At 52.2% G+C, this 115,343-nt stretch carries 104 protein-coding genes, 8 tRNA genes, 2 other RNA genes, 3 pseudogenes and 1 riboswitch (2 of these 118 running past the window's edge); of the genes and pseudogenes, 62 read left to right on the top strand and 55 right to left on the bottom strand.

All coding sequences use genetic code 11. The features are described 5' to 3' along the window. Positions 1 to 295, bottom strand: the beginning of a protein-coding gene (gene pnuC / locus HP572_RS04050) for a nicotinamide riboside transporter PnuC (RefSeq protein WP_130622171.1). The gene continues 410 nt to the left of window position 1, outside the view; the window shows 295 of its 705 coding nt (coding positions 1-295); its start codon is at positions 293 to 295; the stop codon falls past the left edge of the window. 58 nt (positions 296 to 353) lie between these two features. Continuing rightward, on the bottom strand, positions 354 to 1,415 hold the full coding sequence (gene nadA, locus HP572_RS04045) for a quinolinate synthase NadA (protein ID WP_211006204.1): 1,062 nt from the start codon (positions 1,413 to 1,415) through the stop codon (positions 354 to 356). Between the two features lie 228 nt (positions 1,416 to 1,643). Between nadA and HP572_RS04040 the strand changes: the two genes are divergently transcribed. Next, positions 1,644 to 2,042 carry a YjaA family stress response protein gene (locus HP572_RS04040; RefSeq protein ID WP_107332564.1) on the top strand — a complete coding sequence of 133 codons (399 nt, stop codon included), beginning with the start codon at positions 1,644 to 1,646 and terminating at the stop codon, positions 2,040 to 2,042. Between the two features lie 14 nt (positions 2,043 to 2,056). Here the strand turns inward: HP572_RS04040 and HP572_RS04035 are convergent, their stop codons facing one another. The 25 genes and pseudogenes from HP572_RS04035 to sdhC all read right to left on the bottom strand — a co-directional run bounded on the left by HP572_RS04035 (position 2,057) and on the right by sdhC (position 24,644). Beyond that, on the bottom strand, positions 2,057 to 2,773 hold the full coding sequence (locus tag HP572_RS04035) for a DUF554 domain-containing protein (protein ID WP_240584827.1): 717 nt from the start codon (positions 2,771 to 2,773) through the stop codon (positions 2,057 to 2,059). Positions 2,774 to 3,009: 236 nt separating this feature from the next. Next, positions 3,010 to 3,133, bottom strand: a non-coding RNA gene (locus tag HP572_RS04030) — RtT sRNA. A gap of 119 nt (positions 3,134 to 3,252) precedes the next feature. Further along, a non-coding RNA gene (locus HP572_RS04025) (RtT sRNA) lies at positions 3,253 to 3,380 on the bottom strand. 46 nt (positions 3,381 to 3,426) lie between these two features. Beyond that, positions 3,427 to 3,502 (bottom strand) — tRNA-Lys (locus HP572_RS04020). A gap of 51 nt (positions 3,503 to 3,553) precedes the next feature. Then, a tRNA-Lys gene (locus tag HP572_RS04015) sits at positions 3,554 to 3,629 on the bottom strand. 175 nt (positions 3,630 to 3,804) lie between these two features. Further along, entirely contained in the window at positions 3,805 to 4,581 is a 777-nt protein-coding gene (gene cpoB / locus HP572_RS04010) for a cell division protein CpoB (RefSeq protein ID WP_010299229.1), read from the bottom strand. A gap of 9 nt (positions 4,582 to 4,590) precedes the next feature. Further along, the gene (gene pal / locus HP572_RS04005; RefSeq protein WP_103860244.1) at positions 4,591 to 5,100 is read right to left on the bottom strand and encodes a peptidoglycan-associated lipoprotein Pal; all 510 of its coding nucleotides are present in this window, start codon (positions 5,098 to 5,100) and stop codon (positions 4,591 to 4,593) included. Between the two features lie 40 nt (positions 5,101 to 5,140). Then, positions 5,141 to 6,433, bottom strand: coding sequence for a Tol-Pal system beta propeller repeat protein TolB (gene tolB, locus HP572_RS04000; protein ID WP_039540547.1), 1,293 nt, complete (start codon positions 6,431 to 6,433; stop codon positions 5,141 to 5,143). A 137-nt stretch (positions 6,434 to 6,570) separates the two neighbouring features. Then, positions 6,571 to 7,747 (bottom strand): annotated as a pseudogene (gene tolA, locus HP572_RS03995) (cell envelope integrity protein TolA). A 64-nt stretch (positions 7,748 to 7,811) separates the two neighbouring features. Then, entirely contained in the window at positions 7,812 to 8,237 is a 426-nt protein-coding gene (gene tolR / locus HP572_RS03990; RefSeq protein WP_010299214.1) for a colicin uptake protein TolR, read from the bottom strand. Between the two features lie 12 nt (positions 8,238 to 8,249). Then, on the bottom strand, positions 8,250 to 8,936 hold the full coding sequence (gene tolQ / locus HP572_RS03985; RefSeq protein ID WP_029368101.1) for a Tol-Pal system protein TolQ: 687 nt from the start codon (positions 8,934 to 8,936) through the stop codon (positions 8,250 to 8,252). Continuing rightward, on the bottom strand, positions 8,933 to 9,337 hold the full coding sequence (gene ybgC / locus HP572_RS03980; protein WP_010299208.1) for a tol-pal system-associated acyl-CoA thioesterase: 405 nt from the start codon (positions 9,335 to 9,337) through the stop codon (positions 8,933 to 8,935). Before ybgC ends, tolQ begins: the two co-directional genes overlap by 4 nt. Before the next feature lie 133 nt (positions 9,338 to 9,470). Next, a complete protein-coding gene (gene ybgE / locus HP572_RS03975; RefSeq protein ID WP_010285015.1) occupies positions 9,471 to 9,764 on the bottom strand; it encodes a cyd operon protein YbgE in 294 nt (97 codons plus the stop codon). After that, positions 9,761 to 9,877, bottom strand: coding sequence for a cytochrome bd-I oxidase subunit CydX (gene cydX / locus HP572_RS03970; RefSeq protein WP_011092952.1), 117 nt, complete (start codon positions 9,875 to 9,877; stop codon positions 9,761 to 9,763). Before cydX ends, ybgE begins: the two co-directional genes overlap by 4 nt. 16 nt (positions 9,878 to 9,893) lie before the next feature. After that, a pseudogene (gene cydB / locus HP572_RS03965) lies at positions 9,894 to 11,034 on the bottom strand (cytochrome d ubiquinol oxidase subunit II). Between the two features lie 13 nt (positions 11,035 to 11,047). Further along, positions 11,048 to 12,616: a cytochrome ubiquinol oxidase subunit I gene (gene cydA / locus HP572_RS03960; RefSeq protein ID WP_127030937.1), complete on the bottom strand. Its 1,569-nt coding sequence runs from the start codon at positions 12,614 to 12,616 to the stop codon at positions 11,048 to 11,050. Between the two features lie 721 nt (positions 12,617 to 13,337). Continuing rightward, positions 13,338 to 14,507, bottom strand: a complete 1,170-nt coding sequence (locus HP572_RS03955) for a YfaP family protein (RefSeq protein WP_127030936.1) — start codon at positions 14,505 to 14,507, stop codon at positions 13,338 to 13,340. A 218-nt stretch (positions 14,508 to 14,725) separates the two neighbouring features. Continuing rightward, a complete protein-coding gene (sucD, locus tag HP572_RS03950; RefSeq protein WP_010299194.1) occupies positions 14,726 to 15,598 on the bottom strand; it encodes a succinate--CoA ligase subunit alpha in 873 nt (290 codons plus the stop codon). Beyond that, positions 15,598 to 16,764: an ADP-forming succinate--CoA ligase subunit beta gene (gene sucC, locus HP572_RS03945; protein WP_010299192.1), complete on the bottom strand. Its 1,167-nt coding sequence runs from the start codon at positions 16,762 to 16,764 to the stop codon at positions 15,598 to 15,600. The genes sucD and sucC overlap by 1 nt, the downstream gene beginning before the upstream one ends. A 325-nt stretch (positions 16,765 to 17,089) precedes the next feature. Continuing rightward, positions 17,090 to 18,316, bottom strand: coding sequence for a 2-oxoglutarate dehydrogenase complex dihydrolipoyllysine-residue succinyltransferase (gene odhB / locus HP572_RS03940; RefSeq protein ID WP_240584826.1), 1,227 nt, complete (start codon positions 18,314 to 18,316; stop codon positions 17,090 to 17,092). A 15-nt stretch (positions 18,317 to 18,331) separates the two neighbouring features. Next, on the bottom strand, positions 18,332 to 21,139 hold the full coding sequence (gene sucA / locus HP572_RS03935) for a 2-oxoglutarate dehydrogenase E1 component (RefSeq protein WP_240585686.1): 2,808 nt from the start codon (positions 21,137 to 21,139) through the stop codon (positions 18,332 to 18,334). A gap of 275 nt (positions 21,140 to 21,414) precedes the next feature. Beyond that, positions 21,415 to 22,131: a succinate dehydrogenase iron-sulfur subunit gene (locus HP572_RS03930; RefSeq protein WP_010285000.1), complete on the bottom strand. Its 717-nt coding sequence runs from the start codon at positions 22,129 to 22,131 to the stop codon at positions 21,415 to 21,417. Between the two features lie 16 nt (positions 22,132 to 22,147). Next, entirely contained in the window at positions 22,148 to 23,914 is a 1,767-nt protein-coding gene (gene sdhA, locus HP572_RS03925) for a succinate dehydrogenase flavoprotein subunit (RefSeq protein WP_039535911.1), read from the bottom strand. Further along, positions 23,914 to 24,261: a succinate dehydrogenase membrane anchor subunit gene (sdhD, locus tag HP572_RS03920; RefSeq protein WP_010284997.1), complete on the bottom strand. Its 348-nt coding sequence runs from the start codon at positions 24,259 to 24,261 to the stop codon at positions 23,914 to 23,916. The genes sdhA and sdhD overlap by 1 nt, the downstream gene beginning before the upstream one ends. Then, a complete protein-coding gene (gene sdhC, locus HP572_RS03915) occupies positions 24,255 to 24,644 on the bottom strand; it encodes a succinate dehydrogenase cytochrome b556 subunit (protein WP_039275597.1) in 390 nt (129 codons plus the stop codon). Before sdhC ends, sdhD begins: the two co-directional genes overlap by 7 nt. A gap of 671 nt (positions 24,645 to 25,315) precedes the next feature. Here sdhC and HP572_RS03910 point away from each other — a divergent pair. Next, entirely contained in the window at positions 25,316 to 26,602 is a 1,287-nt protein-coding gene (locus tag HP572_RS03910; RefSeq protein WP_240584825.1) for a citrate synthase, read from the top strand. 100 nt (positions 26,603 to 26,702) lie between these two features. On the opposite strand, the gene HP572_RS03905 is transcribed toward HP572_RS03910, so the two are convergent. The 10 genes and pseudogenes from HP572_RS03905 to HP572_RS03860 form a co-directional block, all read right to left on the bottom strand. Beyond that, complete coding sequence (locus tag HP572_RS03905; RefSeq protein WP_240584824.1) at positions 26,703 to 27,125, bottom strand: hypothetical protein; 423 nt, start codon at positions 27,123 to 27,125, stop codon at positions 26,703 to 26,705. Next, positions 27,122 to 27,835, bottom strand: coding sequence for a hypothetical protein (locus tag HP572_RS03900; RefSeq protein ID WP_240584823.1), 714 nt, complete (start codon positions 27,833 to 27,835; stop codon positions 27,122 to 27,124). Before HP572_RS03900 ends, HP572_RS03905 begins: the two co-directional genes overlap by 4 nt. Before the next feature lie 42 nt (positions 27,836 to 27,877). Continuing rightward, complete coding sequence (gene nei / locus HP572_RS03895; RefSeq protein WP_240584822.1) at positions 27,878 to 28,669, bottom strand: endonuclease VIII; 792 nt, start codon at positions 28,667 to 28,669, stop codon at positions 27,878 to 27,880. Positions 28,670 to 28,712: 43 nt separating this feature from the next. Continuing rightward, positions 28,713 to 29,360, bottom strand: a complete 648-nt coding sequence (gene pcp, locus HP572_RS03890) for a pyroglutamyl-peptidase I (RefSeq protein WP_240584821.1) — start codon at positions 29,358 to 29,360, stop codon at positions 28,713 to 28,715. Between the two features lie 30 nt (positions 29,361 to 29,390). After that, positions 29,391 to 30,128 (bottom strand): 5-oxoprolinase subunit PxpA, encoded by a 738-nt coding sequence (pxpA, locus tag HP572_RS03885; RefSeq protein ID WP_240584820.1) that lies wholly within the window; start codon positions 30,126 to 30,128, stop codon positions 29,391 to 29,393. Then, the gene (gene pxpC, locus HP572_RS03880; RefSeq protein ID WP_205552579.1) at positions 30,118 to 31,062 is read right to left on the bottom strand and encodes a 5-oxoprolinase subunit PxpC; all 945 of its coding nucleotides are present in this window, start codon (positions 31,060 to 31,062) and stop codon (positions 30,118 to 30,120) included. Before pxpC ends, pxpA begins: the two co-directional genes overlap by 11 nt. Then, positions 31,056 to 31,714, bottom strand: a pseudogene (gene pxpB / locus HP572_RS03875) (5-oxoprolinase subunit PxpB). The gene pxpC and the pseudogene pxpB overlap by 7 nt, the downstream one beginning before the upstream one ends. A gap of 156 nt (positions 31,715 to 31,870) precedes the next feature. Further along, a complete protein-coding gene (locus HP572_RS03870) occupies positions 31,871 to 32,614 on the bottom strand; it encodes a type 2 GTP cyclohydrolase I (RefSeq protein ID WP_240584819.1) in 744 nt (247 codons plus the stop codon). Continuing rightward, positions 32,607 to 34,073, bottom strand: a complete 1,467-nt coding sequence (phrB, locus tag HP572_RS03865) for a deoxyribodipyrimidine photo-lyase (RefSeq protein ID WP_240584818.1) — start codon at positions 34,071 to 34,073, stop codon at positions 32,607 to 32,609. Before phrB ends, HP572_RS03870 begins: the two co-directional genes overlap by 8 nt. 21 nt (positions 34,074 to 34,094) lie before the next feature. Then, complete coding sequence (locus tag HP572_RS03860; RefSeq protein ID WP_240584817.1) at positions 34,095 to 35,054, bottom strand: 2-thiouracil desulfurase family protein; 960 nt, start codon at positions 35,052 to 35,054, stop codon at positions 34,095 to 34,097. A 409-nt stretch (positions 35,055 to 35,463) separates the two neighbouring features. Between HP572_RS03860 and HP572_RS03855 the strand changes: the two genes are divergently transcribed. The 3 genes from HP572_RS03855 to HP572_RS03845 all read left to right on the top strand — a co-directional run bounded on the left by HP572_RS03855 (position 35,464) and on the right by HP572_RS03845 (position 38,899). After that, the gene (locus HP572_RS03855) at positions 35,464 to 36,156 is read left to right on the top strand and encodes an ABC transporter ATP-binding protein (RefSeq protein WP_240585685.1); all 693 of its coding nucleotides are present in this window, start codon (positions 35,464 to 35,466) and stop codon (positions 36,154 to 36,156) included. Between the two features lie 17 nt (positions 36,157 to 36,173). Further along, positions 36,174 to 37,154: an ABC transporter substrate-binding protein gene (locus HP572_RS03850; RefSeq protein WP_240584816.1), complete on the top strand. Its 981-nt coding sequence runs from the start codon at positions 36,174 to 36,176 to the stop codon at positions 37,152 to 37,154. Between the two features lie 89 nt (positions 37,155 to 37,243). Beyond that, positions 37,244 to 38,899, top strand: coding sequence for an iron ABC transporter permease (locus HP572_RS03845; protein WP_240584815.1), 1,656 nt, complete (start codon positions 37,244 to 37,246; stop codon positions 38,897 to 38,899). Between the two features lie 188 nt (positions 38,900 to 39,087). Here HP572_RS03845 and HP572_RS03840 read toward each other — a convergent pair whose 3' ends face one another. After that, the gene (locus HP572_RS03840) at positions 39,088 to 39,294 is read right to left on the bottom strand and encodes a YbfA family protein (RefSeq protein WP_010299142.1); all 207 of its coding nucleotides are present in this window, start codon (positions 39,292 to 39,294) and stop codon (positions 39,088 to 39,090) included. Positions 39,295 to 39,716: 422 nt separating this feature from the next. On the opposite strand from HP572_RS03840, the gene kdpF reads away from it, so the two are divergent. From kdpF to HP572_RS03805, 7 genes are all read left to right on the top strand, one after another. Next, on the top strand, positions 39,717 to 39,806 hold the full coding sequence (kdpF, locus tag HP572_RS03835; protein WP_039290783.1) for a K(+)-transporting ATPase subunit F: 90 nt from the start codon (positions 39,717 to 39,719) through the stop codon (positions 39,804 to 39,806). Continuing rightward, positions 39,806 to 41,494, top strand: a complete 1,689-nt coding sequence (kdpA, locus tag HP572_RS03830) for a potassium-transporting ATPase subunit KdpA (protein ID WP_240584814.1) — start codon at positions 39,806 to 39,808, stop codon at positions 41,492 to 41,494. Before kdpF ends, kdpA begins: the two co-directional genes overlap by 1 nt. 15 nt (positions 41,495 to 41,509) lie before the next feature. Continuing rightward, a complete protein-coding gene (kdpB, locus tag HP572_RS03825; RefSeq protein ID WP_240584813.1) occupies positions 41,510 to 43,654 on the top strand; it encodes a potassium-transporting ATPase subunit KdpB in 2,145 nt (714 codons plus the stop codon). Positions 43,655 to 43,666: 12 nt separating this feature from the next. Then, positions 43,667 to 44,242, top strand: coding sequence for a potassium-transporting ATPase subunit KdpC (gene kdpC, locus HP572_RS03820; protein ID WP_240584812.1), 576 nt, complete (start codon positions 43,667 to 43,669; stop codon positions 44,240 to 44,242). A gap of 102 nt (positions 44,243 to 44,344) precedes the next feature. Further along, the gene (kdpD, locus tag HP572_RS03815) at positions 44,345 to 47,107 is read left to right on the top strand and encodes a two-component system sensor histidine kinase KdpD (RefSeq protein ID WP_240584811.1); all 2,763 of its coding nucleotides are present in this window, start codon (positions 44,345 to 44,347) and stop codon (positions 47,105 to 47,107) included. A 5-nt stretch (positions 47,108 to 47,112) separates the two neighbouring features. Beyond that, complete coding sequence (gene kdpE / locus HP572_RS03810; protein WP_240584810.1) at positions 47,113 to 47,793, top strand: two-component system response regulator KdpE; 681 nt, start codon at positions 47,113 to 47,115, stop codon at positions 47,791 to 47,793. An 82-nt stretch (positions 47,794 to 47,875) separates the two neighbouring features. Next, on the top strand, positions 47,876 to 48,304 hold the full coding sequence (locus tag HP572_RS03805) for an EamA family transporter (protein ID WP_010309405.1): 429 nt from the start codon (positions 47,876 to 47,878) through the stop codon (positions 48,302 to 48,304). Positions 48,305 to 48,367: 63 nt separating this feature from the next. Here the strand turns inward: HP572_RS03805 and pgm are convergent, their stop codons facing one another. Beyond that, positions 48,368 to 50,011, bottom strand: coding sequence for a phosphoglucomutase (alpha-D-glucose-1,6-bisphosphate-dependent) (pgm, locus tag HP572_RS03800; protein ID WP_039319251.1), 1,644 nt, complete (start codon positions 50,009 to 50,011; stop codon positions 48,368 to 48,370). A gap of 175 nt (positions 50,012 to 50,186) precedes the next feature. Continuing rightward, the gene (seqA, locus tag HP572_RS03795; RefSeq protein ID WP_039472538.1) at positions 50,187 to 50,726 is read right to left on the bottom strand and encodes a replication initiation negative regulator SeqA; all 540 of its coding nucleotides are present in this window, start codon (positions 50,724 to 50,726) and stop codon (positions 50,187 to 50,189) included. Between the two features lie 274 nt (positions 50,727 to 51,000). On the opposite strand from seqA, the gene ybfF reads away from it, so the two are divergent. Further along, positions 51,001 to 51,768, top strand: coding sequence for an esterase (ybfF, locus tag HP572_RS03790; RefSeq protein WP_240584809.1), 768 nt, complete (start codon positions 51,001 to 51,003; stop codon positions 51,766 to 51,768). A 290-nt stretch (positions 51,769 to 52,058) separates the two neighbouring features. After that, positions 52,059 to 52,340: a LexA regulated protein gene (ybfE, locus tag HP572_RS03785; protein WP_010285457.1), complete on the top strand. Its 282-nt coding sequence runs from the start codon at positions 52,059 to 52,061 to the stop codon at positions 52,338 to 52,340. 162 nt (positions 52,341 to 52,502) lie between these two features. Here ybfE and HP572_RS03780 read toward each other — a convergent pair whose 3' ends face one another. Next, entirely contained in the window at positions 52,503 to 54,170 is a 1,668-nt protein-coding gene (locus tag HP572_RS03780; RefSeq protein ID WP_240584808.1) for a methyl-accepting chemotaxis protein, read from the bottom strand. An 888-nt stretch (positions 54,171 to 55,058) separates the two neighbouring features. On the opposite strand from HP572_RS03780, the gene fldA reads away from it, so the two are divergent. Together fldA and fur are read left to right on the top strand one after the other, a co-directional pair. Further along, positions 55,059 to 55,586 (top strand): flavodoxin FldA, encoded by a 528-nt coding sequence (gene fldA, locus HP572_RS03775; protein WP_010285453.1) that lies wholly within the window; start codon positions 55,059 to 55,061, stop codon positions 55,584 to 55,586. A gap of 329 nt (positions 55,587 to 55,915) precedes the next feature. Further along, complete coding sequence (gene fur / locus HP572_RS03770; RefSeq protein WP_010285452.1) at positions 55,916 to 56,365, top strand: ferric iron uptake transcriptional regulator; 450 nt, start codon at positions 55,916 to 55,918, stop codon at positions 56,363 to 56,365. Between the two features lie 63 nt (positions 56,366 to 56,428). On the opposite strand, the gene glnS is transcribed toward fur, so the two are convergent. Together glnS and nagE are read right to left on the bottom strand one after the other, a co-directional pair. Then, complete coding sequence (glnS, locus tag HP572_RS03765; RefSeq protein ID WP_205552614.1) at positions 56,429 to 58,087, bottom strand: glutamine--tRNA ligase; 1,659 nt, start codon at positions 58,085 to 58,087, stop codon at positions 56,429 to 56,431. 188 nt (positions 58,088 to 58,275) lie between these two features. Further along, positions 58,276 to 59,772 (bottom strand): N-acetylglucosamine-specific PTS transporter subunit IIBC, encoded by a 1,497-nt coding sequence (gene nagE, locus HP572_RS03760; RefSeq protein WP_240584807.1) that lies wholly within the window; start codon positions 59,770 to 59,772, stop codon positions 58,276 to 58,278. Between the two features lie 358 nt (positions 59,773 to 60,130). Here nagE and nagB point away from each other — a divergent pair, with 358 nt between their 5' ends. From nagB to HP572_RS03700, 12 genes are all read left to right on the top strand, one after another. Continuing rightward, positions 60,131 to 60,931, top strand: coding sequence for a glucosamine-6-phosphate deaminase (gene nagB / locus HP572_RS03755; RefSeq protein WP_095994017.1), 801 nt, complete (start codon positions 60,131 to 60,133; stop codon positions 60,929 to 60,931). An 18-nt stretch (positions 60,932 to 60,949) separates the two neighbouring features. After that, on the top strand, positions 60,950 to 62,095 hold the full coding sequence (gene nagA, locus HP572_RS03750) for an N-acetylglucosamine-6-phosphate deacetylase (protein WP_240585684.1): 1,146 nt from the start codon (positions 60,950 to 60,952) through the stop codon (positions 62,093 to 62,095). Between the two features lie 97 nt (positions 62,096 to 62,192). Continuing rightward, a complete protein-coding gene (locus HP572_RS03745; protein ID WP_240584806.1) occupies positions 62,193 to 63,416 on the top strand; it encodes an ROK family protein in 1,224 nt (407 codons plus the stop codon). Between the two features lie 203 nt (positions 63,417 to 63,619). Further along, entirely contained in the window at positions 63,620 to 65,284 is a 1,665-nt protein-coding gene (asnB, locus tag HP572_RS03740) for an asparagine synthase B (RefSeq protein ID WP_010285438.1), read from the top strand. Positions 65,285 to 65,503: 219 nt separating this feature from the next. After that, positions 65,504 to 65,580, top strand: a tRNA-Met gene (locus HP572_RS03735). A gap of 8 nt (positions 65,581 to 65,588) precedes the next feature. After that, positions 65,589 to 65,673, top strand: a tRNA-Leu gene (locus HP572_RS03730). A 56-nt stretch (positions 65,674 to 65,729) separates the two neighbouring features. Further along, positions 65,730 to 65,804, top strand: a tRNA-Gln gene (locus HP572_RS03725). Between the two features lie 35 nt (positions 65,805 to 65,839). After that, positions 65,840 to 65,914: transfer RNA gene (locus HP572_RS03720), tRNA-Gln, on the top strand. 53 nt (positions 65,915 to 65,967) lie between these two features. Next, a tRNA-Met gene (locus HP572_RS03715) sits at positions 65,968 to 66,044 on the top strand. Between the two features lie 6 nt (positions 66,045 to 66,050). Next, a tRNA-Gln gene (locus HP572_RS03710) sits at positions 66,051 to 66,125 on the top strand. A gap of 155 nt (positions 66,126 to 66,280) precedes the next feature. Beyond that, positions 66,281 to 66,769, top strand: a complete 489-nt coding sequence (locus HP572_RS03705; RefSeq protein WP_240584805.1) for a hypothetical protein — start codon at positions 66,281 to 66,283, stop codon at positions 66,767 to 66,769. A 183-nt stretch (positions 66,770 to 66,952) separates the two neighbouring features. Further along, on the top strand, positions 66,953 to 67,582 hold the full coding sequence (locus HP572_RS03700) for a hypothetical protein (protein WP_240584804.1): 630 nt from the start codon (positions 66,953 to 66,955) through the stop codon (positions 67,580 to 67,582). Positions 67,583 to 67,604: 22 nt separating this feature from the next. On the opposite strand, the gene ubiF is transcribed toward HP572_RS03700, so the two are convergent. Next, positions 67,605 to 68,771: a 3-demethoxyubiquinol 3-hydroxylase gene (gene ubiF / locus HP572_RS03695; RefSeq protein ID WP_240584803.1), complete on the bottom strand. Its 1,167-nt coding sequence runs from the start codon at positions 68,769 to 68,771 to the stop codon at positions 67,605 to 67,607. 227 nt (positions 68,772 to 68,998) lie between these two features. Between ubiF and miaB the strand changes: the two genes are divergently transcribed. From miaB to HP572_RS03650, 9 genes are all read left to right on the top strand, one after another. Beyond that, positions 68,999 to 70,423: a tRNA (N6-isopentenyl adenosine(37)-C2)-methylthiotransferase MiaB gene (gene miaB, locus HP572_RS03690; RefSeq protein WP_010285423.1), complete on the top strand. Its 1,425-nt coding sequence runs from the start codon at positions 68,999 to 69,001 to the stop codon at positions 70,421 to 70,423. A gap of 329 nt (positions 70,424 to 70,752) precedes the next feature. Further along, positions 70,753 to 71,811, top strand: coding sequence for a PhoH family protein (locus HP572_RS03685; RefSeq protein ID WP_014914633.1), 1,059 nt, complete (start codon positions 70,753 to 70,755; stop codon positions 71,809 to 71,811). Then, entirely contained in the window at positions 71,808 to 72,287 is a 480-nt protein-coding gene (gene ybeY / locus HP572_RS03680) for an rRNA maturation RNase YbeY (protein ID WP_039275337.1), read from the top strand. The genes HP572_RS03685 and ybeY overlap by 4 nt, the downstream gene beginning before the upstream one ends. Positions 72,288 to 72,538: 251 nt before the next feature. Then, positions 72,539 to 73,417 (top strand): CNNM family magnesium/cobalt transport protein CorC, encoded by an 879-nt coding sequence (gene corC, locus HP572_RS03675; RefSeq protein WP_010298789.1) that lies wholly within the window; start codon positions 72,539 to 72,541, stop codon positions 73,415 to 73,417. A 7-nt stretch (positions 73,418 to 73,424) separates the two neighbouring features. Next, positions 73,425 to 74,954, top strand: coding sequence for an apolipoprotein N-acyltransferase (lnt, locus tag HP572_RS03670; protein WP_240584802.1), 1,530 nt, complete (start codon positions 73,425 to 73,427; stop codon positions 74,952 to 74,954). 407 nt (positions 74,955 to 75,361) lie between these two features. After that, positions 75,362 to 76,258 carry an amino acid ABC transporter substrate-binding protein gene (locus HP572_RS03665; protein ID WP_040032949.1) on the top strand — a complete coding sequence of 299 codons (897 nt, stop codon included), beginning with the start codon at positions 75,362 to 75,364 and terminating at the stop codon, positions 76,256 to 76,258. A gap of 219 nt (positions 76,259 to 76,477) precedes the next feature. After that, positions 76,478 to 77,218: an amino acid ABC transporter permease gene (locus HP572_RS03660; protein ID WP_039472509.1), complete on the top strand. Its 741-nt coding sequence runs from the start codon at positions 76,478 to 76,480 to the stop codon at positions 77,216 to 77,218. A 3-nt stretch (positions 77,219 to 77,221) separates the two neighbouring features. Next, positions 77,222 to 77,896: a glutamate/aspartate ABC transporter permease GltK gene (gene gltK, locus HP572_RS03655; RefSeq protein WP_205552630.1), complete on the top strand. Its 675-nt coding sequence runs from the start codon at positions 77,222 to 77,224 to the stop codon at positions 77,894 to 77,896. Further along, positions 77,896 to 78,621 (top strand): amino acid ABC transporter ATP-binding protein, encoded by a 726-nt coding sequence (locus HP572_RS03650; RefSeq protein ID WP_205552632.1) that lies wholly within the window; start codon positions 77,896 to 77,898, stop codon positions 78,619 to 78,621. Before gltK ends, HP572_RS03650 begins: the two co-directional genes overlap by 1 nt. Before the next feature lie 51 nt (positions 78,622 to 78,672). Here the strand turns inward: HP572_RS03650 and HP572_RS03645 are convergent, their stop codons facing one another. Beyond that, positions 78,673 to 79,155 (bottom strand): zinc ribbon-containing protein, encoded by a 483-nt coding sequence (locus tag HP572_RS03645; RefSeq protein ID WP_010298779.1) that lies wholly within the window; start codon positions 79,153 to 79,155, stop codon positions 78,673 to 78,675. 309 nt (positions 79,156 to 79,464) lie between these two features. Between HP572_RS03645 and leuS the strand changes: the two genes are divergently transcribed. The 13 genes from leuS to lipA all read left to right on the top strand — a co-directional run bounded on the left by leuS (position 79,465) and on the right by lipA (position 93,322). Continuing rightward, on the top strand, positions 79,465 to 82,047 hold the full coding sequence (gene leuS, locus HP572_RS03640) for a leucine--tRNA ligase (protein ID WP_240584801.1): 2,583 nt from the start codon (positions 79,465 to 79,467) through the stop codon (positions 82,045 to 82,047). Positions 82,048 to 82,061: 14 nt separating this feature from the next. Then, positions 82,062 to 82,616: an LPS assembly lipoprotein LptE gene (gene lptE / locus HP572_RS03635; protein WP_174877633.1), complete on the top strand. Its 555-nt coding sequence runs from the start codon at positions 82,062 to 82,064 to the stop codon at positions 82,614 to 82,616. Continuing rightward, positions 82,613 to 83,638 (top strand): DNA polymerase III subunit delta, encoded by a 1,026-nt coding sequence (gene holA, locus HP572_RS03630; protein ID WP_240584800.1) that lies wholly within the window; start codon positions 82,613 to 82,615, stop codon positions 83,636 to 83,638. Before lptE ends, holA begins: the two co-directional genes overlap by 4 nt. Then, on the top strand, positions 83,605 to 84,294 hold the full coding sequence (gene nadD, locus HP572_RS03625; RefSeq protein WP_240584799.1) for a nicotinate-nucleotide adenylyltransferase: 690 nt from the start codon (positions 83,605 to 83,607) through the stop codon (positions 84,292 to 84,294). The genes holA and nadD overlap by 34 nt, the downstream gene beginning before the upstream one ends. Before the next feature lie 194 nt (positions 84,295 to 84,488). Then, positions 84,489 to 84,806, top strand: a complete 318-nt coding sequence (gene rsfS / locus HP572_RS03620; protein WP_010284049.1) for a ribosome silencing factor — start codon at positions 84,489 to 84,491, stop codon at positions 84,804 to 84,806. A 1-nt stretch (position 84,807) separates the two neighbouring features. Beyond that, complete coding sequence (gene rlmH / locus HP572_RS03615) at positions 84,808 to 85,278, top strand: 23S rRNA (pseudouridine(1915)-N(3))-methyltransferase RlmH (protein WP_005976291.1); 471 nt, start codon at positions 84,808 to 84,810, stop codon at positions 85,276 to 85,278. A 33-nt stretch (positions 85,279 to 85,311) separates the two neighbouring features. Then, the gene (mrdA, locus tag HP572_RS03610; RefSeq protein ID WP_205552638.1) at positions 85,312 to 87,216 is read left to right on the top strand and encodes a peptidoglycan DD-transpeptidase MrdA; all 1,905 of its coding nucleotides are present in this window, start codon (positions 85,312 to 85,314) and stop codon (positions 87,214 to 87,216) included. A gap of 9 nt (positions 87,217 to 87,225) precedes the next feature. Further along, positions 87,226 to 88,338, top strand: coding sequence for a peptidoglycan glycosyltransferase MrdB (gene mrdB / locus HP572_RS03605; RefSeq protein WP_039356439.1), 1,113 nt, complete (start codon positions 87,226 to 87,228; stop codon positions 88,336 to 88,338). Between the two features lie 13 nt (positions 88,339 to 88,351). Next, positions 88,352 to 89,476 carry an endolytic peptidoglycan transglycosylase RlpA gene (gene rlpA, locus HP572_RS03600; RefSeq protein ID WP_240584798.1) on the top strand — a complete coding sequence of 375 codons (1,125 nt, stop codon included), beginning with the start codon at positions 88,352 to 88,354 and terminating at the stop codon, positions 89,474 to 89,476. A gap of 166 nt (positions 89,477 to 89,642) precedes the next feature. Then, positions 89,643 to 90,854: a D-alanyl-D-alanine carboxypeptidase DacA gene (dacA, locus tag HP572_RS03595; protein WP_240584797.1), complete on the top strand. Its 1,212-nt coding sequence runs from the start codon at positions 89,643 to 89,645 to the stop codon at positions 90,852 to 90,854. Between the two features lie 150 nt (positions 90,855 to 91,004). Next, positions 91,005 to 91,268: a DUF493 family protein YbeD gene (ybeD, locus tag HP572_RS03590; RefSeq protein WP_005976281.1), complete on the top strand. Its 264-nt coding sequence runs from the start codon at positions 91,005 to 91,007 to the stop codon at positions 91,266 to 91,268. A gap of 177 nt (positions 91,269 to 91,445) precedes the next feature. Next, complete coding sequence (gene lipB, locus HP572_RS03585; protein ID WP_175552158.1) at positions 91,446 to 92,129, top strand: lipoyl(octanoyl) transferase LipB; 684 nt, start codon at positions 91,446 to 91,448, stop codon at positions 92,127 to 92,129. 227 nt (positions 92,130 to 92,356) lie between these two features. After that, positions 92,357 to 93,322, top strand: a complete 966-nt coding sequence (gene lipA, locus HP572_RS03580; RefSeq protein ID WP_010284032.1) for a lipoyl synthase — start codon at positions 92,357 to 92,359, stop codon at positions 93,320 to 93,322. Between the two features lie 82 nt (positions 93,323 to 93,404). On the opposite strand, the gene tatA is transcribed toward lipA, so the two are convergent. Further along, the gene (gene tatA / locus HP572_RS03575) at positions 93,405 to 93,602 is read right to left on the bottom strand and encodes a Sec-independent protein translocase subunit TatA (RefSeq protein WP_039312212.1); all 198 of its coding nucleotides are present in this window, start codon (positions 93,600 to 93,602) and stop codon (positions 93,405 to 93,407) included. Positions 93,603 to 93,833: 231 nt separating this feature from the next. After that, a riboswitch (Fluoride riboswitch) is annotated at positions 93,834 to 93,939 on the top strand. A gap of 84 nt (positions 93,940 to 94,023) precedes the next feature. Between tatA and crcB the strand changes: the two genes are divergently transcribed. Beyond that, positions 94,024 to 94,407 carry a fluoride efflux transporter CrcB gene (crcB, locus tag HP572_RS03570; protein ID WP_095994005.1) on the top strand — a complete coding sequence of 128 codons (384 nt, stop codon included), beginning with the start codon at positions 94,024 to 94,026 and terminating at the stop codon, positions 94,405 to 94,407. A 64-nt stretch (positions 94,408 to 94,471) separates the two neighbouring features. On the opposite strand, the gene cspE is transcribed toward crcB, so the two are convergent. Then, a complete protein-coding gene (gene cspE, locus HP572_RS03565) occupies positions 94,472 to 94,681 on the bottom strand; it encodes a transcription antiterminator/RNA stability regulator CspE (protein WP_005976270.1) in 210 nt (69 codons plus the stop codon). Positions 94,682 to 94,898: 217 nt separating this feature from the next. Here cspE and HP572_RS03560 point away from each other — a divergent pair, with 217 nt between their 5' ends. Both HP572_RS03560 and HP572_RS03555 read left to right on the top strand, forming a co-directional pair. Then, complete coding sequence (locus HP572_RS03560; RefSeq protein ID WP_240584796.1) at positions 94,899 to 95,606, top strand: aspartate/glutamate racemase family protein; 708 nt, start codon at positions 94,899 to 94,901, stop codon at positions 95,604 to 95,606. 389 nt (positions 95,607 to 95,995) lie between these two features. Then, on the top strand, positions 95,996 to 97,882 hold the full coding sequence (locus HP572_RS03555) for an autotransporter domain-containing protein (RefSeq protein WP_240584795.1): 1,887 nt from the start codon (positions 95,996 to 95,998) through the stop codon (positions 97,880 to 97,882). Positions 97,883 to 98,102: 220 nt separating this feature from the next. Here the strand turns inward: HP572_RS03555 and ypfM are convergent, their stop codons facing one another. Continuing rightward, positions 98,103 to 98,162, bottom strand: a complete 60-nt coding sequence (gene ypfM, locus HP572_RS22980; protein ID WP_137739554.1) for a protein YpfM — start codon at positions 98,160 to 98,162, stop codon at positions 98,103 to 98,105. A 233-nt stretch (positions 98,163 to 98,395) separates the two neighbouring features. Between ypfM and HP572_RS03550 the strand changes: the two genes are divergently transcribed. Genes HP572_RS03550 through HP572_RS03535 form a run of 4 tightly spaced genes read left to right on the top strand, consistent with a single transcriptional unit; the run spans position 98,396 to position 100,767 of the window. Further along, positions 98,396 to 98,773, top strand: coding sequence for an ArsC family reductase (locus HP572_RS03550; protein ID WP_127156222.1), 378 nt, complete (start codon positions 98,396 to 98,398; stop codon positions 98,771 to 98,773). A gap of 1 nt (position 98,774) precedes the next feature. Then, entirely contained in the window at positions 98,775 to 99,902 is a 1,128-nt protein-coding gene (gene dapE / locus HP572_RS03545) for a succinyl-diaminopimelate desuccinylase (RefSeq protein WP_095698835.1), read from the top strand. Then, entirely contained in the window at positions 99,899 to 100,573 is a 675-nt protein-coding gene (locus tag HP572_RS03540; protein ID WP_205552654.1) for a M15 family metallopeptidase, read from the top strand. Before dapE ends, HP572_RS03540 begins: the two co-directional genes overlap by 4 nt. 2 nt (positions 100,574 to 100,575) lie before the next feature. After that, positions 100,576 to 100,767 carry a YpfN family protein gene (locus HP572_RS03535; protein WP_205552656.1) on the top strand — a complete coding sequence of 64 codons (192 nt, stop codon included), beginning with the start codon at positions 100,576 to 100,578 and terminating at the stop codon, positions 100,765 to 100,767. A 93-nt stretch (positions 100,768 to 100,860) separates the two neighbouring features. Here the strand turns inward: HP572_RS03535 and HP572_RS03530 are convergent, their stop codons facing one another. The 3 genes from HP572_RS03530 to HP572_RS03520 form a co-directional block, all read right to left on the bottom strand. Beyond that, positions 100,861 to 102,531, bottom strand: a complete 1,671-nt coding sequence (locus tag HP572_RS03530) for a methyl-accepting chemotaxis protein (RefSeq protein ID WP_205552658.1) — start codon at positions 102,529 to 102,531, stop codon at positions 100,861 to 100,863. A gap of 365 nt (positions 102,532 to 102,896) precedes the next feature. Beyond that, a complete protein-coding gene (ypfH, locus tag HP572_RS03525) occupies positions 102,897 to 103,514 on the bottom strand; it encodes an esterase (protein WP_240584794.1) in 618 nt (205 codons plus the stop codon). 162 nt (positions 103,515 to 103,676) lie between these two features. After that, positions 103,677 to 103,904 (bottom strand): DUF1272 domain-containing protein, encoded by a 228-nt coding sequence (locus HP572_RS03520; RefSeq protein WP_010283977.1) that lies wholly within the window; start codon positions 103,902 to 103,904, stop codon positions 103,677 to 103,679. A gap of 231 nt (positions 103,905 to 104,135) precedes the next feature. On the opposite strand from HP572_RS03520, the gene HP572_RS03515 reads away from it, so the two are divergent. Next, positions 104,136 to 107,093, top strand: a complete 2,958-nt coding sequence (locus HP572_RS03515) for an autotransporter domain-containing protein (protein WP_240584793.1) — start codon at positions 104,136 to 104,138, stop codon at positions 107,091 to 107,093. Between the two features lie 181 nt (positions 107,094 to 107,274). Here the strand turns inward: HP572_RS03515 and HP572_RS03510 are convergent, their stop codons facing one another. Genes HP572_RS03510 through HP572_RS03495 form a run of 4 tightly spaced genes read right to left on the bottom strand, consistent with a single transcriptional unit; the run spans position 107,275 to position 111,992 of the window. Then, positions 107,275 to 107,553 carry a DPP IV N-terminal domain-containing protein gene (locus tag HP572_RS03510; protein WP_240585683.1) on the bottom strand — a complete coding sequence of 93 codons (279 nt, stop codon included), beginning with the start codon at positions 107,551 to 107,553 and terminating at the stop codon, positions 107,275 to 107,277. 19 nt (positions 107,554 to 107,572) lie between these two features. Next, a complete protein-coding gene (locus HP572_RS03505) occupies positions 107,573 to 107,767 on the bottom strand; it encodes a hypothetical protein (RefSeq protein WP_240584792.1) in 195 nt (64 codons plus the stop codon). Beyond that, positions 107,748 to 109,550, bottom strand: a complete 1,803-nt coding sequence (locus HP572_RS03500) for an ABC transporter ATP-binding protein/permease (RefSeq protein WP_240584791.1) — start codon at positions 109,548 to 109,550, stop codon at positions 107,748 to 107,750. Before HP572_RS03500 ends, HP572_RS03505 begins: the two co-directional genes overlap by 20 nt. Before the next feature lie 60 nt (positions 109,551 to 109,610). Next, complete coding sequence (locus tag HP572_RS03495; protein ID WP_240584790.1) at positions 109,611 to 111,992, bottom strand: TonB-dependent receptor; 2,382 nt, start codon at positions 111,990 to 111,992, stop codon at positions 109,611 to 109,613. 409 nt (positions 111,993 to 112,401) lie between these two features. Between HP572_RS03495 and HP572_RS03490 the strand changes: the two genes are divergently transcribed. The 4 genes from HP572_RS03490 to HP572_RS03475 form a co-directional block, all read left to right on the top strand. Further along, positions 112,402 to 112,923 (top strand): sigma-70 family RNA polymerase sigma factor, encoded by a 522-nt coding sequence (locus HP572_RS03490; RefSeq protein ID WP_205552671.1) that lies wholly within the window; start codon positions 112,402 to 112,404, stop codon positions 112,921 to 112,923. 9 nt (positions 112,924 to 112,932) lie between these two features. Further along, complete coding sequence (locus tag HP572_RS03485; protein WP_240584789.1) at positions 112,933 to 113,898, top strand: FecR family protein; 966 nt, start codon at positions 112,933 to 112,935, stop codon at positions 113,896 to 113,898. A 153-nt stretch (positions 113,899 to 114,051) separates the two neighbouring features. Continuing rightward, entirely contained in the window at positions 114,052 to 114,933 is an 882-nt protein-coding gene (locus HP572_RS03480) for a TonB family protein (protein WP_371745318.1), read from the top strand. Between the two features lie 82 nt (positions 114,934 to 115,015). Further along, positions 115,016 to 115,343, top strand: the beginning of a protein-coding gene (locus HP572_RS03475; protein WP_240584787.1) for a MotA/TolQ/ExbB proton channel family protein. Its footprint extends 413 nt past the window's final position; 328 of the gene's 741 nt are visible here — the first part of the coding sequence; the start codon lies at positions 115,016 to 115,018; its stop codon lies beyond the right edge, outside the window.

The following is a 115,343-nucleotide window of genomic DNA, read 5'->3' as shown; positions in this document are numbered from 1 at the left end:
ACTCCACTTCCTGCGAATCTGTCTTGCGCGTCCAGGCATACCAGCCATAAATATTGGCGGCAAAAAAGAAGATTTGCAGCAACAGGCTGGCGTAAAGCTGAATTTGGAAAAAGATCACGGCAAACAGCGTGACGTTAATCAACCCAAACAAATAGTTGATGGTTTTTTCCTGACTCGCGAACCAGATACACAGCAGGCCAAACAGCGTACCAATCGCCTCAATCCAGGAAAGCGCGTATCCCCCTTCCCCCAAAGGGATATGAATTAAAATATTGCTGGTACTCAAAAAGTCCATCTCACCACCCTGTCTCAATTATTGTAAGAAATTTCTATTAAGATGCCCTGGATCTCCGTCAGGCATTCCCTTTCACACGTAATTTTAGTGAAGCCGCAAAATCCAGCATGCGATTCAGCGGGATTAACGCGCCTTCTCGCAGGGCTGCATCAACATGAATCTCATGTGCCTCACCGCCTTGCTCCAGACCATTAGCAATCGCCTCCAGCCCGTTCATCGCCATCCACGGACAGTGGGCGCAGCTGCGGCAGGTTGCCCCTTCGCCCGCTGTCGGCGCTTCCAGCAACGTTTTCTCTGGGCAGGCCTGCTGCATCTTGTAGAAAATACCGCGATCGGTCGCCACAATCAGCTCGCGCTGTGGCAGCGTTTTCGCCGCCTGAATCAGTTGGCTGGTTGACCCAACGGCATCAGCCATCTCTACCACGCTCTGCGGCGATTCCGGATGGACCAAAATTGCCGCATCGGGGTACAGCACCTTCATGTGCTGCAGCGCCTGCGTTTTAAATTCGTCATGCACAATGCACGCGCCCTGCCAGCACAGTACATCCGCCCCTGTCTGCTTTTGTACATAGCTTCCCAGATGACGGTCTGGTGCCCAGATAATTTTTTCTCCCAGGCTATCCAGATGTTCGATCAATTCCACCGCGATGCTGGATGTAACCACCCAATCAGCACGCGCTTTCACTGCCGCAGAGGTATTGGCATACACCACCACCGTTCGATCCGGGTGCGCATCGCAAAAACGGCTGAACTCATCAACAGGACAACCGAGATCGAGCGAGCATTCTGCTTCCAGCGTGGGCATCAGAATCGTCTTTTCTGGGTTGAGTATCTTGGCGGTCTCTCCCATAAAGCGGACACCCGCCACCAGCAGCGTTGATGCCGAATGGGTGCTGCCGAACCGCGCCATTTCCAGCGAGTCCGCCACACAGCCGCCAGTTTCTTCCGCCAGCGCCTGAATTTCAGGATCGGTGTAATAGTGCGCGACCATGACAGCATTTCTTTCCCGCAGCAGCGTTTTTATCCTGCTACGATAGTGCTGTTTTGCATCAGCCGATAAGGGTCTGGGCTTCGGCGGAAAGGGATAAATGGTCTCATTGCTATCAAAAAGGATACTCATTATAAATTTCCACGATGACAACTCGGGTTGTAACACCTGATACTAATTAATAATCAGCATCGACGTTTTTTATCCTAAACAAAATACCGAAAACCCGCCCTAAAGTCGCGGTGTTTTTTCTATATCACCCGCCATTCTGTTTAATATGCTTAAAATGGTGAGGTGAAATGCGTAAGTAGCATGACTCGTAGAAAAGAGAAGTAGAAGAGAGACAAGGAGAGAAATGGCATGGCCAGCCTCTATATCAGAATCTATCGCAATACCCTGACCGTCAGAAACGTGGACACGAAACAAGAGGTGACAGAGCAATCAGAAACGCCTTTTACCACCACGCGCTTGCTGCTCGGGCAGATGATCCCAGCAATGAAGCTATTGGATCGACTCGCGCGCAAGGTAGCCCCCAAACGACTGATCGATCTATTCTCGTCACACAAGGTCATCATCCATGCCATGGAGATGAATGAAGGCGGACACAGCCAGGTCGAGTTTGCCAGCTACATAGAGCTAGCTAAGCGCATCAGCCCGCAAGGAAAGTATATTTATGTCTGTAGCAAAAATGTGCCGCTTACCGACCAGGAAGTGATACAAATTTTTAGCGGCGACATGCCTTCGATCGTCAGCCGCTAATCAGACGCTGCGCTTTAGGCGAAGAAGCGGTGCCAGTACAGAGAGATAGGAATAACCAGAACCAACGCAGGCAGGAAGTTAACCACCGCAAATGATTTGATCTGCGCGATCCGTAGCCCTACTGCAATCATGATAATCCCGCCACAGGCAGAAAAATCGCCCATCGTGATATCTGTCATAAAGGGCATAATCAATTTGGCGGAGAAGAATAACAGCGTCTGGACAATAACCTGCGGTATCGCAATCGACATCACGGCAAGGCCAAGCGTGATGGAGAAAATCAGCGCGGTGAAAATATCTAAAGCAGATTTGATAATCAGCAGTTGATAATCACCAGTTAGCCCTTCCGTTAATGCTCCAACCACGCCGGTTCCGCTGGCACAAAACAGGACGATTAACGCGGTAAAATTCTGAGTGTAGACATCCTGTGGCAAGCGATGCTCCTGTGCAGGCAGCACGCGGTTTAATCCTTTCTGAATCATCATACCAGCCCACTGCACGCCGGACTCCATGCGTAGCAGTTCACCTAACGCCACACCAATCACGATAGCCAGCGCCACCGCAGGCAACTGCTGGACTTTCACAACCAGCGTCACCCCCATTGCAATCGACGCCATCGCAAATGCAGGCGGAAGGCCATCTTGCAAACGCTGAGGGATAAAACGACGCAAAGCAATACCCAGACCACTACCAATCAAGATAGCGGCACCATTAATCAACGGACCAATCATATATCTTCCTAAACAGGGCTACACGCGCTTCCCTGTGGCAATGACTCCATCCCTGCTCGATAGGATTAGAAAACAGTTCCTGACGGGTTATATAGTCCATAGAGAGGGGCAAAAACCTAATATACCGCAAAGTCTTAATGAGTAGGGAATGATGATGGGCTTTATCTCACCGACGCGATGTACACGATCGTTGTCTTAACGTCGATTTATGCAAGGAAGGAATTCTACTGCTGAAGTAGTGGGTATTGCAGGATGACTCGGCCTTTGGCCTCGCCCCTTCGGGGTCAACACTAACGCGTTGCTGTCTCGCTCGGCTCGAACCTGAGCGCAAGTTCTTCACCTCATTCTGAGGCTCACCCTTGCAGGGCCAACGCAAGCGTTGTTCAAAACCATTTTCAATGGTTTTGTCTCACCTACACGACACGTGCGATATATGATTTAAAATGAATTTATTCGAGGAAGGAAATCTACTGCCGAAGTGGTGGGTCGTGCAGGATGACTCGGCCTTCGGCCTCGCCCCTTCGGGGTCAACGCTAACGCGTTGCTGTCTCGCTCCGCTCGGCTCGAACCTGAGCGCAGATTCTCACCTACACGACACGTGCGATATATAATTTAAAATGAATTTATTCGAGGAAGGAAATCTACTGCCGAAGTGGTGGGTCGTGCAGGATTCGAACCTGCGACCAATTGATTAAAAGTCAACTGCTCTACCGACTGAGCTAACGACCCGCAATGCGGAACTACTTTGACACTTACTAAAGCTACAACTGCCTTTGAAATTGGTGGGTCGTGCAGGATTCGAACCTGCGACCAATTGATTAAAAGTCAACTGCTCTACCGACTGAGCTAACGACCCAATTTCATGCTGCTTTAGCGTTTTGCTATTTGCCTTGGCAACGGCGGCACATATTACTGATTTAAATTTTCGGCGCAACCTATTTTCTTAAAAAACTGTTTGATTGCTTACTCTTAAGACGTTTAGGCACAAAAACCGCTCATGATGCGCAATTTTTGTGCCAATTAAGACGGGGTTACGATGCAGATAAACGTTTTTGTGCCTGCTTTGCACTTTCCGTATTGGGGTACATTTTTACAACTTGCTGGTAAACGGCCTTGGCTTTATCAACCTGACCTTTTTCCTGCATGATCACCCCAACCTTCAGCAACGCCTCGGAACTTTTTGGTGACTTGGGATAATTTTTGACTACATTGGCGAAATAGTACGCCGCATCGTCCTTTTTCCCCTTGTTGTAATTCAACTGACCAAGCCAATAGTTAGCATTAGGTTGATACGTTGAATCTGGGTACTTCTTGACGAATGCCTGAAATGCGCTGATAGCCTGATCGTACTGTTTTTTCTCCAGCACGAGCGCGACTGCAGCATTGTAATCCGTATTCGCATCACCCGTACTGGCCGGTGCCGCCGTATTGGCAGCACCAGTATCAGTACCCGCCGCAGCGGCAGGTGCACCGTCTGTCGTCGGTGTAGAAGATGATTGCGAACTTAATCCATCAATCTGCTGATAGATCTGTTTCTGCCGTTCAACAACCTGATTCAACTGATACTGACTTTCCTGAATCTGCCCACGGAGGCTGTCAATATCACGCTGATTATCAGAGAGCTGCTGTTGAAGTTGGGTTAAAAGCTGACTGTGAGCGTTAGAAATACGCTCCAATTGAGTGACGCGGTCTTCGACCGAGCCTGAGCCGACATTACTGATTGGCGCTTGGGCAGTAGCGGCCCAAGGGACCGCTACGCCAACCAGTAACGACAGACCCAACAGGTGATGTCTGAAGTTACTGCTCATGCGATTCTCTTAATATACCAGAACGGCACGACGGTTTTTGGCATAAGCCGCTTCGTCATGACCGAGAACAGCTGGTTTCTCTTTACCGTAAGAAACGATAGAGATCTGATCGGAAGAAACGCCTTTACCTTGCAGGTACATTTGTACCGCGTTGGCACGACGCTCACCCAGAGCGATGTTGTATTCTGGCGTACCGCGTTCGTCCGCGTGACCTTCGATAGTCACTTTGTAAGACGGGTTGCTACGCAGGAATGCAGCGTGTGCGTCCAGCATCTGAGCGAATTCAGAGCTCACATCGTACTTGTCCAGACCGAAGTAAACGATGTTGTTGCGCTGTAATTCTTGCATCTGCAAACGAGCTTGCTCAGAAGAAGACGTGTTGCCACCGTCCATCATGCCGTTGTTGCCAGCACCCATGGAAGATTGGTCATTGTCTGCGTTCTTGTTGGAGCTACAAGCGGCCACTGCCAGTACCGGCAGAGCCAACATCAGGCCTTTCAGCACTTTATTGAATTGCATTTCTTATGTCCTTTGACGAGTTTATTGTACATATCTGTACTTATAGATACGGCGACCAGGCAGGGAATTTAACCTGTCCATCAGTAGCCGGAAGACGCGCTTTGAAACGCCCATCTGTCGAAACCAACTGTAGCACTGAACCCAGCCCTTGTTTGGAACTGTAGATCACCATCGTGCCATTCGGTGCGATACTTGGCGTTTCGTCCAGGAACGTGTCCGTCAATACTTGTACGGCACCCGTTACCAGATCCAGTTTGGAAATATGCTGAGCTCCACCATTCGAGCTCACCGTTACCAAAAATTTCCCGTCGGCGCTCACATCTGAGTCCTGATTCTGAGAACCTTCCCAGGTCAGACGCTGTGGCGCGCCGCCGTTAGCATTCACTTTATAAACCTGCGGACGACCAGCCTGGTCTGAAGTATAGGCCAAGGTCTGGCTGTCTGGGAACCAGGTTGGTTCCGTGTTATTGCTGCGACCATCGGTCACCTGGCTGATTTGCCCGGATCCCAGATTCATCACATACAGATTCAAGCTACCGCTCTTAGACAGTGCGAACGCTAACTTGCTGCCATCAGGAGAGAAAGAAGGCGCACCGTTGTGACGCGGGAAGGAAGCAACCTGACGGATTGCACCATTTGCCAGCGTCTGAATAACCAACGCAGAACGGCCACTTTCAAACGTTACATAGGCGAGCTTGCTGCCGTCTGCAGACCAGGCCGGAGACATCAGCGGCTGTGGTGAGCGGTGAACCACAAATTGGTTGTAGCCATCATAGTCCGCAACGCGCAGTTCATAAGGGAACTGACCACCGTTGGTCTGAACAACGTAAGCTATACGGGTACGGAACGCACCTTTAATACCACTCAGTTTTTCAAACACTTCGTCACTGGCGGTGTGTGCAGCATAGCGCAACCACTGTTTTGTGACTTTAAACTGGTTCTGCGCCAATACGCTGCCTGGGTTACCGGAGGTATCAACAAGCTGGTAAGAAACCAGATAGCTGCCATCGGCACTCGGCTGAACCTGACCAACAACAACCGCATCGATGCCCAACGCCGTCCATGCAGCAGGCGTCACTTCAGATGCCGTTGCAGGTTGCTGAGGCATACGGTTTGCGTCGATCGGGTTGAATTTGCCACTGTTACGCAAGTCAGCACCGACGATGCCGCCGACGTCTTCAGGCGCAGCGCCCGGACCTGCCCATTTGAACGGAACCACACCGATAGGACGTGCAGAGTCTACCCCTTGGGTAATCTCTATACGTACTTCCGCGTGAACAACCGCAGTCCACAGCATTAAAAAGCTTAATGCAACTTTCAGTACTTGCTTCATCTCATCTCCCTTATCCAGACGCGAAGTCTGCGATAAATTAGCAGAATTTTAACAAAAACAAACCAATGTCAACAAAACAACATAACCTGGTTTATTTACCATCGTAATAATCTTAAACCTATGGGTAAACAGCCCGGTTACTGCGGTTTAAAGTCTATTGGCGCATTTTTAAAAGCCTCATAAACATCCGTACTCGGTGGCTTCGGTATTCTTGCCTGTTTGGCCGCAGCAATTGCCGCCTGGCATAACGCTGGATCGCCGCCTTCAGCAGTGACGTCAATCAGCAAACCATCTGGCGCCAGCTTAATCCGTAACGTACAGGTACGCCCTTTATAGAGCTGCCAGTCATAAAACTTGCTCTGAATGGCTGAGCGCACCTGACTACCATAGCTATCAAGCGCTGCACCTGATGCACGCGCTCTTCTTATTGTTACCTGTGCCCGCAGGCGCACCGCCACCAGACTTCGGCGCATTTTTCGATGAAGCCAACCCGCCCAGCAAATCATCAACGGCGCTTTCCTGCTTAGCCGCTTCTGCTGCCGCTTTCTTTTTATCATCAGCGGCTTTCTTAGCTGCTGCGGCTGCTTCTGCTTTCTTCGCTGCTTCAGCGTCGGCTTTTTGCTTAGCCGCCTCGGCTGCTGCTTTTTGTTTAGCTTGCTCAGCCTCTGCGGCTGCCTTTGCAGCTTCTGCTTTAGCGGTTTCTGCTGCCTTCTGTTTAGCGGCTTCAGCGGCTTTTTCTTTAGCCTCTTCCTCCGCCTGCTTCTTAGCAGCAGCGGCAGCAGCAGCCTGTTTCTTCGCTTCGTCTTCCGCTTTCTTTTTAGCGTCTGCCGCCGCTTTCGCCTGCTGTTCAGCTTCAGCCTTCGCTTTTGCTGCTGCAGCTTCGGCTTGCTTCTGCTGTTCTTTTGCCTGCTGAGCCGCCGCTTCAGACTGCTTACGCTGTTCAGCCTGTTCCTGAGCCTGCTTTTTCGCCTCTTCCTGCGCTTGCAGACGCTCTTTTTCCAACTCTTTCAGCCGCTGCTGTTCAGCCGCTTGCTTCTGCTGGAGCTCTTCGGCCTGCCGTTCAGCCTGCTTTTGACGCTGCTGTTCAGAACGTTTCGCATCGGTCTGCTGCTGCTGTTGGCGGTTATATTGCTCCACCACTGCGCTCGGATCGACCATTACGGCATCAATTGACGAGCCTCCGCCGCCCCCGCTGGCATCCATCGTTTGCGTCGACGAACTCCAAAGCAGCAAAGCAATCAGTATGATGTGCAAAACAGCCGAAATAATAACGGCGCGTTTTAGCTTATCGTTTTGTTCGTTTGCCTTTAGCACAAGCGATTCCCAAAAACAGTGTTGCCAGAAATAGGCTTAACGATCATTACCGTGAGGCGCTCATTTAAATCGGTTGTGTCATCAAACCAACGGATTTTACGCCAGCCTGATGCAACAAATTCAACGCTTTAATGATCTCATCATAAGGAACATCCTTCGCGCCACCAATTAAAAAGACCGTCTTTGGATTGGCTAACAGTCGTGATTGCGCTTCAGCAACCACCTGCTCTGCTGGGAGTTGCTCCATACGGTTTTGTTCAACAACTAGGCTATATTGCCCTATGCCTGAAACCTCTACGATCACGGGCGGATTATCATTGCTGGAGACCGTTTTTGAGTCGGTCGCATCTGGTAAATCCACCTCAACGCTCTGCGTAATAATCGGGGCTGTCGCCATAAAAATCAGCAACAGCACCAACAGCACGTCCAGTAACGGAACAATGTTGATCTCGGATTTCAGCTCACGACGGCCTCTGCGTACTCGTGCCATGCTCCCCCCTGATTACTTGCTGTTGTCGCTGGAGAACGCCTGACGGTGCAGGATAGCGATAAACTCTTCCGTAAAGTTGTCGTAGTTCTGCTCCAGTTTGCCCACCCGTTGGTTAAGACGGTTATACGCCATGACCGCAGGGATCGCCGCAAACAGACCGATTGCCGTTGCAATCAAAGCCTCGGCAATACCAGGGGCAACCATTTGTAAGGTGGCCTGCTTCACTGCGCCCAGCGCGATGAAGGCATGCATAATCCCCCAAACGGTACCGAACAGGCCGATATACGGGCTGATAGAACCAACGGTTCCCAAAAAGGGAATGTGCGTTTCCAGCGTTTCCAATTCACGATTCATTGAAATACGCATTGCGCGGGACGCGCCTTCCACCACGGCCTCCGGCGCATGGCTGTTGACACGATGCAACCGTGCAAATTCTTTGAAACCTGAATGGAAGATTTGTTCAGTGCCCGTCAAGCTATCGCGACGAGTCTGGCTTTCCTGATAGAGGCGCGACAGTTCGATACCCGACCAAAATTTGTCCTCGAACGCCTCAGCCTCACGCGTCGCCGCGTTCAAAATTCGGGTACGTTGAATAATGATCGCCCAGGAAGCGATAGAAAAACAGATTAAAATCAGCATGATTAGTTTAACCAGAAGGCTTGCCTTCAGGAACAAATCAAAAACGTTCATGTCAGTCACTGCTTGAACTCCGCGACAATAGACTTAGGAAGCGCAATTGGCTTCATTTGATGTGGATCGATGCATGCGATCAAAACTTCAGCATGGCTTAGCAGGGTACCATGAGCATTAAGAATACGCTGGGCGAAAGTCAGAGAAGCACCACGCAGCGAGATAATCTCGCTTTGCACTTCCAGCATGTCGTCGAGGCGCGCAGGAGCAAGATACTCCACCGTCATCCGACGAACAGCAAACGCGACATGCTCACTTAGCAAGGCTTGCTGATGAAAGTTGCGCTCACGCAACGCCTCGGTTCTTGCCCTTTCATAAAAGGCAATATAGCGAGCGTGATAGACAACGCCACCTGCATCAGTGTCTTCAAAGTAGACTCGAACTGGCCAGCGAAACAACGAATTACTCACTCTACATCCCAGTAATGCATTAAACCTCGCTACTATACGCAAGAGAAATGAGGTTTGGAATGGATTGTGACAATGGAAAGAAAATAATTATGGGCTGCAAGCAACCCATAACTAAATGGAATAGGAGGCTATTTTAGCCGAAGAAATAGTACAATCCTGCGCACAGGATCACAAAGGCGGGAAGTGGTGCGAAAAACGCGCGCCAGAGCAGGCGGTGTGGACGAAAACCAACGCCATGAACAACGCCAGCGCAAACGGCCCAAATCAACAGCAGCCCCTGCCAAACCGCGAGTTCACTGGTCCGCGCCGCAAAGCGCGTCGGATCCCAGAATACACAGCCAGCCAGCAGCAACGCCATAATAAGGGAAAGAGCCCTTAACGGGCTCTTATCCATCAGGCGATAGAGTTTATCGACCAGATCACTCATTGCTTATCTTCTTCAGCCGCTTTGCTTGCCTCACTCTGCTCAATAGCCAGGGCCGTGATGATCCCCAGTGAGCAAGCAAGAAGCGTTCCGAGTATCCAGGCAAAATACCACATAAATTAAGCTCCTTACTTAGTACATAGAGTGAGTGTTTTGCTCAATCTGCTCTTTGGTAATGCGACCGAACATCTTGTAGTAACACCATGCGGTATAAGACAGCACGATAGGAACGAAAATCATCGCAACCACTGTCATGACTTTCAGCGTCAGCAGGCTTGATGTCGCATCCCATACCGTCAAGCTGACGTTAGGCACAGTCACTGACGGCATGATGAACGGGAACATAGCGATCCCTGCGGTCAGAATCACACAAGCGATAGTCAGAGAGGAGAACAGGAATGCCCATGCTCCTTTCTCTGCGCGCGCCATAAGGGTAGTCAGCACTGGCAGCACTACGCCCAGAGCAGGGATAGCCCACAATACCGGATGGTTATTGAAGTTGATCAGCCAGGCACCCGCTTGATGAACGACTTCTTTACGCAACGGGTTAGACTCAGCCGCGGTGTTAATCGCAGACGTCACCACATTAACCATCAATACCGTAAACGACCCATACGCCAGCCAAAGCAAACGCCACCATCATCACCAACGCGAAAATCTGCGCAGCGGATTTGGAACGCACGTGCAGGTCGCCCGTGGTCCGCATCATCAGGTAGGTTGCACCCTGAGTCAGGATCATCGTCAGACTGACGACACCCGCCAACAAGCCAAATGGGTTCAGCAGTTGGAAGAAGTTTCCGGTGTAGTACAGACGCAGGTATTCATCGACGTGGAATGGTACGCCCTGCAGCAGGTTGCCAAATGCCACACCAATCACCACCGGTGGGACAAAACTACCGATGAAGATGCCCCAGTCCCACATGCCACGCCAGCGCGGATCTTCGATTTTTGAACGGTAGTCGAAGCCGACAGGACGGAAGAACAGTGAGGCCAGCACCAGAATCATGGCAATGTAGAAACCAGAGAACGCGGCGGCATAAACCATCGGCCAAGCAGCAAACAGCGCGCCACCAGCGGTGATCAGCCAGACCTGATTACCGTCCCAGTGCGGTGCAATACTGTTAATCATGACACGACGTTCGGTATCTCCACGTCCCATCAGACGTACCAGAATGCCCACCCCCATGTCAAAACCATCAGTAATAGCGAAGCCAATCAGCAAAATACCGATCAACAGCCACCAAATAAAACGTAAGACTTCATATTCAAACATAGTGGACTCCTGTTTACCGTGCTTCCTGCGCAGCCGCTATAGGTTGTTCAAAATGGTAGCGCCCTGTTTTCAGGCTGCTCGGCCCCAGACGTGCGAATTTGAACATCAGATACATTTCTGCAACCAGGAAGAGCGTATACAGACCACAGATCAGCGCCATTGAGAACAGGATATCCCCTGCTGTCAGTGATGACGTCGCGACGGCCGTTGGCAGAATTTCAGCGATGGCCCAAGGCTGGCGGCCATATTCAGCCACAAACCAGCCGGCTTCGATAGCAATCCACGGCAGTGGGATACCATATAGTGCGATGCGGTGCAGCCAGCGTTTCTGACCAATTTTGTTACGCAGAACAGTCCAGAAAGACAGGCCGATGATCAACAGCATCAGAATACCGCAACCCACCATGATACGGAAAGCGAAATACAGCGGCGCAACGCGTGGGATAGAATCTTTAACCGCTTGTTTAATTTGAGTTTCTGTCGCATCAGAGACTTTCGGCGTATAGCGTTTCAGCAACATGCCATAGCCCAAGTCTTGCTTAGACTGCTCGAACGCTTCTTTTACCGCAGGGTCGGTATTGCCCGCGCGTAACTCTTCCAGCAACTGGTAAGCCTTCATACCATTGCGAATACGCACTTCATGCATCACCATCAGCTCTTTCAGACCTGTGACTTCTTTGTCAGTAGAACGAGTGGCAATGAGCCCCAGAGCATAAGGAACCTTGATGGCATAGTTATTTTCCATCGTATCCTGGTTCGGGATACCGATCAGCGTAAAGGATGCTGGAGCGGGTTGTGTTTCCCATTCAGCTTCAATCGCTGCCAGTTTGGTTTTCTGTACATCACCCATTTCATAGCCGGATTCATCACCCAGTACGATAACGGACAGAACAGAAGCCAGACCGAAGCTTGCTGCGATAGCGAATGAACGCTTGGCAAAGGCAATGTCGCGGCCTTTCAGCAGATAGTAGGAACTGATACCCAGAATGAACATCGCGCCCGTACAGTAACCTGCTGCCACCGTGTGAACGAATTTCACCTGAGCGACCGGGTTCAATACCAGCTCAGCGAAGCTCATCATTTCCATACGCATGGTTTCGAAGTTGAAATCCGATGCGATGGGGTTCTGCATCCAGCCATTGGCAATCAGAATCCACAGTGCGGAGAAGTTAGAGCCCAGCGCGACCAGCCAGGTCACGGCCATATGCTGCACTTTTCCTAAACGGTCCCAGCCGAAGAAGAACAAGCCAACAAAGGTCGATTCCAGGAAGAATGCCATCAGGCCTTCAATCGCTAGTGGCGCGCCGAAAATATCCCCGACGTAGTGAGAGAAGTATGACCAGTTGGTCCCGAATTGAAACTCCATGGTCAATCCGGTAGCGACCCCCAGAGCGAAGTTAATTGCAAATAACTTGCCCCAGAACTTGGTCATATCTTTATAGATTTGTTTACCGGACAGCACATATACCGTTTCCATAATCGCCAGCAAAAACGCCATCCCCAGCGTTAATGGTACGAATAGAAAATGGTACATTGCGGTTAAGGCAAACTGTAAACGTGACAGTTCGACTACATCAAACATTTTGACTCCTTGCTCCTCGCAGGAAGGGATTAGCTTGCAAACGCTGACAAGCTGCCAAACATCCGGCCATTACACCCCAAAAGAACACAACAAGAATTGCTTTAACACAGACTGTAATGAATGCTAGAAATACCGTTCACAGGGCAGTCGCACCGCGATACCCCGACAGCAAGCTCAAGATAAATCACAAGTATTACAAATCGCGTACCCCATAGGGAGGTAGCCGTATATTACGCCTGTAATCTCCTATAATAAATAGGTTTTTACGTGACCCAGACTAGGTTTTGGCTTCAAATCAACCTTTCCATCAGGTGGCGTGAAGGTCGATAATTAACCTCGAGCAATTTAAGCCTATTTCAGAAATTATATCCAGAGGCGTTTTTTGATCTAAAACAATTTAACGCTTTTCTCGTGATTATCGCGTTGCATTAATTTCCTTATTACACTCACTGTTAATGTGATGTGACTCTTAGGTTTAATTAAAATTAATTCAGTAACATAATTTTTACTTTCCATTATCGATTATTCACATGCCTTTTTTATCTTCTATTTCATGTCAAATTTCTATTTTTTCTTGCTGACAACCGCGCTGTATTTTCGCCGTGAATTCCCCTGCCTTTCCCCCATGTACCGCCAGTTTGTAACGCGCCATGCCACAGCGGAGACCAAAAGGCCTCCGCTGTGGTTACAGGTTAAGTGACACGTAGCAAGATGCTGCGATTTACTTCTTCGCTTTCATCCGTTCAATGGCGTTATCGTAAACCGTGTTACTTTTCTCGCTTCTTGCAAGCTCGTAATGCTGGAGTGCATCGCTGAACTGACCCGCATTCTCGTAGATTTTTGCAATATTGTAGTACGAGCTGGCACGCGTGGTTGCCGCGTTGCTGCCATTTGCCAGCGCAATCGCTTTACGGTTAGCCCAAATGGCTTCGGCGATGTTGCCCCGCTTTTGATAGGTCAGGCCAAGGTTGCTATATGCCTGACCAAACGCGCTATCCTGATCGATCGCGGCCAGAAACAGTGTCGTGGCCTGCTCTAACTCACCGCGTCCATAGGCAGCTTCACCGTCACGATTGAGGCTTTTTGCCAGCGCAGCATTTCCAGTAACGGAAGCTGCCGTCTGCGCAGAGTTAAGCACCATTGGCAGCGCATCGCTGTCCTTCACTTTGGTGAAATCGGCCTCGCCAACCGCATTGATATCTTCAAAATCACCGTTAGGGTTAAGACGGAAAACCGTCCAGATATTCCCTGTCTTATTCAGTGGGACAGAATATGACCGTACCTGCGAGCTGCCAACATAGACAAATACTTTTGCACGACTTGCAGAAAGCGCTAATGAATTCGCCTTCTCACTATTTGAATAATCATGAACGGCATAAATATAACTTTCGCCTAAACGCTTTTTATCAATCGTGATCGTTTCTGGACCAAAACTATCTGTATCATCGACATCAAGATTAGCATCGCGTCCATTTTTGTGGCTGAAATAAATATGATTACCTGGATAAATAAGGTGGGAATCTAAATCGTCAGGTTTTTCACCCCAGGTTAATACAATTCGCATCCCGTCCAGACTTTTCATTACTGGACTAATCGCATAGGTCATACCATCACATGGGCATTTCACTACCAGATCGGAATACCCTGCTTTTTTAATGATCAGCAGACTGTCTTGATCGACGTCGAATGGTGCGTTGAGCGCCGCACGGCCTGCGACATCAGAGCGTGCAGTCACTGACTGCGCACCGTTCTTCTGTAAAATAACCGTTGCATCATCAATTTTTTTATCTTTGACAGTCGCACTTAGCACTTCAATATTAATAGACTGTGCGCTGACTGCACAGGTAAATGTAGATAGTGCCAGAACTAGCGCTTTTATATTTCCTTTCACACAACATCCCCTTAAGGCAAATTAATTAGTCATTCCCTGCTTACACATCACAAATGAGGTAATCATCACTTCTGTTTATCGCTAACGGCCGTTTGCAGGCGCGCGAATTATCCAATAAAACCCCGTAGAAGTCATGCGTAACTCAATTATGCCAGATAGCCAAATTGGAATAAAAAAAGCCACCCGAAGGTGGCTGGTATATTTAATCGACTCATCGATTAACGTGATAATATCGCTTTTACTGCATCGCCGATATCCGCCAGGCTGCGAACGGTTTTAACACCCGCCGCTTCTAACGCTGCGAATTTATCGTCAGCGGTACCTTTACCACCCGCGATGATGGCGCCAGCGTGGCCCATGCGCTTACCTTTCGGTGCCGTCACACCTGCGATGTAACCGACAACTGGTTTCGTCACGTGCTCTTTAATGTACGCCGCCGCTTCTTCTTCTGCCGTACCACCGATTTCACCGATCATCACGATGGCTTCTGTCTGTGGATCCTGCTCAAACAGCTTCAGAATATCGATGAAGTTAGAACCTGGGATCGGGTCGCCGCCGATACCTACACAGCTGGACTGACCCAGACCAGCATCGGTCGTTTGCTTCACGGCTTCATACGTCAGGGTACCAGAACGAGAAACGATACCGACTTTACCCGGCAGGTGAATATGGCCCGGCATAATACCGATTTTACATTCTCCCGGCGTGATCACACCTGGGCAGTTCGGGCCGATCATCCGCGCGCCGCTCTGATCGAGTTTCACTTTCACCGTCAGCATATCCAGCGTAGGGATACCTTCGGTGATACAGATAATCAGCTCGATGCCTGCGTCAATCGCTTCCAGAATGGAGTCTTTACAGAACGGAGCGGGAACGTAGATAACCGATGCCGTTGCGCCCGTCGCTTCTACCGCTTCACGCACCGTATTAAATACGGGCAGACCCAGATGTTCCGTGCCACCTTTACCCGGCGTCACACCACCAACCATTTGCGTACCGTAAGCAAGTGCTTGCTCAGAGTGGAATGTCCCCTGACTACCGGTAAAACCCTGACAGATAACTTTGGTATTTTTATTAATCAGAATGGACATTATTTATCCCCCACTGCTGCAACAACCTGCTGAGCCGCACCCGTCAGGCTGGTCGCGGCAATAATATTCAGGCCGCTATCCGCCAGTTTCTTGGCACCCAGTTCCGCATTGTTTCCTTCAAGACGTACAACAACCGGTACGTTAACGCCCACTTCGGCTACGGCACCGATGATGCCATCAGCGATCAAATCGCAACGTACGATGCCACCAAAGATGTTAACAAAGACGGCTTTTACCTTGTCGTCAGACAGGATGATTTTGAATGCTTCAGTAACACGTTCTTTCGTCGCGCCACCGCCTACATCGAGGAAGTTAGCAGGAGAACCGCCGTGCAGCTTCACGATGTCCATCGTGCCCATCGCCAGACCCGCACCGTTCACCATACAGCCAATGTTGCCGTCCAGCGCAACATAGTTCAGTTCCCACTGCGCCGCATGGGCTTCACGGGAATCTTCCTGACTTGGGTCACGCATTTCACGCAGCTCAGGCTGACGGAACAGGGCATTGCCATCCGCACCCAGCTTGCCATCCAGACAGATCAGATCGCCCTGCTTGGTGATAACCAGCGGGTTGATTTCTACCAGCGCCAGATCGCGCTCAAGGAACAGCGTCGCCAGACCCATGAAGATTTTGGTGAACTGAGCCACTTGCTTACCGCTCAGACCCAGTTTGAAGGCTAGTTCACGGCCCTGATAAGGCTGTGGGCCGACCAGTGGATCGATCGCCGCTTTATGAATTAGCTCCGGCGTTTCTTCCGCCACTTTTTCAATTTCTACGCCACCTTCGGTAGACGCCATGAACACCACGCGACGCGTGCCACGGTCAACAACCGCGCCCAGATACAGCTCTTTGTCGATATCCGTTGCTGCTTCAACCAGGATCTGATGAACCGGCTGACCTTGTGCGTCAGTTTGATAAGTAACGAGTTTTTTACCCAGCCAGTTTTCAGCAAAGGCGCGAATATCTTCTTTATTGCTGACGACTTTAACGCCGCCCGCTTTACCGCGACCGCCTGCGTGAACCTGACATTTTACGACCCACGGACCCGCACCAATTTTAGACGCAGCTTCTTCCGCTTCACGCGGTGTGGTACAGGCATAGCCGGTTGGTGCCGGTAAACCATATCGAGCAAAGAGTTGTTTTGCCTGATACTCGTGTAAATTCATGATGTTCTATCCATTTAGGTTTGGAGATAAGTCGGCAGACGGTTTTTCATCACCGAATCTTTCGGTAGCGAAAAGCGCCATTAACTCTCTGATATATTTGGATAACGCCGTTGAGAAAAAACGGCCTGCATAGCACATATGCCTAATATATACCCTAAATAATTCGAGTTGCAGGAAGGCGGCGACGCAGTGAGTCCCCAGAAGCTTACACAAGTAAGTGACTGGGGTGAGCGAGGAAAGCCAACGTACATGCAGCTTGAAGTATAACGGGTATATTTCGGGCGGAAACCGTCAGGGTCATCCGCCCGAGAGCCTATCTGTCGGACTAAACGTCTAACAGTAGACGCGCTGGATCTTCCAGCATCTCTTTCACTGTCACCAGAAAGCCAACGGACTCACGGCCGTCAACCAAACGGTGATCGTAAGACAGCGCCAGATACATCATCGGCAGAATAACGACCTGACCATCAACCGCCATCGGGCGATCTTTAATGGCGTGCATACCCAGAATCGCACTCTGCGGTGGGTTGATGATCGGGGTAGACATCAGAGAACCAAAGACGCCGCCGTTGGTAATCGTGAAGTTGCCACCCAGCAATTCTTCAACCGTCAGTTTGCCGTCACGGCCTTTCACAGCCAGCTCTTTAATACGCTTCTCGATGTCGGCCATGCCCAGCGCATCCACATCACGCAGCACTGGCGTAACCAGACCACGCGGTGTAGACACCGCGATGCTGACATCGAAATAGTTGTGGTAAACCACATCTTCGCCATCAATAGACGCATTCACTTCTGGATAACGCTTCAGCGCTTCGACCACGGCTTTGATGTAGAAGGACATGAAGCCCAGACGCACACCGTGACGCTTCTCAAATGCGTCGCCGTACTGCTTGCGCAGATCCATGATTGGCTGCATGTTGATTTCGTTGAACGTCGTCAGCATTGCCGTACTGTTTTTCGCTTCCAGCAGACGTTCTGCAACACGCTTACGCAGACGCGTCATCGGTACGCGTTTTTCGCTGCGCGCGCCCAGAGCGGGTGCCGGAGAAGCCGCCGGAGCCTCGGACTTAGTCGCTTTACCAGACTCTGTCTTCTGGGCAGCCAAATGCTTATCCACGTCTTCACGGGTAATTCGGCCGCCTACACCGCTGCCTTTGATAGCAGAAGCATCGAGATCGTGCTCTGCAATCAGACGGCGGATCGCCGGGCTGAGCGCGTCGCTGTTCTCTTCTTCCAGCCCAGCCGTATGACGCTGTGCCGGTGTTGATTCTTTGCTTTGTGATTTCTCGCTGGTTTCTTTACCAGAGCTGTCGCCACGACGAATGCGGCCCAACAGTTGGCGAGACGTTACTGTCGCGCCTTCCTCTTCCAGCACGGCATCCAGAATGCCAGCTTCAGAGGCAGGAACTTCCAGTACAACTTTGTCAGTTTCAATTTCAACCAGTACTTCATCGCGCTGGACGCTATCGCCTGGCTTTTTATGCCAGGTAGCAACGGTGGCGTCAGCGACGGATTCAGGCAGGTCGGGAACATGAATATCTACGCTACTCATTATCTATCCTTTTATTTAATCAACGTTCAGCGCGTCATCGACCAGATCTTGCTGTTGTTTCTGGTGTACGGACATATAGCCAACGGCGGGTGATGCAGACGCCGGGCGTCCTGCGTAACGTAAAGAAGCCCCAAACGGAATCACTTCACGGAAATGGTGCTGACTGCAATACCAGGCTCCCTGATTCAGCGGCTCTTCCTGACACCATACGAAATCGTGAACATGGGCAAACGATTCCAGCGCAGCTTGAACGGCCTGATGCGGGAATGGATAAAGCTGTTCGATACGGACAATCGCGACATTCTTTTGCTCGTTCTTGCGGCGCTGTTCTACCAAATCATAGTAGACCTTACCGGAACAAAGCACGACACGCTTCACGGCTGCCGGATCTAATTCTTCTACTTCACCAATCGCCGGCTGGAAGGAACCATTTGCCAGTTCATCCAGTGAAGAAATCGCCAGCGGATGGCGCAGCAGAGATTTCGGTGACATGACCACCAGCGGACGGCGCATACCGCGCAGCGCCTGACGGCGAAGCATGTGATAAACCTGTGCTGGCGTTGACGGAATACAGACCTGCATATTTTGCTCAGCGCACAACTGCAGATAGCGTTCCAGTCTGGCAGACGAGTGCTCTGGGCCTTGACCTTCGTAACCGTGTGGCAGCAGCATGACCAGACCACACATCCGGCCCCACTTCTGCTCACCAGAGCTGATGAACTGATCGATAACGACCTGCGCACCGTTGGCGAAGTCACCAAACTGCGCTTCCCAGATGGTCAGGGTGCGCGGTTCTGCGGTTGCATAGCCATACTCAAACGCCAGAATCGCTTCTTCAGACAATACGGAGTCCCAGACGTTAAACGCGCCCTGTCCGTTATGCACGTGGTTCAGCGGCGTGTAGCTGGAGCCGTTTTTCTGGTTGTGTACAACAGCATGGCGATGGAAGAACGTACCGCGACCGCTGTCCTCACCAGACAGACGGATCGGAAGCCCTTCATCGACCAGCGTGGCGTAAGCCAGCGTTTCTGCTCCGCCCCAGTCAAACGGTTTGTTGCCCGCAGCCATTTCGGCACGGTCAGCATAGACCTTGGCAACGCGAGGATGGATTTCAATCCCTTCTGGCACTTCGCTGATACGCTTCGCCAGTTCCTGCAAGCGTTTCATTTCTGTTGCGTGCGGGTAAGGCTCATCCCATTCGTGGTTCAGATACGGCGTCCAGGTAAAGGACTGCATGTCCATCTGACGCCATTCTTCCACCACGCATTCACCGGCATCCAGCGCATCGCGGTACAGGTTGACCATTTCGGTGGCATCTTCCAGCGTAATGGATTTTTCCTGCTCCAGACGATCGGCGTATACCTTACGCGGCGTCGGGTGCTTCTTGATCTTCTGGTACATCATCGGCTGCGTTGCACTTGGCTCGTCAGCTTCGTTATGACCATGACGGCGATAACAAATCAGATCGATGAACACATCGCGTTTGAAAGTATTACGGAAATCCAGCGCCAGACGCGTAACAAACGCCACCGCTTCCGGGTCATCTGCGTTAACGTGGAAAATCGGTGCCTGCACCATCTTGCCGATATCGGTACAGTATTCGGTTGAGCGAATATCCAGCGGGTTAGAGGTGGTAAAGCCGATACGGTTGTTGATCACAATACGCAGTGTGCCGCCAACTTCGTAGCCACGCACCGTCGACATGTTCAGCAGTTCCTGCACCACGCCCTGACCGCTGATTGCCGCATCACCGTGAATGGTGATAGGTAAAACACGCGGACCACTCTGGCTATTCAGACGATCGAGACGCGCACGTACCGAGCCCGTTACTACCGGGCTGACGATCTCCAGATGCGATGGGTTGAACGCCAGTGCCAAATGCACCAGACCGCCAGCAGTCTCGAATTCAGACGAGAAGCCCTGGTGATATTTCACGTCACCGGTACCGAGGTGTTCTTTATGCTTGCCCGCGAACTCGTCGAACAGATCCTGAGATTTTTTGCCCAATACGTTGATCAGCACGTTGAGGCGGCCACGGTGTGCCATCCCCAATACGACTTCGCGAGTATCGTTTGCACCCGCATGGCGAATCAGCTCTTTCAGCATCGGAACCAGTGCATCACCGCCTTCCAGCGAGAAACGCTTGGCACCAGGATATTTGGCACCCAGATAACGCTCCAGCCCTTCGGCTGCGGTTAACTCTTTCAGGAAACGGCGTTTCTCTTCCAGAGAGAATGACGGCTGCCCCATTACCGATTCGATACGCTGTTGAATCCAACGTTTCTCTTCCGTACTGGTCATGTGCATATATTCTGCACCGATAGAACCGCAGTAGGTGCGCTTCAGCGCTTCATACAGATCTTCCAGCTTCATGGTGTCTTTGCCGATGGCAAAAGACCCCACGTTGAAAGATTCCTGCAAGTCATCCTGCGTCAGATTGTGGTAATCCAGATCCAATTCTGCAACGGGTTCCTGCGGACGCAGGAAGATCGGGTCCAGGTTAGCTTGCTGATGTCCACGGAAGCGGAACGCATTGATCAGCTGCAACACCTTGACCTGCTTAGCATCAATATCGGGATCGGTGACTGACGAGGTAAAGCGCGATGAGTCTTTCGCCAGACGGCGGAAATATTCACGCGTTTTGGAATGGAGTTGATCCGGTTTGACCCCACTCGTAGGCAATTGCTGGAAGATCGAGCGCCAGCTATGTTCGATCGAGTCAGGATCGGTTAAAAAATCTTCATAGAGTTGCTCTATGTAGGACTGATTCGCACCCGCCAAATAGGAGGAATCCAGCCAGGCCTTCATCGCGCCGTTCTGCATCATGATCCCTTAAGCTAATAAGCTTCAGTTTTCGCCGTGGTTAACATGTAATTAGTGTCCGTATATCGTTCGCCGTACAAACGGTTCACTTGTCGTACTTCGGTACGCGCTTAGGGTATCCATCCCCCCTAAGGAACCTTTAAAAACCGGTTCGGGCGCGTAAGCCGGTTTTTAAAGGTTTCCTGCGCTCCCTCTGAAGAATAGCAACTTCAGAGGGAGATACATGTTTTACTACTTAATCTTTATGCAATAACACGTTACGTACTAACTAGCCGTTACGCGCTACGGTGCAACAGCATCGATTTAATATGACCAATAGCCTTGGTCGGGTTCAGCCCTTTCGGACACACGTTGACGCAGTTCATGATGCCGTGGCAGCGGAAGACGCTGAACGCATCGTCCAGATCGTCCAGTCGTGGCTGGGTTTCCGTATCGCGGCTGTCAATCAGGAAGCGATACGCTGCCAGCAGCCCCGCGGGTCCGACAAACTTGTCCGGGTTCCACCAGAACGACGGGCAAGACGTTGAACAGCAGGCACACATGATGCATTCATACAACCCATCCAGCTTGGCACGTTGTTCAGGCGATTGCAGATGCTCACGCGCCGGCGGATTTTTCCCATTATTCAACAGGTAAGGCTTTATTTTCTCATATTGAGCATAGAACTGTCCCATGTCCACTACCAAATCACGAACAACCGGTAATCCAGGTAAAGGACGGATAACAATTTTGCTGTTTCCGCGACGTAACGCAGAAACTGGCGTAATACAAGCCAGCCCATTTTTGCCGTTCATGTTGACGCCATCGGAACCGCAGACGCCTTCACGGCAGGAACGACGGAATGACAGCGTTGGATCTTGCTCTTTCAGCAGCATCAGCGCATCGAGCAGCATCATGTCGCGGCCTTCTTCCGCCTCCAGCTGGTAATCCTGCATCCGCGGAGCATCGTCAACATCCGGGTTGTAACGATAAATAGAAAATTCGAGTTTCATCGTTTGATCTCCGCAATTAATAAGTACGTACTTTCGGCGGGAACGCCGGACGCAGTTTAGGCTGCATGTTCACCTCACGGCGCGTCATGCTGTCGGTTTGCGGCAGATACAACGAATGGCACAGCCAATTTTCATCGTCACGCTCTGGGTAGTCGAAGCGACTGTGCGCGCCACGGCTTTCGGTACGGAAGTTAGCCGATACCGCCGTCGCATACGCGGTTTCCATCAGGTTATCCAATTCCAGACACTCGATACGCTGGGTGTTGAACTCGCTTGACGTGTCATCCAGACGCGCATTTTTCAGGCGTTCACGAATCACTTTCAGCTCTTCCAACCCTTTCGCCATCGCATCGCCTTCGCGGAAGACCGAGAAGTTATTCTGCATGCAGGATTGCAGCGCCTTGCGGATTTCAACCGGATCTTCCCCTGAACGGGTATTGTTCCAGCGGTTCAGACGATCGAGAGAGGCTTCAATATCGGATTCGCTGGCATCACGGCTTTCGCCCTGCTCATTCAACGATTCTTGCAGGTGAATACCCGCTGATCGACCGAATACCACCAGATCGAGCAGCGAGTTACCGCCCAGACGGTTAGCACCATGAACCGAGACACAGGCAATTTCACCCACGGCAAACAGCCCTGGAATCACTACGTCTTCGCCTTTCTCATTCACCGTCAATGCCTGACCGCTCACTTTGGTCGGAATACCGCCCATCATGTAGTGGCAGGTTGGGATAACCGGAATTGGTTCTTTCACCGGGTCAACGTGAGCAAAGGTGCGAGACAGCTCCAGAATGCCCGGCAGACGGGATTCCAGAACATCTTTACCCAGATGGTCCAGTTTCAGCTTGGCGTGTGGTCCCCACGGGCCTTCACAGCCGCGGCCTTCACGAATTTCGATCATGATGGAACGGGCAACAACGTCACGGCCGGCCAGATCTTTCGCGTTTGGCGCATAGCGTTCCATGAAACGTTCACCGTGCTTGTTCAGCAGGTAACCGCCTTCACCACGGCAGCCTTCTGTCACCAGCACACCCGCACCGGCAATACCAGTTGGGTGGAATTGCCACATTTCCATGTCCTGCAACGGAACGCCCGCACGCAGTGCCATGCCCACGCCGTCACCGGTATTAATGTGTGCGTTGGTCGTGGACTGATAAATACGGCCTGCGCCGCCGGTCGCCAGCACGGTCGCTTTCGCTTTGAAATAGACAACTTCACCGGTTTCGATACAGATCGCCGTACAGCCGACCACCGCGCCATCCTGATTCTTCACCAGATCGAGGGCGTACCATTCGGAGAAAATAGTGGTGTGATTTTTCAGGTTCTGCTGATACAGCGTATGCAGCAGGGCATGACCGGTACGGTCAGCCGCAGCCGCAGTACGCGCGGCCTGCTCGCCGCCAAAATTCTTGGATTGACCACCGAACGGACGCTGATAAATGCTGCCATCATCCAGACGGGAGAACGGTAATCCCATGTGTTCCAGTTCCAGAATCGCTTCTGGGCCGGTTTTACACATATATTCAATCGCGTCCTGATCGCCAATGTAATCCGACCCTTTTACGGTGTCGTACATGTGCCATTCCCAGTTGTCCTCATGGGTGTTACCCAGCGCAACGGTAATACCGCCCTGCGCGGACACAGTATGGGAACGGGTTGGGAACACTTTCGATAACAGGGCACAGGACAAACCCATTTGGGAAATTTGCAGCGCGGCGCGCATACCTGCGCCACCCGCACCCACAACAACTGCATCAAATTCTCTGACTGGCAAATTCATCACGCACCCCACACCACAATAGTTCCATAAATGACGTACACCAACAGCGCTACGACAATCGCCAACTGTAAAGTCAGGCGTAAGGCCAGCGGTTTAATGTAGTCGGTCAGCACTTGCCACATCCCTATCCAGGCATGAACCAGAATGGAAAATAACGTTAGCAGTGTGAATACTTTGGTGAGGGCCATCGCGAAGAAACCACGCCAGATTTCATACGTGATGTCGCCAGCCGTAGCAATAAAACCAATAATATAAATTACATACAGAACAATGACGATGGCAGAAGCGCGAATCAGTAACCAATCGTGTACGCCATTGCGTCCTAACGCAGAAGCATTGCTTACCATACGAGGACTCCAGCCAGAATTGAAAGCACGACAGTAATAATAAAGGAGATATTTGCAGAACGCTTACCTGCGGCAAGGTCTTCTTCTATATAGCCAAAATCCATCAACAGGTGACGTATACCACCGACAATGTGATAAGCCAACGCGACGAGGATGCCCCAAACGATAAACTTGACGATGAAGCTATCCATAATTTCCGCAGCGCGCAGGAACCCTTCCTCTGAAGAAAGAGAAGTGCCTAACAGCCACAGTAAAATACCGACAGCGACAAAGGTGATAACGCCGGAGACGCGGTGAAGAATAGATGCTATCGCAGTAACGGGAAACTGGATCGTCTGCAATTCCAGATTGACAGGTCTTTGTTTTTTCACGGATTTGCCCACACAGCTTTTATTATTGTTTCTTCCTCCGGGCCTGATGTGAGGTCAGACAGCATGAAAGTTACAGCCCTGAAAAGTGGGTTACGATACGCGCTCAAACATCGACATTCCGGTGTCTAAACAGCGCATGATCCTTTCATACTGGGTGCTCCTACTGCAGGGTGATTCCGGAGACCTGTCGGCAGTATAGGTACTTCACATTCCCATTACAATTCCCATACAAACTGTTTGGAGACATTTGCCCCGAACAGTGATTTAGATCACGAATTTCACAATTTATATAAAATTAATTATCTGATTTGACAAAAGTTCAACATTTCAATTACAACTAGGGGATTGAATTCCTTATGATGTGTTAAAGCACAACGGCGACACTTCCACACTGGCGTAACTTATGTAACAGTGGGGAGAGTCCACGTAAAAATCATAGGTAATGACTACAATCTATTCAGAGCATAGTTAATTGCCTGAAGATCGCTAATTACCTGAAGATTGTTAATTACCTGGAGAACGAATTTTTCATCCTGAATGCGGCTATCCGCCTTACTCTGTATCCTATTTGACGACTGTGTCACAACAGAGTTTCACCGGTCATTCTTCACTCGCCGGTGCACAGGCATGACGGTATTTCTTCAGTGAGAATTTTTAAAATTAAAGCGCTAAGGAGACTGTAAATGGCTGATAAGAAAGCAACACTTACTCTAGAGGGTAAAGATCCAATTGAGCTAAATGTCCTATCAGGTACATTGGGGTATGATGAGATTGATATTCGTCCCCTCGGTTCTAAAGGTTACTTCACATTTGACCCCGGCTTTACCTCTACCGCATCTTGCGAATCCAAGATTACCTATATCGACGGTGACGAAGGCATCTTGCTACACCGTGGCTTCCCGATTGCCCAACTGGCTGAAAAATCGAATTATCTTGAAGTTTGTTACATCCTGCTGTTCGGTGAAGTCCCGACACTAGAACAGTATGAAACCTTCAAAACCACCGTAACACGTCACACCATGATCCATGAGCAGATTACTCGTCTGTTCCACGGTTTCCGTCGTGATTCACATCCAATGGCCGTATTGTGCGGCGTCACCGGTGCGCTGGCGGCGTTCTATCACGATTCACTGGACATTAACATTGAGCGCCACCGCGAAATCGCGGCCTACCGCCTGCTGTCCAAAATGCCGACCGTTGCAGCAATGTGCTACAAATACTCACTGGGTCAGCCGTTTGTTTATCCGAAAAACAACCTGTCCTACGCGGGTAACTTCCTGCACATGATGTTCTCCACCCCTTGTGAAGAATATGTTGTGAATCCGGTGCTGGAACGTGCCATGGACCGTATCCTGATCCTGCATGCCGATCACGAGCAAAACGCTTCGACGTCTACCGTGCGTACTGCTGGCTCGTCTGGTGCGAACCCGTTTGCCTGTATCGCCGCGGGGATCGCCTCGCTGTGGGGACCAGCACACGGCGGCGCGAACGAAGCCTGCCTGCGTATGCTGGAAGAAATCAGCAGCGTGGAGCATATCCCTGCATTTATCGAGCGTGCAAAAGACAAGAACGACTCCTTCCGCCTGATGGGCTTCGGTCACCGTGTGTACAAAAACCACGATCCGCGCGCTACCGTCATGCGTGAAACCTGCCATGAAGTGCTGAAAGAGCTGGGCAGAAAAGACGACCTGCTGGAAGTGGCGATGGAGCTGGAAAATATCGCGCTGAACGACCCGTACTTCATCGAGAAGAAACTGTACCCGAACGTGGACTTCTACTCCGGTATCATCCTGAAAGCGATGGGGATTCCGTCTTCCATGTTTACCGTTATTTTCGCGATGGCACGTACCGTGGGCTGGATTGCACACTGGAACGAAATGCACGACGACGGCATCAAAATTGCTCGTCCACGTCAGCTGTATACCGGCTACGACAAACGTGACTTTGCATCCAATCTGAAACACGATTAATCCATTCCGTACGCATAAAAAAGGCCGGATTTTCCGGCCTTTTTTGTTTGAACCCAACGCTGATTTTCAATGACGATTGAAGTACGGATAATCGGCGCAGTTAGTAATGGAATACTTTAGTAAGATAAACCTGTTTAGCGTCTTTATTAACCCAGATATAGAAGGTTGCCTCTTCAATTTCGGCCCGCTTTTTCCATACTTCTTCCGCCCCCTCTTTCCGTTTCTGCTGCTCATATCCTAATGCTGTGAGGTACGTTTTTAGCAGAGTAGCATCAGAGGTGTTATTAAAAATAATGGCGTTTGATGGCGCGTAGCCATCACCAGGCACGTATTCAAAAGCGTAATTGCCCGATATTCTCGGGACGTTACGGATATCTTCATCGGTGAACGCATAGTAGGTAAAATACTCACTTTCAGTATACGTTCTTATCTCCGTGGACCCCGATACCACAATAAATACAAATAACATCCCAACCATTGCCGCTGGAACCAAAAGCAGTAATAGATATTTGATTACTTTCATGCCCTAACTCTTCCACCTTTGGGCTTGTTAAATTCAAGAGTTGTACCATCATCCGTTAGAATTTTAACTATGCCAGAAGTAAAGTCATTCCATGGGCGAACCCAAGTCATAAAGTGAGGTAAAGTCGCTATATAAGGTGTATGTCGTACACAAGCATCTTGCGGATCGGGAAAGATAATAGGACGAAAACCTTTATTCTTATGGGAACCGATAGCACCATAAAAATCCCAACGTCTAATCGCTGCATCACGGCTTACAGGGCGGACACGATAAGAATATTGGTCTGGAATTAATGCGCGATAAAATCCCAAAAGGTCTGAAACTAAATCCTCACCACTGAACCCACTATCTGTATACCATGAGAATAGATCATATTGCTGTTTTTCAAATCGAGGAGCAATATTCATAAGCATCGCAAGCATGATGCTATTGATATCTTCTCTGCTTCTCCCACTCTTGATTTCCCATCGATTGAACTTTCCTATACCAACGTTATGACCGAATTTTTTGTATCGCATATCTTGGCGATACATAACGCGATAACTCTTTTCTCCAGAACTTTCGCCGGCCAAAAACTGCTGTTTTAATTCAACAATATCGTCTCCCCTTGCATGGCCCATATCAACCCAGCCCAGCAATTCGGTATAAACAATACCTGATTTGAGCATATCAAAGAGGGAACCGTCTCTAATGTCACTTCTATTACTCATACGAAATCCTTTTCAATTAATCTAAAAGCTGCACAGTGCCCTTTAACTCTGACAGTGCGGGCACCAATAGAACGGGCGTGATGACAGCATTGTTCTTTCGATGACTCCGCCGCAGCGCTCGCAGCGTTCCCCTTCTCGATGGAAAACCTTGAACGAGAAAATCGCCCCGTGATGTCGATTCTCATCAACGGTGCCGCGCGTGTTGTAGGACAAACGGGGAATCTCCAGCAGCGCTCGACTTAACGTCTGCAACTGTTCCTCATTCAACTGTGCTGCCGTGTGTTGCGGTGCAAGCTGTGCCTGCCAGAGAATCTCGACGCGCAGGTAATTTCCTAGCCCGGCGAGAAAAGCCTGATCCAGCAGCAGCCCACTGAACTGGCGACGGCGAAAGCGCGGTAATAACAGACGCTCACACACCTGTTCCGGCGTCAGTGAGAGATCCAAGACATCAGGGCCAATACGTTGCAGGAAAGGATGCGTCGAGAGCGTCTCTGGCGTCAGCATTTCAATATCGGACGCGCTGTAAAGCAGAATGGCGCGATCCTGCGTTTCCAGCCGGACGCGCAAATCCCGCTTCGTTTCTGGCGACTCACCGGCATTCACCACTCGCCACACGCCATACAGTTGGTTGTGGCTATACAACACCCGATCGTTGCTAAAATAGGTCAGCAGCGCCTTTCCGCGCGTTTCGATCTGCCTGACCTGCTGCCCGACTAATTCTGCCTCGTATGGCTTCAGTTCTGGAAACGCAAACCAGACACGCGTCAACGTTTTTCCCACCACGGCTTCAACCAACTTATCGGCCGCCCGGCGAATTTCCGGTCCTTCCGGCATACCTTACTCCCTGAAAATCAGACGTATTGCGCGATTAATTCAACTAGTGCAGCGCGCCGCCAGTCACCGCCACATCAACCTGCTGCACCAGCGACTGCTTAATCATCACTTCCAGCGCCGCCGTGACTAACGGCGTGGGCATGCTCGGCTCACCGGGGTGTCGCGCGGCCTGCTCCGGCGAATAAGGAATATGAACAAATCCGCCGCGCACCACATCGCCCTGCTGATGTAACTGATGTAAAAGCCCGTACATCACATGGTTGCAGACAAACGTCCCTGCGGTTTGCGATACCGAGGCGGGAATGCCCGCTGCACGCAATGCCTGCACCAGCGCTTTCACCGGCAGCGTCGAGAAATACGCCGCCGGCCCCTTTTCCACCACTGGCGTATCAGTCGGCTGGTTACCTCGGTTATCCGCGATTCGGGCATCGTTAATATTAATCGCCACGCGTTCGACAGAAATATCAGCACGACCGCCTGCCTGCCCCACCGCGATCACCACTTCCGGTTGCCATTCGGCTATCGCGCGGTAAAGCTGTTCCAGCGACAGGTCGAAGACGCAAGATAAACGGCAGGCCACTACGCGCGCACCGCCAACTTCCCGCTGATGAAGTACTTTTACCGCTTCCCAAGAGGGATTAATCGCTTCGCCCTCAAAAGGCTCAAACGCCGTAATCAAAACGGTTTTCATCGGTTATCCCCGTCATACAAAAAATAATGATTATGCCGCAGCAACAGCGATCTGATGCTGGCTAAAACAGTTACGCAGCTTGCGGGCAAACAACAGCGCGTGTTGTCCATCGCCGTGAATACACACGGTATCCGCCTGCACGTTCACCCAGGAACCGTCAATCGCTCTAACCCGTTGACGTTGAATCATCTCCAGCGTTTGCGCCAGCGCCAGTTCATCGCTGTTAATCAATGCCCCCGCCTGAGTGCGTGGCACCAGCGATCCGTCAGGCAGATAGCAGCGGTCGGCGAACACTTCCTGACGCGTCTCCAGCCCCAGCCGTTGCCCGGCACGAATTAACTCGCTTCCCGCCAACCCGACTAAGCGTAACGCCGGATTCACCACTTTCACCGCCTTGGCTATCGCATCAGCCAGCGCCGGTTCGCATGCCGCCTGATTGTAAAGCATGCCGTGAGGCTTAACGTGCGACAGCGTGCCGCCTTCCGCGGCAACAATCGCGCTGAGCGCGCCAAGCTGATACACCACCTGTGCAAAGACAATTTCCGCAGGCACATTCATCGCCTTGCGGCCAAAATTTTCACGATCGGGAAAGCTCGGGTGTGCACCAAGCGCGACGCCATAGCCGATTCCCCAACGCACGGACTGACGCATGGTTTGCGCATCACCGGCATGAAACCCACAGGCAATATTGGCAGACGTCACCAGCTTGAGCAGCGCTTCGTCGTTCTCACAGCCTTCGCCCAGATCGGCATTCAGATCAATAATCATGCAGCCTCCACGCCAGCTGTTCGAGGTAACGTCGCTGTTCTTCGGCCGCTTTTTGCGCCTGTGCCTGCGTACAGTGAATAAAATGTATCGGTTCACCGAGCCGGATTTGCGCCAGATGGAATAAATCGGCTTCGATCACCGTCGCAATACGCGGATAACCGCCAGTTGTCTGCGCATCCGCCAGCAGTACGATAGGGTGACCATTGTGCGGAACCTGCACCACGCCCGGCAGCAGCCCATGCGATGGCAGCTCGCGCGGTTTGCTACCCGGCAATGCGGCGCGCTGTAGTTCAGCGCCCAGCAAACGGTAACCCATACGGTTACTTTGCGGGCTCAGTTGCCAAGAAGTTCGCCAGAACAGTTCCTGCATCTCTTCGCTGAATTCCTGATACTCCGGCCCCGGCAAGGCCCGCACGCGATTGCTGAACAACAGTTGCTTGATACCGACTTCGCGTGTCAGTTCGCGACTCGGCGTTCCCAGCGGAAGCTCATCGCCATCCCTCAGCAAACGTCCGTCAAAGCCGCCAAAACCGGCTTTCAAATCGGTACTGCGCGACCCGAGCACTTCCGGCACATCCACACCGCCGGACAGCGCCAGATAGCTGCGCATTCCGTTACGCGGCATGCGCATTTTCAACGTTTGTCCCGGCTTCACAGCAAAACGCCAGCCGGTCCAGAGCGGTTTGCCATCCAGGTCGGCATGACAGTCCGCGCCGGTCAGCGCCACCCAGCAGGCAGTGGTGAATGTTGCAGTAAATTTGCCCAGCGTAATTTCCAGCGCGGCAGCATTCTCAGCGTTGCCCACCAGCAGGTTGGCCATTGTCAGTGCAGGCAGATCGAGCGCGCCTGACTGGCTGATACCCAAACGGCGAAAGCCGACGCGACCGCCATCCTGCACTGAAGTATGCAATCCCGCATGGATAACCTTCAGCATACGCCCTCCTTCTGTGGCAGAAACCGAACGTTATCGCCAGGACGCAGCAGCGTGGGCGGCATCGTTTGTGGATTAAACAGCTTCAGCGAAGTGCGACCAATCAACTGCCAGCCACCCGGCGTCGCCAGCGGATAAATCCCCGTCTGCGCGCCACCAATCCCGACCGATCCTGCCGGCACGCGCAGGCGCGGTTCGGCGCGACGCGGCATATGCAGCTTCTCATTTAATCCGCCGAGGTAGGCAAAGCCCGGCTGGAAGCCCAAAAAGTAGACCACATACTGTACGGCAGCGTATGTGCTTCTACAACCTGGCTTACTGTCAGGCCACTGTGCGCGGCAACCTCTGCCAGATCTGGCCCCGCCTCTCCGCCATACACGACGGGAATATCGATATCGCGTGAGTCAAACACCAGCGATTCACTCTCTTCCCACCAGCGCTGCAAGCGTTCAATCGCATCCAGCGCCACCAGCTGCGGATGCGCCAGCAGCACCGTTAGATTGTTCATGCCCGGAATCGCTTCCAGCACCTCTTCATGATGGTTCAGGCGCTCGGCAAGCCCCCATATCCGCTGCTGGCTCTCCAGCGACATTGGCGGTTCCAGTTCCAGAACGACAGCGCTCTCGCCCAGAAGATAACACCGTGCTCGTTGCAATCTTTCCTCCTGAATCGCGTTTTATCCGTCATGGTGAACATGGCTAAATGATTAGCGTTGCTTACTGATATTTTTTCTTCTCAACAGCCAAGCAAAAACGATGCCAATATCAAAAATGTGACATCATTCCTGTGCGATACCAAGACGTTCAGTCCCTTACGCAGGGTTAGGAATATCAATGAATGTCACATCAAAACCATGCTGTGCCGCCAGCCACTCGCCCAACGCTTTGATGCCGCCGCGTTCGGTGGCATGGTGTCCGGCAGCAAAGAAGTGCAGCCCCATTTCACGCGCGATATGAATCGTTTGCTCAGACACTTCACCGGTAATAAACGCATCGACCCCGAAGCACGCCGCTTGTTCAATAAAACCCTGACCGCCGCCGGTACACCAGGCCACACGCTGTATCTGTTGCGGTGCATTATCCCCACAATGCAGCACGCTACGCCCCAGCCGTTTTTCTACACGGCGGCAAAAGGCGTCTGCCGTCATGGGCTGCGCCAGTTCGCCATACGGCACCAGCGGTTCGATCGCGCCCTGCACCTGAATCTCCAGCAGCGCCGCCAGTTGGGCGTTATTCCCCAGTTCCGGGTGTGCATCCAGCGGCAGATGGTAGCCGTACAGGTTGATATCATTGAGCAACAGCGTTTTCAGTCGGTTACGCTTCATGCCACAAACAATCTGCGGTTCGTTTTTCCAGAAGTAGCCGTGGTGAACCAGAATCGCATCGGCCTGCTTTTCTACCGCCGCATCCAGCAGCGCCTGTGAGGCCGTTACGCCCGTCACAATGCGTTTTACGTCCGCACGCCCCTCAACCTGTAAACCGTTCGGTGCGTAGTCCTGAAACGTCGCCGTGCTCAGTTTCTCGTTAATGATTCTTTCCAATTCCACATTACGCATACTTGCTTTTCTCTTCTCGATCGTTATCCGCCATACCGATATTTTTGGCCGCCTCAAACGCCGCCAGCGTATTCTGACGCGCGGTTTTATGGTCGACGATGGGCAGCGGATAGTTCAGCTGATGGTGGTGTTTGTCAGCCCAGCGATGGGGCTGATGAATATCTTTATCCGGCACGGCAGCTAGTTCGGGCAGCCAGTGACGAATAAACCGACCGTCAGGGTCGAAGCGCTCGCCCTGCGTTGTCGGGTTAAAAATACGAAAATAAGGTGCCGCATCGGTGCCGGTCGACGCCGCCCACTGCCAGCCGCCGTTATTCGCCGCCAGATCGCCATCCAGCAGCTGCGACATAAAGTAGCGTTCGCCTTCGCGCCAATCGATCAGTAAATCTTTGACGAGAAAACTGGCGCAAATCATACGCAGGCGATTGTGCATCCAGCCCGTTTCATTCAGTTGACGCATCGCGGCATCCACGATCGGGTAGCCCGTTTTCCCCTGTTGCCAGGCGGCTAAATCCTCCGGTGATTCCCGCCATTTCACCCACTGCGTCCACGCGGTGAACGGTCGGTGTTTACACAGCTGCGGCCAGGACACAATCAGGTGGCGGTAAAATTCACGCCAGACCAGCTCGTTAAACCAGGTAAACGCTCCGCCTTCACGCCGTTCCAACATCTCCAGACATTCGGCACGCAGACGGTTAAAGCATTGGCGCGGCGATACGATCCCAAGCGCCAGATACGGAGACAGTTTGCTAGTGCCGGGCAGCGCTGGGAAATCCCGCTGCTGGTCATAGTCCTGCACCTGCTCGCGGCAAAAACGGCGCAGTTGCTGTAATGCCGCACGTTCTCCACTGGGGAAATCATCGCTATCCACCTCGCGCTGCGGGTAGCTAAACGGTGCCAGTTCCACCGTGTTATTGATCGGCTCACCGCGCGCGTCTGGTGCCGGTACGCACGTCGTATCCGACTCCAGCAGACGTTTGATAAAGGCCTGACGAAAAGGGGTAAACACTTTATACATCTCGCCGTTGCCCGTCAGCACGCTACCCGGCGGTAACAACAGGCTGTCATGATAACCGTGACAAACCACGCTATCGGCCAGACGATCTTTCACCTGCTTATCACGCAGTTGCTCGTTGATTTCATACTGGTAATTGTAGAAAAGATCGGTAGCCTGCTGCTGCACACAAAACTGTACCAGCCAGTCAACCGACGCCGCAAAGTCAGCACATTCGTGGTAATACAGCGGGATACCTTTCTCGGCCAGCGCCTGCTGCACCAGCGTCAGGTTCTCCAGCAGAAAGGCCGCCTGACGCGGTGCCATATCGTGCTTTTCCCACTGCGCAGGCGTGGCGATAAAAACCGCCAGCACGCTGGCGTTCGGATCCTGACAGGCCGCGTACAGCGCCAGATTATCGGTAACGCGTAGATCGTTGCGTAACCAGACTACATGGGTGCTCATGACATTCCTCGGGCGGTCAAACTAGTGTCCGTAACGCAGGCGTAATGCTTCCGGGTACGGCTCAAAGTAACGCTGCTGAGCCAGATACGCATCGGGGTATTCCGCCATGTAATGTTTTAGCAACGTGATCGGTGCCAGTAGCGGCTGCAAACCCTGTCGATAGCGATCGATGAGCTGCGCCAGTTCCTGTCGCTGCTGAGAATTAAGCTGGCGTCGGAAATAGCCCTGCACGTGCATCAACACATTGGTGTGGTTGCGCCGTGTCGCAGGCGTCGACAACAGCTTCATTAGCCGTTTCCGGTATTCAACGATGTAGTCTTCCAGAGACTCCCACTTATCGATTCCCGCAACGAACGGCCCTAGCTCGCGGTATTCCGGCTGGGAATGTGCCAACAGCAGGAGTTTATAGCGGCTATGAAAGGCAATCAGCGCGCCACGGCTCAGCCCGTTTTGCCATAGCTGATTCAGTTCGTGTAACGCATAAACGCGCTCAATGAAATTTTCCCGCAAGCCGGGATCCTGCAGGCGTCCGTCTTCCTCAACCGGTAGCCAGGGCATTTGCCGCATCAGCTCCTGCGTAAACAGGCCGATACCACTTTTACGCGCATCTTTTTGCGCTTCATCGTAAACCTTCACGCGCTCCATACCGCAACTTGGCGATTTGGCGCAGACGATATAACCGCATAAGTGCTGAAGCTGGCTGGCTTTGTCAGCGGAAAACGCCGCCATCTGCTGGGTGACATCCAACGGCGAACCATTACTGGCACGCAGCGTGACCTGGCTTTCCCCTTTGCGCACCAGCCTGAGCGCCGGACGCGGCACCGGTAAACCAATCGCCATTTCCGGGCAGACCGGTTCAAAACGAAAATAGGGTGCCAGTTGTTCAGCGGCAAACGTCAAACGCTTGTGTCCGCCATCAAATCGCACGGGATTACCGAGCAGACAGGCGCTGATACCAACAGGAATGAGTTCGAGCGTCATGATTTATCCTTACGCTTGTCATATATGGTTTGCCTTGATGGCATTCTGCAAGCCCTCTGACCAGCATAGCGGATTTCACCACGATTCTGTGCAGTCGCAGCGAAGAATAAAGTAATAAATCATGAGATTGATGGATTATGTCGATCAAATAAGACGGTTTTCTCTGCGAGCGATATTGATATCCAAAACGTGCATCGCGGATATCGTTTCGTCTGTCATCAAATAGCCTTATTCCCCCACTACAATCCTCATTCCGATATAGAGTCCCAAAGAGGATACCCCATGTTTTTTCCCCTGCTTTACTGGCGGGACGCTTTGCTATGGCCTTTAACCAGGCAACCCGCAAGCGCCCGTCCGATCCACCGATATCAAAATGGATATCGCCTCCCGTTATTGCACGGAGGTGATGATGACCAACGCTGAACTCACCACGCCCGCCGCGATTGCGATCGACAAATTGTCCCACGCTTTCGCAGGCAAAACGGTGCTCGACTCCATTAGCCTCAATGTGCCGAAAGGCACCATTCTGGCTTTGCTGGGGCCTTCCGGCTGCGGCAAAAGTACGCTGCTAAAGTTGCTGGCCGGTCTGTTACAGCCGGACGCGGGCACCATTCATTTTGGCGATCGTCAGGTTGCCGGCCACCAGCTATCTCTGCCGCCAGAGCAGCGCAATCTGGGCATGGTCTTTCAGGATTATGCGCTTTGGCCACATATGACCGTTGCACAAAATGTCGGGTTCCCACTGCTGATGAGGAAGGTTCCGCGCGATCTCTGCCGTCAACGCGTTGAAGTCACGCTAGCGCGCGTCGGTCTGGCTGATTTTGCCGATCGCAAACCGGCCGATTTATCCGGCGGTCAGCAACAGCGGGTCGCACTGGCGCGCGCCATTATCGCGGAGCCGAACATCCTGCTCTTCGATGAACCGCTATCCAATCTCGACCGGGATCTACGTGAATCGCTTTGTCAGGAGATGGCATCGCTCTTGCGCCATCTTGGTACCACCGCTGTGTATGTCACCCATGACAGAGGCGAAGCCAACATACTGGCGCATCGTATTGTTCACATGTCGCAAGGCCACATTACTGATATCACCACACGTTAACTTTGGGGAAAAATGCAATGAAAAACACACTGGTTACCATGAATAAACGAGGCATCATTATGGGTATAGCTCTCTCATTAGCAGCGGTAGCAGGCAGCGCACAGGCCCTGACGCTGTACACCGCCGGACCGGGAGCACTGGCAAAAAAACTGGCAGCAGGTTATGAAAAGCAGACCGGCGTGAAGGTCGATGTTTTTCAAGCAACAACCGGTAAAGTCATGGCCAGACTGGAAGCCGAACAGGCCAACCCACGTGCCGATGTCCTGATTTCCGCCTCCTGGGATACCGCGACAGATTTGCAGCAGCGTGGCTGGCTGTTGGAGTTTGATAGCCCGAATGCGGCCACCGTACCTGCACAGTTCAAAACCCCTTTCTACGTGGCACAGGGCATTTCCGCACTGGGCATTGTGTGGAACAGCAAGAGCGGCACGCCGGAACCCAAAGACTGGAACGACCTCACCAAGCCTGAATTTAAAGATAAAGTCACCACACCAGATCCCGCGCTGTCCGGTGCCTCGCTCGATCTGCTGATTGGTTTACAAAATGCGGAGAAAGATAAAGCCTGGGAAATGTTCGATCGCCTAAAAGCTAACGGCATGATCATCGCCGGCCCGAACGCCCAGGCATTAACGCCAGTGCTGCAAGGCGCGAAAGCCGCCGTCTTCGGGGCTGTCGACTACGTTTCTTACGGCAGCATGGAGTCTGGCGAATCCATTAAAGTCATTTTCCCTTCCAGCGGCACCGTCATTGCCCCTCGCCCGATGATGATCCTGAAAAGCAGTAAAAACCAGCAGCAGGCAAAAGACTTCATCAACTACATGTTGTCGCCTGAAGGCCAAAAAGCCGTGGCGGAAGCCTGGTTAATGCCCGCACGTCAGGATATTGATGCCAAGCGCCCTCTGTTTAAGAGCCTGACATTACTGCCAGAAGGCGATAGCGCATCAGCGTCCCGTGCGGCCGTTCTCGATCGCTTTGCTGTCTTATTTGGTCAGCGCTAAGCCTGTTCAGCCATACCCCCTGGATAGTTCGAATGACAGAACACTAGATAATGCCTTGCTGACGACCGTCAGCAAGGCTGGAGTATCAGATGAACAAGTTTGCTTTACTGCCACTGCTTACGGTGGCGGTACTTTTTATGCTGGTTGGCATTCCCGTATTGTTCGTTGCGCTACAGGCGATTTTCCCGAATTTGGGTGCAGGTTCCTTCGCGAACCCGTTCTCGGCCTTTGCAGACGTCTTCGCGCAGGCGCGCTTGTTCGCGTTGTTGAAAAATACGCTGCTGCTTGGGCTGGGTGTTGCTCTGTGCTGTGCGGTCATTGCTATTCCACTCGGTGCGTTACGCGGGCTCTTTGCGCTCCCGCTGGCAAGATTTTGGGATTTATTGTTTCTCATCCCATTCCTAATCCCGCCTTATATCGCCGGGCTGTCGTGGATGCTGGCGCTACAGCCACGAGGCTACGCGGAACAGCTATTGCCCATTCAACTCGGTGAGGTTCTGTTTTCACTGCCCGGCATGATTGGTGTCATGACGCTGAACATTTTCCCTGTCGTCTACTTCGCCGTTTCGCGCAGTATGGCCGCGAGCGGAAACCGTCTGGCGGATGTCGCTCGCGTTCACGGTGCCAGCGGCTGGCAGGCCTTCTTGCGAGTCACGCTGCCATTGTCGCTACCTGCGACAGCAGCCAGCCTGCTGCTTGCCTTCACGCTGGCGATCGAAGAGTACGGCATTCCCGCAGCACTGGGATCGCGTGCCGGTGTTCAGGTCCTGACGACAAATATCGAGCAACGTCTGGCGGACTGGCCTATTGACCTTTCCGGTTCAGCGGTGCTGTCTTTGCTATTAGTTGCAATCGCGCTCTGCGCATTTACCCTGCAGCGAGCGATTGTCGCCGGTAATAATGTGGAAACCACCACTGGAAAACCCGCCGCCATTGTTACTCGCCCATTAGGAGCCTGGCGCTGGCCGGTATTAGTGCTGTTTAGCACCGTCGGGCTGCTGGCCGTAGGGATTCCGCTAGCGTCCATGCTGATTACCGCGTTTTCTGCCACCATCTCCAGCGCGATTTCCTGGCAAAATTTAACCTGGCAGCACTTCACCATGTTGGTTGATTACGAAAACGAAGCGCTACCTGCGTTGACGACCAGCCTGGGGCTGGCGGTCGGCAGTGCGTTATTAACGGGAACGGTTGGCTTTCTCGCAGCGTGGTTTGTGGTCGCCAAGCGTATTCGGGGTGCGGCCGTGTTGGATGGGCTATCAATGCTACCCGCCGCGCTGCCGGGCATTGTTGTCGGAGTAGGGTTGATACTCGCCTGGAACCAAAGCTTCTGGCCGATCACGCCGTATAACACCTGGGTGATTTTGCTACTGTCATACAGTTGTCTGCTGCTGCCCTACCCCGTCCGCTACAGCAGTGCGGCGTTAGCGCAAATCGGCAGTAATCTGGAGTCAGCGGCGCGCGTTCACGGCGCTAGCGCAATGGCGGCATTACGATTGATCGTTTTCCCGCTGGTCTTCCCCAGCCTGCTGGCAGCGATGATGTTGGTTTTTGCTGTCGCGTCGCGCGAGCTGGTGACGTCACTCCTGCTATCGCCTGCTGGCGTACAAACGGTGTCTATTTTCGTTTGGCGTCAATTTGAACAAGGTTCCGTCGGGGATGGGATGGCGATGGCAAGCGTTGCGGTGTTTATCAGTCTATCGGTGATGTTGCTGGCGTTACGATTTCATGCGCTAAAAACAAAATAAGCGCCAGATCCGCTAGTGGAAATGACGCTTAATCCGTGCCGTTGAATGCTTCAAACTCGTGGCGTCAGTATGCACAACGTACTGGCGTCACTATTCACTACTACATTCACTTCACTACTACATTCACTTCACTACTACATTCACGACTACGCGCGCAGAGCGGTCAACGGTAACCTGGCGCAGTATTCTTAATAAAAATCGCAGGCGGCGGCTTCAGACTGCGCCATCCATACCGGCTTATCGCTGGTTTTCAGCCAGACGCGGTGTAAATAGCTGTAAAAACGTGCCCGATCGCGACGGAACAGCATCACCGGTAACGCCAGCACGCCGATGGCAACCACGGCAGCGCGACGCAGGAGAATACGGTGCAAGGGATAAGTAGTATAAAGCGACATAACGATCCTCCTCTGGGATAAGCGCCCTTGTTCAGCGGCGCTTTTCATAACGATAAAATAAGAACTGTGACATTGGTTAAAATTTTACCGCCTTTTCTGAAAGTTTACTACTCATCTGACCAGTAAAAGATGAAATAATCGCCAATTTTTTCGTCATCACGTTATTAAGTTACAGCGACGTTAAAAACAAACTCACCATTAGTTAATTTATGGTTTTAGATTGGATCACTTTATTCCCTTTCTTTAAGTACCAGCTTCTCCCCGCCTACAGCTTTACTGACGCCATAACGCCCTTATAGCCTCCACCGCCTACTTTTCAGTCCATTTTTATACTTTTTTTACGCCCGTAGACGGGAAATTTGCACCTTCTTTTCCTGCGTTTTCCTACCCTGACGCTGTCTATTTTGTTCTGGAGGTGTGTTGTGACGCTTAGCATCGTCTTAGGCGGCCTACTCGTGCTGCTGTTACTGGCCTATCTGGTTTATGCCTTGTTGAAGGCGGAGGAATTCTGATGGCCGCTGACGCTTTTCTACTGATCTTTGGTCTGCTACTTACCGTGCTGATCGTCGCTCAGCCGCTGGGCAGCGGGCTGGCCCGTCTGATTGAGGGCGAAACGGGTGCGCTCCTGCAAAAGTTTGAAGCGGGAACGGCGCGCCTTTTCGCTTTCGATACAACGGAGATGCGCTGGCAGCAGTATGCGGCGGCTATTCTGACGCTTAACCTGATCGGCATTGTCGTCTTGTTTATCCTGTTAATGGCGCAGGGGGTTCTGCCGCTTAACCCAGAAAATATGCCGGGGCTGTCGTGGCATTTGGCGTTAAATACGGCAATCAGCTTTGCCACCAACACCAACTGGCAGGCTTACAGCGGTGAAAACACGCTGAGCTACCTGAGCCAAATGGTTGGCTTAACGGTACAAAACTTCCTGTCCGCCGCCAGCGGCATTGCGGTGGCTTTCGCGTTAATCCGCGCCTTCTCCCGTCGCTGTGTCGACACGCTGGGCAACGCGTGGCTCGATCTGTTTCGTATCACGCTGTATGTGCTGCTGCCGCTGTCTCTGCTGCTGGCGCTGTTTTTTGTCAGCCAGGGCGTGTTGCAGAATCTGCTGCCTTACCAACATCTGACCACGTTGGACGGCGCAGCCCAAACGCTGCCGATGGGGCCGGTTGCCTCACAGGAAGCGATTAAACTGCTGGGCACCAACGGCGGTGGTTTCTTTGGTGCCAACTCGGCGCACCCGTTTGAAAACCCAACCGCGCTGAGCAACATCGTGCAAATGCTGGCGATCCTGTTAATTCCTATCGCGCTGTGCTTCGCCTTTGGCAAAGCCGTCAGCGACAAGCGTCAGGGCCACGCGCTGCTGTGGGCGATGGCGCTGATCTTTATCGTCGCCGCTGCCGTGGTGATGAAAATGGAGATCAACGGTAACCCGCATCTGCTGGCATTAGGCGCGGACAGCGCCGCAAATCTGGAAGGCAAAGAGACGCGTTTTGGCATTCTGACGTCCAGCCTGTATGCCGTTGTCACCACGGCCACCTCGACGGGCGCGGTAAACGCGATGCACGACTCCTTCACCGCCCTCGGCGGCATGGTTCCCATGTGGTTGATGCAGATTGGTGAAGTTGTTTTCGGCGGTGTCGGTTCTGGCCTGTACGGCATGCTGCTGTTCGTCCTTCTGACCGTCTTTATTGCTGGCCTGATGATTGGTCGCTCACCGGAATATCTGGGCAAAAAGATCGAAGTCTATGAGATGAAGATGACGGCGCTGGCGATTCTGATTCCGCCCGCACTGGTGCTGCTCGGCACCGCGCTGGCGCTGAGTACGGAAGCCGGACGCAGCGGCATTCTGAATCCCGGCGCACACGGCTTTAGCGAAGTGCTCTATGCCGTGTCCTCCGCCGCGAACAACAACGGCAGCGCATTTGCTGGCCTGAGCGTTAACACGCCGTTCTATAACGTTCTGCTCGCTGTCGCCATGCTGCTGGGCCGCTTTGCCGTCATGGTGCCCGTGCTGGCTATCGCCGGTTCGCTGGTTGTGAAAAAGCGCCAGCCGGAAAGCAAAGGCTCACTGTCCACTCGCAGTCCGCTGTTTATCGGCATGCTCATCGCCATCGTTCTGCTGATTGGCGCACTGACGTTTATCCCTGCACTGGCGTTAGGGCCAGTCGCTGAACATTTACAGTTCGGCCTGACTCACTAAGGCTGGAGACTTTTTATGACTCGTCACACGATGAATCATCAGGCAACACAGGAACCGATCTCTGCCCAGCAGAGCGAGGCTTCCCGCCACGTTGGCAAACGTAAACAGCAAGCGCTGTTTGACAGAACGTTGATCCACTCGGCGCTGAAAGATGCGCTGAAGAAACTCGATCCGCGCATACAGTGGCGCAACCCAGTCATGTTCGTGGTGTATCTCGGCAGTATGCTGACCACCCTCGTCTGGCTGGCTATTCTGACCGGTAAAACGGAAGGGAATGCCATGTTTACCGGGCTGGTATCACTCTGGCTGTGGTTTACCGTCCTGTTCGCCAACATGGCCGAAGCGCTGGCGGAAGGTCGCAGTAAAGCGCAAGCGAACGCGCTGAAAGGCGTCAAAAAAACCAGTTGGGCTAACAAGCTCGCTGCGCCACATCACGATGCCAGTTCGGAATCGGTGCCGGCCGATAGCCTGCGCAAAGGCGATATCGTGCTGGTGAGCGCGGGCGAAACCATTCCGTGCGACGGTGAGGTACTGGAAGGCGGTGCGTCCGTCGATGAAAGCGCCATCACTGGGGAGTCCGCGCCGGTGATCCGCGAGTCCGGCGGCGATTTCGCCTCCGTCACCGGCGGCACGCGAGTGCTGTCTGACTGGCTGGTGATTCAGTGCAGCGTCAATCCCGGCGAAACGTTCCTCGACCGGATGATTGCCATGGTCGAAGGGGCGCAGCGTCGGAAAACGCCGAACGAAATCGCGCTGACCATTCTGCTGATTGAGCTGACACTTATTTTCCTGCTGGTAACGGCCACGCTCTATCCGTTCTCATGGTTCGGCGTACAGGCAAATAACAGCGGCGATGTTGTCGGCGTGACCGTGCTTGTCGCCCTGCTGGTCTGCCTGATCCCCACCACCATCGGTGGCCTGCTGTCGGCTATCGGCGTGGCAGGGATGAGCCGAATGCTGGGGGCTAACGTAATTGCCACCAGCGGGCGTGCGGTCGAAGCGGCGGGCGATATTGACGTTCTGCTGTTGGATAAAACTGGCACCATTACGCTGGGCAACCGTCAGGCTTCGGCTTTCCTGCCCGCGCCGGGTGTGACCGAACAGGCGCTGGCTGACGCCGCGCGTCTTGCCTCCTTAGCCGATGGAACGCCCGAAGGCCGCAGCATTGTGGTGCTGGCGAAGCAGCGCTTTAATCTGGCAGATCAGGATCTCAGCTCACTGGACGCGACTTTTGTCCCCTTCACGGCTCAGACGCGCATGAGCGGTGTCAATGTTGGTCAGCGCACCATTCGTAAAGGTGCCGTCGATGCCCTGCGTCGCTACATTGAAGCAAACAACGGCGACTTCCCGCATCAGGTCGAAGAAGCGGTCTCCAACGTCGCACGCAGCGGAGGGACGCCGCTGGTTGTTGCGGAAGGCAAACGCGTGCTTGGCGTGGTGGAACTGAAAGATATCGTGAAAAGCGGCATCAAAGAACGCTTTGCCGAGCTGCGCAGTATGGGGATCAAAACCGTAATGATCACCGGCGACAACCCGCTCACGGCAGCCGCAATTGCCGCAGAAGCTGGCGTCGATGATTTTCTGGCAGAAGCAACGCCGGAAACCAAGCTGGCGCTGATTCGCCAATATCAGGCAGAAGGGCGGCTGGTGGCGATGACTGGTGACGGCACGAACGATGCGCCCGCGCTGGCGCAGGCCGATGTGGCGGTGGCCATGAACTCCGGCACGCAGGCAGCAAAAGAAGCAGGCAACATGGTTGATTTGGACTCCAACCCAACCAAGTTGATCGAAGTGGTACACATCGGTAAGCAGATGTTAATGACGCGCGGCTCGCTGACGACATTCAGTATCGCCAACGACGTGGCGAAGTATTTCGCCATTATCCCGGCCGCTTTTGCCGCCACCTATCCGCAGCTCAATGCGCTCAACGTGATGCAACTGCACTCCCCCACCTCGGCCATGCTGTCGGCGGTGATCTTCAATGCGCTGATTATCGTGTTTCTGATCCCGCTGGCGCTCAAAGGGATTCGCTATCGACCCATGAGCGCAGCGGCGCAGTTAAGCCGCAATCTGTGGATTTATGGTCTTGGCGGGCTGCTGGTGCCGTTCCTCGGTATCAAGCTGATTGATATGTTGCTGACTGGGCTGAATCTGGCTTAAGGACTGACGGGTATGCGCTATTTACGTTCTTCATTGTTTTTATTCTTATTATTACTGCTGTTAACCGGTCTAGCCTACCCGCTGCTGACAACGGTGCTAGCACAGTGGCTGTTCCCAACACAGGCAAACGGCTCACTGATTTACCGTGAGAATACCGCCGTGGGGTCATCCCTGATCGGGCAGTCATTCAGTCGGGCGGGCTATTTTCAGGGGCGTCCGTCCGCCACGTCAGATGCGCCTTATAACGCGCTGGCGTCCGGCGGTAGCAATCTGGCCGCCAGCAACCCGGCGCTGGACAAACAGATCGGTGAACGCGCCGCTCGCTGGCATCAGCTAGTTGGCAATCAGCAGCCGGTGCCAGCTGAACTGTTGACGGCATCCGGCAGCGGGCTGGATCCGCAGATATCCCCAGAAACCGCACGCTATCAGGCGCTCTACATTGCGCAGGCCAGAGGAATGTCGCTCCAACAGGTACAGCAACTGATCGATCGCTTTACCGAAACGAGTAAGCCCGAGTTCATTGGACAACCGGCGGTCAATGTCCTGCTGCTGAATTTGGCGCTGGATAAGGAAAAAGGCCTGCCTTAATCGACAGTGCGTTACTATTAATCATTATACGGGGAGCCAGACTCCCCGCCGTCTTTGCTGCGGCCTGACGACTGTTCAGGCCGCGCTAATAAGGGATAGAACATGATTGACGGTGAAGATCGTCGCCCGGATCCCGATAGTCTGCTGGCTCAGGTCGGTGCGCCACCGCGCGGCAAGCTGAAGATCTTTTTTGGTGCCTGCGCGGGCGTCGGGAAAACCTATGCCATGTTGCAGGAAGCTCAGCGGCTACGTGCTCAGGGGCTGGATATTCTTGTCGGCGTGGTCGAAACCCACGGCCGTAGCGAAACCGCTGCGCTGCTGGAGGGCTTGCCGCTGCTGCCACTCAAGCATTTTCGCCACCACGGCCGCCATACTGTCGAATTCGATCTGGATGCGGCACTGGCGCGCTGTCCGGCGCTGATTCTGATCGACGAACTGGCGCACAGTAACGTAAACGGCTCTCGCCACCCAAAACGCTGGCAGGACGTGCAGGAACTACTCGATGCTGGTATCGACGTCTTTACCACGGTGAACGTTCAGCATCTGGAAAGCCTGAACGATGTGGTCGGCGGCGTCACGGGGATTCGCGTACGGGAAACTGTACCGGATCCGATATTCGATCAAGCCAGCGAAGTCATTCTGGTGGACTTGCCGCCGGACGATCTGCGCCAGCGTCTGAATGAAGGCAAAGTGTATCTGCCGCTTCAGGCCGAGCGTGCCGTCGAGAATTTTTTCCGTAAAGGCAATTTGATCGCCCTGCGTGAGCTGGCGCTGCGGCGTATGGCGGATCGGGTTGACGATCAGATGCGCGCCATGCGTGCCGGAAAAGGACGCGAACAGGTTTGGCATACGCGCGATGCCATTCTGTTATGCATCGGCCACGGTACGGGTAATGAAAAGCTGGTGCGTACGGCGGCACGGCTGGCGGCACGGTTGGGTAGCGCCTGGCATGCCGTTTACGTCGAAACGCCGCGTCTGCACCGCTTGCCAGAACCGCAGCGGCGCGCCATCTTACGGGCGCTCAAGCTGGCGCAGGATTTAGGGGCAGAAACCGTTACGCTATCTGAACCCGACGAAGAGCTTGCCGTCCTGCGCTATGCGCGTGAGCACAACCTCGGCAAGATCGTTATTGGTCGCCACGTAGAGCAGCGCTTCGGTTGGTGGTGGCGCACGCGCTTTGCCGAACGGCTCGGCCGACTGGGGCCGGATCTCGATCTGGTCGTGGTGGCCGTGCAGGATGATGCGCCAGCCGCACCAATTAAAACGCCTGATGCGCGTGGGCTGGTAGAGAAATGGCGTATGCAGCTGTTTGGCTGCGGGCTCGCCACGCTGCTGTGCGCCTTCATCACCCTAGTCGCCTCGTGGTCGCCGTTTGCCATGCTGGAGCCGGTCAATCTGGTGATGATTTATCTGCTGGCCGTGGTGATCGTCGCACTTTTCTTTGGTCGCTGGCCGTCGGTGTTCGCCGCCGTCATCAACGTCGCCAGTTTTGATCTCTTCTTTATTCTGCCGCGCGGCACGCTTGCCGTGTCGGATGCGCAATATCTGGTCACCTTTGCCGTGATGCTCGGCGTCGGCCTGCTAGTCGGTAATCTGACCGCAGGCGTGCGCTATCAGGCCAGAGTCGCCCGCTATCGCGAGCAGCGCGTCCGCCATCTGTATGAGATGTCCAAGGCGCTGAACCGCAGCCTGTCCAGCGCCGATATTGTCGAAGCCAGCCAGCATTTTCTCAGTACGACGTTTCAGGCCAGAATCGCGGTTCTGCTCGCCGATAGCCTGCATCATACGTCTTCTGAACTCGCACAACCTGCGCGAGACGGCCAGCAGCTGATTGTCGATCGGGCTATCGCCCGCTGGAGCTTCGATCATCGCGCGCCGGCCGGAGCGGGAACGTCCACCCTGCCCGGCGTGTCGTATCAGATTCTGCCGCTCGCCACCACGCAGCAAATCTTCGGCGTGTTGGCAATCGAGCCCAATAACGCCCGCCAGTTGATGATCCCCGAACAGCAGCGGCTGCTGGAAACCTTTACCGTGCTGATCGCCAACGCGCTGGAGCGTCTGCATCTGATGCAAAGCACGGAAAATGCCCGACTGGATGCCGAACGTGAGCAGTTGCGTAACTCGCTGCTTGCCGCGCTTTCACACGATCTCCGCACACCGCTGACCGTCCTTTTTGGTCAGGCCGAGATTCTGACGTTGAATCTGGCAAGCGAAGGGTCGCCCTATGCTCAGCAGGCCAGCCAGATCCGCCAGCATATTTTAAACACCACGCGGCTGGTGAATAATCTGCTCGATATGGCGCGCATTCAGTCGGACGGCTTTAACCTGCGCAAAGAGTGGCAAACGCCGGAGGAACTCATCGGCAGTGCTTTGCAACAGTTGGAAAGCGCACTGGCGAAAAACACCATTCAGGTTAATCTACCTGATGAGATGGTTCTGGTTTATTGTGATGCGGGGCTAATGGAACGCGTGTTCATTAACCTGCTAGAGAATGCGCTGAAGTACGCCGGAGAGCAGGCCACCATCGCGATTTCGGCGAGCGTGATTCCCACAAACCTTATTGCAGAGAACACAGACTCGCAGCCCGCTGCGCAGGAAAATGCTTTGGAAATCATCGTGCAGGACAATGGCCCGGGGATTGAGCACGGCCAGGAAAGCATGATTTTTGATAAATTTTCCCGTGGTCACAAAGAGTCATCGATTCCCGGCGTGGGACTAGGGCTGGCGATCTGTCGGGCAATTGTGGAAATTCACGGCGGCCGTATCTGGGCAACGAATGCGGAAAGCGGCGGTGCAGCTTTCCATTTCACCCTACCGCTGTCAGCACCGCCAGATCTCGAACCGGAAGATATTGAGGAGCACTGAATCCATTGCAGGCCACTATTTTAATCGTTGAAGATGAAAAAGAGATCCGTCGTTTTGTTCGTCAGGCGCTGGAAGGCGAAGGCTGTCGCGTGTTTGACGCCGAAACGATACAGCGCGGCTTGCTGGAAGCGGCCACGCGTAAACCCGATCTGATTATTCTCGATTTGGGCCTGCCGGACGGCAACGGTATCGACTACATCCGCGATTTACGCCAGTGGAGCAGCCTGCCCGTGATTGTGCTGTCTGCCCGCACCGATGAGCAGGATAAAATAGACGCGCTGGATGCGGGTGCCGATGATTACCTGACCAAGCCATTTGGTATCGGCGAATTGCTGGCACGACTGCGCGTCGCACTGCGTCGCCACAGCAATACACAGCAGGAAACGCCGCTGGTGAACTTCGGTAATATTACCGTCGACTTACTCAATCGGCAGGTAACTCGTGACGGCCAGGAACTGCATCTGACGCCCATCGAATTTCGTTTGTTAGCCACACTCCTCGCCAACCCCGGCAAAGTGCTGACGCAACGTCAGCTCCTGACGCAGGTTTGGGGGCCGAACGCCGTCGAGCACAGCCACTACTTGCGCATTTATATGGGGCACCTACGCCAGAAGCTGGAAAGCGATCCAGCGAGACCGCGCCATCTCTTGACTGAAACCGCTATCGGCTATCGTTTTATGCCGTAAAATCACATTTCTGTATCAGGCAACGTCCGTGGAGAATCTCTCCTGCGGTACATGCCTGTCTTTTCTTCAGGAATATGCCGTCATGAGTAGTTGGTTAATTTACGCCTTGCTGTCTGCTGTGTGCGCCGCGATGGTCGCGATATTTGGCAAAATCGGTCTGCAAAACCTGGACGCCAATACGGCGACCGCGATTCGTGCCGTCATCATGGCACTTTTTCTGGTGGGAGTGGTGGTCGCACAGGGTAAGCTGGCGCTGGTCGGTGAGGTTGTCGCCAATAAGAAAGCGCTGTTGTTCATTGTGCTCAGCGGCGTCGCAGGTGCGCTGTCGTGGCTGTTTTACTTTGTGGCATTGAAGAACGGTAACGTCGCACAGGTCGCGCCGATCGATAAGCTCAGCGTGGTCTTCGCTGTCGTGCTGGCGGTCATACTGCTGGGAGAAAAAATTTCGCTGATGGCGGGAGCCGGCGTGGCGCTGATTTCCGTCGGAGCGCTGCTGGTCGCGTTGGGATAAAGGCGTTCTGCGTTTTCTGTCCGTACAAGATTAAAAAAGGCGCTGCAAGCAGCGCCTTTTCACTTATTTAGCTGTTGCCAGTACCGCACTGACAATCTCTACCGCTTCTTTCTCGATTCGCTCGCGGTGTTCCGCCCCGAGGAAACTTTCACAGTAGATCTTGTAGGCTTCTTCCGTACCGGAAGGACGCGCGGCAAACCAGCCGTTCTCCGTCATCACTTTCAGGCCACCAATTGATGCCCCGTTGCCCGGCGCAGCGGTCAGGCGTGCAGTAATCGGATCGCCCGCCAACGTGCTGGCTGATACCTGCTCAGGCGACAGCTTGGACAGCACGGCTTTTTGCGCATGCGTTGCGGATGCCTGAATACGGTTGTAGCTCGGCGCGCCAAAGCGCTGTGCCAGCTCATCATAGTGCTGCTGCGGGTTTTTACCCGTTACGGCCGTAATTTCCGCCGCCAGCAGACACAGAATGATGCCGTCTTTGTCCGTCGACCACGGCGTGCCGTCGAAACGCAGGAAAGATGCCCCTGCGCTCTCTTCACCGCCGAAGCCAAAGCTGCCGTCATACAGACCGTCAACGAACCATTTGAAGCCAACCGGTACTTCCACCAGCTTACGGCCCAAATCGGCTACCACACGGTCGATCATCGCACTGGAGACCAGCGTTTTGCCGACAGCAACAGACTGTCCCCACTGTGGACGATGCTGGAACAGATAGTTGATCGCCACCGCCAGATAGTGGTTCGGGTTCATCAGCCCGGAAGGCGTGACAATACCGTGGCGGTCATAGTCAGGATCGTTGGCAAACGCCAGATCGAATTTGTCACGCAACGCCAGCAGTCCAGCCATCGCAAATTCTGACGAGCAGTCCATACGGATCACACCGTCGTGATCCAGCGACATAAAGCGGAATGTCTGATCGACGGCATCGTTCACCAGCGTCAGATCCAGCTTGTAGTGCTCTGCGATACGCTGCCAGTAGGCAATACCGGAACCACCCAGCGGGTCAACGCCCAGCTTCAGACCGGCGCGTTGGATCGCTGCCATGTCCACCACGCTAGCCAGCCCTTCGACATAAGCCTGAACCAGATCCTGTTCATGGACGTGTCCGCTGTTCAATGCCTGATCCAGCGTAATTCGCTTCACGTCACGCAGTTCATCCGCCAGCAGCGCGTTTGCACGCGTCTCAATCACGCTGGTAAGGTTGGTATCTGCCGGACCACCGTTCGGCGGATTATATTTAATGCCGCCATCTTCCGGCGGGTTGTGGGACGGCGTAATCACAATACCGTCCGCCAGCGCGCCGCCCTGACGATTGTGCACCAGAATCGCGTTAGACACCGCAGGCGTTGGGGTAAAGCCATTATCCAACTGCACGATCACATCCACGCCGTTGGCAGCCAGCACCTCAAGCACGGAGATAAACGCCGGCTCGGAGAGCGCGTGCGTATCTTTACCGACATAGCACGGGCCGCTGATGCCTTGCTTTTTACGCTCTTCAGCAATCGCCTGCGCAATCGCCAGAATGTGCGGTTCATTAAAGCTATGACGCCCCGCGCTACCGCGATGGCCAGACGTACCAAATTTCACCGCGTGTGCTGTGTTGCCGACTTCCGGGCGCAGCACATAATATTGTGACGTTAACTGTGCCACATTAATCAAATCGCTCTGCTGGGCAGGCTGTCCGGCCCTTGGGTGATTAGCCATTGGGCTTCTCCCTAACGCTGTAGTTAGATAAGTGGTTAATATATCCGTCATACTTCAAGCTGCTTGTGCGTTGGCTTCCCTTACTCACCCCAGTCACTTACTTATGTAAGCTCCTGGAGACTCGTGCGGTTGCCGCCTTCACGCAACTCGAATTATTTAGGGTATAGATAAATAATTAGATGGTGCCGCACACTTTTTCTGTCAGTTCCGCAGGGAACTGCATCGTCAGCATGATGTGCTCAACCATGCTGCGCTTACGACCGGTATTCGTGTTGGTGATCACCCAGTATGGCGTGCCCGGAATATGTTTGGGCTTGGTGTGTGTGCCATGCTGAAGCAACGTTTGCTGGTCGCCCGCGAAATAGACGCGTGTACGGCCATGCAGAGATTCTGTCGCGGCAGCAAATTCCTGCGGCGATAAGGTATACAGCGTGGACAGAACCAGCATAAAGCGGTTGATAGCTTTATTCTGTTCAGCGTATTCATCCGACAGCAGCAGCTCACGCAGCGTTCGTACCCGATCGCGCGGGCTCGGTGCAGCGGCAGGCTGAGACGTCGTCGTCGTTGCAACAGCCGCTACCGCGGGCGTAGTGACAGGCTGCCCAGCGGTAAATTTCAGCATGCGCCGTAAAATATCTGATGCGCTCTCACCAATATGCTGTGTGTGGCTGGCAATATAACGATAAAGCTCTTCGTCGACTTCAATAGTTTTCATCTTTATCCAGTGCTGTTTTTACCCATTATCATGCAAATTACAGAGCCGTTTCCCTTCTGTAACCCGGTATCTATGGGTAGATGACTCAAATCAAAAGGATTATACAGGCGTTCAAACATTATCGAACAGCGGCATAGTGGGACAATAGCAAAAGTCAGACTATGCCCCAATGCCTTTCACATCTATTCAAGTGACTATACGAGTCCCTTCGGTGACAACATTGATTCTAAAGTCATGATACCCTAAGCCCTTGTCTCTCTGAATGAACTTCACCATGAAATTGAATCATCGCTGGCAAAATGCGCACCAGCCCACAGATAAGCTCCCTGTCGTCCTGATTCATGGCCTGTTTGGTACATTAGATAACCTTGGCGTATTGGGACGGGATTTGCAAAACACGCATGACATTCTGCAAATCGATTTACGTAATCACGGTTTGTCGCCGCGTTCATCGCAGATGAACTACCCCGCGATGGCGCAGGACGTGCTGGCATTACTGGATGAACTGAACATCGAACGCGCTATCGTGATTGGGCATTCAATGGGCGGGAAAGTCGCGATGGCGCTCAGCGCGCTCATTCCCGAACGGTTGGACAAGCTGGTCGCGATTGATATTGCGCCGGTGGATTATCAGGTGCGCCGCCACGACACTATCTTTGCCGCACTGCGTGCAGTAACAAAAGCGGGCGTGACATCACGCGCAGAAGCGACAACACTCATGCGCCAGCACATAAAGGAAGACGGCGTGATTCAGTTTTTGCTGAAATCCTTCCAACAGGGAGAGTGGCGTTTTAACGTGCCGGTGCTGTGGGATGAGTACGAAAACATCGTTGGCTGGCAAGAGGTTCCGGCCTGGCAAGGGCCCATCCTGTTCATTCGCGGCGGCGATTCTCCCTATCTGGACGATTCCTACCGCGATTCGCTATTACGTCAATTCCCGGCGGCGCGTGCGCATGTGATCAGCGGTGCTGGACACTGGGTTCACTCAGAAAAACCCGATGCGGTTTTGCGCGCTATCCACCGTTTTCTGGACACGAATTAACCAGACGACACTGACACTGGCGGATTCATGATAACGACGGCAGTTAACCGTTGTCGCCGCCAGTGCGGCTAGGGTATGATGGCGCCCGCAGTAGAGGGACGGCTGATTCAGCCACAAGCATTGTAACCACTTCATCAAAATGCACGCATCACTTCCCGACATGTTTCACAGATAGAAAACCGCCACCTGACAATCCTGTAGCAGGATGAGAACAGGCATCGGTGTTATCTTTTGAACAAGACGGACAGCGCCGCGTATTTTGGTCCGAATACCTTGCAGTATCATTACTTATGGCAAAAGAACAAACGGATCGCACCACACTGGATCTGTTCGCAGACGAGCGTCGTCCGGGCCGCCCCAAGACCAACCCGCTCACGCGTGACGAACAACTAAGAATCAACAAGCGTAATCAACTACGTCGCGATAAAGTTCGTGGGTTGCGCCGTGTTGAATTAAAGATAAACAGCGACGCCGTCGATATCCTGAACAGCCTTGCTGAAGAGCGGAACATTAGCCGCAGTGAATTGATTGAAGAGATGCTGCTGGCGCAGTTGGCCGAACAGCAATCCTGATTGACGTAACCTGATATTTATAACGTAGAATTTAAATAACGTTGTATTTAAGTAACCTTGTATTTGAATAGCTTAGGCATTCACATCTTGTGCGGCGCCATTTCTGACGCCGCCTGAACATTCACCCAAGATTACACACGCTCTCTCAGATTAAAACGACGCTTAGAATTTTTCCCAATTGTCGTTACTGGGCGGTAGCGCTTTGCCCGCACGCGGGGCAATCACCGGCGTTTTCAGCACCGGTTTTGCCGCCACTTGCAGTCCTGACTGCGTATCGGACAGTTGGAACAGCGACACAGTCTGGTTCAACAACGCCGCCTGCTCTTCCAGCGACAAGGCTGCTGACGAGGCCTGTTCAACCAACGCGGCGTTTTGCTGCGTCACGCTGTCCATTTCCGCCACGGCCTGACCAACCTGCGCAATCCCTTTGCTTTGTTCTTCCGATGCCGACGCAATTTCACCCATGATATCCGTCACGTTAGTCACCGCACGGACGATATCCTGCATGGTGTCACCCGCGTCGCTAACCAGATTGGAGCCGGTATCCACACAGCGAACAGACTCAGAAATCAGTCCCTCAATCTCTTTCGCTGCCTGCGCACTACGCTGCGCCAAACTGCGTACTTCGCCCGCCACCACGGCAAACCCGCGGCCTTGCTCACCCGCACGCGCCGCTTCTACCGCCGCGTTCAGCGCCAGAATGTTGGTCTGGAACGCGATGCCGTTAATCACGGTGGTGATCTCTGCGATTTTTCTCGAGCTGCCGGAGATTTCCGCCATGGTTTTCACCACATTCTCAACGATTTCACCGCCCTTCTTCGCCGTTGTCGAGGCTTGTAATGCAAGTTGGCTGGCGTGGTTGGCGTTTTCGGCGTTCTGTTTCACCGTTGCCGTCAGTTGCTCCATGCTCGCCGCAGTTTCTTCCAGCGCGGAAGCTTGCTCTTCGGTACGTGAAGACAGATCGTTGTTGCCCGCGGCAATCTCAGAAGCGCCCTGATAGATGGAATCCGTGCTGTTTCTGATCGTGCTAACCGTGCTGGCCAAACTCCCCTGCATTTCACGCAGCAGTGGGAACAGGCGACCGACACAGTTATTACCAAAGTCCAGAATCGGTTTGCCCAAGTGGCCGGAAGCAATCACGCTAAAGTGATAGCGCAGATCGTTTAACGGACGAACCAGACACACCACCAGATAGCGGTCGGTCAGGAACAACATGACCAGGCCGATAATCAACCCGCTCAGTAAAATGTTCTGTCCAATCGTGGTGATTTGTTCAAAACGAACACCGGCGGCATCGAATTTCTCTGCGCTGGCGTTACTGAATGCGGAGAGAGAGGCGCCAAACTGACGGCTCAATGGTGGCACAACGTTCTTGGCTTGATTTTGGTAGTCATCCAGCGCATTGGCAGCGGCCTTCTGATAAAGGGGTTCAACGCCTTGGATAACCAGATTATCCCAGTCACGGCTAACGGCCTGTACCAGCGCAGCATCCAGACCTGCATGATCGATAGCATTAAACGCCACCAAATCAGATTTCAGTTTATTCAGCGCGACAAGTGCAGAAGCCTGCTCTTTATCTGCTGTGGCATTATCACCGCTGCGACGAGCGTCAACTGCACGCGCCAGACGGGTTACCATACGGAAATATTGATCGTTGCCCTGGTTGATAAAATTCATGTTCTGAACCAGCAAGGTGCTGGTTTTCGAGGTCGCCGTCATCTCTTTAAAAGAGAACATGGTATATATCGATACGCCACCCCAAAGAACACAAAAAATGCCCAGTACCCATAGCATAGCGGTTCTGATGGCAATATTTTTTATAAGTTTCATAGCTCACTCCAAATCAGGAAAATGGTTAAAAAGATTTTTATCGCTAATCAACCGATATGAATCAGAAAATTCACACCATGAAACAGGTCACTTCTCCCTAGCGTTCAAATTTCACCGAGTTGAAAACACAAAAACCACGCTAACTCATCGGCTAAACACAGAGAATATTTAGCGTTCTCGCTATATTTCTTAATATAATTTTTCATACTGAGAATAAGCGCACCTATTTTTATAGATATAAGTCTTTTAATCATAGGCTTGCAAACGAATACACCGCTTACCCACGTCCTGCGTGCGTTGGTATGAATATGCGATTAGGTGAAAAGGCAATTTGGATGAAATTTCATTTTATTCTTTAACATCAAAAGAATAAAACCTTCCCTTATACACTTGCATCGTTTCAGCTGCAAATGGTTATAATTCTTATTTCCATTCATTAAGAATATTCCCGCGAAATGTTACAAACGTTCAATTCTATAAAAACATTATCTTTTGTAAGCACTTTAATTCCCACGAATAGCAATGTACCGTTCCGTGATTTTTATTCCTCACAAACAGAAGTCTGCTTTTAATTACAATTGAAACAAACAATGAAATAAAAAATACATTCATAAAAAATGAAACGTCGTTGCAAATATATAACCGCAATTATATTAAGGAAATGTGTGCGTAATCCCAGACAATAACATAATCCCTATTCATTATGGGGAATTTAGCCTCAAGCAGAGATACGTTTCGTTTCCTGACTCACCTTCGCATGCCACACGCTCTTGATTTACGCATCCTTACCGATACGAGTTTCTCCCGATGTGAGTGTCTGTTATTATTAACAGATAAGTGGGTGAAACATTACACCATACCATTAGGAATCAAGAGGTTATTCAATTCATGGCACTCATCGGAATATTCTTTGGCAGTGATACTGGCAACACTGAAAACATCGCCAAAACGATTCAACAGCAGTTAGGCACCAACGTCGCTGATGTTCATGACATCGCCAAAAGCAGCAAAGAAGACCTCGAAGGTTTCGATATTCTGCTGCTGGGTATTCCAACCTGGTATTACGGTGAAGCTCAGTGCGATTGGGATGACTTCTTCCCGTCGCTGGAAGAAGTGGATTTCACAGGAAAATTGGTTGCCCTGTTTGGCTGCGGCGATCAGGAAGACTATGCAGAATACTTCTGTGATGCCATGGGCACCATCCGTGACATTATTGAGCCGCGCGGCGCGACGATTGTCGGCCACTGGCCAACAGAGGGCTATTACTTTGAAGCCTCTAAAGGACTCGCAGACGACAATCACTTCATCGGTCTGGCTATCGATGAAGACCGTCAGCCTGAACTGACCAGCGAACGCGTAACAACGTGGGTGAAACAGATCAGCGATGAGTTGAACCTGAAAGAACTGGTTGGCTAAGCCATTTCGGCTCTGATAATCCCTATCAGAGCCGAAACAGCATTGATAGGTAAAACCTTTCATAATAATTGATACATTTTTTTAACTTCTATCAGTAAACCTGTACAATAATCCCATCGGCTTTGTATGTGCATCATCATTTCCTCATTCATCAACAACGAATTGCGTTGTATACCAATAGTGTGAATGGGGACAATATTGTTAACATTCCCTTGTTTTCATTTTGTATGCGCGGTTCTATAATTGAGACGCTTTTGCATTTTTTGAGCCGACCGATGTCATAGGCTAGGCAGCCTCCATTGATAAGTAAGCAACAGGATTAAACCCGCATGACTGACAACAACACCGCATTAAAGAAGGCCGGCCTGAAAGTCACTCTTCCAAGACTGAAAATACTGGAAGTGTTACAGGACCCTGTCTGCCATCACGTCAGTGCGGAAGATTTATATAAGAAACTGATTGATATGGGCGAAGAGATTGGTCTTGCTACCGTCTATCGCGTACTCAACCAGTTTGATGATGCGGGTATCGTAACCCGTCATAACTTCGAAGGTGGCAAATCCGTCTTTGAATTGACGCAGCAGCATCATCACGATCACCTAATTTGCCTCGACTGTGGCAAAGTCATTGAATTCCGCGATGAGTATATCGAAGCACGTCAGCGTGAAATCGCAGAAAGACACGGCATCAAGCTGTCCAACCACAGTCTGTATCTCTATGGGCATTGCAGTGAAGGGGATTGCCGAGAGGATGAAACCCTGCACGATTCCACACGATAAATCGACCGCATAAAAAAATAAAACCGCCGAGGCGGTTTTATTTTTGTCTTCTTACCGATGGCCTTAGCCTACCCAGGTATCACGTAGCCCAACCGTACGGTTAAACACCAGATGTTCTGCACTGGAGTAAACGCGGTCAGCACAGAAATAGCCTTCACGCTCAAACTGATACGCTTTCTCTACTTCTGCCTGCGCCAGGCTCGCTTCTACAAAACCTTGCGTAATTTTCAGTGAGTCTGGATTAATCGTCGACAGGAAGTCTTCCGCCGCACCCGGGTTTGCCACACTGAACAGACGATCGTACAAGCGGAATTCTGCTGGTACCGCGTGTGCCGCAGAAACCCAGTGGATAACGCCTTTTACTTTACGACCGTCAGCCGGATCTTTGCTCAGCGTTTCCGCATCATAGCTACAGTAGATCGTGGTGATAGTACCCTGCTCGTCTTTTTCAATGCGCTCTGCTTTGATCACATAAGCGTTACGCAGACGCACTTCTTTACCCAGCACCAGACGCTTGTACTGCTTGTTGGCTTCTTCACGGAAATCAGCACGATCGATATAAACTTCGCGGCTGAATGCAACCTGACGTGAACCCATTTCTGGCTTGTTCGGATGGTTTGGCATCGCGACAAACTCTTCGTGCTCGGCTGACAGGTTCTCGATCACGACTTTGACCGGATCCAATACCGCCATGGCACGCGGAGCGTTCTCATTCAGGTCATCGCGGATACAGGACTCAAGCGCGGCCATTTCCACGTTGTTATCCTGCTTCGTTACGCCGATGCGCACACAGAACTCACGGATAGAGGCTGAGCTATAACCACGACGACGCAGACCAGAGATGGTCGGCATACGCGGATCGTCCCATCCTTCAACAACGTTTTCCACCACCAGCTGATTCAGCTTACGCTTGGACATAATCGCGTATTCGAGATTCAGACGAGAGAACTCGTACTGACGCGGATGGCAAGGAATGGTGATGTTATCCAGCACCCAATCATACAGACGGCGGTTGTCCTGGAATTCCAGCGTACACAGCGAATGTGTGATCCCTTCCAGCGCATCAGAAATGCAGTGGGTGAAGTCATACATCGGGTAGATGCACCACTTGTTGCCCGTCTGGTGATGATCGGCAAATTTAATGCGATACAACACCGGATCGCGCATCACGATAAAGGACGATGCCATATCGATTTTTGCACGCAGACAGGCTGTACCTTCCGCAAATCCACCATTACGCATTTTTTCAAACAGCGACAGGTTTTCCTGCACGGTACGATCGCGGTAAGGGCTGTTTTTGCCCGGTGCCGTCAGCGTGCCGCGGTATTCGCGGATCTGCTCAGGCGTCAGTTCATCAACGTAAGCCAGCCCTTTACCGATCAGCTCAACCGCATAAGCGTGCAGTTGATCGAAATAATCAGAAGAATAGCGAACGTCGCCGCTCCATGAAAAACCCAGCCACTCGACGTCACGTTTGATCGACTCAACGTATTCGATGTCTTCTTTTACCGGGTTGGTGTCGTCAAAACGCAGGTTGCATTGCCCCTGATAGTCACGCGCGATACCAAAATTCAGGCAAATAGACTTCGCATGCCCAATATGCAGGTAGCCGTTCGGCTCTGGCGGGAAACGCGTCTGAATATGGTCATGCTTACCGGACGCCAGATCTTCATCGATAATCTGACGGATAAAGTTGGTTGGGCGGGCTTCAGCCTCACTCATTCTTCATTCCTCAATGCTAAAACGACGTATAACCGACAATGATCCAACAAGCTACGCTGGGAAACAACCGTTAGTTTCATTTAATTATTCATAACGAAAAAAAAGGGCGAGATTGCTATCTCGCCCTATCCATTTCATCGGTATAACACCACGTTAAACGATCAACATCGTCGTATTACGCCTTGTCATTATATCTTGTCATACTCGGCTTTCAGCGCGGTCGCTATCGATTCAGCCTGTGTGCCTACCACAATCTGTACGCTCTGCTTATTCAGACGAATAACGCCCGCCGCACCAAGACGTTTTGCCTGTGCATCATCAACCAGAGAGGAATCAGCCACGTTCAAACGCAGACGTGTGATACAGGCATCAATACCTGTCAGATTGGCTTTTCCACCAAGCGCCTGCAAATAGCCCCGCGCCAACGCTGCTGTATCGCTTGATTTCTCGCCCGCAGACGCAGTGCTCACATCATAGCCATCGGCTTCGCTACCGCTCACTGCCAGCTCACGCCCCGGCGTTAACAGATTGAAGCGAGTAATGGTAAAGCGGAACACCACATAGTAAATGACGAAGAAGACCAGTCCCTGTGCAAGCAGCATGTACCACTGGGTAGCCAGCGGGTTACGCGAGGACAGCACCATATCCACCAGACCTGCACTGAAACCAAAACCGGCAATCCAATGCATACTGGCCGCGATAAAGACGGAAAAACCGGTCAGCAGCGCATGCAGGAAATACAGCACCGGCGCAACAAACATGAAGGAGAATTCCAGCGGTTCGGTGATCCCGGTAAAGAAAGAGGCAAATGCCGCCGCCAGCATAATCCCCGCCACTTTGCTTTTGTTCTCAGGGCGCGCGCAGTGGTAAATCGCCAGCGCAGCACCCGGCAGGCCGAACATCATAATCGGGAAGAAGCCCGCCTGATAACGTCCGGTGATCCCCACGACAGCTTTGCCAGAGTCGATAGACTGTTGGCCAGCCAGGAAGTTAGGAATATCGTTGATACCCGCGACATCAAACCAGAACACGGAATTCAGCGCATGGTGCAATCCAACAGGAATCAGCAAACGGTTAAAGAAGGCATAAACCCCGGCGCCAACCGAACCCAGCTGTTGAATATATTCACCGAACGACACCAGCGCATTGTAAATCACCGGCCAGACGTACATTAAAATGAACGCCACCAGAATCATCAGGAAAGAAACCAGAATCGGGACTAACCGGCGTCCGCTGAAGAACGACAGCGCCTTAGGCAATTCAACCTGACTAAAACGGTTATACAGTTCAGCCGACATGACACCGACCAGAATCCCGATGAACTGGTTTTCAATCTTGCCAAATGCGGCAGGTACCTGTTCAACAGGGATCCGTTGGATCATGGCAACAACGGCCGGTGAACACAGCGTGGTCAGCACCAGATAACCGACAAAGCCGGTCAATGCCGCCGCACCATCTTTATCTTTCGACATACCGTACGCGACACCAACGGCAAACAGCACGGCCATATGCCCGATAATCGCCTCACCCGATTTGATGAGGAGAGCCGCCAACGCGTTCTCGCTTCCCCAGCCAACCGGATCAATCCAGTAACCTATCCCCATCAGGATAGCGGCAGCAGGCAGCGTCGCGACAGGCACCATCAATGCCCGACCGACTTTTTGTAAATAGCTCAGAGTACTCACTTTTCCCTCTCTTACCTTTGCGAGGTAATGAAATGTTGTGGGGCAAACAAACCTGCCAATAAATTTCACTGCCGAAGAACGCCGCTGTCGAAAACGTCATTGTCGAAAAAACGTGGCAGCGGTGGTTCTTAGGGGGAGTGTAAGAAAAATAATTCGCTACACAAATTAAACCCCGTAATTATGTGATAAAAATCACCAAAAAACTGCATACAAAAAGTTTATACCTGAATAAAACCCCAACTTATTTCAAGATTAAAAAAAACGGAGTAGACTAATTTTAATGCATAGACAAAACGCGCGACTGGCGCGATTTGCGCAATAACACATTTAATTCCACTAAAAAATCAGGAGAGCGCCGATGAGACTCATTCCTTTAACCACCGCCGCCGACGTCGGAAAATGGGCTGCCCGCCACATCGTTGAGAAGATTAACGCTTTCAAGCCCAGCGCAGAGCGCCCTTTTATTCTGGGATTGCCGACAGGCAGTTCACCACTGGAAGCCTACAAATCGCTGGTCGCCATGCACAAAGCGGGACTGGTGAGCTTCAAACACGTTATCACCTTCAATATGGATGAATATGTCGGCCTGCCGACCGATCATCCAGAAAGCTATCATACCTTCATGCATCAGAATTTCTTCAATCACGTTGATATTCCGCGTGAAAACATTAACCTGTTGAACGGCAACGCAGAAGACACCACAGCAGAATGTCGCCGTTATGAAGAGAAAATAAAGTCCTACGGGAAAATTCACCTTTTCATGGGCGGCGTGGGCAATGATGGACATATCGCCTTCAATGAACCCGCTTCCTCTCTGGCCTCCCGCACCCGCATCAAAACGTTGACAGAAGAAACCCGTATCGCCAATTCCCGTTTCTTCGGCGGGGACGTCAGTCTGGTGCCTAAATTTGCCCTGACCGTGGGCGTCGGTACGCTGCTGGATGCCGAAGAAGTGATGATTCTGGTGACCGGTCGTAACAAGGCGCAGGCGCTACAGGCTGCGGTAGAAGGCAACGTTAACCATATGTGGACCATCAGCTGTCTGCAACTTCACGCCAAAGCCATCATGGTTTGTGACGAGCCTTCAACAATGGAACTGAAGGTAAAAACCGTTAAATATTTCCGTGAGTTAGAAACGGAAAGTATGAAAAATCTCTAACCGATGCGGGAGTCGATGATGTACGCGTTAACCCATAGCCGGATTTTCACTGGCCACCAGATTCTGGATAATCACGCCGTCGTGATTGCCGATGGGCTGATCGAGCGAGTCTGCCCACTTGCCGAGCTTCCTGCCGGCATTGCACAACACGACCTGAGCGGTGCGCTCCTCGCCCCGGGTTTTATCGATCTCCAGTTGAACGGCTGCGGCGGCGTGCAGTTCAACGATTCGCTGGACACGATCTCCGTCAAGACGTTGGAGATCATGCAGCAGGCGAACGAGCGTTCAGGCTGTACCAGTTTTTTACCTACTCTGATTACCTCCAGCGATGCATTTATGAAGCACAGCATCGATGTGATGAGAGACTGGCTGGCGCAGAATAAGCATCAGGCGCTTGGGCTGCACCTCGAAGGTCCGTGGCTGAATGTGCTAAAGAAAGGCACGCATGACCCTGCCTTTATTCGCAAGCCCACGCAGGAGCTCGTCGACTTCCTGTGCGCCAACGCGGATGCCATTACGAAAGTCACGCTGGCACCGGAAGAAGTCGAACCGTCGGTTATCCGTCAGCTAACGGCCGCGGGCATTATCGTCTCTGCCGGGCATTCCAACGCCACCTGGGAACAGGCGAAACAGGGTTTTGCCGCCGGTATTCGTTTCGCTACCCACCTGTTCAACGCCATGCCGTATCTGACTGGCCGCGAACCCGGATTGGTCGGCGCGATTTACGACGCTCCGGAAGTCTATTGCGGTATTATCGCGGATGGACGACACGTTGACTGGGCCAATATTCGCAACAGTAAACGTATCAAGGGCGATAAGCTGGTGCTGGTTACCGACGCAACGGCACCGGCCGGCGCGGATATTGACCAGTTCATTTTTGCTGGTAAAACCATATACTACCGTGATGGCATTTGTGTCGATGAACACGGCACCCTAAGCGGTTCGGCACTGACCATGATCGAGGCTGTGCGTAATAGCGTCGAACACGCAGGCATCGCGCTGGATGAAGCGATTCGGATGGCAACGCTCTACCCTGCGCGTGCCATCGGTGTGGATAAGCAGTTAGGCAGTATTGAAAGCGGTAAAGTGGCCAACCTGACCGTCTTTGACCGTGACTATCACATTCTCAAGACGTTTGTTAACGGTAATCCTGTTTGGGGATAAAACGAGAAACGCCTTGGGGTAAAGCGGATATACGTTGGGGTAAACTGAGATAAGGTTTACCCCCACGTTGAGTTAAACCTAAGCGAGTAACTTCTTAATGACCACAGGCGGACAAGCGCAGATAGGGAATGTCGATCTGGTTAAGCAATTAAACAGCGCGGTGGTTTACCGCCTGATTGACCAGCAGGGTCCGATCTCACGAATTCAGATAGCAGAAGAGAGCCAGCTTGCTCCCGCCAGCGTTACCAAAATCACCCGCCAGCTTCTGGAACGTGGGCTCATCAAAGAAGTCGATCAACAAGCCTCCACCGGCGGCAGACGCGCCATTTCGATTATCACCGAAAACCGCCCTTTCCATACCATAGCCGTACGCCTCGGTCGCTATGACGTCACCATTGCGCTGTATGATTTGCAGGGAAAAGCGCTGGAAGAAGCGCACTACGATCTGCAAGAAAAAACGCAGGAGGCGCTAGAAGCCGCGCTCTTTCACGTTATCAGCGGCTTTATCGCCAGCCATCAGCGCCGTATTCGCGAGCTCATTGCGATTTCGGTTGTGCTGCCGGGGCTGGTTGATCCGGTTGCAGGCATTGTCCGCTATATGCCACACATCAGCGTGGATAACTGGCAACTGGTCGAAAATCTGCAACGACACTTCAACGTTACCAGCTTTGTCGGACACGACATCCGTAGCCTGGCGCTGGCAGAACACTATTTTGGTGCCACCCACGACTCACTGGATTCTATTCTGGTACGCGTCCATCGCGGCACTGGCGCGGGTATTCTCGTCAACGGGCAAATTTTTCTTGGCAGTAACGGCAATGTGGGCGAGATCGGCCATATTCAGATCGATCCACTTGGCAATCGCTGCCACTGCGGCAATTTCGGCTGTCTGGAAACCGTCGTCGCCAATGCCGCGATTGAACAACGCGTACAACATCTATTGGCTCAGGGCTACCCCAGCAAACTGTCTACCGATAGCTGCACGATTTCTGCGATTTGCAAAGCGGCAAACCGCGGTGATGCCCTCGCCCGTGAAGTCATCGAACAGGCTGGGCTCAATCTCGGCAAAGCGCTGTCCATCGCGATCAACCTGTTCAACCCGCAGAAAGTCGTGATTGCCGGAGAAATCACCGAAGCAGAAAAAACGCTGCTTCCTGCAATCCAACGCTGTATCAACGCGCAGGTGCTGAAAGAATTTCGTCACAACCTGCCGATTGAGATCTCCAGCCTCAACCATCTTTCTGCTATCAGCGCGTTCGCCTTGGTCAAACGGGCGATGCTAAATGGCGTGCTGCTACAGCAATTACTCGAAAACGCCTGATTCCCTTTCTGGCCGGATTATGTAATCCCTAAAAATCCGGCCTTTCCCTTCTATGAATTTAACGAATCACCACCAAAAAACCAAATAAATTAACGAAACACCATGCCGATGGCTTTTTTCATTAAATAATATTGAATTCCTATGGCACTTTGATGCTAAATCAATGGCACTGAGTTCGAATCTGTCATTACTGGGAGTCATGTATGTGTTCTATTTTTGGTGTGCTTGATCTGAAAAGCGATCCTGTTGAACTGCGTAAGAAAGCGCTGGAGTTATCCCGTTTGATGCGTCACCGCGGGCCAGACTGGTCCGGCGTTTATGCCAGCGACAAAGCGATTCTGGCTCACGAACGTCTGTCTATCGTTGACGTCAACACGGGCGCACAGCCGCTTTACAACGCCGAGCGCACCCACATTCTGGCCGTTAACGGTGAAATTTATAACCATCAGGCATTGCGTCAGCAATACGGTGACCGTTACGCGTTCCAGACTGGCTCCGACTGCGAAGTGATTCTGGCGCTGTATCAGGAAAAAGGTCCGGAATTCCTGGATGAACTGCGCGGCATGTTCGCCTTTGCCCTGTATGACAGCGAAAAAGACGCCTACCTGATTGGCCGTGACCACCTCGGCATCATCCCGCTGTATATGGGTTACGATGAGCACGGCAACCTCTACGTCGCTTCTGAAATGAAAGCGCTGGTTCCGGTTTGCCGCACCATCAAAGAATTCCCGGCTGGCAGCTACCTGTGGAGCAAAGACGGCGAAATTCGCGAGTACTACCAGCGTGACTGGTTTGATTACGACGCAGTAAAAGACAACGAAACGGATAAAGAAGCGCTGCGCGATGCGCTGGAAGAAGCGGTGAAAAGCCACCTGATGTCTGACGTGCCCTACGGCGTGTTGCTGTCTGGCGGTCTGGATTCCTCCGTTATCTCTGCAATCACCAAAAAATATGCCGCACGTCGCGTAGAAGATGACGAGCGTAGCGAAGCCTGGTGGCCTCAGTTGCACTCTTTCGCCGTCGGTTTGGAAGGTGCGCCAGATTTGAAAGCCGCGCAGGAAGTCGCTAACCACTTGGGCACCGTGCACCACGAAATTCACTTCACCGTGCAAGAAGGGCTGGATGCGATTCGTGACGTGATTTATCACATCGAAACCTATGACGTCACCACGATTCGCGCCTCAACACCGATGTACCTGATGTCCCGTAAAATCAAAGCGATGGGCATCAAGATGGTGCTGTCAGGCGAAGGTTCTGACGAAGTGTTCGGCGGCTACCTCTACTTCCATAAAGCGCCAAATGCCAAAGAATTGCATGAAGAAACCGTGCGTAAGCTGCTGGCACTGCACCAGTACGACTGCGCCCGCGCTAACAAAGCGATGTCAGCCTGGGGCGTGGAAGCTCGCGTACCGTTCCTGGACAAAAACTTCCTCGATGTCGCTATGCGCATCAACCCACGCGACAAAATGTGTGGCAACGGCAAGATGGAAAAACACATCCTGCGCGAGTGCTTTGAATCCTACTTGCCGCACAGCGTTGCATGGCGTCAGAAAGAGCAGTTCTCTGACGGCGTGGGCTACAGCTGGATTGATACGCTGAAAGAAGTAGCGGCTCAGCAGGTGACCGATCAGCAGTTGGAGACGGCGCGCTTCCGCTTCCCGTACAACACACCGGGCTCCAAAGAAGCGTATCTGTACCGTGAAATCTTCGAAGAGCTGTTCCCAGTTCCAAGCGCGGCAGAATGTGTACCGGGTGGCCCGTCAGTCGCCTGTTCGTCAGCTAAAGCGATTGAGTGGGATGAATCTTTCAAGAAACTGGATGATCCATCAGGCCGTGCGGTTGGCGTACACCAGTCAGCCTATAAATAATTCGATTTAATTTCTTCAATCAACGGGCCTTTCATGGCCCGTTTTTGTACGCTTAATTGACTGGGAATGCGTGCTTTTTGGCGTTTTTCTCACCATACTGTTCACAACCCAAACAAACGATACATTGAGGGCACTTTTCGGGAAAAAACTAGTTGACGCAATTAGGCCAACTACGCATAATGCGCCCCGCAACGCCGATGAAGGTGACGCGGAAAAGATGGCTACGTAGCTCAGCTGGTTAGAGCACAGCACTCATAATGCTGGGGTCACAGGTTCGATTCCCGTCGTAGCCACCATCTTTTTTGCGGGAGTGGCGAAATTGGTAGACGCACCAGATTTAGGTTCTGGCGCCGCAAGGTGTGCGAGTTCAAGTCTCGCCTCCCGCACCATATCATCTTCTCGGTCTGACATCGCTTTTCGAAGCCTGTTAGTGTTTTGTAGTGATTGGGGTATCGCCAAGCGGTAAGGCACCGGTTTTTGATACCGGCATTCCCTGGTTCGAATCCAGGTACCCCAGCCATTTCAAAACATATGCTGAAAAATTCGTTGTCCTGTTGGGGTATCGCCAAGCGGTAAGGCACTGGTTTTTGATACCAGCATTCCCTGGTTCGAATCCAGGTACCCCAGCCATCTACTTGTTAGTAGAAGATTTGTTGAAGTGAAGTAACATTAGCAGTAGATTTGGCTACGTAGCTCAGCTGGTTAGAGCACAGCACTCATAATGCTGGGGTCACAGGTTCGATTCCCGTCGTAGCCACCATATTTTTGGGGTATCGCCAAGCGGTAAGGCACCGGATTCTGATTCCGGCATTCCGAGGTTCGAATCCTCGTACCCCAGCCAAATAAAGCTGGTAAAACAGCAAAGAAACGGGGCGACAGTCGAAAGACGTCGCCCCGTTTTGTTATGCATGGCGACAAAGTGGCGACAGAAAGACAAAAAGCGCCTCTTGTTATGTTCAATTTTCTTAGCTGTTATTTTGAAGACGGAATTTCCACATGGCATTAACGAAATGCAGAGTGTGTAAAAAAGAAGTATCCATGTCGGCAAAGGTTTGCCCACACTGCGGGATTAAAGACCCAGGCGTCACATTGGGCATATTGTTAGTTATGACAGTTATGCTAGTTGCTATCGGATGGGGAATATTCCGTTGGGTTAGTGGTGATGACGAAAGTACAGCACCAAAAACTTGTAGCTCTACCGATGGGCAATGCCTTTTCAAAGCCAATGTTGTTGACGCGACAGCTCACTGTAAGCCTCTTGTAGAAAAAGCCTCAAAGTACGATTACGAATGGGCTGACGACATACTCGATAATATCTTTTCCCGCTTTTTACTCGACAGCAAAAGCAATCAGCTAACGTTCATCGGCGACAAAGTCAAATTCACAAATAGCTTTAACGCCAAAACAACGATTACATATGCATGCACTTTAGATCTAAAAACTAAAGGAGTGGTTAACTTCGATCTTGCAGAAGGGAAGCTGTAACACCAGAATCCCGGCAGTAGCGCAGGCTGGCCCACCCGTTTGTAGAAAAATAAAATTGATACCTGAAAACCGCAGGCGAGGCGACAGTCGAAAGACGTCGCCCCGTTTTGTTATGTCTGGTATTAACATCATCCGGTGCTAACATATGCAAATCAATCATTCGATTTTCCCAAAAGGGCGGGCATGAAGGTTTTATCGACATCCTCTGTTACTCATGATTTCAGCCACGTTGTGCTGCCACAGCAGAGTGGCGTCGGCCAGTCGCAATGGTCTGTCATACGTGCGCAGTTAAGCAAACTACTACTCAGCGTGGCGTTGCTGTTTTGCTTCATCACATCGACTGATGCGGCTGGCGTCCCTTCTTTTAAGATGTCTTCACAAACGTTCGCTGACCGGATGAATGCCAACCTGAAGAAACTCAATATCCCTCTCGAATTGACCGTTAAGTTGGAAAAGGGAACGTCCGTCGATGATTTTCAGCACATTTTTAATGAGCACGTCGGATTAATTGGGTCGGTAGAGAGTAAAAGCCAGCAACTTAATGGGCTTGTGATCCTCAACGCCGCGTCAGAATCCCCCGATGCAACAAGACAGAATCTGCAAATCGTCACTGCCGCGTTTTCTGCGCTATTGAGCGGAGCGTCATCAGGAGAAAACAGTCTCGAGAGCCCTGAGATGACCGAAATGATGTTCGGCTTGCTTCAGGATAGCCAGACCTCAGGTAAAGGTGTTAGGCAGATAGGACATGTTCGCTTTACGGCAACAACTAATGAGGACACCGATATTATTTTCACCGCCGAACCCGTACAGTAGCGGGCTGCGTCCTCATTATTCATCAGACGCCAATAGCATATTTCAACGCGCGCTGCTTTAACACGCCAGCGCGCTGTGCAACCATCAGCGCCATATTGCGCGCAAAGCTCAGCGGCGGTAACGCATTACTGAACGCGTTATAGAAGAGATCCATCCCGCTTTGCATCATCAGATTATCCGGCATACGGCGACACTGATAGCGGCGTAACACGCGCTCAGAAGCCCATTCTTCTCCTGCATTACGCGCGTTGATTAGCACATCCAGCAGCGCCTCAACGTCACGATACCCCAGATTAACGCCCTGCCCCGCCAGCGGATTGATGGTATGCGCAGCATCGCCCAGCAACACCAAGCCAGGTTTGATATAGGTTTGCGCATGGCGTCTGACCAGCGGGAACGACCCGGCGGAGAGTGCCTTGACCTTGCCCAATCGCTCAGGAAACGCAGCCGCAATTTCTTTATCCAACTGCGCAAGCGGCATTGCCTGAAGCTGGCGAATACGTTGAGGACTGTCATACCACACCAGCGATCCCCACTGGTCAAACAGCGGCAAAAACGCACGCGGGCCGCTCGGCGTGAACTGCTGCCAGGTCACATCCTGCTGGGGCTGCGAGGTCTCAACGCCGATCAACATACAAGACTGACGATACTGCCAGCCGCTGATGCCAATCCCCGCCCACTGGCGAACCTGAGAGTTCGCGCCATCGGCGCCAATCACCAGCGCAGCCGTCAGCTGTTGCCCATCGGCAAGCTGTAAACACCAACCATCATCGGTGCGTTGCAGACTCTGCGGCGTAGCCGGGCAATAACAGTGGCAGCGTTCTTCTTCCTGCAAACTGTCCCAGAGCGCCAATTGCAGCACGCGGTTTTCTACCATAAAACCCAGTTCGGGCAGGTGAATGTCGGCAGCATCAAAAACGACTCTGGCATTCGCCCATTCCCAGGTTTCCAACCGACGGTAAGGCGCGCTACGCATCTGCTGCACCCGCTGCCATGCGCCCAGCTCTTTCAATAGCGCAACCGACGCATAGCCAATCGCCGAGATCCGTAAATCTGGCGGACTGGCGGCATCAAACGGCGTCGGCATGTCCTGCTCAACTACCGCAACCTGAAATCCTTGCTGTGCCAGCCCAAGCACCGCGGCCGCACCGACCATACCACCGCCAACCACAATCGCATCGTAATGCATATTGGCTTTATCCTCTCTGATTCTGGTTTATTCACACCAGTAAAAATGCATGAAAATAGTGTACTGGATTTACGGGTAACTTTTCAGAAAAGCCGCATTTTTATAAAAAGTAAGGAGTTATCAAATCAGCGTGGTTTCCGGCGCTGGTCACAACGTCGGCGAGCGACTACAATACCCATCCCAAATGAGGGGAATCTTTCTTATCCGCACTGAGTAATGGTAAGTCGATGACAAAAAAACTGCATATTAAAACCTGGGGCTGTCAGATGAATGAGTACGATTCATCAAAGATGGCTGATTTACTGGGAAGTACGCACGGCTATGAGCTGACTGAAATCGCTGAAGAAGCCGATGTCCTGCTGCTCAATACCTGTTCGATCCGTGAAAAGGCGCAGGAAAAGGTCTTCCATCAACTTGGCCGTTGGAAAACGCTGAAAGATCTCAATCCGAACCTGATTATTGGTGTCGGTGGCTGCGTGGCCTCACAGGAAGGCGCGCATATTCGTGAACGTGCGCACTACGTTGACGTTATTTTTGGCCCGCAAACCTTACACCGCCTGCCGGAAATGATTAATCACGTTCAGGGCACCCGTAGCCCGATCGTGGATATCAGTTTCCCTGAAATCGAAAAATTCGACCGCCTGCCAGAACCGCGAGCCGAGGGGCCAACGGCTTTCGTCTCCATCATGGAAGGCTGCAATAAATATTGCACATTCTGCGTTGTGCCTTATACCCGCGGCGAAGAAGTCAGCCGCCCATGCGATGATGTGTTGTTTGAAATCGCTCAACTGGCCGCGCAAGGCGTACGTGAAGTTAACCTGTTAGGGCAGAACGTCAACGCCTATCGTGGCGAAACCTATGACGGTGAAATCTGCTCCTTTGCTGAGCTGCTGCGTTTGGTCGCCGCTATTGACGGGATCGACCGCGTCCGCTTTACCACCAGCCACCCGATTGAATTCACTGACGATATTATCAGCGTCTATGAAGATACGCCGGAGCTGGTCAGCTTCCTGCATTTGCCGGTGCAAAGCGGCTCTGACCGCGTGCTGACGATGATGAAACGCCGTCACACCGCGCTGGAATACAAAGCGATCATCCGTAAGCTGCACAACGCGCGTCCAGGCATTCTGATCAGTTCTGACTTTATTGTCGGTTTCCCTGGCGAAACGCAGGCTGACTTTGAACAGACGATGAAGCTGATTACCGATGTGAATTTCGATATGAGCTACAGCTTCGTCTACTCTGCCCGTCCGGGTACACCGGCTGCGGATATGGTCGATGACGTGCCAGAAGAAGAGAAAAAACAGCGTCTGTATCTTCTGCAAGAGCGCATTACCCAGCAGGCAATGCGCTTTAGCCGCCTCATGTTGGGCACCGTCCAGCGTATTCTGGTAGAAGGCACCTCGCGTAAGAGCGTGATGGAGCTGTCTGGCCGTACGGAAAACAACCGGGTCGTCAACTTTGAAGGCACGCCGGATATGATCGGTAAATTCGTCGATGTGGAAATCGTTGATGTTTATACCAACTCGCTGCGCGGCATCGTGGTGCGCACCGAAGATCAAATGGATCTGCGCGTACATGAATCACCGTCTTCCGTGATTGCGCGAACCCGCAAAGAGAATGAGATCGGCGTCGGGTTCTATCAGCCGTAATCGACGTACGTTTCAGTCTCAGCGTGATGATGGGTGGCAAAGCCACCCATTTTTTATGGCAGACCTGGATAGTCTGCCACCCTTCTGGCCGTTGCGATGCAACGTTGAAAAACGCTCCTGCGTTTTTTTATGGCCAGCTATCCGCTTCAATTTCATGCCGCTTACATTTGCTTTTGCGAGGCAGCATCCCAATATCATGATTGTGACTTGCACCATCGGGCATTCACGATGAATAATTCATTCATATGGCTGATACATCAGGCCGTCTGACAACTGTTCATTTTGTGCTGGCAGAACGTGCCAGCGCAGTAACGCTCAAGAGGAATAATTTGAACGTAACGACAAAAGAGATTGCCCTTGAACCCGCAGATAACCAACGCCTGCTCAGCCTTTGCGGTCCGTTTGATGACAATATTAAGCAGTTAGAGCGCCGCTTAGGCATCGAGATCAATCGCCGGGATAACCAGTTTAAGCTGGTCGGTAAAAACCTGCTCACGCAAGCTGCCGCCGATATCCTGCAACGTCTGTATGTCGATACGGCCCCGGTACGTGGCGTCATCGGCGATATCGATCCTGAGCAAATTCACCTGGCGATTAAAGAATCTCGCGTGCTGGAACAGTCTGCGGAGCACGTTCCTGACTATGGCAAAGTGGTCAATATCCGCACCAAACGCGGCGTAATCAAACCGCGCACGCCGAATCAGGCGCAGTATGTCGCCAATATCCTCGATCACGACATCACATTCGGCGTTGGCCCGGCAGGAACGGGGAAAACTTACTTAGCCGTCGCTGCCGCCGTGGATGCACTGGAGCGTCAGGATATTCGCCGTATTCTGCTAACGCGCCCGGCAGTCGAAGCCGGTGAAAAGCTGGGCTTCCTGCCTGGCGATCTGAGCCAGAAAGTCGATCCTTACCTGCGCCCGCTTTATGATGCTCTGTTTGAAATGCTAGGTTTTGAGCGCGTAGAGAAACTCATCGAACGCAACGTAATTGAAGTCGCGCCACTGGCTTACATGCGTGGCCGAACGCTGAACGATGCCTTTATCATTCTGGATGAAAGCCAGAACACCACCATCGAACAGATGAAAATGTTCCTGACGCGCATCGGCTTCAACTCAAAAGCGGTCATCACTGGTGACGTCACGCAGATTGACCTGCCGAAGAATCTGAAATCCGGCTTACGCCACGCGATAGAAGTGCTGGCCGATGTGGAAGAGATCAGCTTTAACTTTTTCCACAGCGAAGACGTGGTGCGCCATCCGGTTGTTGCGCGGATTGTGAATGCCTATGAAGCGTGGGAAAATGCCGAACAGAAACGTAAAGACGCCTTAGCAGAACAGCGTAAGCGTGAAGCACAGGCTGCGGCATCAGATCAGGAGCAAAAATGAGTCAGGTGATTCTGGATTTACAAATCGCCAGCGAGCAAGCACAAGGGCTACCGGAAGAAAAAGACTTTCAGCGCTGGCTGGAAGGCGTTCTGCCACAGTTTCAGGAAGTCTCTGAAGTCACGATCCGTATTGTGGATGAAGCAGAGAGCCGCGACCTGAATAACACCTATCGCGGTAAAGACAAGCCGACCAACGTATTGTCGTTTCCTTTCGAAGCACCGCCTGAGGTCGAGCTTCCTTTGCTTGGCGATTTAATCATCTGCCGTCAGGTTGTCGAGCGTGAAGCCGCAGAGCAGGAAAAAACCGTAGAAGAGCACTGGGCGCACATGGTTGTCCATGGTAGCCTGCATCTGCTAGGGTATGACCATATCGAAGACAGCGAAGCCGAAGAAATGGAAGCGCTGGAAACCGAGATTATGCAAAGTATGGGCTATGCCGATCCTTACCTTGCAGAAAAAGATGGCCTCACCGAATAAATAGAAATACATTTTGTATAGCCCCTAAATAATTCGAGTTGCAAGAAGGCGGCGACACAGCGAATCCCAGGAGCTTACACCAGTAAGTGACTGGGTGAGTGAGGAAAGCCAACGCACATGCAGCTTGAAGTATGACGGGTATAGCCCGAGATCGGGAAGATATCGGGTACTTATCTGCCCCACGTCAGCCGCTGTTTTGATTCCAACGGCTGGCAATAATCCCTTAACAAGAGTGATGTTAATTAAAACGCATGAGCGACGACCATTCTCAAAACAGCGATGCACCCAGTCCCAAAAAGGGCTTCTTTTCTCTTATTCTTAATCAGCTTTTTCACGGCGAGCCAAAAGATCGTAACGGCCTACTCACTCTGATTCGTGATTCCGAACAGAATGACCTGATCGATCCTGAAACACGAGATATGCTCGAAGGCGTCATGGATATCGCCGACCAGCGTGTACGCGACATCATGATCCCTCGCTCGCAGATGATTACGCTCAAGCGCGATCAAACGCTGGAAGAGTGTCTGGACGTGATTATCGAATCCGCCCACTCTCGTTTCCCCGTAATTAGCGAAGATAAAGACCACATTGAAGGCATCCTGATGGCGAAGGATTTGCTGCCGTTTATGCGCAGCGATTCCGAGCCCTTCAGTATGGATAAAGTTCTGCGTTCCGCCGTGGTTGTGCCGGAAAGTAAACGCGTTGATAGAATGCTGAACGAGTTCCGCTCGCTGCGCTATCACATGGCGATTGTCATCGATGAGTTTGGTGGCGTATCCGGTCTGGTCACGATTGAAGATATTCTTGAGTTGATTGTCGGCGAAATTGAAGACGAATATGACGATGAAGAAGACAGAGATATTCGTCAGCTTAATCGCCAGACCTACACCGTTCGTGCTTTAACCGATATCGAAGATTTTAACGAAGCTTTCGGTACACGGTTCAGCGATGACGAGGTCGACACCATTGGCGGCTTGGTTATGCAGTCATTCGGCCATCTTCCTGCCCGTGGCGAAACCATCGACATAGAAGGTTACCTGTTTAAGGTTGCGATGGCGGACAGCCGCCGTATTATTCAGGTTCATGTCAGAATCCCTGACAATGCCCCTCAACCAAAATTGGAAGAATAATTTGGCAATGGTTGTCGCTTCTTTTCTACAACGCCAGCAGGTCAAAGCCCTGCTGGCGCTCTTATTTGGTGCCTGTGGCACGCTGGCATTTTCTCCCTTTGATTTCTGGCCTGCGGCGATTATCTCGCTCATGGGCCTACAGGCACTGACGCTCAACCGTACGAGTCGTCAGTCAGCCTGGATAGGATTTTGCTGGGGATTGGGTCTGTTCGGCAGCGGCGTTAACTGGGTTTACGTCAGCATCGCGCAGTTTGGCGGAATGCCGGGGCCTGTCAATGTCGCGCTGGTCATTCTGCTCGCTGCCTATTTGTCGCTCTATCCATTGCTGTTTGCTGCCCTACTCTCACGCCTGTGGCCGAAAACAACTCTGTGGCGTCTGGCGCTTGCCGCTCCCGTACTCTGGCAGTTAACCGAATTTCTACGCGGCTGGGTGCTCACCGGTTTTCCGTGGCTGCAATTCGGCTACAGCCAAATTGACGGCCCGCTCAAAGGTATCGCGCCTATTCTGGGTATCGACACCATTACCTTCCTGTTGATGAGCCTTAGCGGACTGCTCGTTTATGCCATCAACCAACGAAAAATCGCGCCGGCAGCCATTGCCATCGGCGTTTTCGTTTTATCATGGCCGCTGCGCAACGTGCAGTGGTATACCCTGCAACCTGAACGCGCCGTCAATGTCGCACTGGTACAGGGCAATATCCCGCAGGCCATGAAATGGGAACAAGATGAGCTGTTGAACACGCTGAAGATCTATCTGGATAACAGCCTGCCCTATATGGACAAGGCCCCCATAGTTATCTGGCCAGAAACGGCAATTCCTGATATTGAAAGCCGTCAGGGTGCTTATCTGAAGCAAATTGACGACATTCTGCGTAGCCGTAATAGCAGCCTGATTACGGGTATCGTCGATATCCGGCGTGAGGGTAATAAAACCGATTTTTATAACTCAGTGATCGTTTTGGGTGACAAAGATCCGTATCACTACCCCACAACGAACCGTTACAACAAAAACCATCTGGTACCTTTTGGCGAGTTTGTCCCGCTGGAAACGTTGTTACGTCCGCTGGCGCCGTTCTTCGATCTCCCCATGTCGTCGTTCAGCCGCGGAGACTACGTTCAGCCTCAGCTTTCTGTGCACGGCTTCAAGCTCAACGCCGCCATTTGTTATGAAATCATCTTAGGCCAGCAGTTGCGGGATAACTTCCGGCCAGACACCGATATGCTGCTGACCATCTCGAACGATGCTTGGTTTGGTCATTCAATCGGCCCGTGGCAACACTTCCAGATGGCACGCATGCGCGCACTGGAATTAGGGCGTCCTCTGATTCGTAGTACCAATAACGGCGTCACCGCGGTGATTACCCCTGATGGCAATGTCAGCGCCAGTCTGCCGCAGTTTACGCGTGCGGTGCTGAGCACGCAGGTCGTGCCAGCAACGGGGATAACGCCTTATGCGCGCTTCGGTTCCTGGCCGCTCTGGATCATTACGCTACTAGGCGGTGTCGCTGCCGTTTTCTTCGGTTTGCGTCGCCGATAACCCGCCCCTCTTCCCATCCCTAAAGGCATGCTTTTGCATGCCTTTTTTTATTTATGGCACGGTATTTGCCTCTTATTACCCTGTAAAGGGTTGTTTCTGTATTTTTTTGGATATTACGTCGGCGTAAAGCTCTCTATTGGGGCAAGTAACGCACCAAATTGGTGCCACCCTCTGACATTGCTGTTATTTGGTGCGGCGGATATCGCAAAAAACAAACATTTCTATTTCAATCTATTTACAATCAGCTACTTTTTAACTGTATAGACAGTAACTTCGCGCTTTAACGGTGCAGCGTTATCACAGATAAGTCGCAAAGCATCATCAGTGATACAGCAATACGATGTTAGCTTGAAGACAATGTTAACTTGAAGATGACAGGTATATAACGACAGCAAAGGAGTTAGAACATGCAAATGCGTAAACTGGCATTATCACTGCTTCTGCTTGGCACCGCCGCCAGCGTAGCTCAGGCTGAAGATCTGGCCGGTACATTGAAAAAGGTCAAAGATAATGGCGTGATCGTCATTGGACACCGCGAATCGTCCGTGCCTTTTTCCTACTATGACAACACGCAAAAAGTGGTCGGCTACTCTCAAGCCTACTCTGACAAAATTGTTGAAGCGGTTAAGAAAAAACTGGATGCGCCTAATCTGCAGGTCAAGCTACTCCCTATCACCTCTCAGAACCGTATCCCGCTGTTGCAGAACGGTACCTTTGATTTTGAATGTGGTTCAACGACTAACAACCTGGAACGTCAGAAACAAGCCGCGTTCTCTAACACCATTTTCGTGGTCGGTACGCGTCTGTTAACCAAAAAAGATTCCGGCGTAAAAGACTTCCCGGATCTGGCGGGTAAAACCGTCGTAGTGACTTCCGGCACCACCTCTGAAGTTCTGCTGAACAAGCTGAATGAAGAAAAACAGCTGAAGATGCGTATCATCAGTGCGAAAGACCACGGTGACTCCTTCCGTACGCTGGAAAGCGGCCGTGCTGTCGCCTTTATGATGGATGACGCGCTGCTGGCGGGCGAACGTGCGAAAGCGAAAAGCGCCGATCAGTGGGACATCGTCGGTAAAGCGCAGTCTGAAGAAGCCTACGGCTGTATGCTGCGTAAAGACGATCCGCAATTCAAGAAACTGGTTGATGACACCATTGCTGAAGTTCAGACCTCCGGTGAAGCTGAAAAATGGTTCGATCGCTGGTTCAAACAGCCTATTCCGCCAAAAGACCTCAACCTGAACTTTGAACTGTCAGATGAAATGAAGGCCTTGTTCAAGGCGCCAAATGACAAAGCGCTAAACTAATTAATAATGAGAATAAGGGCAGAGCTATCTGCCCTCTGATTGCTGATTCGTGGCAGGACAGACAGGCATGTGATGGTCGTTCCCCATCACATGTTGCCCCGAGAAATTTCGATAAACAGGAAAATAAACAATACACCTGTAGTTTGAAACAGAACGGGAATATGGCCGCTCATCAATCTTCAGGGTAGCTTCGCTACCCTTTTTTTACCGGAGTTCGTTATGTCAATAGATTGGAACTGGGGCATATTTCTACAAGCCGCCCCCTTCGGCAACACAACCTACCTCGGGTGGATTTTGTCCGGGCTGCAAGTCACCGTCACATTATCTATCTGTGCCTGGATTATCGCCTTTCTTATTGGTTCTCTATTTGGAATCCTGCGTACCGTCCCAAATCGTTTTCTTGCGGGTATTGGAACCTGCTACGTCGAACTATTTCGTAACGTCCCACTAATTGTCCAGTTCTTTACCTGGTATCTGGTGGTTCCCGAGCTGCTTCCCGTCAACATCGGTATGTGGTTTAAAGCCGAGCTAGATCCGAATATTCAATTCTTCCTGTCATCAATGATTTGTCTGGGACTCTTCACCGCCGCGCGCGTTTGTGAGCAGGTGCGTGCAGGGATTCAATCGCTACCACGCGGCCAGAAAGCCGCCGGGCTGGCGATGGGCCTGACGCTGCCGCAAACCTACCGCTATGTGTTACTACCGAATGCATACCGTGTGATTGTTCCACCGTTGACGTCAGAGATGCTGAACCTGGTAAAAAACTCGGCCATCGCGTCTACGATTGGTCTGGTTGATATGGCGGCACAGGCGGGGAAACTGCTGGACTATTCCGCCCACGCGTATGAATCCTTTACCGCCATCACGCTGGCGTATGTTGGTATCAATGCCGTCATTATGTTGATTATGCAGGTCGTTGAGCGAAAAACCCGTTTGCCGGGCAATATGGGGAGCAAATAAATCATGCATGAATTTGACTGGAGCTCAATTGGGCCAAGCATGCCGTACCTGATTCAGGGGATGGTTGTCACACTCAAAATTACGCTAACAGCGGTGGTCTTCGGGATTGTTTGGGGCACGATTCTGGCGGTGATGCGTTTGTCGCCTATCAAGCCTATCAGTTGGTTCGCCAAGCTGTATGTGAACCTGTTCCGCTCCGTGCCTCTCGTCATGGTGCTGCTGTGGTTCTATCTGGTGGTTCCTAGCTTATTACAAAATGTGCTTGGGCTATCGCCGAAAACCGATATTCGACTGATTTCAGCTATGGTAGCCTTCTCGCTGTTCGAGGCAGCCTATTATTCGGAAATCATTCGTGCGGGTATTCTCAGCGTGTCACGCGGTCAATCCTCCGCGGCACTCGCATTAGGCATGACACACTGGCAATCCATGAAGCTGGTTATTCTGCCGCAGGCATTCCGCGCGATGGTTCCACTGCTGCTGACGCAGGGGATTGTTTTGTTCCAGGATACCTCGCTGGTTTACGTGCTCAGCCTCGCTGATTTCTTCCGTACCGCCTCAACCATCGGCGAGCGTGACGGAACACAAGTTGAAATGATCCTGTTTGCCGGTTTCATTTATTTTCTCTTCAGCATTTCAGCCTCAATGCTGGTCAGTTACCTGAAAAAAAGGACGGTTTGATGATTTCCCTGAAAAATGTTTCTAAATGGTACGGCCAATTTCAGGTGCTAGCCGACTGCTCCACAGAAGTAAAAAAAGGTGAAGTTGTGGTCGTCTGCGGGCCTTCTGGCTCTGGTAAATCAACCCTGATCAAAACCGTAAACGGTCTGGAACCAATTCAACAAGGTGAAATTACCGTCAATGGCATTGCCGTTAACGATAAGAAAACCAATCTGGCCCAGTTGCGTTCCAAAGTCGGGATGGTATTCCAACACTTTGAACTGTTCCCGCATTTATCAATTATCGAGAACCTGACGCTGGCGCAGGTGAAAGTGTTGAAACGTAATCGTGAAGAAGCCAAAGCTAAAGCGCAGAAGCTGTTGGAACGCGTTGGGTTGTCAGCACACGCCAACAAATACCCAGGGCAGCTTTCCGGTGGTCAGCAACAGCGTGTCGCCATCGCGCGCGCACTGTGCATGGATCCTATCGCGATGCTATTTGACGAACCGACATCCGCGCTTGATCCAGAGATGATCAACGAAGTGTTGGACGTTATGGTTGAATTGGCGCAGGAAGGCATGACCATGATGGTCGTCACGCATGAAATGGGCTTTGCCCGTAAAGTGGCGCACCGCGTGATTTTTATGGATGAAGGCAAAATCGTTGAAGACACCCGCAAGGATGATTTCTTCAATAATCCACAGTCCGAACGCGCGAAAGACTTCCTGGCGAAAATCCTGCATTAATACTCAGATAAAGCGTGCCGCAAGGCACGCTTATTTACCACTCTAGCAGCCCTAAGGCTGAAACGGCTGGCGGTGGAACAGGTCATGTGAGCATTTCGGGCAGAGTGGCAAAACCTCCGGCGTGTAGAACGCGATATGGTGATGGCAGTTCTCACACACCAGATTACCTAACCCCACCACTTCACCGCTGTGATACACCCCGTGATGATTCACATCTTTGAAGATCTCACGCCACTCTAGCTGCGTTTTATCCGTAATATCCGCTAGCTCCTGCCACAGGCTTTCCTTGATGACTCGCATAAACACGCTGTCGGTAAACTCATCCTGACTCTCATTATAGCTGCGGGCAAATTCTTCCAAATCGCGTTGAACGGCCTGAATCACCTGCTCTATTTCTTTCTGCGTCAGCTCCGAGCTTTCCTGCAAAGTTTTGCGGGCGCTCAGCACCAGACTGTCGAGATCGCGTTCACCATTGTTCAGCCGGGCCGTCACTGAAGCCATTAACTCGCGGTAATAGCGGGCTAGTTTATTCATGCTTCCTCCTGAATTAAGCGGGTTGAAAGGTGATAAAGCACGACTATTCGTCGTCTGACACATCAGGCCAAAACCGATACGTTGCCTATCTCTCTCTATTTTAGATTATTTTTCCGGTACGCCTGATAAATTGTCGCCAATTTGCGCAACGCCTCGCAGTATGTCGTTCCCAGATCAGAAATATTCCTCAGTCGGGCGCTGGGTGTTGTTGCCCGCGCCGCTTACGGCTATGCTATGCGGATCTTTTGTTATGAATCAGAACAGGCTACTCACGTAGCGATTCTTCACTAAACAGGACCCCTGGCAGCCATGCAAGAGCAATACCGCCCAGAAGAGATAGAAGCGGACGTCCAGCTTCACTGGCAAGAGAAGCAGACATTTAAAGTCACCGAACAGCCCGGCAAGGAAAAATACTATTGCCTTTCCATGCTGCCTTACCCTTCTGGCCGACTACATATGGGCCACGTCCGTAACTACACCATCGGCGACGTGATCTCCCGTTATCAGCGCATGCTGGGTAAGAACGTTCTGCAACCGATCGGTTGGGATGCCTTTGGTCTGCCAGCAGAAGGCGCCGCGGTTAAAAACAACACCGCGCCAGCACCCTGGACCTACGCCAATATCGACTACATGAAAAACCAGCTTAAACTGCTGGGCTTTGGCTATGACTGGGATCGTGAAGTCGCGACCTGCAAACCAGACTACTACCGCTGGGAACAGTGGTTCTTCACCAAACTGTACGAGAAAGGTCTGGTTTATAAAAAAACTTCCGCCGTTAACTGGTGCCCGAACGACCAGACCGTACTGGCAAACGAACAGGTTATCGATGGCTGCTGCTGGCGTTGCGATACCAAAGTCGAACGCAAAGAAATTCCACAGTGGTTTATCAAAATCACCGCTTACGCAGACCAACTGCTGAACGATCTTGATACGCTGGAAAGCTGGCCTGAGCAGGTCAAAACCATGCAGCGTAACTGGATTGGTCGTTCTGAAGGTGTGGAAATCACCTTTGATGTGGCAGACAGCGACGAGAAACTGACCGTTTACACCACGCGCCCGGATACGTTCATGGGCGTAACCTACGTTGCCGTTGCCGCAGGCCACCCTCTCGCTGCGCAGGCTGCTGCAACCAACCCAGCGCTGGCCGATTTCATTGCAGAATGCCGTAATACCAAAGTTGCCGAAGCCGATATGGCAACGATGGAGAAAAAAGGCATGGCCACTGGCCTGTATGCAATTCACCCGCTGAACGGTGAGAAAGTCGCTATCTGGGTCGCCAACTTCGTCCTGATGGAATACGGTACAGGCGCAGTGATGGCCGTTCCAGGCCACGACCAGCGCGACTGGGAATTTGCTACCAAATACGATCTGTCCATCAAGCCAGTTATTCTGAACGCCGATGGCAGCGAGCCCGATCTGTCCGTTCAGGCGATGACAGAAAAAGGCAGCCTGTTCAACTCTGGTGAGTTTGACGGTCTGGATTTCGAGGCTGGCTTCAACGCCATTGCTGATAAGCTGGTAGAGAAAGGTATCGGCGAGCGTAAAGTCAACTATCGCCTGCGCGACTGGGGTGTCTCCCGTCAACGTTACTGGGGCGCTCCAATCCCAATGGTGACACTGGAAGACGGCACCGTCATCCCAACGCCAGAAGATCAACTGCCGGTAATCCTGCCGGAAGATGTCGTGATGGATGGCATCACCAGCCCGCTGAAATCTAACCCAGAGTGGGCGAAGACGACCGTTAATGGTCAGCCAGCGCTGCGTGAAACTGACACGTTCGACACCTTTATGGAATCGTCCTGGTACTACGCGCGCTACACCTGCCCGCAGTACGATCAGGGAATGCTGGATCCGGCTGCTGCCAACTACTGGCTGCCCGTTGACCAATACGTTGGCGGTATCGAACACGCCATCATGCACCTGATGTATTTCCGCTTCTTCCACAAACTGATGCGCGACGCGGGTCTGGTGACCTCTGATGAACCCGCTAAACGTCTGCTGTGTCAGGGCATGGTGCTGGCTGATGCCTTCTACTATCTGGGCAATAACGGCGAACGCATCTGGGTTTCTCCGACTGACGTGACCGTTGAGCGTGATGAGAAAGGACGCATCGTCAAAGCCGTAGATAACGAAGGCCGTGACGTGGTTTACGCGGGCATGAGCAAAATGTCGAAGTCGAAAAACAACGGCATCGACCCGCAGGTCATGGTAGAGAAATACGGTGCAGATACCGTGCGTCTGTTCATGATGTTTGCTTCTCCGGCAGAAATGACGCTGGAATGGCAGGAATCCGGCGTAGAAGGCGCAAACCGCTTCCTGAAACGCGTCTGGAGACAAGCCTTCGAGCATACCGAGAAAGGTGCGGTAACAGCTCTGGATATCGCTACACTGACGGAAGATCAGAAATCACTGCGCCGCGATCTGCACAAAACGATTGCTAAAGTGACCGATGATATCGGCCGTCGCCAGACCTTCAACACCGCGATCGCCGCCATCATGGAATTGATGAACAAGCTGGCAAAAGCACCGCAGGACAGCGATCAGGATCGCGCGCTGACGCAGGAAACCATGCTGGCCGTCGTTCGTATGCTGTATCCGTTCACGCCGCACGTTTGCTTCACGCTGTGGCAGGCGCTGCAAGGTGAAGGCGACGTCGATACTGCGCCGTGGCCGGTTGCGGATGAGAACGCGATGGTTGAAGATTCCAAGCTGGTCGTTGTTCAGGTTAACGGTAAAGTACGTGGTAAAATCACCGTTGCCGCTGACGCAAGCGAAGAACAGGTTCGCGAACGCGCTGCACAGGAACCGCTGGTCGCGAAATATCTGGACGGCGTCACGGTTCGTAAAGTGATTTATGTCCCTGGCAAACTGCTTAACCTGGTTGTGGGTTAAGGCAAGGAGGAACTGTGCGACATCGTCTATTCACGTTGTTGCTGGGGCTGGCGGTGTTAATCACCGCTGGCTGCGGTTTTCATCTGCGCGGCACGACACAAGTGCCTGCGCAGTTACAAACACTGGTGCTCGACAGCAGCGATCCTTATGGTCCGCTAACGCGTGCAGTACGTGAGCAGCTCCGTCTCAGCGATGTGAAAATCGTTGACGATGCGACGCGTCAGGATATCCCGTCTCTGCGGGTACTGGGCTCAAGCGAAACGCGCGATACCGTCTCTATTTTTCAGGACGGTAAAACAGCGGAGTACCAGATGGTGCTAACGTTGCAGGCGCAGGTGCTGATGCCGGGTGAAGATATTTATCCGCTCAGCGTGACGGTGTTCCGAACGTTCTTTGATAACCCGCTGGCTGCCCTGGCGAAAGATGCCGAACAGGACATCGTTCGTCAGGAAATGCGTGAGCAGGCTGCCCAGCAGTTGGTGCGTAAATTGCTGACCATCAACGGTAGCCAGGAAGTCAAAAATCGGCTGCAGTCCACCGATTCAACGACTGCCACCACGCGTTCATGATTCGGCTTTACCCCGAACAACTCACCGCGCAGCTCCATGAGGGGCTGCGCGGTTGTTATTTGGTCTTTGGTTCAGACCCGCTGCTGCTGCAGGAAAGTCTCGACAGCATTAAACGGGTCGCTCAACAGCACGAATTCAGCGAGCATTTCAGCTTCATCCTGGATATTCATACCGACTGGGATGCGATTTTCAGCACCTGTCAGGCGCTCAGCCTGTTCGCCTCGCGCCAATCGCTCTTACTGGTTTTGCCGGAAAACGGCCCAAACGCCGCGATGGGTGAAAATCTGGTTAAGCTCTCTGGATTATTGCACCCCGATATTTTGCTGATTCTGCGCGGTCATAAACTGACCAAAGCGCAGGAAAACAGCGCCTGGTTCAAAGCACTGGCGCAAGACAGCGTCTATATCAATTGTCTGACGCCGGAACAGACCCAGCTCCCTCGCTGGGTTGCTCAGCGTGCCAAGTCCATGAAGCTGACGCTGGATGAACAGGCTACGCAGCTCATTTGCTATTGCTATGAAGGCAACTTGCTCGCGCTGTCTCAGGCGTTAGAGCGGCTGGCGCTGCTTTATCCCGATGGCAAGCTGACCCTGCCGCGTGTGGAAAGTGCAGTCAATGATGCCGCTCACTTCACGCCGTTCCACTGGCTTGATGCGCTGCTGGCAGGCAAAGGCAAACGCGCCTGGCACATTTTGCAGCAGTTAAAACAGGAAGATTGCGAACCTGTCATTTTACTACGCACGCTACAGCGTGAACTACTACAGCTGCTGGCGCTAAAACGGCGCATGTCAGACACGCCGCTGCGTACGCTGTTCGATCAGCAAAAAGTGTGGCAAAACCGGCGTGACCTGCTCACTCAGGCATTACAGCGGCTTTCTCTTCAACAGCTACAGCAGGCCGTACGATTGCTAACGCAGGTGGAAATAACCTTAAAGCAAGACTATGGCCAGTCCGTTTGGTCTGAACTGGAATCGCTTGCCATGCTTCTGTGCGGCAAAGCCTTGCCGGAGGCATTCATCTGAATACGTCACCCGCAGCGCCATCCCTGACCGCGTTTTTTGGCGGCACGTTTGACCCGATTCATTACGGTCACCTTCAGCCAGTGACCGCACTGGCAAAGCTCGTGGGGTTGACTCAAGTCGTCCTGATGCCCAATAACGTTCCACCGCACCGGCAGCAGCCCGAAGCCAGTTCCCGGCAACGTTTTCATATGGCTGAGCTGGCCGTGGAAGGCAACCCACTATTTACCGTGGACGATCGTGAACTGCAACGGCAAACGCCCTCCTACACCATCGATACGCTGGAAGCGCTGCGGGCTGAAAAAGGCCGAGATGCGCCGCTGGGCTTTATCATCGGGCAAGATTCGCTGCTCACGCTGCACCACTGGCACCGCTGGCAGGATCTACTCAGCGTCTGCCATTTGCTAGTATGTGCTCGGCCCGGCTATCGCTCGACGCTGGAAACGCCCGAATTACAGCAGTGGCTGGACGATCATCTGACGCACACGCCGGACGATCTTCATCAGCAACCCCAGGGGCGGATCTTTTTAGCAGACACGCCGCTGGTCACTATTTCCGCCACGGACATTCGCCAGCGTCGCCAGCAAGGTCTGGACTGTTGCGATTTATTACCTCCCGCCGTGCTCAGCTACATCGACGAAAGCGGCCTGTACCAATAACACCGCTTTTCCTGCCCATCAGCCACGGGCTTTATACCACTCGGGAAAAGTGCGTGATATACTCCGCGGCTGGTTTCAATCACCGGGAAAAGCGGAAATTCTCGGTAATTACTCGGTGATTCACCTTTTTCCTAAACAATTCAGCGCCACACGCGTTCGTCAGTTGCTGACAAAACGCCATTGAGGGGGAACCTTTGCAAGGCCAAGCACTCCAAGACTTCGTTATTGATAAGGTCGATGACTTAAAAGCCCAGGATATTGTTGCACTTAACGTGCAGGGTAAGTCCAGCATCACCGATTACATGGTTATCTGTACGGGTACCTCTACGCGTCATGTCGCTTCTATCGCCGATCACGTCGTGCAGTCTTCACGCGCCGCGGGTCTGATCCCACTCGGTGTCGAGGGCGAAAGCGCTGCTGACTGGGTTGTTGTCGATTTAGGTGACGTGATGGTTCATGTCATGCAAGAAGAAAGCCGTCAGCTGTACGAATTAGAAAAGCTGTGGGGCTAGTATGAAACTGCAACTGGTCGCCGTTGGCACCAAAATGCCCGACTGGGTGCAGACTGGTTTCACCGATTATCTGCGCCGTTTCCCAAAGGACATGCCTTTCGAATTACTCGAAATTCCGGCGGGGAAACGGGGTAAAAATGCGGACATCAAACGCATTCTGGAGCGCGAAGGCGAACAGATGCTAGCCGCAGTAGGCAAAGGCAACCGCATTGTTACGCTGGACATACCAGGGACTCGCTGGGAGACGCCGCAGTTGGCGCAACAGCTAGAGCGCTGGAAACAGGACGGGCGCGACGTCAGCTTGCTGATTGGCGGGCCAGAAGGGCTTTCGCCGGAGTGCAAAGCCGCAGCAGAACAAAGCTGGTCACTCTCGCCATTAACGCTGCCGCACCCGCTTGTTCGTGTACTGGTGGCAGAGAGCCTGTACCGTGCATGGAGCATTACGACTAATCACCCTTACCATCGGGAGTAAGGCGATACGATGAAACCTGTGAAATAACGCTGGATGAAAGTAGAACGTAAACCCTTTCGTGATTATACGGCTGAGTCCGCCCTGTTTGTGCGCCGTGCTTTGGTAGCCTTTCTGGGCATTTTGCTGCTTTCCGGTGTATTAGTCGCTAATCTTTATCATCTGCAAATTGTGCGCGTTGATGACTACCGCACACGCTCTAATGAGAACCGCATTAAGCTGGTTCCTATCGCGCCCAGCCGCGGCATCATCTATGACCGTAACGGCACCCCGCTGGCGCTGAACCGCACTATCTATCAGTTAGAACTGGTACCCGACAAAGTCGACAATCTTAAAGATACGCTCGAAGCCCTGCGCCCCGTCGTCGATCTGACCGATGACGATCTGGAAAACTTTGAAAAAGAGCGTAAGCGTTCACGCCGTTTTACTTCCATCCCCGTAAAAGCTGGGCTCGATGAGATTCAAGTCGCCCGCTTTGCCGTCAACCAATACCGCTTCCCCGGTGTTGAAGTTAAAGGCTACCAGCGCCGCTATTATCCTTACGGTTCTGCTCTGACGCACGTAACGGGCTATGTATCCAAAATCAACGATAAAGACGTAGAGCGGCTAACCAAAGAAGAAAAAATTGCCGATTATGCCGCCACACGTGACATCGGTAAGCTAGGTATTGAACGTCATTACGAAGATCTGCTGCACGGCAAGCCTGGCTATGAAGAAGTTGAGGTTAACAACCGCGGCCGCGTGATCCGCCAGCTCCACGAACAGCCACCGCAGGCCGGGCGTGATATTTATCTGACGTTGGATCTAAGCCTGCAAATCTACATCGAGAAACTGCTGGAAGGCAGCCGTGCTGCCGTGATTGTCACCGATCCACGCGACGGCGGTATTCTGGCGATGGTTTCCACGCCCAGTTACGATCCCAACCTCTTTGTCGACGGGATTTCCACCAAGAATTACACAAAACTCCAAAGCGACCCCGATCGTCCGCTGATCAACCGTGCGACACAGGGGATTTACCCCCCCGCCTCCACCGTTAAACCTTATATTGCGGTTTCTGCTCTCACGGCAGGCGTGATCACCACGAACACCAGCCTGTTCGATCCCGGCTGGTGGCAATTACCCGGTTCCGAAAAGCGCTTCCGCGACTGGAAAAAATGGGGACATGGTCGCCTTAACCTCACCAAATCGCTGGAAGAGTCCGCGGATACCTTCTTCTATCAGGTCGCTTATGACATGGGGATCGATCGTCTATCCGAATGGATGAACAAATTTGGTTACGGCGAGAAAACCGGTATCGATATTTCGGAAGAAAGCAAAGGCAATATGCCAACGCGCGAGTGGAAATTAGGACGGTTCAAAAAACCCTGGTATCAAGGGGATACGATTCCGGTCGGGATTGGTCAAGGTTATTGGACCGCAACGCCTATCCAAATGAATAAGGCGCTGGTGACGCTGATCAACGACGGCCAGGTCAAAACGCCGCACCTGCTTTATAGCTCGCGGGAAAATGGCAAGATTGTGCCTTTCCGGCAGACAGAGAATCAGCAAATTGGCAACATCCACTCTGGCTATTGGGAAGTGGCGAAGGATGGAATGTATGGCGTAGCTAATCGGCCTAACGGTACTGCCCACAAAAGCTTTGAGGATGCGCCTTATAAAATTGCGGCCAAATCCGGTACAGCACAGGTTTTCGGCCTGAAAGAAAACGAAACCTATAATGCGCACAAGATCGCAGAACATTTGCGTGACCATAAATTAATGGTTGCGTTTGCCCCATATAAAGACCCTAAAGTAGCGATGTCGATTATTCTGGAAAACGGTGGCGCAGGCCCGACCGTTGGCACCATCACCCGCCAGATCCTTGATCATATTCTGCTGGGTGATAACAATACCGATTTACCCAGTGCGCCTCCTGCACCACCGGGTAGCGAGAGTGAGTAACAGACAGTCATGACCGATAGCCAACAAAAGGGATCGTTCTGGGCGAAAATCCATATCGATCTGCCGTTTCTTCTCTGCATCCTGGCACTGCTGGGCTATAGCCTATTTGTCTTATGGAGCGCCAGCGGACAAGACGTCGGTATGATGGAGCGAAAAGTCGTTCAAATCGTGCTGGGGTTTACGGTGATGATCGTGATGGCGCAAATCCCTCCACGCGTATATGAAGGCTGGGCTCCCTACCTCTATGTGTTTTGCGTGATTTTGCTGCTCATCGTGGATATTTTTGGGCAGATCAGTAAAGGCGCACAGCGCTGGCTGGATCTGGGCTTTATCCGTTTTCAGCCGTCAGAAATTGCCAAGATAGCAGTACCGCTGATGGTCGCCCGTTTTATCAACCGTGATATGTGCCCGCCGTCGCTAAAAAATACGGCAATCGCGCTGGTACTGATTTTTGTCCCTACGCTGCTGGTTGCGGCACAGCCGGATTTAGGCACCTCAATTCTGGTCGCACTATCGGGGCTATTTGTGCTTTTCCTTGCTGGCATGAGCTGGCGCTTAATTGGCATCGCCGTCCTGCTACTCGCCGCTTTTATTCCTATACTCTGGTTTTTCCTGATGCATGACTATCAGCGCGCCAGGGTCATGATGCTGCTCGATCCAGAAAGCGATCCGCTCGGAGCCGGGTACCATATTATTCAGTCGAAAATTGCGATAGGCTCAGGCGGTCTGTCTGGAAAAGGCTGGCTGCATGGCACACAGTCTCAGTTAGAGTTTCTGCCAGAGCGCCACACCGACTTTATCTTTGCCGTGCTGTCTGAAGAACTCGGGTTAATCGGCGTGTTGATTCTGCTCGCTATGTATCTGTTCATGATTATGCGCGGCCTGGTCATCGCCGCGAATGCGCAAACCTCGTTCGGCCGGGTAATGGTCGGCGGGCTGATGTTGATTCTGTTTTTCTATGTGTTCGTCAATATCGGGATGGTCAGCGGTATACTTCCCGTCGTTGGCGTGCCGCTGCCGCTAGTCAGCTACGGTGGGTCGGCGCTGGTCGTCTTAATGGCGGGGTTCGGTATCGTCATGTCGATACATACTCACCGCAAACTGCTATCTAAGAATTTATAATACGAGGTGAGCAATGCGTAAGGATTGGCTTTGGGTCGGCGTAGCAACTCTGGCGCTTGCGGCCTGTACCACAACGGAACAGCGGCAGCCTGCGCCGCCCGTGACTCAGGTTTACAGCGGCCCGACGGAAGAGATCGGTGGCGCAGAACCACGTTATGAACCCTACAATCAGGGTACGCTGCAAGACTACAGCATCAAAGGTAAGAGCTATAAGATTGTCAAAAACCCGCAAAATTTTAGCGAGACAGGTTTAGCCGCATGGTACGGCGAAGAAGCCAGCGGTAACCGCACGTCAATCGGCGAAACGTTTGATCCTAATGCGATAACCGCCGCCCACCCAACGTTGCCTCTGCCAAGCTATGTCCGCGTGACCAACCTGAGTAACGGTCGCCGTCTGGTAGTACGCGTGAACGACCGCGGGCCGTATACGCCGGGCAGAATTATCGATCTGTCCAAGGCCGCAGGCGATCGGCTGAATATCTCGAACAATACCAAAGTCAAAGTGGACTTCATCAACGTCGCGCCAGACGGCACGCTCTCCGGTCCCGGAACCGTGGGCACCACCGTCGCTAAGCAAAGCTTCGCCCTGCCGGAACGTCCGAGCTTCGGTGCCAGCGGGCTGGGCACACCGATGATGGAAACGACGTCGCCAACGCCCAACAGCGCCGTGCGCCCGATCAGCAATAGCAGCCTGAGTGCACCAGCAGAAAGCACACAGCCGCAGAGCAGCGCGCCGTCGCACAGCGGTGGTTTTCTGGGGGCACCTTCCGCCTTGCGCGCTGGCGTGGTTGAGTCCAGCGTGACGCCAGCGGTAGCGCCATCGTCATCCGCTGCGCCAATGAACGTCGCGCCAGCTGCTGCGGCAACGGTTGCCGCTCCCGCGGCTACAACGCCATCTGCCACGGGCCGCTATGTGGTTCAGGTCGGTGCATTGAGCGATCAACAGCGCGCGCAAACCTGGCAACGCAGCCTGAGCGAACGCTTCCGCGTGGCCGGGAAAGTCACGGCGAGCGGTGGCCTGTATCGTATTCAACTGGGGCCATTCCAGAATCGTCAACAAGCCGCTGAACTTCAACAACGTTTGTCAGTCGAAGCTCAGCAGCAGTCGTTTATTACCGCCGCACCCAGCACCCTCTAGTAACAGATAATCGGCAGACTCACGCAGCGAAAACGGCGGCTATGGCATTGAACATACCGCCCTTTTGCAAAATCACGTAACGTAATGTCTGATGCCTGCCTATTTCCCATCTGCTATAGTGTGGCTCGTTTTTTAACTCATACCCACGGATGTTGTTGTTCCAATCATGAATACTGTAAACACGTCTCGTTTTACTAAACGTACTGCGCTTGGCGCACTGCTCGTCATTAGCGCCTCTTCCTTTGCCTATGCCGAAGATATCAATCTTAAAACGATGATCCCCGGCGTCCCGCAAATCGATGCTGAATCCTACATCCTGATTGATTACAACTCTGGGAAAGTGTTGGCGGAAATGAATGCCGACACGCGCCGCGATCCGGCCAGCTTAACGAAAATGATGACCAGCTATGTGATTGGTCAGTCCATTAAATCAGGAAAAATCAGCCCGAACGACATCGTTACCGTCGGTAAAGATGCCTGGGCAACCGGCAACCCGACCTTCCAGGGTTCTTCCCTGATGTTCCTGAAGCCGGGCGACCGCGTTCCTGTCTCCCAGTTAAACCGCGGCATCATTCTGCAATCCGGTAACGATGCCTGCGTCGCGATGGCCGACTACGTTGCCGGCAGTCAGGATGCCTTCGTTAACCTGATGAACGGTTACGTGAAAGCACTGGGGCTGAAAAATACCAATTTTGAAACCGTGCACGGTCTTGATGCGCCGGGCCAGTTCAGTTCGGCACGCGATATGGCCCTGATCGGTCAGGCGCTGATCCGCGATGTGCCTGAAGAATACGCAACCTACAAAGAGAAAGAGTTCACGTTCAACAATATCCGCCAGCCTAACCGCAACGGTTTGCTGTGGGATTCCAGCCTGAATGTTGACGGCATCAAAACGGGCCATACGTCATCAGCTGGCTTTAATCTGGTCGCCTCAGCAACAGAAGGCCAGATGCGCCTGATTTCTGCGGTACTGGGTGGACGTAACGCCAAAGGCCGCGAATCAGAAAGCAAGAAACTGCTGACCTGGGGCTTCCGCTTCTTTGAAACCGTCGCGCCATTGAAAGCAGGCAAAGAATTCGCTTCTGAGCCCGTCTGGTTTGGCGACAGCGACCGCGTTGCGCTGGGCGTTGAGAAAGATGCCTATCTGACTATTCCGCGCGGCCGTATGAAAGATCTGAAAGCCAGCTATGTTCTGGACAACACGGAACTGCATGCGCCGTTAGCCAAAAATCAGGTTGTGGGTTCCATCAACTTCCAACTGGATGGCAAAACCATCGATCAGCGCCCGCTGGTGGTGATGAACGAAGTGAAAGAAGGCGGAATTTTTGGCCGCATGATCGACTACATCAAACTGATGTTCCATCACTGGTTCGGCTAATCCCCCTTGTGTGGGGTCAAAACGCCCCCATATAGATACCATCCATAACTCCCGCAGAACGCGGGAGTTATGCTTTTTTAGTATACTGTACTGATGTCAGTGCTAATACCGTCGGAATAATACCGATGTATTACCCTCTCTGGAGCGCAAATGAAAACCAAATTAAACGAACTGCTTGAATTCCCCTGTGTTTTTACCTACAAGGTCATGGGTGAGGCAAAACCAGAGTTAGTCGATCTGGTCGTTGAAGTGGTACAGCGTCATGCGCCAGGCGACTACACGCCGCAGATCAAACCCAGCAGCAAAGGGAATTATCACTCTGTTTCCATCACCATCACTGCGACACACATTGAGCAGGTGGAAACGCTGTACGAAGAACTGGGCAACATCGACATCGTGCGCATGGTTCTGTAAGACATAGGATTCTATGAAACATAGGGTTCTATGAAACATAGGGTTCTATAAGAATCACGCAGTAAAAAGAACGAGCGGGAAAACTGGCGAGTACGGCAGGGTTTTGTGATTTTGCAAAGTGCTGTTCGCTGAGGCTTCCCGCCGTTATAATCCCCCCCACCTTTCCTTAACCTGAAGATGACACACTTGCTACAGGATAAGATCATCGTACGCCAATTTGACGTACAGCCGTATGAACCCGTCTCTCTGGCGATGCATAATTTCACCGACCGACGTGATGATAAAACGCCAGATGAAATTTGGCTGGTTCAGCACCCCCGCGTATTTACGCAGGGTCAGGCAGGCAAAGCCGAGCATGTCCTCATGCCCGGTGATATTCCCGTGATTCAGAGCGACAGAGGCGGTCAGGTGACCTACCACGGCCCCGGCCAGCAGGTCATGTACGTGTTGATTGACCTGAAGCGTCGCAAGCTCGGCGTTCGTCAGCTCGTCACCGCCATCGAAAACACCGTGATTGGCACTCTGGCACATTTCCAGATTGAAGCTCATGCGCGCCCTGATGCGCCCGGCGTCTATGTAGGCGAGCGTAAAATCTGTTCGTTAGGACTGCGTATTCGCAAAGGCTGCTCTTTCCACGGTCTGGCGCTCAATATTGCCATGGACCTCTCCCCTTTCCTGCGCATCAACCCGTGTGGTTACGCCGGAATGGAGATGACGCAAATCAGCGATCTGGTGCCGGGCGTCACGTTGGATGACACCGCTCCCGTGCTGGTGAACACCTTTTTGCAGTTAGTCGGCTACTCCGCACCCGAATTTGTTTCGTGGAATCTGGACGTTCAGGGTGAGCCGCTTCCTGGTTAACGTATTTCATCCTGTTAATAAAAATCAGTCAGTTAGACGATCGTTTTTTGATAAATTACATTTTATTCACATAATTTCTTCATTTTGATCGCGCAAAGGCTGATTGTGGTTAGGCAAGATGATATAATTTTTATAGTTTTTTAAAAAAAAGTTTAACTAAAAACATAATCCTTTGAATTTGAATTACAAATTTAAAGAAACGATTCAGAACTGGAACTTACGCAAACATGAGTAAACCGATTCAGATCGAACGCGGCGTTAAATACCGCGATGCCGATAAGATGGCGCTAATCCCGGTACGTACCGTCGTCACCGAACGCCAAGAGCTTCTGCGCAAACCTGAATGGATGAAGATTAAACTTCCGGCGGATTCAAGCCGTATTCAGGGAATCAAAGCGGCCATGCGCAAAAACGGGTTGCACTCAGTTTGCGAAGAAGCGTCCTGTCCGAATCTGGCGGAGTGTTTCAACCACGGTACCGCCACCTTCATGATTCTGGGTGCCATTTGTACCCGTCGCTGCCCGTTCTGTGACGTTGCCCACGGCCGCCCGCTTACGCCGGATGCCAATGAGCCTGAGAAACTGGCACAGACCATTCATGACATGGGTTTACGCTATGTCGTGATCACCTCCGTTGACCGTGATGATCTGCGCGACGGTGGAGCCCAGCACTTTGCAGACTGTATCAGCGCCATTCGCCGCAAAAACCCGAGTATCCGCATCGAAACGCTGGTGCCAGACTTCCGTGGCCGTATGGATCGCGCGTTAGAGATCCTGACCGCCACGCCGCCAGATGTGTTCAACCACAATCTGGAAAACGTACCACGCGTTTACCGTCAGGTCCGCCCTGGTGCGAACTATGAGTGGTCACTGAAGCTGCTGGAAAACTTCAAGAACGCACATCCAGATATCCCAACCAAATCTGGCCTGATGGTTGGATTGGGAGAAACCAATGCGGAAATCGTGGAAGTGATGCGTGACCTGCGCCGCCACGGTGTGACGATGCTGACGCTGGGACAATATTTACAGCCAAGCCGCCATCACCTGCCAGTACAGCGCTACGTCAGCCCGGATGAATTTGATGAGATGAAGGCCGAAGCGATGGCGATGGGCTTTACCCACGCTGCCTGCGGTCCATTTGTTCGCTCGTCCTACCATGCCGACCTACAGGCAAAGGGCATCGAAGTAAAATAAGCGCTCATACATATTTACACATTTTTTGTGTGGAATAAAAAACGGACGGCAATCGCCGTCCGTTTTGCTGTGTGGGAGTCGATCAGGGTTCTTTACGAGATGAATCATGCAGCGCTGCCGTATCATCCGTCTTTGCCGACTGATCGTCACTCATCGCCTTCTTGAAGCCTTTAATCGCCGCGCCCAAATCACCGCCGAGGCTACGAAGTTTATTCGTACCGAACAGCAGAATGATTAACGCGCCAATCACCAACAGCTTGGCAATACTGATACCTTCCATACAAACCTACCTGATTTAGATGCTGGAGACGCCAGCGAACGAGAACGATTTTTTATTGAAAATAATTCTTTTACTCTATGTCCTCTATCTAAAACCTTATGCAGCACGACACAATTAGCATCTGTAACAAAGTAAGACACGGCAAAAGCGCTTTCGCCCGCATTCAGATTGCTTTACAACTTTCACCTCGGCATCACTACAAAAATCCCTTCTGACGGCGTAAACTTTCCATACTAAAGCGGAGATGACATTCCTCCCTACCCCTCGCGCAGCCAAAACGCTGACAGCCTTAAAAACAGGGTACAACCGCCACTCGGCTAATGATGTCTACGTCCACCTCGCAGAGAGGGCGTAGCGTCCTGCCCAATACTCTCCGAGACAACAAAAACAACTCAGGCAAAACAGCCAAAGAAAGGTTTCTATGTTTAGTACATTACTCGCAGTATTTATTGGCGGCGGAGTCGGTAGCGTGGCGCGTTGGCAGCTTGGCGTGAAGTTTAACAATCTGTATCCAACGCTGCCGCTGGGCACTCTGCTTGCCAACTTGATTGGGGCTTTTGTTATTGGCGGCGCACTCGCTTTCTTCCTGCGCCATCCTCATCTCGATCAGGACTGGAAAATATTGATTACCACCGGGCTGTGCGGCGGTTTAACGACGTTTTCGACCTTTTCCGCAGAAGTCGTCATGTTCCTGCAAAGTGGGCAGCTTGCGGCGGCGGGGTTACACGTACTGTTGAATCTGGCGGGTTCGCTGCTCATGACCGCGCTGGCGTTTGCTCTGGTCACGTGGGTGACAACACACTGATGTCACGTGGAAATTGAAGCAAAAAAAACCCGCCATTGGCGGGTTTTTCACGAAATCGGTATAATTAAATAGCGTTAACGTTAGCAGCTGAAGGACCTTTGGCACCGTCAGTGATTTCGAACTCTACACGCTGACCTTCAGCCAGAGTTTTGAAACCATTGCTCTGGATGGCAGAGAAGTGTACGAACACGTCTTTGCTACCATCTTCAGGAGTGATGAAACCGAAGCCTTTAGACTCATTGAACCACTTAACACTACCTTTAATCTTAGACATCAAACTTACCTTTACATGAATGAAAGACACAAAATCTGTGTCAGGTACAGTACAACAATAGATTGGCCTTTTGTCCAGTTGAAGTTGGATAAAAAGTGATAAAAGTCGCTAAAAATGTATACCGCGCAACTCAGCTGTCCTATTTTAACCCGATGCAGAACGCAGAGAGTTCAGTTCTGGCCAATTCATCACTTTTTACGATATGAAGGAAGGCATCATGGTAAGCAAAACGCTGGGTCTGATCGGGGGCATGAGTTGGGAATCCACCATCCCGTATTACCGCATTATCAACGAGTATGTGAAAAGCCAACTTGGCGGCCTGCACTCCGCCAAAATCATCCTGCACAGCGTCGATTTCCACGAGATCGAACGGTTGCAGTCACAAGGTGATTGGAAGCAGTCAGCCGCTGTACTCAGCAATATCGCAGTAGGATTACGTCAGGCGGGAGCGGAGGCGATCGTCATCTGTACCAACACGATGCATAAAGTGGCCGATGACGTTGAACGCGCCTGTCAGCTTCCTCTTTTGCATATTGCCGATGCCACCGGTGCCAGCCTGAAACAGCATAAATTGAAGAAAGTCGGCTTGCTTGGAACCCGCTACACAATGGAGCAGGATTTCTATCGCCAGCGCATTCAGGAACGATTTGGCGTGGAGGTGATAGTTCCTGACCATGAGGGAAAAGAGGCCGTTAATCGCATCATTTACGATGAACTGTGTCTGGGAAACATTAACGACGCATCGCGGCTGGTCTATCGGGACATTATCCAGCAGCTTGAACAGCAAGGCGCGGAAGGCATCATTCTGGGTTGTACGGAGATTCCGCTGTTAATCAGTGCTCAGGATGCGAAGGTTCCTCTTTTTGATACCAGCAGGCTCCACGCAATTGCTGCTGCAAAATTTGCACTTAACCAGCCATCATGATGAATTAATTCGATAAAATAAAATCTATACGCAAACTAATAATAGCCTCTTTTATTTACTCAAGTTTCCTCTTTTCCCAGCGTAACACTGATATCGGCTCCTATGTACAAAGGGCCGATATCAGGCCAGGTAGTTAAAAAGCCAACACCAGCATCTTGAAGTATGACGGCCCAATCTATAGCCGTCATGTCCTCCGTAATAAGGAAAACATCGCGGCTAAGATATCTCTCATAGTTTTACATATAAGATACATCCTATATATCGCAACCTCAACGACAATAATCTTCATTCGTTATTATCAACCACCGAAAGCAAACTCTTTATTCTCGATCATCCGTACCCAATTTATTGAATATATTATTTTTTCACAATTCAGGGGGGCAAAAATTATGCGAATCACCCGAAGATTCCTGGCGATTATTAATAACAGCAATAATGCTAATTTCATAAACAGAGTGTTATGGGTGAAATCAAAAGAATTTTTACTATTTATTATTTTTGCATTACTTATTTACACATCATCTGCGGAAGCAGAGACTTTTAACAACACGGTCGTTTTTGGTGATAGCTTAAGTGATGCAGGTAATCTTTCACATGCGTTAGGCATCGGAACATCGAGGTTTACAACCAACCCTGGGGAAACAGCTACGATGTATGTCGCAGATGGGCTAGGTCTGTCGGCAACAGATTCATCCTCAGGAGGAACCAACTATGCCTGGGGTGGAGCCGGTATTGTTAATAATTATTCATTGGGCATTATCTTTTCGCCGACGATTCAATCTCAGGTTAACAATTATATTCAAAGCAATAATATTAGCGCATCAACGCTTTATCAGTTCTGGGGTGGTTCCAATGATATTTATGCTATTTATGAATCATCGCCTTCAACTGAAACCAGTCAAATCATTCCTGTTGCAAATACTGAAATATCATTACTAAATAATTTATATCATGCAGGAGGGAAATATGTCGTTATTTATAACCTCACCAACCTTGGCGCAACTCCCGATGCCGCAAGACGCAACCTACAAGAAAAATATCAGGACGTAGCCAATCAATATAACAACACATTAAACAGCGGACTTCGCACGTTGAGTGATAATGGTTTAAATATAATCCCTGTCAATACGTATGGATTGTTGTCTGAAATAATGGCGACGCCATCAACCTATGGCATTATCAACACAACCAGTGGTGCCTGTAACACAACCTCATCACTTTTTTGCAATACAGGAAACTATGCTGGCGGCACAGAATATACCTATCTTTTTGCTGACAATGTCCATCCTACAACGGGTGTCAACAAGATGCTCGCCAGTGTCGTTTTATCTGAAATTTCAGCGCCAGGTAAAATTTCATTACTGAGCAAAGCGCCTCTACAGGCAACAAAGTCGCAGTACAATTTGTTACGTAAAGCGATCCTTACCGATACCTATGGCGGCGATACGCGGGTATTCGCTAATGGTGATTACCGCCATCAGGCCAACTCAACCGACGATACTTTTTCAAGCAGCAGTAATAACCGCTTTGCTTCAGTCGGTGGCGACGTGAGATTAAGTGACAATCTTAACGTCGGAGCGCTGGTCACCGTCTCTAACCAAAAGACGGCGCTTGATGGCGCAGGCTACACATTATATGACCACAGCGTTGCGCTTTATCAGGTCTACCACGCCGACCATCCCTGGATGAGCGCCTTCGTCAATGCTGGTTCTTCTCACTTTGATGATGTTTATCGCACCATTAACATCGGCCCGGCTACGCGCACAGAATCCGGTTCAGTGAAAGGACGCCATTTTGGTGGTGGGATTGATGCTGGATGGTGGTTTGATCTGGGGACATCCGTCAAAACAGGGCCTTTTGCTCGTCTGGAACGTCAATCCGTTGAGGTAGAAGGCTATCGTGAGCGCGGAAATAACAGCTCGGCCATGTGGTTTTCTGAACAACATCGTAATTCTCTGGTTTCCAGTCTTGGCTGGCAAACTCAGGCCCACTTACTCGTGGCCAGTTTGGACATTAGCCCTTACATCGGGATGGCCTGGAATCATGATTACATGGCCAGTAATGTGCACCCAGTCACCGCAGGATTAAACTCGATGAGTGGTCACTTCACCATGCCAAGCGCGGCTTCAGAAAAAGACTGGGGCGTCGCAGACGCTGGGGTTATGGTCAACCTGACAACCAGTCTGCATACATGGCTGCAATATTCCAATGAGTTTGGTGGTAACCCCAGAAAAGGCAATTACAGTACCAGCGTCGGTCTGGAATACGCATTCTAATCATATTGTTATGTATTATCTGGTAATAAAGATGACAGCAATGCCCTCTTTGGATCGGCAAGATTATGGACGAGGCATGAGCAAAGAACGCTACGAATGCGCATGAAGCTTGAAGTATGACGGGGATAGAAAAAAAGCAGTATTGAGAGACTCAATACTGCTTTATTCGTATGATTTTATTCCTGGTATGGTATGCAATGACTAACAGTACTTCTCATTATTATTTACGTAACATTGCTTCAATAAAATCTTTCCAAGTACTTACTTCTACTTCTACCATGCGAACCTCTTGGTGATTAACGGCGACGCATTATATGCACACTTTTTAATCAGGAAAAAGTGTTATGGAAGTATAAAAACTACACTTGTTCACATTTCTGCTACACAGTTCACAGTAGATCTCCCCGCCTTTTTTCGGCATGCTGGGCTATCGCACGATTAAGCTCAGTCAGGCTGTGTTGTCCTGAACAGCAATCGTCATGCAACCCAATAAGCAGAAAGGATTTTATCCCTATGGCGCTGACCATGTACGGCATCAAAAACTGTGACACTATAAAGAAAGCGCGCCGCTGGCTGGACGATCAGCAGGTGGCGTATCGCTTCCATGATTACCGTGCCGACGGTCTGGATGAACAGCAGCTGCAGCGTTTTATCGACCAACTGGGGTTTCAGGCCTTACTCAACACACGCGGAACGACCTGGCGTAAGCTCAGCGAAGAATTGCGTGAACAGATCAACAGCGATACCAGCGACAGCGCAGAGGCCGCCAAAAACCTGATGTTGGAACAGCCAGCAGTGATTAAACGGCCGTTGCTGATAACCGATGACGGCCACGCGCTGCTTGGCTTCAGTATCGACAGCTACCAGAAATTTATTGCGGAGAACAAATAACGTGTCTTGCCCAGTCATAGAACTCGCTCAACAGTTAATTAAACGCCCTTCCCTCAGCCCGAATGACGAGGGTTGCCAGGCGCTCATGATTGAACGCCTGACGGCGATTGGCTTTACCGTCGAAGCGATGGATTTTGGCGATACCCAGAATTTCTGGGCATGGCGCGGCACAGGGAAAACGCTGGCCTTCGCCGGACATACCGATGTGGTTCCCAGCGGCGATGAAAGCCACTGGCAGCATCCACCGTTTGAACCCATCATTCGTGATGGCATGCTGTACGGTCGCGGCGCGGCGGACATGAAAGGTTCACTGGCTGCGATGGTGATTGCCGCCGAGCGCTTTGTCGCCGCCCACCCTAATCATCAAGGGCGTCTGGCGTTCCTGATTACCTCGGACGAAGAAGCCAGCGCCGTTAACGGCACCGTGAAAGTGGTTGAGGCGCTGATGGCACGCAACGAGCGATTGGACTACTGTCTGGTCGGCGAGCCGTCCAGTACGCATGTTGTGGGTGATGTGGTCAAAAATGGCCGTCGTGGTTCTATCACCGCGAATCTGCGCGTACACGGCGTGCAAGGGCACGTTGCCTACCCTCATCTGGCGGACAACCCCGTTCATCGCGCAGCACCGGCGCTTAACGAACTGATCGCAACCGAGTGGGATCAGGGCAACGCCTTCTTCCCGCCGACCACGATGCAGATCGCCAATATTCAAGCAGGCACCGGCAGCAATAACGTCATCCCCGGCGAGCTGTCTGTGCAGTTCAATTTCCGCTTCAGCACCGAATTGACGGATGTGTTAATCCAGCAGCGCGTGGCTGAATTACTGGATCGCCACCAGCTTAAGTACACCATCGACTGGAAGCTCTCCGGCCAGCCATTCCTGACCGCACGCGGCGAGCTGGTCGATGCCGTGGTGAATGCCGTCAAGCATTACAACGAGGTCACGCCAGAGCTACTGACCACCGGCGGCACCTCCGATGGCCGTTTCATTGCCCGCATGGGCGCGCAGGTGGTTGAGCTGGGCCCCGTGAACGCCACGATCCACAAAGTCGATGAATGCGTCAGCGCGGCAGACCTGCAACTGCTGAGCCGCATGTATCAGCGCATTATGGAGCAGCTCATCGCATGATGACGCCAGCTACGTTAACCGGTAAAAGCGACCAGCATCTGGTCGCTTTACAGGGTCGTCATCGTCTTCAGCCAGAGGCGGTAACCGCGTTTCTGGCGCTACAGCAGGCGGCAAAAACGGCAGGATTTAACCTACAGCCCGCCAGCACGTTTCGTGATTTTGAGCGCCAGCGTCAGATCTGGAATGGCAAATTTCGCGGCGAGCGTCCCGTCATGGATGCCAACAGCCAGCCGCTGGATGTGTTATCTCTGGACGAAGGCGAGCGCTGTGAAGCGATTCTGCGCTGGTCCGCCATGCCCGGTTCCAGCCGCCACCATTGGGGCAGCGATCTCGATATCTACGATCCCGATTTATTACCCGCAGGCTGCTCGCTCCAGTTAGAGCCGTGGGAATATGAAGAAGGTGGTTACTTTGCCGCTCTGAACGCGTGGCTGAGCGCGCACATGCATGAATACGGTTTTTATCGACCTTATGCGCACGATCTCGGCGGTGTCGCAGCCGAACTCTGGCATATCAGCTATTATCCATTAGCACAGTATGCGGAAGAGCAGCTTACACCCGACCTCATTCTTGCCGCCTGGCAAGATGAAGATATTGCAGGCTACCACTGGCTTTGCCAGAACTTGCCGCAGCTGTTTACCCGTTATATTCATAATGTTGATGAGGCGTAACCATGGCATGGCTGGCTGATTACTGGTGGATAATTCTGATTGTCCTGATAGGCATGCTGATTAACGGCATCAAAGAATTGCGCAACGTTGACCATACGCGTTTTCTGCTCAATAAACCGAAATTGCCCCCGCATCGTGACAACAACGACAAGTGGGACGATGAAGACGACGACTGGCCGAAGAAAAAACCCTGATACCTATCATCGTCAAACCGCCCGCAGCGCGAGGCTTAGCTCGCGTGCAGGCGGTTTGGATGCTTACACTTCCGTTAAAAACGTTCACTTCCGCTAAAACGTTTCCCAATTCGCATTCGACGGCCCGGCATGAGCGGGTTTAGGTAACAGTGATTTTGGTAATGCAGCAAGCGAAGGCGCGCGCTCGGCACGATGTTCCTGCTCTGCTGCCTGATTAATCTTGAACACCGCCACCGCGTTTTGTAAATATCTGGCCTGCTCTTCCAATGCTGCGGCGGCAGATGCGGACTCTTCCACCAGCGAGGCGTTTTGCTGAGTAACGCGATCCATTTCATTGACCGCCTGCCCAACCTGATCGATTCCCCGGCTCTGCTCATCGGACGCCGAGGCGATTTCCCCCATGATATCCGTTACCCGGCTCACCGCACCGACGATTTCTTTCATCGTGTCACCCGCGTCTTTCACCTGCAAAGAGCCAGTAGTGGTGCGGCTAACTGAATCATCAATCAGCGATTTGATCTCTTTAGCGGCCTGGGCACTGCGCTGTGCCAGCGTTCGCACTTCACCCGCCACGACGGCAAAGCCTCGCCCTTGCTCCCCGGCTCGTGCCGCTTCTACCGCCGCATTCAGCGCCAGAATATTGGTTTGGAAGGCGATGCTATCAATCACGCTGGTAATGTGGGCGATTTTTTGTGAGCTGTCGGCGATCTCATTCATCGTTTTCACGACATTATCGACGACAGTGCCGCCTTTATTGGCCGTCTCCGACGCATTTTTTGCCAGCAGCGTAGCCTGACGTGCGTTGTCTGAGTTCTGCTTCACCGTCGAGGTCAGTTGCTCCATGCTAGCCGCCGTTTCCTGTAGCGATGCAGCCTGTTGCTCCGTGCGCGAAGACAGATCGTTGCTGCCCACCGAGATTTCACTGGCACCAGAATGGATGGAGTGGGAACTGTCGCGCACCAGACTCACGGTACGGATTAATGACTGCTGCATATGATGTAGCCCCGCCGCAAGCTGGCTCATCTCATTACGGCCGGTCGCATCAATAGGATGCGTCAGATTGCCCTCGGCAATCGCGCTGATATGCCGCATGAGCGTACGCAGCGGATGCAAAAGAATACGCTGCAACCCGATCCAACTGAGGATAATCACCAGCACGACGACGATGGAAAGTGCGCCCAGAAGCCACAGCATCGTTTCAAATGCAGCGTGGTTTTCCTGTAGCCCGTCATCCGACAGCTGGTTTTGCGCCGCCCGCCACGTAATATAGGCGTCCTGCATGGCCACGTTCAGCGGCGTGGCACCGCTACTCAATTTCATCGCCGCCCCCGCTAACCCACCGGAAAGCGAATCCACAATATCATTTAGTAGCTTGTCGTAAGCGGTATAGCTCGCCTCAAGTTTTTTGGATAATGCTTCATCCAACCCAGGCGTATTAGGCAGAGACAAATAGTGTTTATAACTACTCTCTGAGGCGGCCAATTGCGATTTTGCTTGCTGTAAAAGAGCCTGCATAGCCTCTTTATCCGCATTCCCCATCATCATGTTTTGTATAATAGAACCGATAGCGATGCGCGTCTGATTCATCATAATCCATGCATCAGTAAAGGCAGCGACATTCTGGTTAGAGCGTTGAGAAACGAGGAATCCCTCTCTGTCGTTAATCAGTGCACGAACGGATAGCGCACCGGTTAAGAACTGAGATATCCCCAATACAAACAATAAGATAATAAGGATGGTAATGACTTTAATTCGTTTAAACATGGCACACCCTCTTTTTCCATAAGGATGCGATATTTATATCTGAAAAAATAAGATAAATATTGAACACTCAACACAAATAAAAAAATTGCCTATATTATTTAACATTCAAATATGGATTATATTCTTTTTAATATGGATAAATCCTCATTCCTAAAAATAGAGTCACTACTTTGAATAAAGAAATTAAGAAATGAGCAATAAGATAATCTGATGGAATAACAAAATAATTTGAGCAGCATGATAAAACGTGAGCAGATTGAACGGCACAAGGCGTTGGCCCTTTAAATGCTCCGTAATGAACCAGCATTTAAGGGAAACCAACGCACAAGCAGCTTGAAGTATGACGGGTATAGCGGGATAGATTTTTATTTGAGGTAAGACAAGGCCTGTTTCAACATCCGTTCATCAATGCCGTGCCCGACAGCGGGGGCAACATCCAGTGTAAACGACGTCCCCAGTTCCTGAAAGCGCTGAGCGGCAGCATGCGCATGTCCAACCACAATTACGCCGTCCGCTTCACCGTGAATCAGGTGCACTGCAACATCAGCAAAGGCTTTTTCTGGCAGCACAGCAAAGCGACCGCTGAACGCGATAATGTGCCCAGCCAGCGAGGACTCAGACTTCAACGCCTCCAGCGACATAATGCTGCCTTGCGAGAAGCCCACCAGCACGGTTTGTTCCGCACTCATGCCGCTTTGTTCTTGCCAGTAGCGCACCGTCTCAATAAAACGCGGCAGATTCGCCTCAATACGGGAGAAACGATTCTCTTCCGTGATTCCCTGAACAGAGAACCACTGCCGCCCATCGCCATAGCCACTGCTGAACGGTCCAGCAATGCTGATCACCATCGCCTGCGGCAAGGCGGCGGCAAAATAGCGCCCAATCTGCGCCATACCTGCGGCAGTATCACCCACGCCATGAAACAGCAGGATTAACCGATTCGCTTCCGAAGGCTGCTGAACAACAACATAATCTTGATTCACATTTCTCTCCTGAAGGCATGCGCCGAACGCGTCACCTGCCGATAGTCGTCATAAAGTACGGTTAGCTCTCACTATACGCCGCGCAATAACAGGAGAAATCGGGAATTACTGAATGAGATGTTCCATTTTTTGCAACAACAAAAGGGATACCCGGCCACCCTATTAGTGCGGTTTGATAATACGGATGGTTGAAGCCGGATCGTTCACCAGACAGCGTGCCGGACGCACTGGCCGTTTAACCAGTTCGCCGCCGCAGTTCGGGCAGGCGTGGTGAAACACGGTATCCGCGCAGTCAGGACAGAACGTGCATTCGTAGGAGCAGATATACGTTTCGGCGTCCGGCGGCAAATCACAATCGCAGTGCTCACAGTTGGGGCGTAATTCCAGCATCGGCTTATCCTGACTCAGCAAAAATAATCGGTCCCTCGCTGTCACTTTCCTGTGGTTATTGCACAAAGAGTAGTGAAGGAGACTGAGATTCTTTTCTACCAGAAACCGACCTTCATGCAAATGAGGTTTATTCACCAGAATAGCGCCCCCTCATTAACAACAGTCTGACTTTCCGAATCCCTGCTTTTTGGGAGGCGGTTCTCTATTCGCAATACATACAGGGACACGACAATGACGACGGCAGTTCAGCTATTTTCATTAAAAGAGAATGATTCGCCAAAAAGAAAAACATTTCGCCAATCCATTATCGCCGCCAATATCAGTCTCGCGTTGCTGATGCTGGCAGGCTGCGGCAGTGGTGGAGGTGGCGGCGGTGAAACTACCAGCATCGCGCCAACATCGCCCTCCCCCACTACGCCGACGACACCGACGACGCCAACCACACCCACAACGCCGGAAACCCCGACCGCATCCGCCGTTAAAGTCGGGATTATTGATTCCGGTCTGGAAGCAGCTCGCCCGGAATTTAATTACAGTAATCTGCATTTTTCCTCTTTTGTCGGCGGTTCACAGCTTAACGATAATCAAGGCGTTAACGGCCACGGCACGCTGGTGGCACTCGCGCTGGCAGGTCTGGCGACAGACAGCTATGCAGGAGGCGTCGCACCCGACAGTCAACTCTATATTGCGCAAACGTCGTTAAATAACCGCTTCGATTACCAAAACACCAAGTCTGCCGTGAACTGGTTGCTCAATTCAGGCGTGAAAATCATCAATATGTCCTATGGACAAGATGAGCGGTTGACGACCACCGAGACATTTAACAGCGCCAGAAACAATTTTAGCTATCTCTTAGTGCGTAACGAATTGAAAAGCATTGTCGATGCCGAAGCGCTGAGCATTGTCGCCACGGGGAATAATGCCGGTTCAACGCCATCACCCAATACGCAGATCCCGCTGATTTTTGGCGATACCTCGCTGCAAAAAGGCATTTTGGCCGTCACGGGCTATATCCCCGAATGGGTTGGCCAGGAAGGCAATGAGCGCCCTGCTGAAATGTATCTTTTTGATAAATGCGGCAATGTCGCCGTCTACTGCATGAGCGCACCGGGCTATGTTGATTATCCCGTTGCGGGCAGCAGCTCTTCAGAGCGTTCGCACGGTACCTCCTTCGCGGCTCCACGCGTTGCAGGCGGGGCTTCACGAGTACAGGCCGTCTACCCGTGGATGACCGGATATAATCTGCAACAGACGTTACTCACTACCGCGACCTACCACACCGATGGGTATACTCGCTACGACGCGGAGAACGCTTACTACGAAATCATCCGAGACAGCGACGGCAACGTCACAGGAAGTGTTTTCCATCCGGCCTATATTTCGGTAGCCGACACCGCCAACGGACGCCCTTATAACGATACCTTTGGCTGGGGCGATCTGGACGTCGAAAAAGCGGTGAAAGGCCCGGCCATGTTTTATGCCGATAACTTCACCGCGCGTTTAACCGCAGGCGACTACACGTTCGCTAACAATATCAGCGGCGATTACGGCCTGATCGTTAACGGTACCAGCAATGCGGGGGGCGTTCTGCATTTAACTGGCAACAACACCTATAAAGGCGATACGCAAATCACCGCCAACAGTCTGTACGTTGACGGCTCCATTGCGGGCAACGCCAGCGTATCCGGTTCCGGCACGCTGGCAGGAAAAGGCCGCATTGGCGGGAATGTGAGTAACACGGGTATCGTTGCCACCACCGCAGAAGGGGGGCTGACCGTCGCAGGCAATTACGCGCAGGGTAGCAACGGCCTGCTTAGCGTAACGCTGACCAACCCGTTCACCGTTGAAGGCAGCGCGGCGCTGGATGGCACATTGCGCGTTGGCCTGCCCAGCAATACCTACATCGTCCAAACACAGGAAACCCTGCTGCACAGTAATCAGGGCATCACGGGAACATTCCGTACCACCGATCTGGGGCTATTCCTGACGGGGAACCTGACTTACGGCAGCAATGATGTCACTGGCGCATTCAGCCGCCTGAATACCGTAGAAGCGGCCACCAGCATCGGTTTGCACAGCGCCGCGCAGTTGCAGACAGCGGCGAATGTTGAATCGGCGCTACAGGTTGCCGATCGCTGGTCAACGCTGTCCTCAACCAGCGAGCAGCAAGCCGGTTTACTGGCTAAAGCCGCTGCCTTCCAGCAGTTAGGCAGCGCGAGTGCCGCCGCTATCGCACTGGATTCGCTGTCCGGTCAGGCACACGCCTCCAGCAATGCCATTCTGTTTAACAGTCTGGATTATCAGAACCAGCTCCTGAACAACCGCTTGGATCTGTTAGGGAACGGGAAAAACTACGGACTGTGGATTGAAACCGGCAAGCTGCGCGGCGACCTGAAACAGTCCGGCTATCTGGGCAGCCATTACGACATCACGCTGACTGCCATCGGTACGGATACCGACTTCGACACGCCGGGATTACGTGCCGGGATCGCCTATACCAACAGCCAGATCAAAGCAGATTACGAGGGCAGCGGCGGCAGCAGTGAGAATAAGCTGCACGGGGTGATGACCTACGCACGTTATAACCTCACGCCAGAATGGTATATTCAGGGCAACCTGAGCTATCAGCGTGGTCGCGATAAGTTAAGCCGTTCGATCTTACTGAATAATGTCGAAGCCGTTTCCAGCAGTACCTCAAGCGATAGCTGGCAGAGCCTGCTCAAAACTGGTTACGAATGGGCGCTCAACGATATATTTAGCGTACAACCCTATGCAGGACTCAAATACAGCTATCTGTCCACCGGTGATTTTACGGATACCGGTAGCGCGTTTGGCCTGACGGGGGAAGGCAATGATTATTCCCGCACCGTTGGCCTGACAGGGGTTAACCTGCGCGCGCTGCTGCAATGGAATCAGGGATGGTGGAGCAGTGTCAGCGTGAGCGGTGAGTACCAGCATGCATTCACCAACCCGTCGCTTGATGTCTCTGCGCGCTGGAGCGGGCTGGGCCGCGAAGGAGAGCACCTCGATATTCCGGGCATTCGACTGGACAAAGACTCGCAGTGGGCAGGTGTGAGGCTGGATATAGGTAAAGCGGCGGATGCCCGTTTCTTCCTGCGCGCTGACAAACACTTTGCCGATCGCGGTAACGAAGAAGTGCTGCGCGGCGGTGTCGACGTGTCCTTCTGATAACGCGATGACGCCGACGGCCCCTCCGTCGGCGTTAACATCATGATAAAGATGGAAGTATTACTCGCCGATGAAGACGACATCGGCGAGATCGTTTAGCGCACCGGAGGCTTTTCCTGCACCGGGCGATTCCAGTCTGGCGTCTTTCGTCCTGCCAAATGACGAATAAAGAAATCCCACATCAGCCGCTGACCGTAAGCCCCGCCGCCACACCCGTTAGCGGCATGTAATCGATAAGCGTGTCTGACGTTTCGTTGATCAGCACGCGCGGCGTGGCGGTCTCACTATCCACTTCAATCACCCGATACGTCTGATGACCGCGCTGGTTATAGTCAAACGTGAATGTACGTCCGTCTTTCCGCCAAACGGGGTAAGAAAGCGAATAAGGGTTGGGAAACTGCGCAGGATCGATAGCGGTGATGCGACGCGAAGCCACCTCCACCAGCACCGGCTGCGGAATATCCAGCGTATCGCTCGGTTTAGGATAAAAAATCTGACGGTGCTTCGGCTGTCGCCGCTATCGAGCGACGGTAGAAAAATGTCTGCCCGTCGGACTGCCACACCACTCGCCCCGGATAGTGATGAACCAGCGTGCGATAATGCTGTCCTTGCTCCCTGATGAGGCGATAGTTCTCGCGGCTCAGGTCAGGAGATTCATTCGCTGCGCCAGGCAAGGCTGCGCTCGCCAATAGCGCTATCAGCGTGTTGATTCGGCGGCGCGTCATCCTCCGTTTGGGTTTTCCGTTCATCATGGTTATCACTTTCAGTTAACGGTGTCAGGTGCAAATGGTGAGTATGGAATGCGGCCAGCGCCTCCCGATGCGCCACGCTGATAATCGCGCTGTCGGGCAAACGGGTTACCAACGTCTGATAAACCCACTGTTCTGTTTCAGGATCGAGTGCGCTCGTGGCTTCATCCAGAAAAATAAAGTCAGGACGGTGCAGCAACGTACGCGCGATCGCCACGCGCTGCTGCTCGCCGCCGGATAGCCGCTGCTGCCAGCGATCTTCATCATTTAATTTCGAGGTCATATCCGGTAATTCACTGTCGATCAGCGCCTCCCGGCACTGTTCGTCGGTAAAATCACGCGCATTGCCGGGGTAGCACAGTGTGGCTTTTAGCGATCCCGTAGGCAGATAGCTTTTCTGGGGTAAAAACAGGGAGCGACAGCGGCGAGGTCGCGCAATCAACCCGCTACCATGCTGCCAGAGTCCAGCACAGGCACGCAGCAGCGTGCTCTTACCTACGCCGGACGCCCCGTTGATCATCCAGCGCTCGCCGGGAAAAACCTGCCAGTCGTCTAGCGCCGTCAGCGCCCGACCATCGGGCGTTAACAACCGCAGATTCTGGCAGGAAAATTCCGGGCCATCGTGTTCCGTTACTCGAATGGGCGAAGGTGACTGCTCACTTTTATTCAACGCTTCTTCCATATCCTGCAAACGCTTCGTCAGCGCCAGCCAACGCGTGAAGGCTTGATATGCCTGCATGAAATAGCTCAACGTCGCCCCAAGAGAACCGTAAGCCATCTGAATACGCGTCAGGTCGCCAAAGGTGATTTCACCACTTAACAAAAGCGGCAGCGCCAACAGCGTTGGTAATGGTGAAAGGAAATGACTAAACAGGCTCTGACCAAACGAGACTTTGAAGCCACGCAGCAGCACGGACAACGCGTTATCACGCACGCGCGCAAACCGCTGAGCAAGACGTTCACCTTCGCGTGCGCCTCCCTGGTAGAAGGCAATCTGCTCGGCATTTTCACGTAACTGAACGCCTAGAAAGCGGAAGTCACCTTCCGCATTCTGCTGGTTCATGTTCAGCTTTATCAACGCCTTACCGAGCCAGTGCGACAGCAAAATTTGCAGAAAATATTCAATATAAAGGGCATAAACCATATAGCCGGATATTGCCCAGTCGCTGCCCATAAAGGAGAAACGCAGCACCCCGGAAACGGACCACAGCAGCGCGGTGTACGTTACGGTGCTGATGACGACCGAGATGAGGCTAAGAAAAAAATTCAGCGAGGCAGAGACCAGCTCATTAACGTCATCAGCGATGCGCTGATCGATATTCGACAGCGCCCCTTCCCTTTCGATGTCGTAATAAGCCGATGTTCCCGTCCAGCGCCGAATATAGTGAAGCGTCATCCAGGTACGCCAACGCAGCGCAAGATAGCCTTGACCAAGTACGTTTACCCATCTCAGCATCATCGCGCTCAATCCGAGCACAAAGCTGAAGATAAACAGCGGTTTGATTTGCTCCCAATCTAGCCCAATCAACGCGTCGGTGAATTTCCCCGATATGCGGTTCACCTCCACGCTGATGTAAGCCGTCCCCAGATTGATGCTAATAATCATCGCCAGAATAAGCAGCGCCAGATATTTCTCCGACGTCAGCCAATAGGGTATCAGAATCTGGCTGATACCCGGTCTTGCCGTACTTGTCTCTCTTGCGTTCATGCGCCGTCTCTACCTGCTGATTCGTGTGAATGCCCGTTTTCGTTTTCGCCAAACGGATTATCAGAACGAATACGTCCCGGTGAGACGCCATGTCCGCCCTTCTTTCACCCCGATATACAGCGGTGTGGTACTGGTGTAGTAGATATCGCGATCGAAGACGTTATTGACCCCCAGAGTGAGCGACCAGTCAGGTTGGCGATAGAACACCGACGCATCGGTTGAGTACTGGCTCCCCATTCTGAAGCTCTCATTACCTCTGCCGTTTTGCGTGTCCGACGCGCCGTTAATCCCAACCGAGGCTCCAGCCCCCTGATAGCGGCCGGACTGTATTTCATAGGATGTCCAGGCGTTAACCGAATGGCGTGGCGTATTCGTGCTGCTGGAACGAATCGTGTTCGGGTCTTTGTTTTCCGAATAGGTATAGCTGGCCGTCACATCCCACCCCGGCAACAGCGAACCGTTCAGATCCACGTCAAAACCTTCGCTCTTTCTCCCCGTTGTCGCGATAGGGAAACCGCTGCTGTCGCTTACCGTCAGGTTTTTCTGTTCAATGCTGAATGCCGCCGTCGTCAGCGTGAGGTTGTCGTCGAGCAGGTTAAACTTCAGTCCCGCTTCTTTCGATTGCCCCGTCGTCGGCGGAAGCTGAACGCCTGAACGTGAGATTTGTGCGCTGCCGCTAAAACTATTCAGTAAGTTGGCGTAAATCGTGACGTCCGGTGTGATGTCAAAACTGACACCATAATTGGGGATCCACTTCGTGGCGGTATACGTCGAGGCTCTCGTCCCTACCAGGTAGGAGTTATTCCATGTCGAACGTTTGAGCGCCAGTTGGAAATGCAGGCGGTCAAAGACGTCGATCTGATCCTGGAACAGGAAACCGCTCTGAATCAGTTTAGAGGTATAGGTTCGGCTGTTCGGTTCACCGATGCCGGGGAACACTAATGAATCTGGGTTATACACATTCCCATTGGTCATCAGGATAAAGTTGCCGTCATAGCTGGCATAGCGTTCATGCTTATAATCATGACCAATCAACAGCGTCTGCGTGACAGGCCCGGTTTCGATTTTGCCACGAATATCGTTTTGCTGGCTCCACGTCTGATTGGTCGATTTGTAAGCTAACGGATGGCTGATTTTGTCGCCATTAGCAGCAATATCGAGCGTTTCGTTCATCTTCATCTGTGAAGATGTACTCTGGAAACCGGCTTTACTGTTGAATGTCCAGTCGTTGACGAGTTTTTGCTCCAGTTCATAATACGCATTCGTCGTTTTCATCTTGTTATGATCGTCTTTATCCCCCAGACGATATTCCGGCAGTTTCTGTATTCTTCCATTCGCGTAAATCGTCCCGGCAGGGCCCGATTTACGCGCCTGATTGACTTCGGCGCCGACGGTAATCCGCGTATTATCATTTTTCCAGGTCAGGGCTGGCGCTAAATAATCGCCGTGATTACCGTTGTAATCAGGAAAGGAGTGCTGAGATTTCATGGTTGAGGCATTCAAACGGTAGCTGAACGCTTTGTCATCCGTCAGCGCCCCGCCCAGATCGATCGCCGTTTTAAATTCACCGTAGCGCGCCGCCTCTACTTTAAGCACATGCAATGGTTCGGTTACCGGTTTTTTACGTACAACGTTAATCGTCCCTGCGGCGGAACTGCTCCCCGCCAGCACCGACTGCGGCCCTTTCAGCACTTCTACCCGTTCGATGCCTTCAATCGCCGTCCCCTGGCCGATACCTGCATTGCTGGATCCGGACAAGCCGTCCGTCGCACCGGACGTCACAGCATAGCCGCGCATCCAGTACGTAGGCGTGCCACGGTTTGACTGAATCGTGACCACGCTGCCTGAGTTTTTTAACGCATCTTCCAGCGATGTCGCCTGACGGGCGTTAATCAGCTTATTACTGATCACCTGCACCGACTGCGCCGTTTGTTGCAGCGAGGTGCTGGTGCGTAATGCCGAAGACGACGTGCCAGGATTCAATACTGTTTCATCTTCACTACCCGCACTGACCGTAATCGCGGGCAGCGTTTTATCACTCGCCTGCGCCACTTCCGCATCATTGGCGCGAGAAGAAACAATGGTTAGCGTACCATTATCCGTCGTCGTCAATAATAAGGGCGTGCCTTGCAGTAAGCGTAAAATAGCCTGACGCGTTGAATAGTTGCCATTCAGCGCAGCACTCTGGTAATTCGCCACCAACGCAGGATTAAAAGAGAGCGTCTGCTTGCTTTGATTGGCAATCGCCAATAACCCTTTTTGCAGATCGCCCGCCGGAATAGCAAAAGCGATCGTGTCATTTTCACCGGCGGCGTAGACGCTAACAGGAACGGCCGTCGCCCCCATGAATAGCGCAGAATTCATCGCCAGCATATTCGTGAAAAATAAGCGTTTCTTAAAACTTAGCCCCAGAGCGGGAGAGGCAGTATTGCGTTTTTTCATTTTTCCCTCGTCAATTGCTTCAACAAATCAGTTTTTATTGGTCTTCGTATGAGTTGTGCAATGACGATGAAAAAGTGACAGCGGAAAGTCATATTTTCCTGTAATTATTTTTTCACGATAGTGAACATCTTGATTTAGAAAACACTTTTTCTTGGTGTTTTTAATACAGGTAATACGTCTCTCTTCCGCACCTTCTTTTTATTTCCTTTGCAGAAATATCTGGAAATAGCAATTTATCCATTTCAGGCAGTAACAGAACATTTCTAACTAACCATAGAAAAAAAAGGTGGTTTGACTCCTTCACATTTTGACTTAAAAACAGCACAGGACGCATCGTTCCTTTTGTTCTGCGGCCCTGGGGGTATCCCGGCTCAAGCATTGTTGTGATTTACGCTATTTAAGGATGCCCATGTACACAGAGGCTGTTAAGAAACCCGACTTACTGTCGCTCATATTTCGCAGCGACTACCGCTGGTTAACGGAAAAATTACGCCGCCGTATTGCCTACGGCTGTGAAGCTGAGGATGTCGCCTCAGAGGCGTTTTTACGCTTAGCCTCTCTGCCAAACCTTGCCAACGTACAGGAACCGCGTGCGATGCTCACCACGCTCGCTAAACGCGTCCTGTATGAAAACTGGCGTCGGCGCGATCTGGAAAAAGCCTATCTCGCAGCACTGGCGAGTAAACCGGAATATCATCATCCGTCGCCAGAGGAGCAACAGCTGTTGATGGAAGCGCTGCTCACCATCGATCAGGCGTTGGATGGTTTATCCACCAAAGCACGGCAGGCCTTTCTATTCAGCCAGCTTGATGGCATGACCTACGCCGACATCGCCGTACAACTCAATGTCTCTGCCAGTATGGTGAGAAAATATATCGCCAAAGCGCTGACCAACTGCTATCTGGCCACGCAGGACAGCAGTGACGCATAGGTGAACCGCATGGTAAGACAACACATGGATGACCCGGTTGCCGAAGAGGCCATTGAATGGATGGTGCTACTCCGTTCTGGTGAAGCAACCCAAACCGATTACGATGAGTACCGCCGCTGGCGATACGAAAACCCGCTGCACGAACGAGCCTGCCAACACATTGAGCGCACGCTGGGAAAATTTCAGCCGCTCCTCGCCGCGCTGCCTCACGAACCGATTCGTCAGGCGCTACTGGCGCCATCAAGTCGACGGAAAGTCCTGCAATACGGGCTGGGGATGGTTGCCGTTGCGTCGCTAAGCAGCCTGCTGCTTAATCGGCATTATCCGCTGTCGCCGCTGGTGTCCGACGTAAAGACCGCAACGGCACAGCGCCAGCAGGTTCCACTCAGCGACGGCAGTATGCTCATGCTAAATGCGCGTACCGCTGTCGATATCAACGTACGTCCAGAGACGCCAGTACGTCAGGTTGCTCTGCATAACGGCGGTCTCTTCGCCAAGATTCAACCAGATACGCAGCGCCCCTTTGTGATCGCCACCGGTATGGGCGATATCGTCGCGCTTCAGTCCACGATAAATGTGCGCCATGAAAGCGGTGGTATCCATGTCGGTGTGCTGGATAACATCGCCAAAATTACCAACCACGCCGGGCAAAGCTTGCGCCTCCACGCCGGTCAGGGCGTGTGGTTCGATCGTTCCACACTCTATCAGGTCGCCGTTACACCGGAATCAGAAACAGACTGGTTACACGGTCGTCTGGAAGTACGCGATCGTTCGCTGGCTTCCGTCATCAGCGCACTGCGTGATTACACCCCTGGCATCATCCGGCTGGATCCTGCCATCGCCGATTTACGCGTTAGCGGCAATTTCCCGCTAGACAACCTGAATTACACGCTGGATTCGCTGGCGCAAACCATGCCCATCGCCATTGTGCATACCACCGATTACTGGATACACATTCGCGCCGCCAATGCCTGACCCTCATCAACAAAAGAGGATGGATAAAAAATTTCACGCGCGTGGTGACACTTTTTCCGCCTCGTTGCACATCGTTAATAGAGGTCATCATCGTTCCGTGTTCAGGGCTGGATGAAACGTCCAACACGGTTAGCAAGAGCAGCAGAGGAAAACGTGCAACAGGCATCCGTGCAACACCTTTCGTTAAACGCACGCGTTGATGCGGTTCCTACCGCACGGCGTGATGCCGTCCCCGCACAACCAGCGCGCAGCATGACAGCGGTTGCGCCCGTTCGGGGAGAAATGGGGAAGATAGCGCTCAGCTTTCTGACCGTCGCGCTGATCCACGCGGGAGTCGCTGCGCTGCTCATCACGCGCACCACCGAATACACACCGATCAATCTACTTAATCCGGCAGCCAGCGTAAGCATTCAGGCCACAATGGTCGAAGCGCCAGAACCTGAGCCGATTCACGAACCGTCGCCGGAGCCACCTGTGCTGACGTCAGAACAAGGGGAACGTGAAATTGCACCGGTTCCTGAAAAACCCGTCGTCGAGGAGCAGCAGACGCCGCCCCCGCCAGTCAAAAAAGAAGTTCACCAGCCGCCGGTGGAGCCTGTAGTAAAACCGCAGCCCGTCCGACCGAAAACCATCGCCGAGCGTCAGCCCGCCGCGCGTACCTCAGCGGAAACGCCCCCCATCGCACCAGAGACGACGGCCGGGCCGCTCACCATGTCCAGCAAAGGTAATTTGATGCAGAACAGCCCCGGCGCGCAGCCCAAGCAGGTCGCCTCCGTTGGCTGTGTCGTCCCACAGCCAGACTATCCTCGCCGCGCCAAGCGTCTCCAGCAGGAAGGTGACGTGTTGGTTCGTCTGGTAATTAACCCGGAAGGACGTTTGATCCGGCACGACATTGCCCGCAGCAGCGGCTATGACGCACTCGATCAGGCCGCCGTTGATGCCGTGGCACAGGCGCGCTGTACGCCTTACCGTGAAAATGGGCAGGCCATTACCGTCATGACGATTCAGCCCGTTAATTTCCGGCTGAGTCGCTAATAAAAACGCAGCGGCGTTGAAACAGCGTATCCGCCGTTTCGCAAACTACTCCCGAATCAAGTTATTGCATAAGAGGTCACACATGAACACGTTAGATATCTACCATTTTTGGCAGCAGGGCGATGTGGTTACCCACTCGGTAGCCATCATTCTGCTGATCATGTCGCTGCTGTCATGGACGGTCATGCTGCTCAAAGCACGGCAGTTGCTCGCATTGAACAAGAGCGTGCAATACAGTCGCAATACCTTTTGGCAGGCGACCAGCCTGCAAGCGAGCGTCGAGAAATTCGGTAAGCAGCGTTTTAACCCGTTCCGCGATCTGGTGATCGAAGGACATGCGTTGCTGAAACATCCACACAAATTCTCTTCCACGCTAGGCGGACACGTCGATCTCAGCGACTGGCTGGTGC

The sequence above is a fragment of the Pectobacterium sp. PL64 genome (assembly GCF_022477975.1).
Taxonomy (GTDB): domain Bacteria; phylum Pseudomonadota; class Gammaproteobacteria; order Enterobacterales; family Enterobacteriaceae; genus Pectobacterium; species Pectobacterium jejuense.
Note: the sequence above shows the minus strand (reverse complement) of the source record. Positions and strands in the feature narration are given on the sequence as shown.

Coding starts and splice junctions, on each gene's coding strand:
- HP572_RS03535 (WP_205552656.1), top strand. CDS start 100,576: ATGGCATGGCTGGCTGATTACTGGTGGATAATTCTGATTGTCCTGATA.
- HP572_RS04035 (WP_240584827.1), bottom strand. CDS start 2,773: ATGATTGGTCCGTTGATTAATGGTGCCGCTATCTTGATTGGTAGTGGT.
- HP572_RS03495 (WP_240584790.1), bottom strand. CDS start 111,992: ATGAAAAAACGCAATACTGCCTCTCCCGCTCTGGGGCTAAGTTTTAAG.
- mrdA (WP_205552638.1), top strand. CDS start 85,312: ATGAAAGTAGAACGTAAACCCTTTCGTGATTATACGGCTGAGTCCGCC.
- cydA (WP_127030937.1), bottom strand. CDS start 12,616: ATGTTTGATGTAGTCGAACTGTCACGTTTACAGTTTGCCTTAACCGCA.
- HP572_RS03855 (WP_240585685.1), top strand. CDS start 35,464: ATGACCAACGCTGAACTCACCACGCCCGCCGCGATTGCGATCGACAAA.
- mrdB (WP_039356439.1), top strand. CDS start 87,226: ATGACCGATAGCCAACAAAAGGGATCGTTCTGGGCGAAAATCCATATC.
- HP572_RS03780 (WP_240584808.1), bottom strand. CDS start 54,170: ATGAAACTTATAAAAAATATTGCCATCAGAACCGCTATGCTATGGGTA.
- HP572_RS03645 (WP_010298779.1), bottom strand. CDS start 79,155: ATGAATAAACTAGCCCGCTATTACCGCGAGTTAATGGCTTCAGTGACG.
- odhB (WP_240584826.1), bottom strand. CDS start 18,316: ATGAGTAGCGTAGATATTCATGTTCCCGACCTGCCTGAATCCGTCGCT.
- HP572_RS03490 (WP_205552671.1), top strand. CDS start 112,402: ATGTACACAGAGGCTGTTAAGAAACCCGACTTACTGTCGCTCATATTT.
- HP572_RS03660 (WP_039472509.1), top strand. CDS start 76,478: ATGTCAATAGATTGGAACTGGGGCATATTTCTACAAGCCGCCCCCTTC.
- sucC (WP_010299192.1), bottom strand. CDS start 16,764: ATGAATTTACACGAGTATCAGGCAAAACAACTCTTTGCTCGATATGGT.
- sdhA (WP_039535911.1), bottom strand. CDS start 23,914: ATGAATTTGCCAGTCAGAGAATTTGATGCAGTTGTTGTGGGTGCGGGT.
- kdpD (WP_240584811.1), top strand. CDS start 44,345: ATGATTGACGGTGAAGATCGTCGCCCGGATCCCGATAGTCTGCTGGCT.
- ybeD (WP_005976281.1), top strand. CDS start 91,005: ATGAAAACCAAATTAAACGAACTGCTTGAATTCCCCTGTGTTTTTACC.
- rlmH (WP_005976291.1), top strand. CDS start 84,808: ATGAAACTGCAACTGGTCGCCGTTGGCACCAAAATGCCCGACTGGGTG.
- pgm (WP_039319251.1), bottom strand. CDS start 50,011: ATGGCTAATCACCCAAGGGCCGGACAGCCTGCCCAGCAGAGCGATTTG.
- sdhD (WP_010284997.1), bottom strand. CDS start 24,261: ATGGTAAGCAATGCTTCTGCGTTAGGACGCAATGGCGTACACGATTGG.
- sucD (WP_010299194.1), bottom strand. CDS start 15,598: ATGTCCATTCTGATTAATAAAAATACCAAAGTTATCTGTCAGGGTTTT.
- kdpB (WP_240584813.1), top strand. CDS start 41,510: ATGACTCGTCACACGATGAATCATCAGGCAACACAGGAACCGATCTCT.
- HP572_RS03515 (WP_240584793.1), top strand. CDS start 104,136: ATGACGACGGCAGTTCAGCTATTTTCATTAAAAGAGAATGATTCGCCA.
- HP572_RS03805 (WP_010309405.1), top strand. CDS start 47,876: ATGAGTAGTTGGTTAATTTACGCCTTGCTGTCTGCTGTGTGCGCCGCG.
- HP572_RS03555 (WP_240584795.1), top strand. CDS start 95,996: ATGCGAATCACCCGAAGATTCCTGGCGATTATTAATAACAGCAATAAT.
- cydX (WP_011092952.1), bottom strand. CDS start 9,877: ATGTGGTATTTTGCCTGGATACTCGGAACGCTTCTTGCTTGCTCACTG.
- HP572_RS03840 (WP_010299142.1), bottom strand. CDS start 39,294: ATGTCGCTTTATACTACTTATCCCTTGCACCGTATTCTCCTGCGTCGC.
- nei (WP_240584822.1), bottom strand. CDS start 28,669: ATGCCGGAAGGACCGGAAATTCGCCGGGCGGCCGATAAGTTGGTTGAA.
- ybfE (WP_010285457.1), top strand. CDS start 52,059: ATGGCAAAAGAACAAACGGATCGCACCACACTGGATCTGTTCGCAGAC.
- glnS (WP_205552614.1), bottom strand. CDS start 58,087: ATGAGTGAGGCTGAAGCCCGCCCAACCAACTTTATCCGTCAGATTATC.
- HP572_RS03560 (WP_240584796.1), top strand. CDS start 94,899: ATGGTAAGCAAAACGCTGGGTCTGATCGGGGGCATGAGTTGGGAATCC.
- HP572_RS04040 (WP_107332564.1), top strand. CDS start 1,644: ATGGCCAGCCTCTATATCAGAATCTATCGCAATACCCTGACCGTCAGA.
- seqA (WP_039472538.1), bottom strand. CDS start 50,726: ATGAAAACTATTGAAGTCGACGAAGAGCTTTATCGTTATATTGCCAGC.
- HP572_RS03870 (WP_240584819.1), bottom strand. CDS start 32,614: ATGCGTAATGTGGAATTGGAAAGAATCATTAACGAGAAACTGAGCACG.
- HP572_RS03845 (WP_240584815.1), top strand. CDS start 37,244: ATGAACAAGTTTGCTTTACTGCCACTGCTTACGGTGGCGGTACTTTTT.
- HP572_RS03910 (WP_240584825.1), top strand. CDS start 25,316: ATGGCTGATAAGAAAGCAACACTTACTCTAGAGGGTAAAGATCCAATT.
- HP572_RS03550 (WP_127156222.1), top strand. CDS start 98,396: ATGGCGCTGACCATGTACGGCATCAAAAACTGTGACACTATAAAGAAA.
- pxpA (WP_240584820.1), bottom strand. CDS start 30,128: ATGATTATTGATCTGAATGCCGATCTGGGCGAAGGCTGTGAGAACGAC.
- corC (WP_010298789.1), top strand. CDS start 72,539: ATGAGCGACGACCATTCTCAAAACAGCGATGCACCCAGTCCCAAAAAG.
- HP572_RS03530 (WP_205552658.1), bottom strand. CDS start 102,531: ATGTTTAAACGAATTAAAGTCATTACCATCCTTATTATCTTATTGTTT.
- lipA (WP_010284032.1), top strand. CDS start 92,357: ATGAGTAAACCGATTCAGATCGAACGCGGCGTTAAATACCGCGATGCC.
- pxpC (WP_205552579.1), bottom strand. CDS start 31,062: ATGCTGAAGGTTATCCATGCGGGATTGCATACTTCAGTGCAGGATGGC.
- lipB (WP_175552158.1), top strand. CDS start 91,446: ATGACACACTTGCTACAGGATAAGATCATCGTACGCCAATTTGACGTA.
- HP572_RS03485 (WP_240584789.1), top strand. CDS start 112,933: ATGGTAAGACAACACATGGATGACCCGGTTGCCGAAGAGGCCATTGAA.
- HP572_RS03850 (WP_240584816.1), top strand. CDS start 36,174: ATGAAAAACACACTGGTTACCATGAATAAACGAGGCATCATTATGGGT.
- sucA (WP_240585686.1), bottom strand. CDS start 21,139: ATGCAGAACGGCGCGATGAAGGCCTGGCTGGATTCCTCCTATTTGGCG.
- HP572_RS03860 (WP_240584817.1), bottom strand. CDS start 35,054: ATGACGCTCGAACTCATTCCTGTTGGTATCAGCGCCTGTCTGCTCGGT.
- ybfF (WP_240584809.1), top strand. CDS start 51,001: ATGAAATTGAATCATCGCTGGCAAAATGCGCACCAGCCCACAGATAAG.
- kdpA (WP_240584814.1), top strand. CDS start 39,806: ATGGCCGCTGACGCTTTTCTACTGATCTTTGGTCTGCTACTTACCGTG.
- HP572_RS03705 (WP_240584805.1), top strand. CDS start 66,281: ATGGCATTAACGAAATGCAGAGTGTGTAAAAAAGAAGTATCCATGTCG.
- phrB (WP_240584818.1), bottom strand. CDS start 34,073: ATGAGCACCCATGTAGTCTGGTTACGCAACGATCTACGCGTTACCGAT.
- nagA (WP_240585684.1), top strand. CDS start 60,950: ATGTACGCGTTAACCCATAGCCGGATTTTCACTGGCCACCAGATTCTG.
- rlpA (WP_240584798.1), top strand. CDS start 88,352: ATGCGTAAGGATTGGCTTTGGGTCGGCGTAGCAACTCTGGCGCTTGCG.
- ybgE (WP_010285015.1), bottom strand. CDS start 9,764: ATGAGTGATCTGGTCGATAAACTCTATCGCCTGATGGATAAGAGCCCG.
- pcp (WP_240584821.1), bottom strand. CDS start 29,360: ATGAAAACCGTTTTGATTACGGCGTTTGAGCCTTTTGAGGGCGAAGCG.
- lnt (WP_240584802.1), top strand. CDS start 73,425: ATGGTTGTCGCTTCTTTTCTACAACGCCAGCAGGTCAAAGCCCTGCTG.
- nagB (WP_095994017.1), top strand. CDS start 60,131: ATGAGACTCATTCCTTTAACCACCGCCGCCGACGTCGGAAAATGGGCT.
- ybeY (WP_039275337.1), top strand. CDS start 71,808: ATGAGTCAGGTGATTCTGGATTTACAAATCGCCAGCGAGCAAGCACAA.
- HP572_RS03905 (WP_240584824.1), bottom strand. CDS start 27,125: ATGAAAGTAATCAAATATCTATTACTGCTTTTGGTTCCAGCGGCAATG.
- ubiF (WP_240584803.1), bottom strand. CDS start 68,771: ATGCATTACGATGCGATTGTGGTTGGCGGTGGTATGGTCGGTGCGGCC.
- HP572_RS03650 (WP_205552632.1), top strand. CDS start 77,896: ATGATTTCCCTGAAAAATGTTTCTAAATGGTACGGCCAATTTCAGGTG.
- leuS (WP_240584801.1), top strand. CDS start 79,465: ATGCAAGAGCAATACCGCCCAGAAGAGATAGAAGCGGACGTCCAGCTT.
- miaB (WP_010285423.1), top strand. CDS start 68,999: ATGACAAAAAAACTGCATATTAAAACCTGGGGCTGTCAGATGAATGAG.
- nadA (WP_211006204.1), bottom strand. CDS start 1,415: ATGAGTATCCTTTTTGATAGCAATGAGACCATTTATCCCTTTCCGCCG.
- HP572_RS03500 (WP_240584791.1), bottom strand. CDS start 109,550: ATGAACGCAAGAGAGACAAGTACGGCAAGACCGGGTATCAGCCAGATT.
- HP572_RS03540 (WP_205552654.1), top strand. CDS start 99,899: ATGATGACGCCAGCTACGTTAACCGGTAAAAGCGACCAGCATCTGGTC.
- kdpC (WP_240584812.1), top strand. CDS start 43,667: ATGCGCTATTTACGTTCTTCATTGTTTTTATTCTTATTATTACTGCTG.
- HP572_RS03745 (WP_240584806.1), top strand. CDS start 62,193: ATGACCACAGGCGGACAAGCGCAGATAGGGAATGTCGATCTGGTTAAG.
- cpoB (WP_010299229.1), bottom strand. CDS start 4,581: ATGAGCAGTAACTTCAGACATCACCTGTTGGGTCTGTCGTTACTGGTT.
- asnB (WP_010285438.1), top strand. CDS start 63,620: ATGTGTTCTATTTTTGGTGTGCTTGATCTGAAAAGCGATCCTGTTGAA.
- tatA (WP_039312212.1), bottom strand. CDS start 93,602: ATGGAAGGTATCAGTATTGCCAAGCTGTTGGTGATTGGCGCGTTAATC.
- fldA (WP_010285453.1), top strand. CDS start 55,059: ATGGCACTCATCGGAATATTCTTTGGCAGTGATACTGGCAACACTGAA.
- pal (WP_103860244.1), bottom strand. CDS start 5,100: ATGCAATTCAATAAAGTGCTGAAAGGCCTGATGTTGGCTCTGCCGGTA.
- tolB (WP_039540547.1), bottom strand. CDS start 6,433: ATGAAGCAAGTACTGAAAGTTGCATTAAGCTTTTTAATGCTGTGGACT.
- HP572_RS03900 (WP_240584823.1), bottom strand. CDS start 27,835: ATGAGTAATAGAAGTGACATTAGAGACGGTTCCCTCTTTGATATGCTC.
- HP572_RS03930 (WP_010285000.1), bottom strand. CDS start 22,131: ATGAAACTCGAATTTTCTATTTATCGTTACAACCCGGATGTTGACGAT.
- cspE (WP_005976270.1), bottom strand. CDS start 94,681: ATGTCTAAGATTAAAGGTAGTGTTAAGTGGTTCAATGAGTCTAAAGGC.
- holA (WP_240584800.1), top strand. CDS start 82,613: ATGATTCGGCTTTACCCCGAACAACTCACCGCGCAGCTCCATGAGGGG.
- HP572_RS03700 (WP_240584804.1), top strand. CDS start 66,953: ATGAAGGTTTTATCGACATCCTCTGTTACTCATGATTTCAGCCACGTT.
- HP572_RS03520 (WP_010283977.1), bottom strand. CDS start 103,904: ATGCTGGAATTACGCCCCAACTGTGAGCACTGCGATTGTGATTTGCCG.
- tolR (WP_010299214.1), bottom strand. CDS start 8,237: ATGGCACGAGTACGCAGAGGCCGTCGTGAGCTGAAATCCGAGATCAAC.
- gltK (WP_205552630.1), top strand. CDS start 77,222: ATGCATGAATTTGACTGGAGCTCAATTGGGCCAAGCATGCCGTACCTG.
- fur (WP_010285452.1), top strand. CDS start 55,916: ATGACTGACAACAACACCGCATTAAAGAAGGCCGGCCTGAAAGTCACT.
- HP572_RS03665 (WP_040032949.1), top strand. CDS start 75,362: ATGCAAATGCGTAAACTGGCATTATCACTGCTTCTGCTTGGCACCGCC.
- dacA (WP_240584797.1), top strand. CDS start 89,643: ATGAATACTGTAAACACGTCTCGTTTTACTAAACGTACTGCGCTTGGC.
- crcB (WP_095994005.1), top strand. CDS start 94,024: ATGTTTAGTACATTACTCGCAGTATTTATTGGCGGCGGAGTCGGTAGC.